This window comes from Streptomyces sp. TRM49041 (assembly GCF_008271805.1).
Classification (GTDB): domain Bacteria; phylum Actinomycetota; class Actinomycetes; order Streptomycetales; family Streptomycetaceae; genus Streptomyces.
In genome coordinates, this window is record NZ_VSRY01000147.1 from 1 (window position 1) to 114,065 (window position 114,065).

General features: G+C 71.9%; 101 protein-coding genes, 5 pseudogenes and 1 riboswitch (1 of these 107 running past the window's edge). Of the genes and pseudogenes, 48 read left to right on the forward strand and 58 right to left on the reverse strand.

Translation table 11 applies throughout. From position 1 onward, the window contains the following. A pseudogene (locus FVS66_RS20960) lies at positions 1–386 on the forward strand (mucin-1); the annotation flags it as partial. 124 nt (positions 387–510) lie between these two features. Here the strand turns inward: FVS66_RS20960 and FVS66_RS20965 are convergent. After that, positions 511–897, reverse strand: a complete 387-nt coding sequence (locus FVS66_RS20965) for a rodlin (protein WP_149182729.1) — start codon at positions 895–897, stop codon at positions 511–513. A 785-nt stretch (positions 898–1,682) separates the two neighbouring features. Between FVS66_RS20965 and FVS66_RS20970 the strand changes: the two genes are divergently transcribed. From FVS66_RS20970 to FVS66_RS20980, 3 genes are all read left to right on the forward strand, one after another. Then, positions 1,683–2,606, forward strand: coding sequence for a S1 family peptidase (locus FVS66_RS20970; protein ID WP_149182730.1), 924 nt, complete (start codon positions 1,683–1,685; stop codon positions 2,604–2,606). 135 nt (positions 2,607–2,741) lie between these two features. After that, positions 2,742–3,266 carry a DinB family protein gene (locus FVS66_RS20975; protein WP_149182731.1) on the forward strand — a complete coding sequence of 175 codons (525 nt, stop codon included), beginning with the start codon at positions 2,742–2,744 and terminating at the stop codon, positions 3,264–3,266. A gap of 216 nt (positions 3,267–3,482) precedes the next feature. Next, positions 3,483–4,130, forward strand: a complete 648-nt coding sequence (locus tag FVS66_RS20980; RefSeq protein ID WP_149182732.1) for a CBS domain-containing protein — start codon at positions 3,483–3,485, stop codon at positions 4,128–4,130. Positions 4,131–4,619: 489 nt separating this feature from the next. Here FVS66_RS20980 and FVS66_RS20985 read toward each other — a convergent pair whose 3' ends face one another. Next, positions 4,620–5,114, reverse strand: coding sequence for a flavodoxin domain-containing protein (locus tag FVS66_RS20985; protein WP_149182733.1), 495 nt, complete (start codon positions 5,112–5,114; stop codon positions 4,620–4,622). A gap of 198 nt (positions 5,115–5,312) precedes the next feature. Here FVS66_RS20985 and FVS66_RS20990 point away from each other — a divergent pair, with 198 nt between their 5' ends. Beyond that, positions 5,313–6,065 (forward strand): glucose 1-dehydrogenase, encoded by a 753-nt coding sequence (locus tag FVS66_RS20990; protein WP_149182734.1) that lies wholly within the window; start codon positions 5,313–5,315, stop codon positions 6,063–6,065. A 128-nt stretch (positions 6,066–6,193) separates the two neighbouring features. On the opposite strand, the gene FVS66_RS20995 is transcribed toward FVS66_RS20990, so the two are convergent. The 4 genes from FVS66_RS20995 to polX form a co-directional block, all read right to left on the reverse strand. After that, positions 6,194–7,735, reverse strand: coding sequence for an MFS transporter (locus FVS66_RS20995; protein ID WP_262387145.1), 1,542 nt, complete (start codon positions 7,733–7,735; stop codon positions 6,194–6,196). A 95-nt stretch (positions 7,736–7,830) separates the two neighbouring features. Further along, positions 7,831–8,562 (reverse strand): hypothetical protein, encoded by a 732-nt coding sequence (locus tag FVS66_RS21000; protein ID WP_149182736.1) that lies wholly within the window; start codon positions 8,560–8,562, stop codon positions 7,831–7,833. Then, positions 8,559–10,256, reverse strand: coding sequence for a serine/threonine-protein kinase (locus FVS66_RS21005; RefSeq protein WP_149182737.1), 1,698 nt, complete (start codon positions 10,254–10,256; stop codon positions 8,559–8,561). Before FVS66_RS21005 ends, FVS66_RS21000 begins: the two co-directional genes overlap by 4 nt. 82 nt (positions 10,257–10,338) lie before the next feature. After that, complete coding sequence (gene polX, locus FVS66_RS21010) at positions 10,339–12,060, reverse strand: DNA polymerase/3'-5' exonuclease PolX (RefSeq protein ID WP_149182738.1); 1,722 nt, start codon at positions 12,058–12,060, stop codon at positions 10,339–10,341. 94 nt (positions 12,061–12,154) lie between these two features. On the opposite strand from polX, the gene FVS66_RS21015 reads away from it, so the two are divergent. Further along, complete coding sequence (locus FVS66_RS21015) at positions 12,155–14,872, forward strand: SpoIIE family protein phosphatase/ATP-binding protein (protein WP_149182739.1); 2,718 nt, start codon at positions 12,155–12,157, stop codon at positions 14,870–14,872. Between the two features lie 140 nt (positions 14,873–15,012). Here FVS66_RS21015 and FVS66_RS21020 read toward each other — a convergent pair whose 3' ends face one another. Continuing rightward, positions 15,013–15,507, reverse strand: coding sequence for a hypothetical protein (locus tag FVS66_RS21020; RefSeq protein ID WP_262387115.1), 495 nt, complete (start codon positions 15,505–15,507; stop codon positions 15,013–15,015). Between the two features lie 201 nt (positions 15,508–15,708). Between FVS66_RS21020 and FVS66_RS21025 the strand changes: the two genes are divergently transcribed. Continuing rightward, positions 15,709–17,331, forward strand: coding sequence for an adenosine deaminase (locus FVS66_RS21025; protein WP_149182741.1), 1,623 nt, complete (start codon positions 15,709–15,711; stop codon positions 17,329–17,331). Between the two features lie 239 nt (positions 17,332–17,570). Here the strand turns inward: FVS66_RS21025 and FVS66_RS21030 are convergent, their stop codons facing one another. The 6 genes from FVS66_RS21030 to iolC all read right to left on the reverse strand — a co-directional run bounded on the left by FVS66_RS21030 (position 17,571) and on the right by iolC (position 24,665). Beyond that, positions 17,571–18,347: a GntR family transcriptional regulator gene (locus tag FVS66_RS21030; RefSeq protein WP_149182742.1), complete on the reverse strand. Its 777-nt coding sequence runs from the start codon at positions 18,345–18,347 to the stop codon at positions 17,571–17,573. A 117-nt stretch (positions 18,348–18,464) separates the two neighbouring features. Continuing rightward, positions 18,465–19,967 carry a CoA-acylating methylmalonate-semialdehyde dehydrogenase gene (locus tag FVS66_RS21035; protein ID WP_149182743.1) on the reverse strand — a complete coding sequence of 501 codons (1,503 nt, stop codon included), beginning with the start codon at positions 19,965–19,967 and terminating at the stop codon, positions 18,465–18,467. A gap of 27 nt (positions 19,968–19,994) precedes the next feature. Then, the gene (iolD, locus tag FVS66_RS21040) at positions 19,995–21,872 is read right to left on the reverse strand and encodes a 3D-(3,5/4)-trihydroxycyclohexane-1,2-dione acylhydrolase (decyclizing) (protein WP_149182744.1); all 1,878 of its coding nucleotides are present in this window, start codon (positions 21,870–21,872) and stop codon (positions 19,995–19,997) included. 10 nt (positions 21,873–21,882) lie between these two features. Continuing rightward, the gene (gene iolB, locus FVS66_RS21045; RefSeq protein ID WP_149182745.1) at positions 21,883–22,767 is read right to left on the reverse strand and encodes a 5-deoxy-glucuronate isomerase; all 885 of its coding nucleotides are present in this window, start codon (positions 22,765–22,767) and stop codon (positions 21,883–21,885) included. Between the two features lie 10 nt (positions 22,768–22,777). Next, entirely contained in the window at positions 22,778–23,656 is an 879-nt protein-coding gene (locus FVS66_RS21050) for a deoxyribose-phosphate aldolase (RefSeq protein WP_149182746.1), read from the reverse strand. Between the two features lie 52 nt (positions 23,657–23,708). Next, positions 23,709–24,665, reverse strand: a complete 957-nt coding sequence (gene iolC / locus FVS66_RS21055; protein WP_149182747.1) for a 5-dehydro-2-deoxygluconokinase — start codon at positions 24,663–24,665, stop codon at positions 23,709–23,711. Positions 24,666–24,934: 269 nt separating this feature from the next. Here iolC and FVS66_RS21060 point away from each other — a divergent pair, with 269 nt between their 5' ends. The 6 genes from FVS66_RS21060 to FVS66_RS21085 all read left to right on the forward strand — a co-directional run bounded on the left by FVS66_RS21060 (position 24,935) and on the right by FVS66_RS21085 (position 30,313). Beyond that, positions 24,935–25,957: a sugar ABC transporter substrate-binding protein gene (locus FVS66_RS21060; RefSeq protein WP_149182748.1), complete on the forward strand. Its 1,023-nt coding sequence runs from the start codon at positions 24,935–24,937 to the stop codon at positions 25,955–25,957. Between the two features lie 5 nt (positions 25,958–25,962). Further along, the gene (locus tag FVS66_RS21065; RefSeq protein ID WP_149182749.1) at positions 25,963–27,075 is read left to right on the forward strand and encodes an ABC transporter permease; all 1,113 of its coding nucleotides are present in this window, start codon (positions 25,963–25,965) and stop codon (positions 27,073–27,075) included. A gap of 4 nt (positions 27,076–27,079) precedes the next feature. Then, a complete protein-coding gene (locus FVS66_RS21070; RefSeq protein WP_149182750.1) occupies positions 27,080–27,964 on the forward strand; it encodes an ATP-binding cassette domain-containing protein in 885 nt (294 codons plus the stop codon). A 172-nt stretch (positions 27,965–28,136) separates the two neighbouring features. Further along, complete coding sequence (locus FVS66_RS21075; protein WP_149182751.1) at positions 28,137–29,051, forward strand: sugar phosphate isomerase/epimerase; 915 nt, start codon at positions 28,137–28,139, stop codon at positions 29,049–29,051. Between the two features lie 38 nt (positions 29,052–29,089). Continuing rightward, on the forward strand, positions 29,090–30,118 hold the full coding sequence (locus tag FVS66_RS21080) for a Gfo/Idh/MocA family protein (RefSeq protein ID WP_149182752.1): 1,029 nt from the start codon (positions 29,090–29,092) through the stop codon (positions 30,116–30,118). Positions 30,119–30,178: 60 nt separating this feature from the next. After that, positions 30,179–30,313: a hypothetical protein gene (locus FVS66_RS21085; RefSeq protein ID WP_262387116.1), complete on the forward strand. Its 135-nt coding sequence runs from the start codon at positions 30,179–30,181 to the stop codon at positions 30,311–30,313. Positions 30,314–30,437: 124 nt separating this feature from the next. Here the strand turns inward: FVS66_RS21085 and FVS66_RS21090 are convergent, their stop codons facing one another. After that, positions 30,438–31,595 carry a Gfo/Idh/MocA family protein gene (locus FVS66_RS21090; protein ID WP_149182753.1) on the reverse strand — a complete coding sequence of 386 codons (1,158 nt, stop codon included), beginning with the start codon at positions 31,593–31,595 and terminating at the stop codon, positions 30,438–30,440. 170 nt (positions 31,596–31,765) lie between these two features. On the opposite strand from FVS66_RS21090, the gene FVS66_RS21095 reads away from it, so the two are divergent. Further along, positions 31,766–32,785 (forward strand): LacI family DNA-binding transcriptional regulator, encoded by a 1,020-nt coding sequence (locus tag FVS66_RS21095; RefSeq protein WP_149182754.1) that lies wholly within the window; start codon positions 31,766–31,768, stop codon positions 32,783–32,785. A 104-nt stretch (positions 32,786–32,889) separates the two neighbouring features. Here the strand turns inward: FVS66_RS21095 and FVS66_RS21100 are convergent, their stop codons facing one another. The 3 genes from FVS66_RS21100 to FVS66_RS21110 all read right to left on the reverse strand — a co-directional run bounded on the left by FVS66_RS21100 (position 32,890) and on the right by FVS66_RS21110 (position 35,044). Further along, complete coding sequence (locus tag FVS66_RS21100) at positions 32,890–33,657, reverse strand: LysM peptidoglycan-binding domain-containing protein (protein ID WP_149182755.1); 768 nt, start codon at positions 33,655–33,657, stop codon at positions 32,890–32,892. Between the two features lie 5 nt (positions 33,658–33,662). Next, a riboswitch (cyclic di-AMP (ydaO/yuaA leader) is annotated at positions 33,663–33,819 on the reverse strand. Positions 33,820–34,137: 318 nt separating this feature from the next. After that, positions 34,138–34,533, reverse strand: coding sequence for a DUF2267 domain-containing protein (locus FVS66_RS21105; protein WP_149182756.1), 396 nt, complete (start codon positions 34,531–34,533; stop codon positions 34,138–34,140). A gap of 73 nt (positions 34,534–34,606) precedes the next feature. Further along, on the reverse strand, positions 34,607–35,044 hold the full coding sequence (locus tag FVS66_RS21110) for an Hsp20/alpha crystallin family protein (RefSeq protein WP_149182757.1): 438 nt from the start codon (positions 35,042–35,044) through the stop codon (positions 34,607–34,609). Positions 35,045–35,190: 146 nt separating this feature from the next. Between FVS66_RS21110 and FVS66_RS21115 the strand changes: the two genes are divergently transcribed. The 5 genes from FVS66_RS21115 (at position 35,191) to FVS66_RS21135 (ending at position 40,388) form a co-directional block, all read left to right on the forward strand. Continuing rightward, positions 35,191–35,877, forward strand: coding sequence for a type III effector protein (locus tag FVS66_RS21115; protein ID WP_149182758.1), 687 nt, complete (start codon positions 35,191–35,193; stop codon positions 35,875–35,877). A 186-nt stretch (positions 35,878–36,063) separates the two neighbouring features. Next, a complete protein-coding gene (locus FVS66_RS21120; protein WP_262387117.1) occupies positions 36,064–37,344 on the forward strand; it encodes an ABC transporter substrate-binding protein in 1,281 nt (426 codons plus the stop codon). Continuing rightward, positions 37,341–38,297 carry a carbohydrate ABC transporter permease gene (locus FVS66_RS21125; RefSeq protein ID WP_149182759.1) on the forward strand — a complete coding sequence of 319 codons (957 nt, stop codon included), beginning with the start codon at positions 37,341–37,343 and terminating at the stop codon, positions 38,295–38,297. Before FVS66_RS21120 ends, FVS66_RS21125 begins: the two co-directional genes overlap by 4 nt. After that, a complete protein-coding gene (locus FVS66_RS21130) occupies positions 38,297–39,130 on the forward strand; it encodes a carbohydrate ABC transporter permease (protein WP_149182760.1) in 834 nt (277 codons plus the stop codon). Before FVS66_RS21125 ends, FVS66_RS21130 begins: the two co-directional genes overlap by 1 nt. Positions 39,131–39,197: 67 nt before the next feature. Beyond that, complete coding sequence (locus FVS66_RS21135) at positions 39,198–40,388, forward strand: sn-glycerol-3-phosphate ABC transporter ATP-binding protein UgpC (RefSeq protein WP_149182761.1); 1,191 nt, start codon at positions 39,198–39,200, stop codon at positions 40,386–40,388. Positions 40,389–40,409: 21 nt separating this feature from the next. On the opposite strand, the gene FVS66_RS21140 is transcribed toward FVS66_RS21135, so the two are convergent. Continuing rightward, entirely contained in the window at positions 40,410–41,399 is a 990-nt protein-coding gene (locus tag FVS66_RS21140; RefSeq protein WP_187645637.1) for a GerMN domain-containing protein, read from the reverse strand. Positions 41,400–41,519: 120 nt separating this feature from the next. Here FVS66_RS21140 and FVS66_RS21145 point away from each other — a divergent pair, with 120 nt between their 5' ends. Further along, positions 41,520–42,245, forward strand: coding sequence for a spermidine synthase (locus FVS66_RS21145; RefSeq protein ID WP_149182763.1), 726 nt, complete (start codon positions 41,520–41,522; stop codon positions 42,243–42,245). Between the two features lie 61 nt (positions 42,246–42,306). Here the strand turns inward: FVS66_RS21145 and FVS66_RS21150 are convergent, their stop codons facing one another. After that, the gene (locus FVS66_RS21150) at positions 42,307–43,833 is read right to left on the reverse strand and encodes an alpha/beta fold hydrolase (RefSeq protein WP_149182764.1); all 1,527 of its coding nucleotides are present in this window, start codon (positions 43,831–43,833) and stop codon (positions 42,307–42,309) included. 137 nt (positions 43,834–43,970) lie between these two features. Between FVS66_RS21150 and FVS66_RS21155 the strand changes: the two genes are divergently transcribed. Further along, positions 43,971–44,546, forward strand: coding sequence for a helix-turn-helix domain-containing protein (locus FVS66_RS21155; protein ID WP_399225970.1), 576 nt, complete (start codon positions 43,971–43,973; stop codon positions 44,544–44,546). Positions 44,547–44,581: 35 nt separating this feature from the next. Here the strand turns inward: FVS66_RS21155 and FVS66_RS21160 are convergent, their stop codons facing one another. Then, on the reverse strand, positions 44,582–45,652 hold the full coding sequence (locus FVS66_RS21160) for an NAD(P)/FAD-dependent oxidoreductase (RefSeq protein ID WP_149182766.1): 1,071 nt from the start codon (positions 45,650–45,652) through the stop codon (positions 44,582–44,584). Positions 45,653–45,745: 93 nt separating this feature from the next. Continuing rightward, positions 45,746–46,651 carry an NADP-dependent oxidoreductase gene (locus FVS66_RS21165; protein WP_149182767.1) on the reverse strand — a complete coding sequence of 302 codons (906 nt, stop codon included), beginning with the start codon at positions 46,649–46,651 and terminating at the stop codon, positions 45,746–45,748. A 210-nt stretch (positions 46,652–46,861) separates the two neighbouring features. On the opposite strand from FVS66_RS21165, the gene FVS66_RS21170 reads away from it, so the two are divergent. Then, positions 46,862–47,785: a helix-turn-helix transcriptional regulator gene (locus FVS66_RS21170; RefSeq protein ID WP_149182768.1), complete on the forward strand. Its 924-nt coding sequence runs from the start codon at positions 46,862–46,864 to the stop codon at positions 47,783–47,785. A 30-nt stretch (positions 47,786–47,815) separates the two neighbouring features. Here FVS66_RS21170 and FVS66_RS21175 read toward each other — a convergent pair whose 3' ends face one another. From FVS66_RS21175 to FVS66_RS21185, 3 genes are all read right to left on the reverse strand, one after another. Then, positions 47,816–49,918, reverse strand: coding sequence for a SpoIIE family protein phosphatase (locus FVS66_RS21175; RefSeq protein ID WP_262387118.1), 2,103 nt, complete (start codon positions 49,916–49,918; stop codon positions 47,816–47,818). A gap of 264 nt (positions 49,919–50,182) precedes the next feature. Continuing rightward, positions 50,183–50,491, reverse strand: a complete 309-nt coding sequence (locus FVS66_RS35530; RefSeq protein WP_149182770.1) for a hypothetical protein — start codon at positions 50,489–50,491, stop codon at positions 50,183–50,185. Positions 50,492–50,779: 288 nt separating this feature from the next. Continuing rightward, the gene (locus tag FVS66_RS21185; RefSeq protein WP_262387119.1) at positions 50,780–52,147 is read right to left on the reverse strand and encodes a M64 family metallopeptidase; all 1,368 of its coding nucleotides are present in this window, start codon (positions 52,145–52,147) and stop codon (positions 50,780–50,782) included. Positions 52,148–52,283: 136 nt separating this feature from the next. Between FVS66_RS21185 and FVS66_RS21190 the strand changes: the two genes are divergently transcribed. Next, complete coding sequence (locus FVS66_RS21190; protein WP_149182771.1) at positions 52,284–53,639, forward strand: helix-turn-helix transcriptional regulator; 1,356 nt, start codon at positions 52,284–52,286, stop codon at positions 53,637–53,639. A 178-nt stretch (positions 53,640–53,817) separates the two neighbouring features. Continuing rightward, positions 53,818–54,249 (forward strand): DUF6083 domain-containing protein, encoded by a 432-nt coding sequence (locus FVS66_RS21195; RefSeq protein ID WP_149182772.1) that lies wholly within the window; start codon positions 53,818–53,820, stop codon positions 54,247–54,249. A 33-nt stretch (positions 54,250–54,282) separates the two neighbouring features. On the opposite strand, the gene FVS66_RS21200 is transcribed toward FVS66_RS21195, so the two are convergent. Next, positions 54,283–54,687, reverse strand: coding sequence for a DUF5997 family protein (locus FVS66_RS21200; protein WP_149182995.1), 405 nt, complete (start codon positions 54,685–54,687; stop codon positions 54,283–54,285). Positions 54,688–54,745: 58 nt separating this feature from the next. Between FVS66_RS21200 and FVS66_RS21205 the strand changes: the two genes are divergently transcribed. The 3 genes from FVS66_RS21205 (at position 54,746) to FVS66_RS21215 (ending at position 56,893) form a co-directional block, all read left to right on the forward strand. Next, positions 54,746–55,561, forward strand: a complete 816-nt coding sequence (locus tag FVS66_RS21205; protein ID WP_149182773.1) for a LysR family substrate-binding domain-containing protein — start codon at positions 54,746–54,748, stop codon at positions 55,559–55,561. 41 nt (positions 55,562–55,602) lie between these two features. Next, positions 55,603–56,394, forward strand: coding sequence for a DUF72 domain-containing protein (locus FVS66_RS21210; RefSeq protein WP_149182774.1), 792 nt, complete (start codon positions 55,603–55,605; stop codon positions 56,392–56,394). A gap of 142 nt (positions 56,395–56,536) precedes the next feature. Then, entirely contained in the window at positions 56,537–56,893 is a 357-nt protein-coding gene (locus tag FVS66_RS21215) for a hypothetical protein (RefSeq protein WP_149182775.1), read from the forward strand. Between the two features lie 96 nt (positions 56,894–56,989). Here the strand turns inward: FVS66_RS21215 and FVS66_RS21220 are convergent, their stop codons facing one another. The 7 genes and pseudogenes from FVS66_RS21220 to FVS66_RS21250 all read right to left on the reverse strand — a co-directional run bounded on the left by FVS66_RS21220 (position 56,990) and on the right by FVS66_RS21250 (position 64,067). Then, positions 56,990–57,703: a class F sortase gene (locus FVS66_RS21220; RefSeq protein ID WP_262387120.1), complete on the reverse strand. Its 714-nt coding sequence runs from the start codon at positions 57,701–57,703 to the stop codon at positions 56,990–56,992. Next, on the reverse strand, positions 57,700–58,536 hold the full coding sequence (locus FVS66_RS21225; protein WP_262387121.1) for a hypothetical protein: 837 nt from the start codon (positions 58,534–58,536) through the stop codon (positions 57,700–57,702). Before FVS66_RS21225 ends, FVS66_RS21220 begins: the two co-directional genes overlap by 4 nt. A 135-nt stretch (positions 58,537–58,671) precedes the next feature. Beyond that, positions 58,672–59,064, reverse strand: a complete 393-nt coding sequence (locus FVS66_RS21230; protein ID WP_149182776.1) for a hypothetical protein — start codon at positions 59,062–59,064, stop codon at positions 58,672–58,674. Between the two features lie 429 nt (positions 59,065–59,493). Continuing rightward, positions 59,494–59,628, reverse strand: a pseudogene (locus FVS66_RS36905) (carbohydrate binding domain-containing protein); the annotation flags it as partial. Positions 59,629–59,821: 193 nt separating this feature from the next. Continuing rightward, a complete protein-coding gene (locus FVS66_RS21240; protein WP_149182777.1) occupies positions 59,822–61,270 on the reverse strand; it encodes an FAD-dependent oxidoreductase in 1,449 nt (482 codons plus the stop codon). A 43-nt stretch (positions 61,271–61,313) separates the two neighbouring features. Further along, positions 61,314–62,495, reverse strand: coding sequence for a polysaccharide pyruvyl transferase family protein (locus FVS66_RS21245; RefSeq protein WP_149182778.1), 1,182 nt, complete (start codon positions 62,493–62,495; stop codon positions 61,314–61,316). Between the two features lie 162 nt (positions 62,496–62,657). Next, positions 62,658–64,067, reverse strand: coding sequence for a serine hydrolase domain-containing protein (locus FVS66_RS21250; RefSeq protein WP_149182779.1), 1,410 nt, complete (start codon positions 64,065–64,067; stop codon positions 62,658–62,660). A 617-nt stretch (positions 64,068–64,684) separates the two neighbouring features. Between FVS66_RS21250 and FVS66_RS21255 the strand changes: the two genes are divergently transcribed. Continuing rightward, the gene (locus FVS66_RS21255) at positions 64,685–65,923 is read left to right on the forward strand and encodes an MFS transporter (RefSeq protein ID WP_149182780.1); all 1,239 of its coding nucleotides are present in this window, start codon (positions 64,685–64,687) and stop codon (positions 65,921–65,923) included. A 122-nt stretch (positions 65,924–66,045) separates the two neighbouring features. Beyond that, on the forward strand, positions 66,046–67,491 hold the full coding sequence (locus FVS66_RS21260; RefSeq protein ID WP_149182781.1) for a glyceraldehyde-3-phosphate dehydrogenase: 1,446 nt from the start codon (positions 66,046–66,048) through the stop codon (positions 67,489–67,491). Positions 67,492–67,907: 416 nt separating this feature from the next. On the opposite strand, the gene FVS66_RS21265 is transcribed toward FVS66_RS21260, so the two are convergent. The 3 genes from FVS66_RS21265 to FVS66_RS21275 are packed head-to-tail and all read right to left on the reverse strand — an operon-like array spanning position 67,908 to position 72,304. Further along, complete coding sequence (locus tag FVS66_RS21265) at positions 67,908–68,813, reverse strand: hypothetical protein (RefSeq protein ID WP_149182782.1); 906 nt, start codon at positions 68,811–68,813, stop codon at positions 67,908–67,910. A 4-nt stretch (positions 68,814–68,817) separates the two neighbouring features. Then, positions 68,818–69,183 (reverse strand): hypothetical protein, encoded by a 366-nt coding sequence (locus FVS66_RS21270; protein WP_149182783.1) that lies wholly within the window; start codon positions 69,181–69,183, stop codon positions 68,818–68,820. A gap of 49 nt (positions 69,184–69,232) precedes the next feature. After that, the gene (locus tag FVS66_RS21275) at positions 69,233–72,304 is read right to left on the reverse strand and encodes a CHAT domain-containing protein (protein WP_149182784.1); all 3,072 of its coding nucleotides are present in this window, start codon (positions 72,302–72,304) and stop codon (positions 69,233–69,235) included. Positions 72,305–72,575: 271 nt separating this feature from the next. Here FVS66_RS21275 and FVS66_RS35535 point away from each other — a divergent pair, with 271 nt between their 5' ends. Then, complete coding sequence (locus FVS66_RS35535) at positions 72,576–72,818, forward strand: hypothetical protein (protein WP_222946973.1); 243 nt, start codon at positions 72,576–72,578, stop codon at positions 72,816–72,818. Between the two features lie 220 nt (positions 72,819–73,038). Here FVS66_RS35535 and FVS66_RS21285 read toward each other — a convergent pair whose 3' ends face one another. From FVS66_RS21285 to FVS66_RS21320, 8 genes are all read right to left on the reverse strand, one after another. Continuing rightward, a complete protein-coding gene (locus FVS66_RS21285) occupies positions 73,039–74,286 on the reverse strand; it encodes an MFS transporter (protein ID WP_222946967.1) in 1,248 nt (415 codons plus the stop codon). A gap of 22 nt (positions 74,287–74,308) precedes the next feature. Then, entirely contained in the window at positions 74,309–75,055 is a 747-nt protein-coding gene (locus tag FVS66_RS21290) for an HAD family hydrolase (protein WP_149182785.1), read from the reverse strand. Between the two features lie 93 nt (positions 75,056–75,148). Then, positions 75,149–75,397 (reverse strand): acyl carrier protein, encoded by a 249-nt coding sequence (locus FVS66_RS21295; RefSeq protein WP_149182786.1) that lies wholly within the window; start codon positions 75,395–75,397, stop codon positions 75,149–75,151. A 222-nt stretch (positions 75,398–75,619) separates the two neighbouring features. Continuing rightward, positions 75,620–76,636, reverse strand: a complete 1,017-nt coding sequence (locus FVS66_RS21300; protein ID WP_149182787.1) for a beta-ketoacyl-ACP synthase III — start codon at positions 76,634–76,636, stop codon at positions 75,620–75,622. A gap of 42 nt (positions 76,637–76,678) precedes the next feature. After that, on the reverse strand, positions 76,679–77,686 hold the full coding sequence (locus FVS66_RS21305; RefSeq protein WP_149182788.1) for an AvrD family protein: 1,008 nt from the start codon (positions 77,684–77,686) through the stop codon (positions 76,679–76,681). Between the two features lie 188 nt (positions 77,687–77,874). Beyond that, entirely contained in the window at positions 77,875–78,282 is a 408-nt protein-coding gene (locus FVS66_RS21310) for a nuclear transport factor 2 family protein (RefSeq protein WP_149182789.1), read from the reverse strand. 105 nt (positions 78,283–78,387) lie between these two features. Further along, a complete protein-coding gene (locus tag FVS66_RS21315) occupies positions 78,388–78,981 on the reverse strand; it encodes a flavodoxin family protein (RefSeq protein WP_149182790.1) in 594 nt (197 codons plus the stop codon). Positions 78,982–79,090: 109 nt separating this feature from the next. Beyond that, the gene (locus FVS66_RS21320) at positions 79,091–79,801 is read right to left on the reverse strand and encodes an AAA family ATPase (protein WP_149182791.1); all 711 of its coding nucleotides are present in this window, start codon (positions 79,799–79,801) and stop codon (positions 79,091–79,093) included. Positions 79,802–80,035: 234 nt separating this feature from the next. Between FVS66_RS21320 and FVS66_RS21325 the strand changes: the two genes are divergently transcribed. Next, on the forward strand, positions 80,036–80,608 hold the full coding sequence (locus tag FVS66_RS21325; protein WP_149182792.1) for a TetR family transcriptional regulator: 573 nt from the start codon (positions 80,036–80,038) through the stop codon (positions 80,606–80,608). 247 nt (positions 80,609–80,855) lie between these two features. On the opposite strand, the gene FVS66_RS36150 is transcribed toward FVS66_RS21325, so the two are convergent. Together FVS66_RS36150 and FVS66_RS21335 are read right to left on the reverse strand one after the other, a co-directional pair. Then, entirely contained in the window at positions 80,856–81,140 is a 285-nt protein-coding gene (locus FVS66_RS36150; RefSeq protein WP_262387122.1) for a DUF6227 family protein, read from the reverse strand. A 156-nt stretch (positions 81,141–81,296) separates the two neighbouring features. After that, a complete protein-coding gene (locus tag FVS66_RS21335) occupies positions 81,297–81,497 on the reverse strand; it encodes a hypothetical protein (RefSeq protein WP_149182793.1) in 201 nt (66 codons plus the stop codon). A 168-nt stretch (positions 81,498–81,665) separates the two neighbouring features. Here FVS66_RS21335 and FVS66_RS36910 point away from each other — a divergent pair. Together FVS66_RS36910 and FVS66_RS21345 are read left to right on the forward strand one after the other, a co-directional pair. Beyond that, positions 81,666–82,952 (forward strand): annotated as a pseudogene (locus FVS66_RS36910) (DUF4139 domain-containing protein); the annotation flags it as partial. Then, a pseudogene (locus tag FVS66_RS21345) lies at positions 82,859–83,317 on the forward strand (DUF4139 domain-containing protein); the annotation flags it as partial. The pseudogenes FVS66_RS36910 and FVS66_RS21345, both read left to right, overlap by 94 nt. Before the next feature lie 92 nt (positions 83,318–83,409). Here the strand turns inward: FVS66_RS21345 and FVS66_RS36160 are convergent. Both FVS66_RS36160 and FVS66_RS36165 read right to left on the reverse strand, forming a co-directional pair. Next, positions 83,410–83,733: a hypothetical protein gene (locus tag FVS66_RS36160; RefSeq protein WP_262387123.1), complete on the reverse strand. Its 324-nt coding sequence runs from the start codon at positions 83,731–83,733 to the stop codon at positions 83,410–83,412. Between the two features lie 81 nt (positions 83,734–83,814). Then, entirely contained in the window at positions 83,815–84,033 is a 219-nt protein-coding gene (locus tag FVS66_RS36165; protein ID WP_262387124.1) for a hypothetical protein, read from the reverse strand. Positions 84,034–84,437: 404 nt separating this feature from the next. On the opposite strand from FVS66_RS36165, the gene katG reads away from it, so the two are divergent. After that, positions 84,438–86,627, forward strand: a complete 2,190-nt coding sequence (gene katG, locus FVS66_RS21355; protein WP_149182794.1) for a catalase/peroxidase HPI — start codon at positions 84,438–84,440, stop codon at positions 86,625–86,627. 204 nt (positions 86,628–86,831) lie between these two features. On the opposite strand, the gene FVS66_RS21360 is transcribed toward katG, so the two are convergent. The 3 genes from FVS66_RS21360 to FVS66_RS21370 are packed head-to-tail and all read right to left on the reverse strand — an operon-like array spanning position 86,832 to position 90,740. Continuing rightward, the gene (locus FVS66_RS21360) at positions 86,832–88,898 is read right to left on the reverse strand and encodes an iron ABC transporter permease (protein ID WP_149182795.1); all 2,067 of its coding nucleotides are present in this window, start codon (positions 88,896–88,898) and stop codon (positions 86,832–86,834) included. A 4-nt stretch (positions 88,899–88,902) separates the two neighbouring features. Beyond that, a complete protein-coding gene (locus tag FVS66_RS21365; protein ID WP_149182796.1) occupies positions 88,903–89,883 on the reverse strand; it encodes an iron-siderophore ABC transporter substrate-binding protein in 981 nt (326 codons plus the stop codon). Further along, positions 89,880–90,740 carry an ABC transporter ATP-binding protein gene (locus FVS66_RS21370; protein ID WP_149182797.1) on the reverse strand — a complete coding sequence of 287 codons (861 nt, stop codon included), beginning with the start codon at positions 90,738–90,740 and terminating at the stop codon, positions 89,880–89,882. Before FVS66_RS21370 ends, FVS66_RS21365 begins: the two co-directional genes overlap by 4 nt. Positions 90,741–91,010: 270 nt before the next feature. Between FVS66_RS21370 and FVS66_RS21375 the strand changes: the two genes are divergently transcribed. Both FVS66_RS21375 and FVS66_RS21380 read left to right on the forward strand, forming a co-directional pair. After that, a complete protein-coding gene (locus FVS66_RS21375) occupies positions 91,011–91,844 on the forward strand; it encodes a class I SAM-dependent methyltransferase (protein ID WP_187645639.1) in 834 nt (277 codons plus the stop codon). Continuing rightward, positions 91,841–92,563, forward strand: a complete 723-nt coding sequence (locus FVS66_RS21380; RefSeq protein ID WP_149182799.1) for a DUF2470 domain-containing protein — start codon at positions 91,841–91,843, stop codon at positions 92,561–92,563. The genes FVS66_RS21375 and FVS66_RS21380 overlap by 4 nt, the downstream gene beginning before the upstream one ends. 96 nt (positions 92,564–92,659) lie before the next feature. Here the strand turns inward: FVS66_RS21380 and FVS66_RS21385 are convergent, their stop codons facing one another. Next, entirely contained in the window at positions 92,660–93,364 is a 705-nt protein-coding gene (locus FVS66_RS21385) for a GNAT family N-acetyltransferase (RefSeq protein WP_149182999.1), read from the reverse strand. Positions 93,365–93,779: 415 nt separating this feature from the next. Here FVS66_RS21385 and FVS66_RS21390 point away from each other — a divergent pair, with 415 nt between their 5' ends. Next, positions 93,780–94,016, forward strand: coding sequence for a hypothetical protein (locus FVS66_RS21390; protein WP_149182800.1), 237 nt, complete (start codon positions 93,780–93,782; stop codon positions 94,014–94,016). Between the two features lie 24 nt (positions 94,017–94,040). Here FVS66_RS21390 and FVS66_RS21395 read toward each other — a convergent pair whose 3' ends face one another. Next, positions 94,041–94,361 (reverse strand): metalloregulator ArsR/SmtB family transcription factor, encoded by a 321-nt coding sequence (locus tag FVS66_RS21395; RefSeq protein WP_262387125.1) that lies wholly within the window; start codon positions 94,359–94,361, stop codon positions 94,041–94,043. Positions 94,362–94,429: 68 nt separating this feature from the next. Here FVS66_RS21395 and FVS66_RS21400 point away from each other — a divergent pair, with 68 nt between their 5' ends. Then, complete coding sequence (locus tag FVS66_RS21400) at positions 94,430–95,476, forward strand: NAD(P)/FAD-dependent oxidoreductase (RefSeq protein ID WP_149182802.1); 1,047 nt, start codon at positions 94,430–94,432, stop codon at positions 95,474–95,476. Here the strand turns inward: FVS66_RS21400 and FVS66_RS21405 are convergent. Further along, positions 95,460–95,741 (reverse strand): hypothetical protein, encoded by a 282-nt coding sequence (locus FVS66_RS21405; protein ID WP_149182803.1) that lies wholly within the window; start codon positions 95,739–95,741, stop codon positions 95,460–95,462. The two genes, FVS66_RS21400 and FVS66_RS21405, sit on opposite strands and share 17 nt — an antisense overlap. A 266-nt stretch (positions 95,742–96,007) precedes the next feature. On the opposite strand from FVS66_RS21405, the pseudogene FVS66_RS36610 reads away from it, so the two are divergent. The 6 genes and pseudogenes from FVS66_RS36610 to FVS66_RS21430 form a co-directional block, all read left to right on the forward strand. Beyond that, positions 96,008–96,304 (forward strand): annotated as a pseudogene (locus FVS66_RS36610) (urease subunit gamma); the annotation flags it as partial. Positions 96,305–96,454: 150 nt separating this feature from the next. Further along, positions 96,455–96,784 (forward strand): urease subunit beta, encoded by a 330-nt coding sequence (locus FVS66_RS36615; RefSeq protein WP_316248207.1) that lies wholly within the window; start codon positions 96,455–96,457, stop codon positions 96,782–96,784. After that, on the forward strand, positions 96,781–98,808 hold the full coding sequence (locus FVS66_RS21415; RefSeq protein WP_149182805.1) for an urease subunit alpha: 2,028 nt from the start codon (positions 96,781–96,783) through the stop codon (positions 98,806–98,808). The genes FVS66_RS36615 and FVS66_RS21415 overlap by 4 nt, the downstream gene beginning before the upstream one ends. 105 nt (positions 98,809–98,913) lie before the next feature. Next, a complete protein-coding gene (locus FVS66_RS21420) occupies positions 98,914–99,588 on the forward strand; it encodes an urease accessory protein UreF (protein WP_149182806.1) in 675 nt (224 codons plus the stop codon). 38 nt (positions 99,589–99,626) lie between these two features. Next, a complete protein-coding gene (gene ureG, locus FVS66_RS21425; RefSeq protein ID WP_149182807.1) occupies positions 99,627–100,316 on the forward strand; it encodes an urease accessory protein UreG in 690 nt (229 codons plus the stop codon). Beyond that, a complete protein-coding gene (locus FVS66_RS21430) occupies positions 100,313–101,176 on the forward strand; it encodes an urease accessory protein UreD (protein ID WP_149182808.1) in 864 nt (287 codons plus the stop codon). Before ureG ends, FVS66_RS21430 begins: the two co-directional genes overlap by 4 nt. A 304-nt stretch (positions 101,177–101,480) precedes the next feature. Here FVS66_RS21430 and FVS66_RS21435 read toward each other — a convergent pair whose 3' ends face one another. The 5 genes from FVS66_RS21435 to FVS66_RS21455 all read right to left on the reverse strand — a co-directional run bounded on the left by FVS66_RS21435 (position 101,481) and on the right by FVS66_RS21455 (position 107,603). Continuing rightward, a complete protein-coding gene (locus FVS66_RS21435; RefSeq protein ID WP_149182809.1) occupies positions 101,481–101,927 on the reverse strand; it encodes a hypothetical protein in 447 nt (148 codons plus the stop codon). After that, positions 101,927–104,563: a multicopper oxidase domain-containing protein gene (locus FVS66_RS21440; protein ID WP_149182810.1), complete on the reverse strand. Its 2,637-nt coding sequence runs from the start codon at positions 104,561–104,563 to the stop codon at positions 101,927–101,929. The genes FVS66_RS21435 and FVS66_RS21440 overlap by 1 nt, the downstream gene beginning before the upstream one ends. Continuing rightward, positions 104,560–105,849, reverse strand: coding sequence for a TIGR04053 family radical SAM/SPASM domain-containing protein (locus FVS66_RS21445; RefSeq protein WP_149182811.1), 1,290 nt, complete (start codon positions 105,847–105,849; stop codon positions 104,560–104,562). Before FVS66_RS21445 ends, FVS66_RS21440 begins: the two co-directional genes overlap by 4 nt. Before the next feature lie 318 nt (positions 105,850–106,167). After that, complete coding sequence (locus FVS66_RS21450; RefSeq protein WP_149182812.1) at positions 106,168–106,671, reverse strand: hypothetical protein; 504 nt, start codon at positions 106,669–106,671, stop codon at positions 106,168–106,170. Between the two features lie 101 nt (positions 106,672–106,772). After that, positions 106,773–107,603: a DUF2249 domain-containing protein gene (locus FVS66_RS21455; RefSeq protein ID WP_149182813.1), complete on the reverse strand. Its 831-nt coding sequence runs from the start codon at positions 107,601–107,603 to the stop codon at positions 106,773–106,775. A gap of 401 nt (positions 107,604–108,004) precedes the next feature. On the opposite strand from FVS66_RS21455, the gene FVS66_RS21460 reads away from it, so the two are divergent. The 4 genes in view from FVS66_RS21460 to narI are tightly spaced (at most 1 nt apart) and all read left to right on the forward strand, a layout consistent with a single transcriptional unit that may run on beyond the window. Further along, positions 108,005–111,703, forward strand: coding sequence for a nitrate reductase subunit alpha (locus FVS66_RS21460; protein WP_149182814.1), 3,699 nt, complete (start codon positions 108,005–108,007; stop codon positions 111,701–111,703). A 1-nt stretch (position 111,704) separates the two neighbouring features. Next, positions 111,705–113,237, forward strand: a complete 1,533-nt coding sequence (narH, locus tag FVS66_RS21465; protein WP_149182815.1) for a nitrate reductase subunit beta — start codon at positions 111,705–111,707, stop codon at positions 113,235–113,237. After that, positions 113,234–114,055 carry a nitrate reductase molybdenum cofactor assembly chaperone gene (narJ, locus tag FVS66_RS21470; RefSeq protein ID WP_149182816.1) on the forward strand — a complete coding sequence of 274 codons (822 nt, stop codon included), beginning with the start codon at positions 113,234–113,236 and terminating at the stop codon, positions 114,053–114,055. The genes narH and narJ overlap by 4 nt, the downstream gene beginning before the upstream one ends. Next, positions 114,052–114,065, forward strand: the beginning of a protein-coding gene (gene narI, locus FVS66_RS21475) for a respiratory nitrate reductase subunit gamma (protein ID WP_149182817.1). The gene runs 763 nt beyond the window's last position; only the first 14 of its 777 coding nucleotides appear in the window; the start codon lies at positions 114,052–114,054; the stop codon falls past the right edge of the window. Before narJ ends, narI begins: the two co-directional genes overlap by 4 nt.

The window sequence follows — 114,065 nt, forward strand, 5'->3', positions numbered from 1 at the left end:
ACATCGACGTGTCCGCCTCGCCCGTCGAGGCCGTCCTGCGCACCGACAGCCCGGACGGCGGCCGCCCGGCCCTCACCATCGGCTGCGACGGCACGGATCTCCAGGTCACCGGACCCGACGGCGTGACGCTCGGCCGGACCGCCCTGACCAGGCCACCGACCACGCTTCGCATCCTCACCGTGGGCGAGTACGTCGAGGTATACGCCGACGGCGTCTTCGTGCTCTCCACTCTGAGCTACACGGGCCACCCCGCCCCATGGACGACCATCACGCAGGGCCGCCGCCGCACCGTACCCGTCCGGCCGGTCCGCCTGCCCGACCCGCACCGCGACGACGCCTCGGCAGTCTGGCCCGGCCCGCCGACCCCCGGGACCACCGCCCATTGACGGGCCCCGCCGGCATCCACACCACCACACTCCACCGTTCGGCCACCAGGAGCCGTCGCGTCGACGGCGTCAACACGAACGGGCCGACCGGGAGAAGCCCGGCCGGCCCGTTCCCGACGTGACGTCAGCGGGCGGCGACGGCCGCGTTCTCCGCGATGACGTTCTCCAGGATGTGCGACAGAGCGCTGTCTCCCTTGACCGTCGTGGAGTTCTCCGCGCACTGCTGGTTCTGCGTGTCGTTGGCGAGGTCCTGAACACCGACGTTGGTCAGGAGGATGTTCTGGACGTCCGCGGCGACGGGCACACCGGCGCACAGCTTGTTCAGGGAGCCCTGCACGAGGCCCAGCTGGGGGCTCGCCGTGCCCCCGGTGAGGGTGTTGCCGTACGACTGCTCGGAGAAGTCGCCGTTCTGCGTGTCGACGGCGTGGTCGCCGACGGCGAACGCCATCGGCGTGCAGACTCCCAGGGCGGCTGCGGCAACGCCCGCGGTGGCAACAACCTTCTTGATCATGTTCCATCCTTCTCGTCGGGGGACCCGGCGACCGGGCCGTCCTGCTAACCGGCGGACTCCGGGCACGTCACGGTCCGGGCGCCCGGAAGGCACCGCATTCACCCGTTTGCCCCGTACGGGTGTGGCGGCTCGGGAGCGCGGCGGTTACCCGGGGACGGCGCTCCCGCGCGGGCCGTCACGTCGTGACGGTGTGTCCGCCCGTGCGGTACCCCCGCCTCCCGGCCCGGCGACGGTATCCGGACACGGGCTCGCGGGGCGAACGGAAGTGATTGCCGCATAACGGAGCGACGGATGCGACGAGGTCGCGCCGCGGGCGGCCGCGGCGGGATCGCGAGCGCCACGGTGGTGGCGACAGGTCCGGGGCTCCAGCGGGGGGCGGTCGACCACACCGGGCGCCCATGAGTGAACGCGCTATGACGGGACGTCCGTTCAACGCTGAACAGCTCGAACGCGCAACCCGCCCCCTTGCCCGGCATGGCCGTACGGGCGGTCGACCCGAGGGCCCGGACCGATCACCGACGCGCCGTCGGCGAACAGACCGACAGGCTTGCCCTGGTCGGTCCTCGACGGCGTGTCGCGATCGAACAGGCCAGTCGACCGCGATTCCTCATGGACGCGCATAGAGCGACCGAAAGCCGACCTTGCGAGGAGGCGGAACCGGACGCCAGGATCCCTTGCGTCACTACTTGTCAGGCACATGACGTGAACGGGAACCACCGTCCGCGTCGGTGGCCCGACGGGCCCGTCCACCCAACGGGCCTTCCGATCCCCCACCGGAGGACGCAGTGAACTTCAAGCGCTTCACCCCCCGCGGCGGTTGCGCGAGAGGCGCGCGGCTGACCGCCGTCGCCGCCGCTCTTGTCACCGCCACCGCGCTTGCCGCCCCGAGCGCCGGTGCGGAGACCGCCGAAGCGACCCGGGCGACCACCGCCGAACTGGCCCAGGTGAGCGACTCCGTACTGGGCGCCGATGTGCCGGGCACCGCCTGGTACACGGACGCCGAGTCCGGCAAGCTCGTCGTCACCGCCGACTCGACCGTCTCGGCGGCCGAGCTGGCCAAGCTGAAGAAGGCCGCGGGCGACAAGGCCGGCGCCGTGGAGATCAAGCGCACGCCCGGCAGGTTCAACAAGCTCATCGCCGGCGGCCAGGCCATCTACGCGGGCGGCGGCGGCCGCTGCTCGCTCGGCTTCAACGTCCGCAGCGGCAGCGGCGCGTACTACGCCCTGACGGCCGGTCACTGTACGGACATCGCCGGCGCCTGGTACACCAACTCGTCCCAGAGCAGCTACCTCGGCAGCCGCGCGGGCTCCAGCTTCCCGGGCAACGACTACGGCATCATCCGCCTCTCCAGCTCCTCGTCGGCGGACGGCCGGGTCTACCTGTACAACGGCGGCTACCGTGACATCACCTCCGCCGGTAACGCCTACGTCGGCCAGTCGGTCCAGCGCAGCGGCTCCACCACGGGCCTGCACAGCGGCCGTGTCACAGGCCTGAACGCCACGGTCAACTACGGCGGCGGCGACATCGTCCACGGCCTGATCCAGACGAACGTCTGCGCCGAGCCCGGCGACAGCGGCGGCTCGCTCTTCGCCGGCTCCACCGCGCTCGGCCTGACGTCGGGCGGCAGCGGCAACTGCCGTACGGGTGGCACCACGTTCTTCCAGCCCGTCACCGAGGCGCTCAGCGCGTACGGCGTGAGCGTCTTCTAGTCACCACCCGATCAGCAGCACCCCCACCCCACCGGGGCCGGTGGTCCGTCTTGTCGCGGGCCACCGGCCCTCCGGTCTGCCGGAAATCGCTCAAAGCCCCGTTGCACGAGCGGAGTCGGGGAGTATCGTGCGGCCATGTCCTCCACACCGCCGCCGCCCCGGCTCCGCCCCGCGTACAACGCCGACGAGCGGAGCCAGCTGACCGGCTGGCTCGAGATGCAACGCGCCGTCATCCACTGGAAGTGCGAGGGTCTGTCCGAGGAGGACGCGCACCGGCCGGTGCTGCCGTCGTCACCCCTGATGTCCCTGGCGGGGCTCGTCTCGCACATGCGCTGGGTGGAGCACCTGTGGTTCGAGGTGATCTTCCTGGGCGGCCCGGAGGCCGGACCCCGCGTCGACAGCGAGGAGGAGGACGCCGACATGAGGGTGGACGGCGTCCCCCTGACCCGGCTGCTCGACGAGTACCGGCGGCAGTGTGCGACGTCCGACGAGATCATCGCCGCCCACGGGCTGGACCAGGCGGGCCGGCACCCCGACTTCAAGGCGTCGGCCGCGTCCCTCCGCTGGATCCTCTTCCACATGATCGAGGAGACCGCCCGCCACGCCGGCCACGCCGACGCCCTCCGCGAGCTCCTCGACGGCGACACCGGCTACTACTGAGCCGACGCCTGTCGGGGGAACGTGGACGACAGGCACGGCACCCGGCCGCCTCGCACGCGTCGGCCACCGCCGGCAGCACCTCCGTAGCGGCGAGCGTCAGGACGGTCCGGGCTTCCTCGGACGGGACGAGCCGGTCGTCACGCAGGGCCGTTCGGCACTGCCTCGGTCGCGGGACGCCCCACACGCTGGGAGCATCCGGAGTGAGGAGTGAGGACTATGCAGCACCGCACCGTCTCCGAGGTCATGACACGGCGTGTTGTGACCGTACGCCCCGACACGCCGTTCAAGGAGATCGCCCGACTGCTGGGCGACAACGACATCACCGCGGTACCCGTCGTCGACGGGGACAACCGGCCCCTCGGCGTCGTCTCGGAGGGAGACCTCCTCCGCAACGCGGCGAGCCTGCCGGACCCCGAGGGCCGCTCGACGGGGCCGCGGCTCCGGCCGCGCGACCTGGAGCTGGCCGGAGCCGAGGACGCCTCCGCCCTGATGACCGCTCCCCCGGTCACCGCCCGTCCCGCATGGAGCATCGCCGAGACGGCGCGCACCATGTCCAGGCGGAACGTGAAACGGCTTCCCGTGGTGGACGAGACCGGGCGGCTCGTCGGCATCGTCAGCCGCGGCGACCTGCTGCGCCCTTTCCTGCGACGCGACACCGCCATCAAGGAGGAGATCCACCGCGACGTTCTGGCCGGGACCCTCGGGCTGGCCCCGGGCAGCGTCCGGGCGGAGGTGCGGGAGGGCGTGGTGACGCTGACCGGCCGGGTCACGGACGTGGCCCTCGTCCCTGTCATCGAGCGGCTCTGCCGGTCGGTGGACGGTGTAGTGGCCGTGCACCAGCGGATCGGGTACACCGGCGACTGACCGTTCCTCGGATCACCGCACGGAGGGAGTACGTACAGGCCGACCCGTCCCCCGACGCGGCGGAACCCTCCGACCCGTCCGGCGCCGACCTGGCGGCCGAGCCCTCCACGGCGACCGGTGAACCGGTACCGCGCTGCGAGCGGCCCGTACGGCGGTTCGGCGACCGTGCCGCCGTGGAACGGGGTGAGTTTCCAGGCGGCGCCAGGTGAGGCCGACGGCCTGCTCGGCGGGCCCGACGGGGCCGGGAGGACGACCGCGATCCGGCTGGTGTGCGGGCTGCGCCTGTCCGGTCGGGCCCTGGAGAAGCGGGTCGACGAGGTGCTGGAGCCGGCTCGATCCGGGGCGGCGGGCCGGGGAGTGGTCGAGGCGCCGTCCCGTGTCGCGGTGCCGGCCGGGGTTCGCGGTGCTCCTGCCTGCGCCCGCCGTGGTGGGCAGCGCCGGCGCCCGGCGGCCCGGCCGGGGCCGACGTGGCCTTCCGGGATCGCTCGGTTACCCCTCGGCGAGTTCGGCGCCGATGTGGTGGGCCCAGTCCCGGACGCGGTCCAGGTCGCGGTGGTCGCCGGCCCGTCCTTCGCGTACGAGGGCGCGGGCGAGGAAGCCCTGAGTGGACGGGGAGAGGCTGCCGCCGAAGGTGACGTGCTCCCGGGCGTGCAGCCGTTCCATCTCGCGGGCCGCGCCGCGCACCGGCGGGATCTCGTGCTCGGCGGCCGAGTCGTCCAGGGGGCCGCTGCTGAACAACCACACCGGTCGCCGCCCGAGGGCCTCGGCGTTGCGTCGGGCGCAGCGGACGGCGTCGTGGTGCCAGTGCCCGGCGTACAGGGCGCCGCCGAGGACCACCGCGTCGTAGCCCGTGACGTCGACGACGTCGTCGGCCGGGACGACGGCCGTGTGGTAGCCGTCCTCGCGCAGGGCGTCGGCGATCTCCTCGGCGATGCCCTCCGTGGCGCCGTGCCTGCTGCCGTAGGTGACGAGAACGCGCTTCATCGTGGGCTCCTTCCGGCGCCGCACCGGCGCCGCAGGGTCGATGGTGTTGTCCCTTCCCAGCGTCGCGCGCCGGCTGCCCGCCGTCCGGGGACGGACGTCCCGTCGCCCACGGCCGTTCGGCCCTGATCAGCGCCGTGGTGCCGTGCCTACAGTGAGGAGTGGGCGGGACCACCGCTTCTTCCACGCAAGGAGTCCGTCATGAGTGGACGTCTCAACGGTACGGTCGCCCTGGTCACAGGCGGTGCGCGTGGCATCGGCGCGGCTGTCGTCCGGCTCTTCGCCGAGGAGGGCGCCCGGGTCGTGATCGGGGACGTACAGGAGGAGGAGGGTGCCGCGCTGGCCGCCGAACTGGGCGAGCAGGCCCGGTTCCAGCGCCTCGACGTCACCGGACCGGACGACTGGGCGGCGGCGGTCACGGCTGCGGAGAACGCTTTCGGGCCGCTTACCGTGCTGGTCAACAACGCGGGCATCGTCGAGTTCGGCACGATCGAGGAGATGGAGCCGGAGGAGTTCCAGCGGGTCCTCGACGTCAATCTGTACGGACCGTGGCTGGGAATCCACCACGCCGCTCCGTCCTTGCGCCGAGCGAGTGGAGGGGCGGTCATCAACGTGTCCTCGACGGCCGGGCTCATGGGCTACGCGAACCTCGGTGCCTATGTGGCGAGCAAGTGGGGACTGCGCGGGCTGACGAAGACGGCCGCGCTGGAGCTGGCGGCGGACGGGGTGCGGGTGTGCTCGATCCACCCTGGGCCGATCAGGACGCCGATGACCGCCGGTTTCGACGACTCGATGACGGCGGCGCAGCCGATAGCCCGCTTCGGGACGCCCGAAGAGGTGGCCAGGACGGCTCTGTTCCTGGCCGCCGACGCGACGTACTCGACGGGGTCGGAGTTCGTGGTGGACGGCGGGGCGACCACCGGCAGCATGATCGTCGCCGAAACGGGCGACTGAAACGGGCGACTGAGAGGGTAGGTGACCGGTGGCGTCACCCCGCGCGGCGTCGTGCTGTGCCCTTCGCACGGCTCGACGGGAGCGCTCCCACTCGTTTGCCGTTCACTCAGCCGGCCCCGCGGAAGCTGTCAACCTCCGGGACCGGTCCCGTTGCCCTTGAGGCGTTCCAGGTCCGCCGGCCGCACCTGGATGACCAGCAGTGCGATCACGGCACCGATCGCGGCGAAGACCGCCGCCAGGATGAACGCCGCCGACACTCCGGATGCCAGCACCTCATGGGCCCAGGGCGGCGGCAGCTCCCCGGTGCGCTGGAACCGGACGCGTTCGAGGGGCGTCGCGCGGGACAGGAAGTCGGCGACCTGCCGCTGCGCCTCGTTGGCGCTGACCGTGCCGAACACCGTGACCAGGATGGACAGGCCCAGTGAACCGCCCACCTGCTGGGTCGCGTTGAGCAGCCCGGAGGCGGCGCCCGTCTCACGGGTTCCGACGTTGGAGAGGGCCATCAGCGTCAGTGACACGAACTGCATGCCCATACCCATGCCGAGAACGAGCACCGGCCCCAGGATGCTGCCCGCGTACGTGGAGTGGACATCGGTCAGTGTCAGCCAGCCGAGCCCGGCCGCGGCCAGCAACCCGCCCGTCACCATGAACGGCTTGGGACCGAAGCGCGGCAGCAGCTGCGCGGCGACGGTGGCGCCCACGGCGATGATCGCGCTGACCGGCAGGAAGGCGAGACCCGCCTGGAGCGGGCTGAAGCCCAGCACGTTCTGCACGAACAGCGTCAGGAAGAAGAACATCCCGAAGATCGCGGCGGCCAGGCTGAGCATCATCCCGTACGTGCCGGCCCGGTTGCGGTCGGTGAACATGTGCAGCGGGGTGATCGGCTGCCGGGAGCGGCGCTCCACCAGGAGGAACAACGTCAGAACCACCAAGGCCACGCCGAACGACGCCAGGGTCAGGCCGTCCCGCCAGCCCTCCTGCGCGGCCCGGATGAAGCCGTACACCAGCAGCACCATGCCGAGCGTGGAGGTGAGGGCTCCGGTGACGTCGAAGTGGCCGGGCTGCCGCTCGGACTCCTTGATCCAGTGCGGGGCGGCGAGGAGGATGAGCAGCCCGATCGGGACGTTGACGAAGAACACCCAGCGCCAGTCGAGCCACTCGACGAGCATGCCGCCCGCGAGGAGGCCGATCGCGCCGCCGCCCGCGGAGACGGCCGCGAAGACGCCGAACGCCCGGTTGCGCGCGGGGCCTTCGCGGAACGTCGTACTGATGAGGGCGAGAGCGGTCGGGGACGCGATGGCGCCGCCGACGCCCTGCAGGGCGCGCGCGGCCAGCAACTGCCCCGAGTTCTGGGCGAGTCCGCCGAGCAGGGAGGCGAGGACGAACAGCGCGACGCCGGACATGAACATCCGGCGCCGTCCCAGGATGTCGCCCGTACGGCCGCCGAGCAGCAGCAGTCCGCCGAAGGCGAGCGTGTAGGCGTTGATGACCCAGGACAGGCCGGTGGTCGAGAAGTCCAGCGAGCGCTGGATGTGCGGAAGCGCGATGTTGACGATGGTGATGTCGAGAACCACCATCAACTGGCAACTGGCGATGACCACCAGGGCTATTCCGCTGCCGTCACCCCGCTTCGGAGTGGCGGCCCGCGACACGGAATTCGGTCGGGGCATCGTCATGGCACAGCGCCCTCGGACGAGGGCCGGTCCGTGGACGAGCATCGCCCACCGTTCAACGCTAAGCCCGGGCGCGGGAGGTCACCACTCGATCAGCGGACACCGCCCGGACACGCGTACGGGAAGGTGGTGCCCGCGCCGTGCCGGCTCGGCGACAGGATCTCCAGGTCGGCGCGGGCCCGGTACTCGCCCTCGCCGCTGAACGTCCACAGCAGATGGAGCCGGGCCTCGCGCTGACCCCTGCGGACGCGCTCGCTCAGCACACCGGACGTGGTGCCGTCGCTGCGCAGCCAGCGGTAGGTGAAGGTGCCGGGCCGCCCGTCGGTGCGGACGACGCCGACGATGTCGGCGGTGCCGCCGCAGCCGGTGCCGGTGCCGTCCGCGCTCCCGTCCGCGCCGGTGAGGACCACCCCTTCGGTGTGGACGGCCGCGTCGCGGACGGCGACGGTGGGCCCGTACCGCTGCCAGGCGAGAAAGGCGAGGACGCAGAGCAGGACGAGGGCGGGCAGGACGAACCGGCGCCCACGCGCAAGGCGTCGGGGTGCCGCGGGAACGGACCGCGCCGCCGGGGCGGGCTGTACGGCGGGCTGCGGGCTCGGCATGGCCATCACGGCGGTCACGGGCATGTGCGCCGTCACGCCGGGCCCGAAGCGGAGCACCGTCCCCTCCACGCGGTCGGGCTCGACGGCCGCGCGCAGGGTCGGCTCGGTGGCGTCCTCCGGTTGCGTGTCCGGGCGCTGGAACCAGTGGCTGGCCAGAGCGGTCGCGCTGTACTCGGGGTCGTCGGCGGGCCGGTCCGGGCGCGGAGCGCGGGGGTCGGTCATCGGAGGTCGCACCTCGAGGTCAGCAGCCGCTGGGAGGAGCCGCCGCCGGCGGGCGCCGGGTCGCTGGTCCCCCGGGCGGTCCAGTAGCAGGCGGTGGTCCGGAACGTGTGGGTGAGCGTGACGGTGTACCGGGTGGCGCCGCTGCGCCGGTACGTCTCGGTCAGCCCGTCCCGGACCCCCACGCCGTCGCGCGAGTCACCGGCGTACCAGGAGACGATCAGGGTGACCGGACCGGTGCCGTCCGTGGCGATGTCGAAGGTGGCGGTGGCGGTGGTGGCGCCGGTCTGCCGGAAGTCCCTGACGGTCACCGCCTTGACGTTCGGCGCCGTCGCCGAGGGCGTGGGCGACGTGGGCGGCTTCGAGGTGCCGGGCTCGCCGGTGGGCGGCGGGGTGGACGGGGACGGGGTGCTGGGCGGGGTGAGGGAACTGGGGTGCGAGGGGCGCTCGGGCGGAGTCGGCGTGGTGTCGCCCGGGGCGTCCGGGTCGTCCGCCGGGGTGTGCGGGGAGTCGGCCGGGGACGGGGTCACCCCGGTCTCCGGCGACGGCAGGCCGGAGGGCGACGGGGAGGCGGAGGGCGACGGGTCGGTCGACGCCGGGTCCTCGGGCGTACCGCCCGCCGGGTGGATGTCGGTCGTGGCGATGGCCTGCGCGGCCGTTCCCGGCCGGGAGCGGTCGCCGGCGTCGGCGAGCACCAGGACCAGGGCGAGGAGCAGCGCGGTGCCCATGGCGGCCCAGCCCAGCGGGTTCGGGCTCAAGGACCGCCACCAGGAGTCTCCGTCGCCGAGCGAGGTGCTCGCCAGGTCGGTGGTGCTCTGCGCCAGGTCCCCGGAGGACGGGAGGAGCAGGGGCAGCAGCGCGACGAGGGACGCCAGCCGGCCGCGTCCGCGCTCCTCCCAGCGCGGCCCGTACGCCGCCGTCGCGATCTCCTCCAGCTGCCGCACGAACGCGGCGGCCTCCTGCGGCCGGTCGTCGGGCGTCTTCGCGAGGCCTCGGCGGATGAGGGGCCGCACCGGCTCGGGGACGTCGTCCTCGGGTACCGGGGCGTCGACGTGCATCAGGGCGAGTTCGGCGAAGTTCTCCCCGGTGAACGGCTTGCGGCCGGTGAGGCACTCGAAGAACGTGGCGGTGGCCGCGTACACGTCGGAGGCGGGCGAGGCGGGCGCGCCGCTCCACTGCTCGGGTGCCATGTACGCGGGGGTGCCGGCCACGCCGGCGACGGTGCCGCTGTCGGTGGCGATGCCGAAGTCGACGAGGCGGGACACGCCGTCGGCGGTGACGAGGACGTTCTCCGGTTTGTAGTCGCGGTGGACGACCCCGCTGGCGTGCGCGGCGGCCAGCCCCAGGAGTGAGCCTTTGAGGAGGGTGAGCGCGGCCTCGGGGCCGAGGGGCCCGTGCTCCCGGATCAGAGCCCGCAGGGCGAGCCCGTCGACCAGCTCCATGACGATGGCGGCGCCCTCGGGGGCCTCCACGTACTCGTACAGGCGGACCACGTACGGCGACTCCAGCGCGCCGAGCAGCCGTGCCTCGGCGCGGAAGCCCTCGACGAACGAGGTGTCGCGGCGCAACGCCTCGCCCAGGTACTTCACGGCGACGCGCCGGCCGGTCGCCTCGTGCACGGCCAGGACGACGCGCCCGCCGGCTCCGGAGCCGAGTTCGCGGACGTCCGTGTAGCCGGGTACCGACCAGCCGTTCATGTGCGGCCTCCCCCTCATGCCCTTGCGCAGCCGTGATGACTCTTCCCCACCAGGGACACCTTTCGGCTACGGCCGGTTCCCGTCAGTTTGTCCTGAGGAAGCGGCGGAGGCGGGTCAGGGGCCAGGCGTTGATGACATCGTCCTTGGTCAGCCAGCCGCGCCGGGCCGTGCCGACACCGTAGCGCAGGTACGGCAGATGGGTGATGGCGTGGGCGTCGGAGTTGACGGCGAACTTCACGCCGTACCGCCTGGCACGCAGGATGTCCTCGTCACACAGGTCGAGCCGCTCCGGATGGGAGTTGATCTCCAGGGCGGTGCCGGTGCGGGCGCATGCCTCGAAGACGGCGTCGAAGTCGGCGTCCAGGCCGGGCCGCTTGCCGAGGAGCCGGGTGGTGGGGTGGCCGATGACGGCGACGTGCGGGTTCTCGCAGGCGCGGATGATGCGGCGGGTGAGGGCCTGGGGGCTCTGGTTGAAGTGGGAGTGCACGGAGGCCACGCACAGGTCGAAGTCCGCGAGGAACTCGTCGGGCCAGTCCAGGCCGCCGTCCGGGCCGATGTTGAGTTCCGTACCGTGCAGCAGCCGCATGCCGTGGTGCTTGCGGTCGAGGGCGCGGACGCGCTCGCGCTGGGCGAGGATCTTCTCGTCGGTCATGCGCTGCATGGCGAGGTTCGGGGCGTGGTCGGTCACGGCGTAGTACGCGTAGCCCCGCTCGGCGGCAGCGGCGATCATGTCCTCCAGCGGGGCCAGCCCGTCGGTGAGGTCGGTGTGGGTGTGCAGGTCGCCCCTGATGTCCTTCTCGTCGATCAGGTCGGGAAGCTCACCGCGCAGGCCGGCCGCGATCTCGCCGCGGTCCTCCCGCAGGGGCGGCGGGATCCAGGGCAGGCCGAGCCGGGCGTAGATCTCCTCCTCGGTCTCCGAGGCGATCTTGTGGCCGCTCTCGGCGTGGAACAGGCCGTACTCGGAGAGCTTCAGCTTTTTCCGGACGGCGATTTCCCGGGTGCGGATGTTGTGCGCCTTGGAACCGGTGAAGTACTGGAGCCCCGCGCCCCACGACTCCGGCGGGAGGACCCGCAGGTCGACCTGGAGCCCCTTGGTGGTGCGGATGGAGGTCTTCTTCTCGCCGTGCGCGATCACCTCGGCGGTGTGCGGGAGGGCCGCGAGTGCCTCCATGAAGGGCGCCGCCCGGTCCGCCGCGACGAGGATGTCGATGTCGCCGATCGTCTCCCGCATCCGGCGCAGGGAGCCCGCGTAGGCGCATCGGGTGCAGCCGGAGACGGCGGACAGCTCGGCGACGATCTGTTCCGCGACGTCCATGGCGGCGCTGATGAGGATCCGCCCGTCGCCGGCCTTCTGCATCAGTGAGATGCCGTGGAGGATGTTCTCCTCGGTCTTCTCGCCGAAGCCCCTGAGGTCGCGCAGCCGCTCCTCGTGGATGGCGTCGAGGAGCTGGTCCACGGACGAGACGCCCAGCTCCTCGTGGAGCACCAGCGCCTTCTTCGGGCCGAGAGTGGGGATGGTGATCAGTTCCCGGACGCCGGCGGGGATGGTGGCCCGTGTCTCCTCGATGGCGGAGACACGACCGGAGCGCAGGAACTCGACCACCTTGGCGGCGATCGACTTGCCGACGTTGGGGATCTCCTGCAGCTCCTTGACGTCGAGCGTGGAGACATCGGCGTGGTAGCCGCCCACGGCGCGTGCCGCCTTCTCGTAGGCCCGCGCCTTGAAGGCGTCACCGCCGCTGATGGCTATGAGGTCGGCGTACTCCTGGAGAAGCGCCTCGACCTCTTCATTGGCTCTGGCCATGTCTCCAGGGTGCGCCGTCCGGCGCACGGATGCCGTGGGACGGCGGGTGTGCGCGCGGTCGCCGGGAGAACACGCCCAGTGTTAGAAATGGGTTATGAGGGGCAATAGTGGACGTCTCGGACGCTCCGCGCGCCGGGGGCGGCTGCTCGGGGTACGCAGCGCCGCCGGACAGGTGCTCTTCCTTCAGATCGTGGTGGCCGCGGTCCTGATCATCGCCGCGACCATCGCACTTATGTTCGAGGCGCGTTTCGACAGCGAGCGTGACGCGCTGAATCGTGCCCTCGCCGCGGCCGAGTCGTTCGCCGAAGCCCCCGGCACGGCGGCCGCGGTGCAGTCCGCCGATCCGCGCGCCGCCCTCCAGCCCCATGTGGTCGCGGCATGGCAGGGCTCGGGTATGGATTTCGTCTCCGTGATGGCACCGGACGGCACGCGTCTGGCCGACAGCGACCCCTCGCTCATCGGTACGCCCGCGGAAGGGGTGCAGCGGGCGGCCGACGGATGGGCGTTCACGGAGATCTTCGAGGGTGGCCCCGACGACGCCGCCCGGGCGATCGTCCCCGTGACGGACGACGGCGGGACGGTCGTCGGCCTGGTGGGCGCCGGGGTCTCCATCGAGAGCGTGGGCGACGCCGTCGACCGCCAGCTGCCGCTGTTCCTCGGCGCGGGCGCGGCCGCGCTCGCCCTGGCCACGGCCAGCTCGGCGCTGGTGAGCCGACGGCTGCGGCGGCAGACGCACGGCCTCGGCCCCGCCGAGATGACCCGGATGTACGAGCACCACGACGCCGTCCTGCACGCCGTGCGGGAGGGGGTGCTGATCGTCGGGGACGACGGGCGGCTCACTCTCGCCAACGACGAGGCGCGCCGGCTTCTCGGCCTGCCGGCCGACGCGGAGGGCCGTCCTGTCACCGAGCTGGGGCTGGCCCGGGACACCGCCGAGTTGCTCGCCTCCGGCCGCCCCGTGACGGACGAGGTGCATCTGGCGGGCGACCGGCTGCTGGCGGTCAACACCCGGCCCACCGACCCGCACGGCGGCCCCTCCGGCACCGTCGCCACGCTGCGGGACACCACCGAGCTGCGGGCCGTCACCGGGGCGGCGGAGGTGGCGCGGGACCGGCTGACGCTGCTGTACGAGGCGGGGGTGCGGATCGGCACCACGCTGGACGTCACACGGACGGCGGAGGAGCTGACGGAGGTGGCGGTCCCCCGGTTCGCGGACTTCGTCACCGTGGAGCTGCTGGACCCGGTGCTGCGCGGCGAGGAGCCCGGCCGGGGGAACACGGTGATGCGCCGCGCCGCCGTCAGCGGCGTACGGGACGACCATCCGCTGCAGGCGGCCGGGGAACCGGTCCGGTTCGACGTGCCGACGACTCCGATGGCGGCTGCGCTGGCGAGCGGCCGGGCGCTGCTGGAAGCGGACCTGACCGTGGCACGCGGATGGCGGGAGCAGGACCCGTCGGGCGCCGACCGGGCCCTCGCGTACGGCATCCGCTCGCTGTTGACCGTGCCGCTGCAGGCGCGCGGGGTCGTCCTCGGCATGGCCAACTTCTGGCGCTCGGATCGGTCGGAGCGGTTCGAGGACGAGGACCTGGCCGTCGCGGAGGAGCTGGCCGCGCGGGCCGCGGTGGCCATCGACAACGCGCGCCGGTTCACCCGCGAGCACACGATGGCCGTGACGCTCCAGCGGAGCCTGCTGCCGCGGGTGCTGCCAGAGCAGGACGCCGTGGAGATCGCCTACCGCTATCTGCCGGCGCAGGCCGGGGTGGGCGGCGACTGGTTCGACGTGATCCCGCTGCCGGGCGCCCGGGTCGCGCTGGTCGTCGGGGACGTCGTCGGGCACGGGCTGCACGCGGCGGCGACGATGGGCCGGCTGCGTACGGCGGTGCACAACTTCTCCGCGCTCGACCTGCCGCCGGAGGAGCTGCTGGGCCACCTCGACGAGCTGGTGTCCCGGATCGACGACGAGGAGACCGAGGACGGCAGCGCGGAGATCACCGGCGCGACCTGCCTGTACGCCATCTACGACCCCGTGTCGGGGCGCTGCTCCATGGTCACGGCGGGCCACTACGCGCCGGCCGTGGTGCGGCCCGACGGGTCGGTGGAGTTCCCGGACGTGCCCCTGTTCCCGCCGCTGGGCCTGGGCGGCGGGCCGTTCGAGACCTCCGAGTTGCGGCTGCCGGAGGGCAGCAGGCTGGTGCTGTACACGGACGGTCTGATCGAGAACCGTGAGCGCGACGTCGACACGGGCCTGCGGCTGCTGCGCGGCACGCTCGCCGACGGTCCCGGCCGGTCGCCGGAGGAGACGTGCCAGGCGGTGTTCGACGCGATGCTGCCGCCGCACCGCAGCGACGACATCGCGCTGCTGGTGGCCCGCACCCGGCTGCTGCCCGACGACCGGGTGGCCGACTGGGACGTGCCGCGCGACCCGGCGGCGGTGGCGCCCGTGCGGGCGGCGTGCGGCCGCCAGCTGGAACAGTGGGGGCTCGAGGAGATGGGCTACGCCACGGAGCTGATGCTGAGCGAGCTGATCACCAACGCGATCCGGTACGGCTCCGAGCCGATCCACGTACGGATGCTGCGGAACCGGAGTCTGATCTGCGAGGTGTCGGACGGCAGCAGCACGTCCCCGCATCTGCGACGGGCGGCCACCATGGACGAGGGTGGGCGCGGCCTGTACCTCGTCTCGCAGTTCGCGGGACGGTGGGGCACCCGGTACACGCCCGGCGGCAAGGTCATGTGGACGGAGCAGTCCCTGACGGACGGGGCGCCGCAGCACCTGGAGGTGCCGCCGCTGTTCGACGACGCGGCGTGGTGACGGGTGGCGGATGACGGATGGCGGGTGAGAGGGGACGGCCGACGGCTCACGGGGGCACGGTGATCCGGCCTCCGCCCCGCAGCGGACACGGCTCGCCGCCCCGGAGGAGCGGCCGGGGCGGCGGAGCGGGCGTCCGGCCGTCAGCGGAACGCCACCGATGCCTCTCCGGCGCCGGTCGTGACGGAGGCGGGGCAGAGGAAGCTGCCCGAGGTCTTGCCGGCCGTGAAGGCCCGGTTGGTGTACTTCCGGGTGGTGCCGTCGCGGTCCCACCGGATGTTCGTCGCCCGGTAGCGGCAGGAGACGAACCCCCGCCGACCGGTGATGTCGATCGCGTCGGTGAGCGCGGTTCCGGCGGCGTCGTCGAAGGTGAACACCGGGTCGTTGTTGAGCGAGGCGGTGATGCTGCCGTCGCAGGACAGATTGCCGCCGGGTGTGTTGATGGTGGAGCGGTCGACGGTCAGGGTGTTCGGCGGGTCGGTGCTCGCGGCCCCGTCGGTCCAGCTGCAGTTGTTGCCCGTGACCGCGATGACCCCGTCGACCTTCTGCTCCGCCGTAGGCCCGAGGGCGGTGGCGGCGGTGGTCGTGCCGACGGCGACCGCGACGACCAGGCCGGCGGTGCCCGCGAGTCTCGCCATGTTCCTCATGTTGTTCCTCCCAGCCACGTCGTTGTGAGCGTCGGGAGCGTGACACAGCAGCCTTGAAATGTCAGGCTCACGTCAATCTTCTGACCGGTTTGCGGCGTACCGGCTGGTAACCGCTCCCCCGGCCGGGTGAGCGCCGGCCACACGCCACCGCCGCGCCCCCGTCGGACCCGTCCGCCTGGTCATCATGCGACGGTGACCTGCCGACGCCGCCGTACCGCACTCCCGCGCCGGACCCTCCTCCCGCTCGGGCTCGCCCTCGTCGCCGCGCTGTGCTCGCTGACAGCACCACGGCCCGCGACGGCGACGGCGACGGCGACGGGGGGAACCCTGACCGCGCCGCTCACGAGCGGGTCGGAGGCGGAGGCGGAGGCCCGCACCGCCGCCCGCCTGGAGTCGATCCGCCAGGACCCGGACCGGCTCCGGGAGTTCTTCCTGCGCCTGCCCAAGGGTGGTGACCTGCACAACCATCTGGGGGGCGCCGTCCCGACCGAGTTCCTGATCCGGCTGGCCGCCGAGGACGGGCTGTGCGTCGACGAGGGAACGCTGACCGCCGTACGGCCGCCGTGCGGGCCGGGGAGGCGGCCCGCCGCCGACGCCCGTACCGACCCGGCCTTCCGTACCGCGCTGATCAGGGCCTGGTCCATGCAGGACTTCCCGCCCGGCCGGCCGGGCCACGACCACTTCTTCGCGACGTTCGGCAGGTTCGGCGAGGTGATCCGGCACCACCGCGGCCGCCAGCTCGCCGTGGTGGCCGACTCGGTGGCGCGGCAGAACCAGTTCCTCCTGGAGACGATGGTCACCCCCGTCCCCGACGGAGCGCGCGAGCTGGCGGCCGAGACCGGCTGGGACCCGGACCTCCGACGGCTCCACGACAAGCTGCTCGCCGGAGGCCGCCTGGACCGGCTGGTCGACGCGGCACGCGCCGAGGCGGACGCCGCTGACGCCGAGTTCCGCGCCGTGTCCCGCTGCGGAAGCGCCCGGCCCGCGCCGGGCTGCCGCCTGCTGGTCCGGTGGATCTCGCACGCACACCGCAACAGCCCTCCCGAGCTGGTCTTCACCCAGCTGGCGCTGGGGATGCGGCTGGCGGAGCGCGACCCCCGGTTCGTCGCCGTCAATCTCGTCGAGCCCGAGCACGGGGACATCTCCCTGCGCGACTACCGGCTGCACATGCGCATGGTCGGCCGGCTGCGGGACAGCTACCCACGCGCCCATGTCACCCTGCACGCCGGCGAGTTGTGGCCGGGCCTGGTGAAGCCCGAGGACCTGTCGTTCCACATCCGGGAGGCGGTCGACGTGGCCGGCGCCGAGCGCGTCGGGCACGGTGTGGACCTCGTCCACGAGGACGACCCGCGGCGGTTGCTGCGTACGATGGCCCGCCGCGAGGTGGCCGTCGAGGTGCCGTTCACCAGCAACGCCCAGATCCTGGGCGTCGAAGGCGCCGAGCACCCGTTCCCCGTCTACCGCGCCCACGGGGTGCCGGTCGTGCTCGCCACGGACGACCCCGGCGTGTCACGGACCGACATCAGCCATGAGTACCGGTACGCCGCGACGGCCTATGACCTCGGGTACCGCGAGCTGAAGGACCTGGCGCGGGCGTCGCTCGAGTACGCGTTCCTGCCCGGGCGCAGCCTCTGGCGCGGCAACCCCACGGCGCACGGCTACCGTCCGGTCGCCGAGTGCCGCGGCACCCGACCGGGCCGTGCGGGGCCGGGCGCCGACTGCCGGCGCCTGCTGGCGGGCAGCCGGAAGGCGGCCGTGCAGTGGCGCCAGGAGGCCGCCTTCGCGGAGTTCGAACGGCGCCACGGCGGCGGCTGAGGCACTCGGGCGGCGGCGCGCTCGCGGTGCTGCTCACGCCCAGCCCGGCGCACGCACGGGCAGTCGGCCGCGCCGGCGGGTACCTCGTGGGAGACGGCGACGGGGGCGCGTTGCCGTTCACGGCCCCGGGGCCGATCCGGCCGGCGTGGAGACGGGTCGCCGCCCTGGAGCGGGACCGGTGGGCGGACGTGGTGGGCCGACGCGGCGGAGGTGAGCCCCGCGGCAGGGCCCGAGGCGCCTCAGCCCCGCACCAGGAGCTGGAACTGGAAGGTGTAGCGGGACGCGCGGTAGATGTGGGTGCCGTACTCGACGGCGCGGCCGGTGTCGTCGTAGGCGGTCCGCTGCATGGCCAGGAGGGCGGCGCCCTCGGGTTCGTCGAGCCGGCGGGCCTCCTCGGCGGTGGCGGTGCGGGCGCCGATGGACTGGCGGGCGCTGTGGAGGGTGATGCCGGCGGTCCGCATGACCTGGTAAAGGCCGGTCGACTCGAGCGTGGCGGTGTCGAGGTCGACGAGGCCCGCCGGGACGTAGTTGCACAGCAGCGCCATGGGCTCGTCATGGGCGAGGCGGAGCCGCTGCACGACGGCGACCGGGCTCTCCTCCGCGACACCGAGCGCGGCGGCGACCTCGGCGGACGCGGGCCCGGTCTCGTTGCGCAGGACCCGGGTCGTGGGGCTCTGGCCTGCCGCCTGGAGGTCGTCGTAGAGGCTGCTGAGCTCCAGGGGGCGTTTCACCTGGCTGTGCACGACCTGCGTACCGATGCCGCGGCGGCGTACCAGCAGGCCCTTGTCGACCAGTGACTGGATGCCCTGGCGGACGGTGGGCCTGGACAGGCCGAGGCGGGCGGCGAGCTCCACCTCGTTGCCGAGGAGGCTGCCGGGCGCGAGGACGCCTCGCTCGATGGCGGACTCCAGCTGCTGGGCGAGCTGGTAGTAGAGCGGCACCGGGCTGCCGCGGTCCAGCGTGAAGTCCACGCCGGCCGTGGCGGCGCCCGCGGATGCGGATTCGGTCACGCCCATAGTTTATCCATACATTCGGACAAAAGGATCTACCTTCCGCCGGTGGTCAGTTTGTCCGGACAAGCGCCCGGTACGGTCCGGGCGGACCGTACCGGGCGGGCGGCGCTTGCGGCGCCCTCAGGTGTTGCTCGGGAAGCCCAGGTCGATACCGCTGTCCGCCGGGTCCGGCCACCGGGTCGTGATCACCTTGCCGCGCGTGTAGAAGCCGATCCCGTCGTTGCCGTAGATGTGGTGGTCGCCGAAGAGCGACTCCTTCCAGCCGCCGAAGGAGTGGTAGCCCACCGGCACCGGGATCGGCACGTTGACGCCGACCATGCCCGCCTCGACCTCCAGCTGGAAGCGGCGGGCGGCGCCGCCGTCCCGGGTGAAGATGGCGGTGCCGTTGCCCCAGCGGGAACCGTTGATCAGCCTGACGGCCTCGTCGTACGTCCCGGCGCGGACGACGCAGAGCACCGGGCCGAAGATCTCGTCGCGGTACGCGTCCGCCGTCACCGGGACCCTGTCGAGCAACGAGACACCGATGAAGAAGCCGTCGGCGCACTCGGGGTGGCCGTCGACCGTGTGACCGGTGCCGTCGACGACGACCTCGGCGCCCTGCTCGGCGGCCGATGCGACGTACGAGGCGACCTTGTCGCGGTGCTCGCGGGTGATCAGCGGGCCCATCTCGCTGGACGGGTCGTCACCGGGGCCGATACGGAGGTTCTTGGCGCGCTCGGCGATCTTCCCGACCAGCTCGTCGCCGGTGTCGCCGACCGCGACCACCACGGACACCGCCATGCAGCGTTCGCCGGCCGAGCCGTACGCCGCGTTGATGGCCTGGTCGGCTGCGAAGTCCAGGTCCGCGTCGGGGAGGACCAGCATGTGGTTCTTGGCGCCGCCGAGCGCCTGTACGCGCTTGCCGTGCTCGACGGCCGTCCGCTGGATGTACCGCGCGATCGGCGTGGATCCGACGAACGACACGGCGGCGACGTCCGGATGCTCCAGCAGCCGGTCGACGGCGACCTTGTCGCCCTGGACGATGTTGAGCACCCCGTCCGGGAGGCCCGCCTCGGCGGCCAGCTCCGCGAGCCGGAACGAGGCGGACGGGACCTTCTCGCTCGGCTTGAGGACGAACGTGTTGCCGCAGGCGATGGCCAGCGGGAACATCCACATCGGGACCATCGCCGGGAAGTTGAACGGCGTGATGCCCGCGACGACCCCGACCGGCTGCCGGATCGAGGCCACGTCCACCCGCGTGGAGACCTGGGTGGACAGCTCGCCCTTGAGCTTCTCGGGGATACCGCAGGCCAGTTCGACGATCTCCAGGCCGCGGGCGACCTCGCCGAGCGCGTCGGAGTGGACCTTGCCGTGCTCGGCGGTGATCAGCTCCGCGATCTCGTCGCGGTGGGCGTCGAGCAGCTCGCGGTACTTGAAGAGGACCGCGGTGCGCTTGGCGAGGGAGACGGTGCCCCAGCCGCCGTACGCGGCACGGGCCGCGGCGACGGCGGCGTCCACCTCGTCGGCGGTGGCGAGGGCGACCCGCTTCTCCTGGACGCCCGTCGCGGGGTTGTACACGGGGCCGAAGCGGCCGGAGGCGCCCTCGACGGGCTTGCCGTCCATCCAGTGGCTGATGGTCTTCATGGGGCTGGGGCCTTTCGTGACGGGGGCTCAGAGGTGTCGGCGGATGTCGGCCGCGTGGCGTTCGTACGTCTTGCGGGCCTCGACGGCGGCCTCGCGGGAGGCGACCTCCGCGACCGGCACGTCCCACCACGCCTCGGCTCCGGGTGAGGCGGGGTTGTGGAGGTCCGTCTCCACGTACACGCAGGTTGGCCGGTCGGACGCGCGGGCGGTCGCCAGCGCCGCGCGGAGTTCGCCGACGGTCCCGGCGCGCAGGACGTCCATGCCGAGGCTGGCGGCGTTGGCGGCGAGGTCGACGGGGAGCGGGTCGCCGGTGAAGGTGCCGTCGGGGGCGCGGTAGCGGTAGTGGGTGGCGAAGCGTTCGCCGCCGGTCTGCTCGGAGAGGCCGCCGATGGACGCGTATCCGTGGTTCTGGATGAGGACCAGGTTGACCGGCAGGCCCTCCTGCACGGCGGTGACGATCTCGGTGGGCATCATCAGGTACGTGCCGTCGCCGACCAGCGACCAGACCGGTGTGCCGGGCGCGGCGAGCTGGACGCCGATGCCGCCGGGGATCTCGTATCCCATGCAGGAGTAGCCGTACTCCAGGTGGTACTGACGGGGCGAGCGGGCACGCCACAGCTTGTGCAGGTCGCCCGGGAGGGAGCCGGCCGCGTTGACGACCACGTCCTCGTCGCCTACGACCGAGTCCAGGAGGCCGAGGATCTGGGTCTGGGTCGGTACGGCGCTGTCGTCGTCGGCCCGGTAGGCGGCGTCGACGACGTGCTCCCAGCGCTCCTTGCCCGTGCGGTACTCGGCCTCGTACGCGGCGGCGACGCGATGGCCGGCGAGTGCCTCGGTGAGCGCGGCCAGGGCGGCGCGGGCGTCGGCGACGACGGTGCGGGCGGCCATCTTGTGGGCGTCGAACGGGGTGATGTTGACGTTCAGGAACCGTACGTCCGGGCGGGCGAAGAGGGTGCTGGAGGCGGTGGTGAAGTCGGTGTAGCGGGTGCCGACGCCGATGACGAGGTCGGCGGTGCGGGCGATGTCGTCACAGACCGCCGTGCCGGTGTGGCCGATGCCGCCCAGGTCGGCGGGGTGGTCGTGGCGCAGGGAGCCCTTGCCTGCCTGGGTGGAGGCGACAGGGATGCCGGTGGCGTCGACGAGGGCCTTGAGGGCACCCTCGGCCTCGCTGTGGTGGATGCCGCCGCCCGCGACGATCAGCGGCCGTTCGGCGGCACGGACGGCGTGGACGGCCTCGGCCAGCTCCCCCGGTTCGGGGACGGGGCGGCGGACGGTCCAGACGCGGTCGGCGAAGAACGCCTCGGGCCAGTCGTACGCCTCGGCCTGGACGTCCTGCGGCAGCGCGAGGGTGACGGCGCCGGTCTCGGCGGGGTCGGCGAGGACGCGCATGGCCTGGAGCGCCGAAGGGACGAGCATCTCGGGCCGGGTGATCCGGTCGAAGTACCGGGACACCGGCCGGAGCGTGTCGTTGACGGAGACATCGGCGGACACGGGGTGCTCCAGCTGCTGGAGCAGGGGGTCCGCGGTGCGGGTGGCGAAGTAGTCGCCGGGGAGGAGCAGTACGGGCAGGCGGTTGACGGTGGCGAGGGCGGCGCCGGTGACGAGGTTGGTGGCGCCGGGGCCGATGGAGGTGGTGACGGCCTGGGCGGAGAGCCGGTTCAGCTGCCGGGCGTAGCCGACGGCGGCGTGCACCATGGCCTGCTCGTTGCGTCCCTGGTGGAACGGCATGGTCTCCTCGCCGGCCTCCAGCAGTGCCTGGCCGAGGCCGGCGACATTGCCGTGGCCGAAGATGCCCCAGGTCCCGGCGATCAGCCGGTGCCGTACGCCGTCGCGTTCGGTGTACTGCGCCGACAGGAAACGCACCAGCGCCTGGGCGACGGTCAGGCGTCGGGTGAACTGGCTCATCGGTGGTACCTCACTGGGACGGGGCGGTGTAGAGGGGGAGGCGGGGGTCGACGGGCTGGTCCGGCCAGGTGTCGCGGATCCAGGCGTGGTCGGGGTGGTCGCAGATCAGCCAGGCGCGTTCGGTGCCGGGCCCGGCCATGACGTTGAGGTAGTACATGTGGTGGCCGGGGGCCGCGATGGAGGGGCCGTGCCAGCCGTCCGGAATGAGGACGGTGTCGCCGTCGCGGACCTCGGCGAGGACGTCGGTGCCCCGTCCGCGGCCGGACGGGGAGACGCGCTGGTAGCCGAGGCCGGGGGTGCCGTCGTGGGCGGCGATCTCGAAGTAGTAGATCTCCTCCAGCTCGGACTCCTCGCCGGGGCGGTGCTCGTCGTGCTTGTGCGGCGGGAAGGAGGACCAGTTGCCGCCGGGGGTGAGCACCTCGACGGCGATCAGCCGGTCGCACTCGAAGACGCCTGCGGCGCCGAAGTTGTTGACCTGCCGGCTGCAGCTGCCGGTGCCGCGCAGCTCGACGGGGACGGAGGAGGCGGGGCCGTGGCGGGCGGGGAGGCGGCGGTCGCAGCGGGCGCCGGTGAGGGCGAAGCGACCGCCGTCCCGGGAGGCGAGGGAGACCTGGGCGTCACGTGGCGCGTACGCGAAGTCGGTGACGGCGGTGAAGACGCTGTCGCGGCCGGCGAGGCGGAACGTCTGCCCGTCGACGGCCACGGTGCAGGAGCCGGAGAGCGGCAGCACGATCCACTCGCTGTCCCCGGTGTCGAAGGTGTGCCGGCCGCCCGGCGGGAGTTCGAGGACTCGGAGGCTGGAGTATCCCCAGCCCGCGGAGCCGGGGCTGATGTCCACGGCGTACGGGCCGCTCGCCGCCTTGCCGGCGGGAAGGTGGTGTGTGGTGGTGGTCATGGGCGTTTCCTCACAGCAGACCGACGGCGGTGTCCACGGCGTCCTCCACACTGCCGCGGGCGGGGTAGAGCAGGGAACGGCCGACGACGAGGCCCTGCACGGTGGGCAGGTGGAGCGCCTTGCGCCACTTCTCGTACGCGGCGTCCTGGTCCTTGCCGACCTCGCCGCCGAGCAGCACCGCGGGGAGGGTGGAGGTCTCCAGGACGGCGGCCATGTCGTCGGGGTCCTCGGTGACGGGCAGCTTGAGCCAGGTGTAGGCGGAGGTGCCGGCCAGGCCGGAGGCGATGGCGATGGAGCGGGTGACGGCCTCGGCGGTGAGGTCGTTGCGGACGCCGTCGTCGCCGCGGCGGGAGATGAACGGTTCGACGAACACGGGCAGGCGCAGCGCGGCCATCTCGTCGACGGCGCGGGCGGTGGAGTACATGGTGGCGAGGGAGCCGGGGTCGGCGTAGTCGATCCGCAGGAGGAGCTTGCCGGCGTCGAAGCGGAGGCGGGCGATGTCCTCGGCGCGGTGGCCCGTGAAACGGTCGTCCATCTCGAACCGGGCGCCGGCCAGGCCGCCGCGGTTCATCGAGCCCATGACGACCTTGTCGTCGAGGACTCCGAGGAGCAGCAGGTCCTCCAGGATGTCGGCGGTGGCGAGCACCCCGTCGACGCCTGGCCGGGACAGGGCGACGCAGAGCCGCTCCAGGAGGTCCGAGCGGTTGGCCATGGCGAGGCGGTCTCCGCCGACGCCGAGTGCGCCGCGTGCGGGGTGGTCGGCGGCGACGATCATGAGGCGGCCGGTGTCGCCGATCAGGGGGCGGCGGGTGCGGCGGGCGGCGGCTTCGGCGATGGCCTCGGGGTGCCTGGCCCGCACGGTGGCGAGGTCGGAGATGCTGATGGTCAAGACGGGCTCCGGGTGAGGGTGGCGCGGGTCGTCGACTGGCGGGAGTGCGGGGTCATCCGCGGGCGACGAGGTCGTCGAGTTCGGCGGCGGTCGGCATCGCGGAGGAACAGGCGAGCCGGGAGGCCACGATGGCGCCGGCGGCGTTGGCGTACCGCATGATCTTCTCCAGGTCCCAGCCGGCGAGGAGGCCGTGGCAGAGGGAGCCGCCGAACGCGTCGCCGGCGCCGAGGCCGTTGACGACGTCGACGGGCACGGGCGGGACCTCGGCGCTGGTGCCGTCGCGGTGGACCGCGAGGACGCCGGCGGGGCCCTGCTTGACGACGGCGAGTTCCACACCCGCGTCGAGGAGCGCCTGGGCGCAGGCGCGGGGTTCGCGGACGCCGGTGGCGATCTCGCACTCGTCGAGGTTGCCCACGGCGACGGTGGTGTGCCGCAGGGCCTCGGTGTAGTGGGCGCGGGCCTCGTCGGGGTCCTCCCAGAACATCGGGCGCCAGTCGAGGTCGAAGACCGTGGCGCCGGCCTTGTTCCGGGCCGCCAGGGCCGCGAGGGTGGCGGTGCGGCTGGGTTCGGCGCTCAGGCCGGTGCCGGTCATCCAGAAGATCCGGGCGGCGCGGATGGCGTCGAGGTCCAGTTCGCCGGGGTGGATCTCCAGGTCGGGGGCCTTGGGGCGGCGGTAGAAGTAGAGCGGGAAGTCGTCGGGCGGGAAGATCTCGCAGAAGGTGATCGGGGTCGGGTAGGCGTCGACCGGGGTGACCCAGCGGTCGTCGACCCCGAACTCCTTGAGGGCCTGGTGCGCATACGCGCCGAAGGGGTCGTCGCCGGTGCGGGTGATGACGGCGGCGGACCGGCCGAGGCGGGCGGCGGCGACGGCGACGTTCGTGGCCGACCCGCCGAGGAACTTCCCGAAGCTCTCCACCTGCGGCAGGGGCACGCCGGTCTGGAGGGGGTAGAGGTCGACGCCGATGCGTCCCATGGTGATCAGATCGAAGGTCTCGGCGGACTCAGGCATGCGCGTCGCTCCTGGTGCTGGCGGGGCGGGCAACGGGGGCCCGGTGCTGAACCAGGTCTATGGCCTCGACCGAAGCCCTGTCAATAGTTTGTACAGACATTCTCACCTGCTTCTGAAATGATGTCTTAACAAAGTATTGACAGGGGGCGGCTCCACGGGCTTGTATCCCGTCCCAACAGCCGCGCAGTCGGCTCCCGTCCCGGGCTTCCACGGGCCTCCTTCCCCCCGGCCCGTTCCGCCCACCCCTGTAACGCAGTGAGGCAGGACAGATGGACCGCACGTTTCAGCCCCGCCCCCGCAGATTCGCCGCCCTGGTCGCCGTCGCCGCGGCGTCCGCCCTCGTGGTGACCGGATGCTCCAGCGGCTCCGGCGGCAAGCAGGCCCAGGCCGACCCCGCCGAAGGCGCGGCCGCCGGCAAGGCCGGCACCCCTCGTATGACCGTCGCGATGATCACCCACGCCGCCCCGGGTGACACCTTCTGGGACCTGATCCGCAAGGGGGCCGAGGCCGCTGCCGCCAAGGACAACGTCAAGCTCGTCTACTCGTCCGACCCCAACGCCGCCACGCAGGCCAACCTGGTCCAGAACGCCATCGACCAGAAGGTCGACGGTATCGCCGTGACTCTCGCCAAGCCCGACGCGATGAAGGCCGTCGTCGCCAAGGCCAAGCAGGCCGGTATACCCGTCGTCGGGTTCAACGGAGGCATCGACGCCTGGAAGGAACAGGGCCTCCTCGAATACTTCGGACAGGACGAGCAGGTCGCCGGTGAGGCGTTCGGCGAGAAGCTCAACGACGCCGGCGCCAAGCACACCGTCTGTGTGATCCAGGAGCAGGGCCATGTCGCCCTGGAGGCCCGCTGCGCCGGTGTCAAGAAGACCTTCAAGGGCACGGCGGAGACCCTCTACGTCAACGGCACGGACATGCCGTCGGTGAAGTCGACCATCACCGCCAAGCTCCGGCAGGACAGCTCCATCGACCGCGTCGTCACCCTGGGCGCGCCGTTCGCGCTCACCGCCGTGGACTCGGTGAAGGACGCGGGCAGCAAGGCGAAGGTCGCCACCTTCGACCTCAACAAGGACCTCGTCGAGGCCGTCAAGAGCGGTGCCGTCGAGATGGCGGTCGATCAGCAGCCGTACCTCCAGGGCTATCTGTCGGTCGACGCGCTCTGGCTCTACAAGCACAACGGCAACTACAGCGGCGGCGGTGTGGCGCCCGTCCTGACCGGGCCGGCCTTCGTCGACAAGTCCAACGCGGACGACATCGCCCGGTTCGCCGCGAAGGGAACCCGGTGATCGTCATGGCTCAGGTGACCGCGGCGGGCTCCTCGCCCGCCGCGTCCTCCCCGGACTCCCCGTCCGACGGCGCCCATGGCTCGCCGGGTGCCCCCGCCGCCCCGAAGGACGGCCGCACCGCCCGGCGCTCCCTCCCCCGCAGGCTGCTGGCCCGTCCCGAGATCGGCGCGCTCATCGCCGCGATCGGCGTGTACGCCTTCTTCTTCGCCGCGGCCCCGGCCTTCCGGGAGGCCGGAGCGCTCGCCACCGTGCTGTACCAGGCATCGGTCATGGGCATCATGGCCCTGCCGGTGGCGCTGCTGATGATCGGCGGCGAGTTCGACCTCTCCGCCGGTGTGGCGGTCACCACGTCGGCGCTCACCGCCAGCATGGTGAGCTTCCAGCTCTCCCTGAACGTCTGGACCGGTGTCCTGGTCTCCCTGGTGGTGTCCCTCGGCATCGGCGCGTTCAACGGCTACATGCTGGTCAGGACCGGACTGCCCAGCTTCCTGATCACTCTGGGGACCTTCCTGATCCTCCAGGGCGCCAACCTCGCCGTCACCAAGATCTTCACCGGCAACGTCGCCACCGACTCCATCAGCGACATGGAGGGCTTCGCGGCGGCCCAGCGGATCTTCGCGTCGGAGTTCGGCATCGGCGGCATCCAGGTGAAGGTGACCGTGGTGTGGTGGCTCCTCTTCGCGGCCGCCGCCACCTGGCTGCTGCTGCGCACCCGCTTCGGCAACTGGATCTTCGCGGTCGGCGGCAACAAGGAGAGCGCACGCGCCGTCGGTGTCCCGGTGAACTTCACCAAGATCGCCCTCTTCATGGGGGTGAGCGCGGGCGCCTGGTTCGTCGGCATGCACCTGCTGTTCTCGTTCAACACCGTCCAGTCCGGCGAAGGCGTCGGCAACGAGTTCCTGTACATCATCGCGGCTGTCATCGGCGGATGTCTGCTCACCGGCGGCTACGGCTCCGCGATCGGCCCGGTCATCGGCGCCTTCATCTTCGGGATGGTGTCGCAGGGCATCGTCTACGCCAACTGGAACCCCGACTGGTTCAAGGCGTTCCTCGGCGTGATGCTGCTGATGGCCGCCCTCGTCAATCTGTGGGTCCGCCGCACGGCGACCCGGAGGTGATCCCATGACCACGAACGAAACGCCCGACGGCACGTCCGGCGAGACGCTCGCCGAGCTGCGCGGCGCCGGCAAGGCGTACGGCAACGTCCATGCCCTGCGCGGCGTCGACCTCACCGTCCAAGCGGGCCGCGTGACCTGCGTCCTCGGCGACAACGGCGCCGGCAAGTCCACCCTGATCAAGATCATATCCGGGCTGCACCAGCACACGGAGGGCGAGTTCCTCATCGGCGGCGAGCCGGTCCGGCTCACCTCGCCCCGGGAGGCTCTGGACCGGGGCATCGCCACCGTCTACCAGGACCTCGCCACGGTGCCGCTGATGCCGGTGTGGCGGAACTTCTTCCTCGGCTCGGAGCTGACCCGCGGCCCCTGGCCGCTGCGCCGCCTCGACATCGCGCGGATGAAGGACACCGCGGACCGGGAACTGCGGGCCATGGGCATCGTCCTGGACGACCTGGACCAGCCGATCGGCACGCTCTCCGGCGGCCAGCGGCAGTCCGTGGCCATCGCCCGCGCCGTCCACTTCGGCGCCAAGGTCCTCATCCTGGACGAGCCGACGGCCGCGCTCGGCGTCAAGCAGTCCGGTGTGGTGCTGAAGTACATCGCCGCCGCCCGCGACCGGGGCCTCGGCGTCGTGTTCATCACCCACAACCCGCACCACGCCTACATGGTCGGCGACCACTTCACCGTGTTGCGCCTGGGCACCGTGGAACTGAACGCCGACCGCAGCGCGGTCAGCCTCGAGGAGCTCACCAACCACATGGCGGGCGGCGCCGAACTGGCCGCGCTCAAGCACGAGCTGGCACAGGTACGCGGTGTGGACACCGGCGAGCTGCCCGAGGAGGGCGGCCTCGGCACGGCCCCGGCCGCGCCCGGCGGGGCCGCCGCCTGAGCCGGCGCCCGGCGCCGTACACCCACCCGTATCGCACCCGTCCCCGTACCCGGCTCGGCATCCGGCCCCGGCTCCGGGCCCGTACCGGGCGACGCACCGCAGAGCCCCCCACTCGCAAAAGCCCCACCAGCACCCGCTTCCCCACCCGCACCCCGGGTGAAAGGACCGCCGAATGGACACCGCCAGCACCCCGCCCCTCGACCGCATCAGGGTCGGCTCCGCTCCGGACTCATGGGGGGTGTGGTTCCCCGACGACCCGCAGCAGGTGCCGTGGGAGAGGTTCCTCGACGAGGTCGCCGAGGCCGGCTACGAGTGGATCGAGCTGGGGCCCTACGGCTATCTGCCGACCGACCCGGCCCGGCTCACCGACGAGACCGCCCGGCGCGGCCTGAAGGTCTCCGCCGGCACCGTCTTCACCTCCCTGCACCGCGGCCCGGCGGTGTGGGACGCCACCTGGGAGCATGTCAGCCAGGTGGCGTCCCTCACCCAGGCCATGGGCGCGAGGCATCTGGTGGTCATCCCGTCGTTCTGGCGGGACGACAAGACCGCCGAGATCATCGAGCCGTCCGAGCTGACCGGCGAGCAGTGGGCGCACCTCACCGAGGGCATGGAGCGGCTCGGCCACGAGGTGCGGGAGCGCTTCGGCCTCGACATCGTCGTCCACCCGCACGCCGACACACACATCGACACCGAGGAGCACGTCGAGCGGTTCCTCGACTCGACCGACCGCGACCTGGTCAACCTCTGCCTGGACACCGGCCACTACGCCTACTGCGGCGGCGACAACGTCAAGCTGATCGAGACGTACGGCGAGCGCATCGGCTATCTGCACCTCAAGCAGGTCGACCCGGAGATCCTCGCCGACGTCGTCAAGAACGGTGTCCCCTTCGGCCCCGCCGTGCAGCGCGGCGTGATGTGCGAGCCGCCGACCGGCGTGCCCGCCCTGGAGCCGGTGCTGACGGCCGCGCAGCGCCTGGGCGTGGACCTGTTCGCCATCGTCGAGCAGGACATGTACCCCTGCCCGCCGGACCAGCCGCTGCCCATCGCCCTTCGCACCCGCGGGTTCCTCCGCTCCTGCGGCGCCTGACCAGCCGACCCACCCACCCCGGAAGGGAACTCTCGATCATGACTCAGCGCGGGACGCGCGAAACGCTCGGTGTCGCCGTCATCGGCACCGGCCGGATGGGCGCCGACCATGTGCGCCGTATCGACCAGGTGATCAGCGGGGCGCGGGTGACCGCCGTCGTGGACGTCGACGCCGAGCGGGTCAAGGCTGTCGCCGAGGGCGTTGACGGCTGTACGCCGTACACCGACCCGGCCGCCGCCATGGCGGCCCCCGACGTCGACGCCGTGGTGATCGCGTCACCGGGACCGGCACACGAGACGGCGCTCCTCACGGCCTTCCGGCACGATCTGCCGGTGCTGTGCGAGAAGCCGCTCACCCCGGACTCGGCCTCCGCGCTGAGGGTGCTGCGGGCCGAGGAGGAGCTGGGCCACCGGCTGGTCCAGGTCGGGTTCATGCGTCGGTACGACGCCGAGTACCAGAAGCTGAAGTCGCTGCTGGACGGCGGCGAGCTGGGCCGGCCCCTGATGCTGCACAACCGGCACCGCAACGCCTCGACACCGCCCGGCTTCACGAACGCCATGCTCATCAACGACTCGGTCGTGCATGAGATGGACGTCACGCGATGGCTGCTCGGCCAGGAGATCACCGCGGTGACGGTGCTGCGCCCGAAGGCGTCCGCCAACGCCCCAAAGGGACTCGACGACCCGCAGTTCGTCCTCTTCGAGACCGACGGCGGCGCACTCGTGGACGTCGAGATCAACGTCAACTGCGGGTTCGGGTACCAGGTGCAGGCCGAGGCGGTGTGCGAGAGCGGCAGCGCGCGGATCGGTGACGCGCACGGGATGCTCGTCAACACGGCCGGACGGTGGGGCGGTTCGATCGCTCCCGGGTTCGTGGAGCGGTTCGAGGAGGCGTACGACCGGCAGGTGCAGAGCTGGGTCGACGCCTGCCGGCGCGGTGAGGTGACCGGCCCCGGCTGCTGGGACGGATACGCGGCGGCGGCCGTCTGCGAGGCCGGCGTACGCGCCCAGAGCGAAGGGCGCCGGGTGGAGGTCGAGCTGGTCGAGCGCCCGGCTCTCTACCGCTGACGTCCCGTCATCTCACGTCATCTCACGTCACGTCATGCCACGTCGCCAGGGAGACTTCCGGTGAAGATCGCACTCGGCCCTTACATGATCCGCCACATCCCGCCGCTCGCACTGCCGGGTGTGGTGGCCGAGCCGGGGTACGACCGGATCGAGCTGTTCCCGCGCATCGACGACTACCTCTCCGGCCGGTCCTGACAGGGCGCCCCCGGGCTCTGCGCGGGGGCGCGGTCCGGCCGGATCACCTACGGGGGGCGGCGCCGGGATGCCTGAGCATGGGCATCCCGGCGCCGCTGTGTGCTCCGCGGGCCGTCCGCGAGGTCTACCGGGTGACGGTCACCCAGCCGCCCCGCTCGGCGGACTCCAGCATGGCGTCCAGGGCCGCGGCGCTCGCCACGGCGTCCCGCAGGGTCGCGCCGACGGGCCTCCCCTCCGCGATGGAGCGCAGGAAGCGGTGCGCCTCGACGACCTTGAGGTCGTCATACCCCATGCTGCCGGCCGAGCCGGGCTGGAACGCGGCGTAGTCGCCGTCGCCGGGGCCCGCGTAGCGGAGGGCGACGGGCTGGTCCTGGTAGGCGGTGCCGCGGCTGACCCGGAGTTCGCCCATGCGGCGGAAGTCCCAGGAGACGGCGCCCTTCGTGCCGTGCACCTCGAAGCCGTAGTTGTTCTGCTCGCCGACCGACACCCGGCACGCCTCCAGCACGCCGCGGGCGCCGGAGGCGAAGCGCAGCAGGCAGGAGACGTAGTCCTCGTTCTCGACCGGGCCCGGCTCGCCGCCCGCCGCGCGCGCGTGCCCGGCCGTGGAGCCGGTGGGGCGGGCCCGCTCGGGCAGGAACACCGCGGTGTCGGCGGCCAGCGCGGCGATGTCGCCGAGGAGGTGGCGGGCCAGGTCGACGCCGTGCGACGCCAGGTCGCCCAGGACTCCGCTGCCGCCGCGCTCCCGCTCGTAACGCCATGTCAGGGCACCGTCGGGGTGGGCGGCGTAGTCGCTGAAGAGCCGGAAGCGCACGTGGGTCACGGTCCCCAGCTCGCCCGAGGCGATCAGGTCGCGCGCGGTCTCGACGGCGGGGGCGTTGCGGTAGTTGAAGCCGACGGCGCCCTGGACCCCGGCCTTGTCGACGGCGTCGGCGACGGCGCGCGCGTCGTCGGCCGTGAGCCCGACCGGCTTCTCGATCCAGATGTGCTTGCCGGCTTCGGCCATGGCGACGCCGATCTCGCGGTGGAGGAAGTTGGGCGTCGTGATGCTCACCGCGTGCACGTCGGGGTCGGCGGCGATCTCGCGCCAGTCGCGCGCCGTCGCCGCGAACCCGTACTGCGCGGCGGCCGCCTCGGCGCGACCCGGGACGTCCTCGCTGACGGTCCGGAGCCGGGGACGCAGGGGCAGGTCCGGGTAGTGGTGCGGGACCCGGCTGTACGCCTGGGTGTGGACACGTCCCATCCACCCGAACCCGACGACGGCGACGTTGAGAGCCATCTCCATGGAGAACCTTCTTGGATCGGTCCAAATGCTTGTCGCAAGCACACTGTGGCGGACTGGACCCGCATGTCAAGACCTTTGACGAGAGACTCGGCGACCTGCGAGACTCCGTACTCGATGGACCGATCCAATGAGAGTCGAACACGACCCGATGACACCGCCGGGAGGCGCAGGTGACCGGAAAGCGGCCCACGATCCACACGGTCGCGGAGCGTGCCGGGGTCTCGAAGTCCCTGGTGTCTCTGGTCCTGCGCGGCTCCGACCAGGTACGCCCGGAGAAGCGGCAGGCGGTCCTGGACGCCATGCGGGAGCTCGGCTACCGCCCGAACGCGGCGGCGCGCAGCCTCAGCGAGCAGCGCACCCGCACGGTCGGCGTGCTCCTGAACGACCTGCGCAACCCCTGGTTCGTCGACCTTCTCGACGGCCTGAACTCGCTGCTGCACGAGAACGGGCTCCACATGCTCCTCGCGGACGGCCGCCTCAACCGCCGTGTCGGCCACGACCTCACCCGCCCCTTCCTGGACCTCCAGGTCGACGGTCTGATCGCGGTCGGCGTCCTCCCGGACGCGGCGGCCCTCGACCTGGCCGCCCGGCGGATGCCCGTGGTGGTCGCGGGCAGCCGCGAGCCGGTCCTGCCGGGGGTCGACGTGGTCGCCGGCGACGACGAGGAGGGCGCTCGGCTCGCCACCGAGCACCTCGTCGGCCTCGGCCACCGCAGGATCGCCCACATCTCCGGGTACGGCGTGGTCGGCGAACTGCGGCGCCGCGGCTTCGAGGCCACCATGCGGGCCCACGGGCATGCGGAGGGCGCGGTCGTGGAGGTCGGCGACATGACGGAGGAGGGCGGCTACCGCGCCACCGTCCGGCTGCTGAGCGGGGCGCGGCGCCCCACCGCGGTCTTCGCGGTCAACGACATAGCGTCGATCGGTGTGCTGTCGGCGGCCGAGGAACTCGGCCTGCGCGTGCCGCGCGACCTGTCCGTGGTGGGGTACGACAACACGAGCATCTCGCAGCTGCGGCATGTATGGCTGACGACCGTCGACAACGCCGGGCACGAGGTGGGCCGCCGGGCGGCACGCTGCCTCCTGGACCGCTTCGCCGACCGTGACCGCCCGGCGGGCGTCCAGCTGTCCCGGCCGTCGCTGGAGATCCGCGGAACGACGGCCCCGCCGCCGGAGACACCGGCTCCCTGACGGCGGTGGCGCCCGGACGCCGCGCCGCCCGGCGGGCGTCGGCCGGGGAGACTCGTACGGGCGCCCACTGGGGCATGTCCCGGTGAACGCCCGTACGGGGTACGTCAGTAGGGGCCGTTCACGTTGTCGATCGAGCCGTACCGGGCAGCGGCGTAGTTGCACGCCGCGGTGATGTTGGCGACCGGGTCGTAGGGGTCCATCGACGTGCCGGGCACGTGGTAGGCGCGGAACGTGGGGTCGATGACCTGGAGGAGACCCTTGGACGGGGTGCCCGCGGCCGCGTTCGAGTCCCAGTTGTTGATCGCGAGCGGATTGCCCGAGGACTCGCGCATGATGTTCCGGTGAATGCCTTCGTATGAACCGGGGATTCCCCGCTGGGCCATGATGTCCAGCGATTCCTTGATCCAGCCGTCGAGGTCGTTCGTGTACGTCTTCGCGCTGACCGGGGTGACGGCGGTCCGCTCCTGCGAGCGGTCGGCGCGGGCGGGCGTGGAACTCTTCGCCGGGGCCTTCGCACCGATGGTGAGCTTCTGACCCGGACGGATGAGTGACGGGTCGTCACCGATCGTCTTCCGGTTGTCCTCGTAGAGCTTCTTCCAGCCGCCGCTCACGGAGTGGTCCTGGGCGATACCGGAAAGGGTGTCACCCGCCACCACGGTGTACGTCACGGGCGTGGCCGCGGCGGCGGCGACGCTCGGCGCAGCGGCGGGCTTGGCGGCGGCGACGGCGGGCGCCACGCTCGGCGCGGCGGCCGAGGCGTTCGCGGCTCCGATCAGCGGCAGGGCGAGAGCGGCTCCACCGGTGCTCGCGATTGCGAACCCACGAGTGATGCGGCTGTTCTTGAGGCGACGGTGCTTACCCTGTGCGGGCATGGGGCATTTCCTCTCCGGCGCCTACGAGGTGAGCTGTCGGGTTCGGACTGGAGATGCCCGGCCGCAGCGCGTGACTGCGGCTTCACCCCTAGCCGTTCCGGGCACCGGAGCGGCGACTTACCTGGTTCCCCCGCTCCTGCCGTACGTGGGTGGGTGAGTGGGTGCGAAGTCCGGAGAGCGGCAGGATTCGGCGATCCCTCCGGAATGACGGTGACCGTAAACGACACGCACCGGACGGAACAAGGCCCGAAATTCCGTCCGGTGATCCAACCACACCCGTTCCGATCGCGAATTCCGCACTACCGGCGGGGGATGGGGAATTCCGTCGCGTTTCAGCCGTGACCGACATCACGGAACGCGAGCTCGATCGGCACCCCAACTCATGCCATACAAATAGCCGTTAAATCCTGCTTCACTTACACCAAACGCCCGAATTGGAATTATCGGACATTTGTCTTGTGTCGTGCTCCGCACCGACGGTCAGGCCGCACCGGGGCGACCGACCAGCAGGTCGTATCCCGGAGGGAGCTGCAGCAGCACGCGGCTCATGAGGTCGTCGCCCGCCGCGTCGGCGACGACGCTCAGCACTGCGCCGACGTCCCAGGCGGCGGTCTCCTCGGTGGCTCCCTCGATCCACGCCGCGGCGGCCCTGACGAACCGTTCCGGGTCGAGGGGTTCCGCGGCCCGGAGGGGATTGAGCAGGATCAGCGCGAAGGTCTCCGGCAGGCGCGCCGCCAGCTCCGTCCGCACCTCGCCCACGAGATGGGCACCGAGCAGCGCCAGAACGACCCTGGACGCGCGCTCCGCCTCATGCCGTGACGCGTACTCGCCACGTTCCTGTACGGCCTCCAGGAACGGCTCCCACCTCATCCGCATCGCACTGCCCCTTCCGCCCGGCGGCGGAGGGCGGGCCGGCCCGCCCTCCGCACGCGCGCCGCGAGCGGGCGCCTCAGCCCTTGAGCTCCTTGCGCGTGTCGTCGCCGACGCTGATGGCGATCTTGCGCGGCTTGGCGCGTTCGGCGATGGGGATGCGCAGGGTCAGGACACCCGCGTCGTAGTCGCCCTTGATGTTCTCCACATCGAGGGTATCGGCCAGCACGAGCTGACGGGAGAAGACACCGAGGGGACGTTCGGAGAGCTCCACCTGCACGTCCTCGGCCTTCACCTGCGGCCTGCGCTCGGCCTTCACGGTCAGCATGTTCCGCTCGACGTCGACGTCGATGGCGTCCGGCGTCACGCCGGGCAGATCGAGAGCGATCACGTACTCGTCGCCCTCGCGGTACGCGTCCATCGGCATCGCCGTGGGCCTCGACCATGTGCCGGACGTACCGAGCAGCCGCTGGGCGATCCGGTCGACTTCCTGGAACGGGTCGGTGCGCATCAACATCGTGAAACACCTCCATCGGCTCTGACGCTTCTTGCCAATGCGTTCACCTGTATCTCGTTGTAACATGTCATCGGAACGATGACAATTCTCTTCGTCACCCGAAGGACGACAGGCGGGGGGCACGCAGAACGCACGGAGGAGACCCTGTGACCAAGGCCGAGCAGTCGGCGTCGCCGCACACGCCGGCCCCCGGCTCCCTTCCGGCCGCCGCGGCGGCGCTGAGCGCCATCGACGAGGCGATCCGCGCGGCCCAGGACGGCGGCGGGGCAGGCGGTCCCGGCGAGGCCGAAGCGCCGTCGGCCGCCGAGGAGGCCCTGGCGGCGCTCCTGGCGCTGCGCGAGGTGCGCGGGCGGCTCGCCGACTGGGAGCCGGGGCTCATCGAGGCGGCCCGCGCGGCGGGCGCCAGCTGGGCCGACCTGGCGGGCCCGCTGGGCGTGGCCAGCCGCCAGGCCGCCGAGCGCCGGTATCTGCGCCTGCGGCCGGGCGACGACCGCGGCGCGACGGGTGAGCAGCGGGTCAAGGCCACCCGCGACCGCCGGGCCGCCGACCGCACGGTGAGCGCGTGGGCCCGGAACAACGCCGCGGGCCTGCGGCAGCTCGCCGGACAGATCACCGCGCTCGACGGCCTGGTCCGGCAGGCCGGGCCGCCGGTCGGCCGGCTCACCCGGGCGCTCGCCGAGGACGACGCGGCCGCTCTCATCGGCCCGCTCGCCGACACCGGCCCGCACCTGCGACCCGGGCATCCCGAGCTGGCCGCGCGCGTCGAGGACGTCGTCCGTCGGGCGGACGAGCTGCGCCGGGCCAGCCACGACGGCCGCCGCGGCGTCGGCTGAGGCCCGCGCGGGTGCGCGCCCTGCGGCCACGCGGCACAGCGTCGGCCACACGGGTGGCCGTGCGCGGCGGTCGCTTGCGTCGGCCGTCGAGGTGCGACCTCGGGGCCTACCGTCGACTCCATGTCAGGTGAGTGCCGGGGACCGAGTACACGGAGAACACCCGGGCACCGCGGCCGCCGGGCGGTCGTGCGGGGGCCGCGGAGGCAGCGGGGACTCCGGAGCCTGCGGGTTCTGATCGTCCTGCCGCTGCTGGCGTCGCTGGTGGCGGCCTGCGGCTCGGAGGAGTCCGACGGACCGCCGACCCTGAACTGGTACAACTTCCCCGACGACTCGGGGGCGCTGGCCGGTGCGGCGCGGAACTGCACCGAGGCTTCCGGCGGCCGCTACCGGATCGTGTACAACAAGCTGCCCCGCACCGCCGACGAACAGCGCCAGCAGCTGGTGCGCCGACTGGCCGCCGAGGACGACTCGATCGACATCATGGGGCTCGACGTCACATGGGCGCCCGAGTTCGCCGAGGCGGGCTGGATCCTGCCGTGGACCGGCGAGATGCGGGAACGCGCAACGGCCGGCACCCTCCAGGTCCCGCTGCGGACCGCGACCTGGAAGGACCAGCTGTACGCCGTTCCGTACAACACCAACACACAGCTGCTCTGGTACCGCGCCGACCTCGTCGACCGGCCGCCCCGCACCTGGTCCGAGATGCTGGACATGGCCCGCGACCTGGCCGCCGAGCGCAAGCCGCACTACATCGAGATCCAGGGCGCCCAGTACGAGGGGCTCACCGTCTGGTTCAACACCCTCGTCGCCAGCGCCGGCGGCTCCATCCTCAACGCCGACGCCACCGCACCCTCGCTGGGACAGCCCGCCGTGGAGGCCGCCACGATCATGCGGAATCTGGCCGACTCACCGGCCGCTGACCCGTCCCTGCCGAACCAGATGGAGGACCAGAACCGGCTCGCGATGGAGTCCGGCCAGGCGGCCTTCGAGCTGAACTACCCGTTCGTGTATCCGTCGATGCAGTCCAACAACCCGCGGCTGTTCGAGCACTTCCGCTGGGCGCCGTACCCGCGAGTGGACGCCGACAGGCCCGCGAAGCCCACCATCGGCGGCATCGACCTCGCGATCGGCGCCTATTCCAGACACCCGGAGCTGGCGTTCGAGGCGGCGCTGTGCCTGCGCAACCGCGAGAACCAGATCACCGCGGCCGTCCAGGGCGGTCTGCCGCCCACCCTGCGGGACCTCTACGACGACGAGGAGTTCGTGCAGAGCTACCCGTTCGCCGACGCCATCTTCCAGGCTCTGGAGAACGCGAGCGTCCGCCCGCAGACCCCCGCGTACCAGAACGTGTCCATCGTCATCTCCCACACGCTCTCCCCGCCGGCGGCCATCGATCCCCGGCGCTCCGTCGAGACGATCGAGAGCCAGATCCAGGACGCCCTGGAGTCCAAGGGGTTGATCCCATGAAACACGCGACGGCGGCGAGGGCTGATTACGGCGGTGCGGCGGACGGGGGCTCGCCCGCAGCGGCCGCACGCCACTCCGAGGGGGCACGGCAGGAGCGCCGTCTGGGCTGGCTGCTGTGCGCGCCCGCGGTGCTCGTGATGCTCGCCGTGACCGCCTATCCGATCGGGTACGCGGTCTACCTGTCGCTGCAACGCCACGACCTCCGCTTCCCCGACCAGGCCGAGTTCGTGGGACTGAGCAACTACGGTGCGGTCCTCTCCTCCCCGCTCTGGTGGCAGGCGTTCTGGGTGACCCTCTTCATCACCGTCGTGTCCGTCGCCGTCGAACTGGTCCTGGGGATGGCGCTGGCGCTGGTCATGCACCGCACCGTCCTCGGACGCGGCACGGTGCGCACCGCGATCCTCGTCCCGTACGGCATCGTCACCGTCGTCGCCGCCTTCTCCTGGCAGTACGCCTGGACGCCCGGCACCGGCTACCTCGCCGACCTCCTGCCGGCCGGCTCGGCGCCGCTGACCGAGCAGTGGTCCGCACTCGGGCTGATCATTCTGGCCGAGGTGTGGAAGACCACCCCGTTCATGGCGCTGCTGCTGCTCGCCGGTCTGGCGCTGGTGCCCGAGGAGACGCTGCGCGCCGCCATGGTCGACGGGGCCGGCGCGTGGCAGCGGTTCGTACGGGTCACGCTGCCGCTGATGAAGCCGGCGATCCTGGTCGCGCTGCTCTTCCGCACCCTGGACGCCTTCCGGGTCTTCGACAGCATCTACGTACTGACGAGGGGCGCGCACGACACCGGCTCGGTGTCGATCCTCGGCTTCGACAATCTGTTCACGGCGCTCAACCTCGGCATCGGCTCGGCGATCTCCGTGCTCATCTTCATCTGTGTCGCGGTGATCGCCTTCACCTTCGTCAAGCTCTTCGGGGCGGCCGCCCCCGGATCACAGGAGGCGGGCCGCTGATGGCGGGTGCGGGGAAGCGACATGTCACCGGGTGGACCGTCGCCAACATCGTGGTCGTGGCTTACGCGCTGTTCCCGGTCTGGTGGATCGCGGCGCTGTCGTTCAAGGACCCGTCCACGCTGACCGACGGGAACTTCATCCCGGTCGAATGGACGTGGGAGAACTACCGGGGAATCTTCGAGACGACGGAGTTCACCCGGGCGCTTATCAACTCGATCGGTATCGCGCTGATCTCGACGTTCATCGCGGTCGTCCTCGGCACGATGGCCGCGTACGCCGTGGCCCGGCTGCGGTTTCCCGGCAAGCGGCTGCTGATCGGGATGTCGCTGCTCATCGCGATGTTCCCACCGATCTCGCTGGTCTCGCCGCTGTTCGAGATCGAGCGGGCGCTGGGGATCTTCGACACCTGGGCGGGGCTGATCCTGCCGTACATGACGTTCTCGCTGCCGCTGGCCATCTACACGCTGTCGGCGTTCTTCCGGGAGATCCCATGGGATCTGGAGAAGGCCGCCAAGGTCGACGGGGCGACGCCCGCGCAGGCGTTCCGGCTGGTGATCGCGCCGCTGGCCGCGCCCGGTGTGTTCACGACGGCGATTCTGGTCTTCATCTTCTGCTGGAACGACTTCCTGTTCGCGATCTCGCTGACCTCGACTCAGGCGGCGCGGACGGTGCCGGCGGCGATCGCGTTCTTCACCGGGAGCAGCCAGTTCCAGCAGCCGACCGGGTCGATCGCCGCCGCGGCGGTGGTGATCACCGTGCCGATCATCGTCTTCGTGCTGCTGTTCCAGCGGCGCATCGTCGCCGGGCTGACCTCCGGGGCGGTCAAGGGCTGACCGGCGGCCGGACCGACCACACCCGACCAACCGCCCCTAAGACATCCCCCTCCAAGGAGCACCGACAGTGGCCGAGATCGTTCTCGAGGGCATCACGAAGAGGTACCCCGACGGCGCGCTGGCCGTGCAGGACGTCAACCTGACCGTGGCGGACGGGGAGTTCATCATCCTGGTCGGGCCGTCCGGCTGTGGGAAGTCCACCACCCTCAATATGATCGCGGGCCTGGAGGACATCACCGACGGCACCCTCCGTATCGGCGGGCAGGTCGTCAACGACAAGGCGCCGAAGGACCGTGACATCGCCATGGTCTTCCAGAGCTACGCCCTGTACCCGCACATGAGCGTGCGCGAGAACATGGGTTTCGCGCTGCGCCTGGCCAAGGTCGACAAGGCGACCGTCCGGGAGAAGGTCGAGCAGGCGGCACGCGTCCTCGACCTCACCGAGCATCTCGACCGCAAGCCGGCGAACCTGTCCGGTGGTCAGCGGCAGCGGGTCGCCATGGGCCGCGCCATCGTGCGCAGCCCCAAGGCGTTTCTGATGGACGAGCCGCTGTCCAACCTGGACGCCAAGCTGCGCGTACAGATGCGGACGCAGATCTCCCGCCTCCAGCAGCGGCTCGGCACGACCACCGTGTACGTGACGCACGACCAGACGGAGGCGATGACGCTCGGCGACCGGGTCGTCGTCATGCGCGGCGGTGTCGTCCAGCAGGTCGGCACCCCGCAGCATCTGTACGACGAGCCGCGCAACCTCTTCGTGGCGGGCTTCATCGGCTCGCCCGCCATGAACTTCCTCCACGCCACGCTGCAGGAGAACGCACTGCGCACGGCCGTCGGCGAACTTCCCCTGACCGCCGATGTACTCCAGCGGCTGGAGCGGCAGAACGCGCCGCGCGACCTCATCGTGGGCCTGCGCCCCGAGGCGTTCGAAGACGCGGCCCTGGTGGACCCGGGCCGGGAGGGCGCCCGGTTCACGGCGACCGTGGACATCGTCGAGTCGCTCGGCTCCGATGTGTACGCCCACTTCACCGAGGAGGGCTGGGAGCCGACGGTCACGACGGAGCTCGCGGAGCTGGCGGCGGACTCCGGCGCCGCCGAGACGGGCGGCGAGGGCCACCAGATCGTCACCCGGCTCAGTACCGCGACCAGGATCCGCGAGGGCAGCGAGGCCGGGCTGTACGTCGACACCTCCCGCATGCACGTCTTCGACCCGGGGAGCGGCGCCAACCTCACCCGCCACGAGAGCGAGGGCGACTGACGGCCGGACATCGGTCAGCGGTCAGCGGTCAGCGGTCAGCGGGACGGTGTCGGAGATGACCGCGCGGCCGTCCTCCGGGGAGTCCCAGAACGCGGTCAGCACACCGGCGCCCGACCGGATGGCCTGGTACGGGAACGTCACGTCGAAGGTCCCGCGGGTGCCGGAGCCCGACGTCGCCGTGCCGAAGACGTCCGCCGCGGTACGCCCCGCCGCGTCGGTGAGCTTCAGGCGGAACGTGGCCTCGAAGGTGTTGGCGCTGCCCCACACCCGGAGCGGGGTGCCGACCGTGTCACCGATCAGCGGCGACTCGACCAGGACGTCGGGCGTCAGGTCCTCGAAGTCGGCCCGGCCGACGGGCCGGTTGAGTTCGATGCCCTGTCCGCTGAAGCTGCGCACCGGCTTTCCGTCGAGCTCGAACCGGACCTTGTCGATGCCCGGGGACTGCGTGGCGGTGAACACGACCTGGGCGAGCCGGGCGCGCATCGACAGGGTGCCGCCGCCGTCGTCGTACCGCTCGGAGAGGTCCACGGTCGCGACGCGGTCGCGGACGGCGACGGAGTTCAGGGTCGTACCGGCGGGGATCGCCGTCGTACGGTCGTGTCCGCGCTCGAAGCTGTTCGGGCCCGACAGCAGGGCACGGAGGGCACCGGCGGTGGTGGCGGGCGCGGTGGCGGAGCGCGGTGCGGGTGACACCTGCTCCCCGTGCAGGAAGTAGACGGAGACCCGCACCTGCTTGCCGCCGCCCGCCGTCGTCGGCGGGGGCGGTTCGGGGGTCGGGGTGGGTGTACGGGCCGGGGTCGGCGCGGGGCTCGTCCCCGGCGGGGTGGTGGGCTTGGCGTCCTCCGTACTCGGGGGGCTGGTACGGGGCGTGTTCGTGGGCGTCCCCGTCGGCCCGTTCCCGTTTCCGTTCGCGCACGCGGGGAGCGAGAGCGGGAGGATCAGTACGGTGGCGACCGTCGCCGGACGGAACCACCGGAAGTGTGCACGTGTCGTGCGGGTCTGAGAACCCATGGCAGCCTCCTCCGACCTCTCCAGGAAACACCCTCGTCGGCGGATACAGAAGGGCTGATCAGCCCTGGTTCGAGGGAACTGGCGGTCACTCATCCGTATTCTCCGGTAGCGTCACGCGTCGTGAGCGTGCGATTCCAGGAGATCGACTGGCGTCCGACCCCGATCGGCGAGATCAGCCTGCGCCGTCGGCGTGACCCGGCTTCGGGCGACGACGTGTACGAGGTGAAGCTCGGCGACGAGTTCCTCATGTCCAGCCTGTTCACCGAGGGGGAGGTCGCACTCGCCCGCCTCGGCCTGGCCGGGCTGCCCGATCCCGCCTCGCCGCTGGACGTCGCCGTCGGCGGCCTCGGGCTCGGATACACCGCGCGGGCGGTGCTCGACGATCCCCGGGTGCGGTCCCTCGTCGTGGTCGAGGCGCTCGGCGAGGTCGTCGACTGGCACGAGCGTCACCTCGTACCGCTGGGCGCCGGCCTGGCCACCGATGCCCGGTGCCGGTTCGTCCACGGCGACTTCTTCTCCATGGTCGGCGGGACCGTCGGCCTGGACCCCGAGCAGCCGGGCCGCCGCTTCCACGCCGTCCTGCTGGACATCGACCACTCGCCGCGCCATGTCCTGCACCCCGGGAACGCGGCGCTGTACCGGCCCGCCGGGCTGCGTGCGCTGGCCGACCGCCTCCACTCCGGCGGGGTCTTCGCCCTGTGGTCCAACGACCCGCCGGACGAGGAGTTCGGCGCCGCGCTCGCGGAGGTGTTCACCGAGACCGCTGCCCACGTGGTCAGCTTCCCCAACCCCCTCCAGGGCGGCACCGCGTCGAACACGGTGTACGTGGCACGCGCCGCCCGATGACGGCGACCGGCCCGATGACGGCGGCCGGCCCGCCGACGGCGCCGGGTGGGTTCCGGACGCGTCAGCCGCGCAGGTGGCCGAGCACGGACCGGACGGCCTGCTCCACCGCCCGGCGGGCCTCCTCGGTGTGGTCGATCGTCTCGAAGCCGTGGTGGCCGTGCGGGACGTCGATCACCTCGACCGGGACCGCGCGACCGGCGGCGGCGGTCAGGAACTCCTCGACCGTCGCCGCGATCTCCGGGCTCTCCCGCCCCACACGGGTCAGTACGACCGGCAGCCGCTCCGACGTGCGCACCGCGGCGGCGGGCCGGAACGGGGAGTCGGTGAGCCCCCAGTTCGGCAGCGGCGCCAGCACGGGGTAGGTCGCCGCCACACAGCGCAGCCACGGCGGGGGCGAGGCGAGCCAGTCTGCCGCCAGCAGCCCGCCGGCGGAGAAGAACCACAACGCGACCCGGTCCGCGTCCACCCGCGGATCGGCCCGTACGAGCTCCACCGCCGCGGCGACGTCCTCGGCGGCGCGCCCGTAGTCGGAGAGGTCGTGCAGCCGGTGATCCACCGTCACACCGACCGCGCCGAGGCCCGCCACGTACCGGCCGTGGCCGACGAAGCCCGGCCAGTCGCGCGGCGTCGGCCCTACGCCTGCCGGAACCGGGCCGCCGTGGACGAACACCACGGCCGGGCGGGGCTCCCCGGCGGCATCGGGCAGGTGCAGGTCGACCTGCCCGACCCGCTCGCGGCGCCGCTCCGGTACGTCCAGGAGGAACGGCCTGAGATGCGGGGGCGGCTCGTCGCCCGCCGTGGCCAGCCGGTGTCCTTCTCCCGCGGCGGCCCGGAGCAGTACGTCCGCCAGTTCGTCCGGGGTGGAGAGCATCGGCCAGTGGCCGGTGTGGAGTTCGAAGAAGGTGACGCTGGGGTCGGTGAGCGCCTGGAGGTGGGGGTCGCCCATCCCGACGAGCGCCTGCACCATGGCGATGGTCGGCCCGTTGCCGGTGCAGAGCACGCCGCTCGTCGGCACCTTGGCCGCCGCGCCCGACAGCCGGAGCGGCCGGGTGAGTGTGCCCGTCGGCTGCGGTGCGGCGAGGCGGGTGAGCCGTGCCAGCGCGTCGGAGGGGACTCCGGCGGTGCTGCCCCAGCGCTGCCACGCGTCGGGGGACGTCGGCGGGGGCATCCCGCCGCCGTCCGACCCCCGCCCGGCCGCCGGGAGCAGCAGCCGCTCCCGGACCGCCTGGTCGGGCACCAGCTTGAGGGCCCGGTCGCCGTCCCGCGGCATGCCCGCGTCCAGGTACACGACCCGGGCGATCCGCTCCGCGCGCCGGTCGGCGGCGCCGAGCACGGGGTGGATGCCGTAGCCGTGCCCGACCAGCACCAGCTCGCCCGCGTCCGCCAGGTCCGCCCGGTCGATCAGCTGGAGCAGGTCGTGGATGTGCGTCTCCAGGTCGGTGTCGGGTCCCGCGGGACCGCGGCTCTCCCCCATGCCGGTGAGCGTCACCGGGTACACCTCGGCTCCCGACTCCCGGAGCCGGTCCGCCAGTTCCTTCCAGAGCCACCCTCCGGTGAAGCTCTCCCCCACCAGCACGAACGTCGTCATGAGCCCTCCTCGCTTCTCGCTGCTCGCTGCTCGCTGCTCGGCAGGGTAGGAACTCCCCCAAGGGGAGATTCAAGCCGTCCGCGCCCGACGGCCCTCACATTTGCAATTTCTCATGCCGTTTCGGCAAGGTGATACGTGTGGACGAATTGAAGGACGTACTGGCGGCGGTCGGGCCGAACCTGCGTGAGCTGCGGAAACAGCGCGGTGTCACGCTGGCCGAACTGTCGGGGATCACCGGCATCTCGGAGAGCACACTGTCGCGGCTGGAGAGCGGGAGCCGGCGGCCCAACCTGGAGCTGCTGCTGCCGCTGGCCCGCGCGTACGGCGTCCCGCTCGACGAGCTGGTCGGCGCCCCGCACACCGGGGACCCGCGTGTGCATCTGCGGCCGGTGCGGCGTGGCGCGATGACGTACGTGCCGCTGACGCGCCGGGCAGGCGGCCTGCAGGCGCACAAACTGGTTCTCCCGCCACGCCGCGACGACGTCGTGCCGGACCTCAAGACGCATGAGGGATACGAGTGGCTGTACGTCCTCGAAGGCCGGCTCCGCCTCCTCCTGGGCGACCGGGACCTGGTGCTCAAGGCGGGCGAGGTGGCCGAGTTCGACACGCACGTCCCGCACTGGATGGGCGCGGCCGACGCGCGCCCGGTCGAACTGCTCACCCTGTTCGGGCCACAGGGCGAGCGCGCCCACCTGCGTGCGCGCACGACGTGACGGAAGGCGCGCGCCGGGCGCCGGCCGCCATCGGCTCACTGCCGCTCGGCCCGCCCGGTGGGCGACAGCCCCTCCAGGCCGTGGCGGCGCTCTCCCAGAACACGCTCGCAGACCTCGGCCTCCGAGGCCGGACCGAACACATCCGCGCCCCGGCCTCCGCCCCGGCGTGCCACCGCGGCGTCGGCCTCGGCGGCGACGAGTTCCGCGTTGACGGCCATGGCGGCCTGGACTCCCGCGGCGGCGGCGACGGGAACTCCGGCCATGGGGTCGGTGACGTTGCCCGCGACCCACACGCCGGGCACGTCGGTGAGCCCGCCCGGGCCCGACCTCACGTGGTGCCCCACGCCCGCCGGATGCTCCTCGGCCGCCAGGCCGAGCTGCGCGAGCATGCCGTCGCGGGCCTCCAGCCGGGGCGCCACCGCGAGGGCCCGCAGCGGAACGCGCCGCCCGGACTTCAGCCGTACCCCGGCCAGTCGGTCGCCCTCGGTCTCGACGGCGACGACCTCCCCGTCCACCACGCCGATCCCGCGAGCGGCAAGCCTCTCCCAGTCCTCCTCCGCCGGGTCCCCGCCCGTGTGCGTGAACACGGTCACGTCGTCGGACAACTGCCGGAACAGGAGCGCCTGGTGGACCGTCTTCGGGCCGGTCGAGAGGATGCCGACCGGCTGGTCGCGCACCTCCCATCCGTGGCAGTACGGGCAGTGGAGCACATCCTTCCCCCACCGCTCGCGCAGCCCGGCGACCTCGGGAAGCCGGTCGGCGACCCCGGTACAGACCAGCAGCCGCCGCGCGGCGAACCGCCGCCCGCCCGCAGTGTCCACGGTGAACCCCTCACCCTCGCGCCGGGCGGCCACAACCCGGTCCGTGACGACCTGCCCGCCGTATGCGGCGACCTCCTCCCTGCCCGCTCGCAGCAGCTCCCCGGGGGCGACGCCGTCCCGGGACAGCAGGCCGTGCACCCCGGCGGCGGGCGCGTTGCGCGGCTCGCCGGAGTCGACGACCACCACGGACCGCCGGGCCCGGGCCAGCGTCACCGCCCCGGAGAGCCCGGCGACGCCACCGCCGACGACCAGTACATCGATTGCGTTCTTCGCTGTCTCAGCCATGCGCACAGCCTCCGCGCGACTCTGCCTGGCTGGCAAAATTTCTTGCCGATACGGCAAATCGACGCCTATGCAGCGGCTCGGAGGCTCAGAGGCTCAGAGGCTCAGCACGAGCTTGCCTCGGACTCCGCCCGCCGCGCTGACGCGGTGCGCCTCGGCCGCCTTTTCGAGCGGTAGGACGGCCTGTACCTCGACGTGTACCGCGGCCGAGTCGACAAGCTCGCCTATGCGGCGCAGGGCGGCCCCGTCCGGTGTGACGATGACGCGCCGGGCTTCCACGCCGGGGACGCGGTATGTCTCGTCCAGGGGTTCCGGCAGGGTGATCAGGGTGCCGCCGGGGCGCAGCAGGGACCATGCCTCGTGCTGCACCCGGCCTCCGACGGTGTCCAGGACGACATCGACCGGCTCCAGACGACTCAGCGCCCCGGAGGTACGGTCCAGCGGCTCGGCCACCCCGAGTTCCCGGAGGAAGCCCAGATTGCGGGGTGACGCCGTGGAGATGACGTACGCTCCGCGGAGCCTGGCGAACTGGACGGCGAAGTGCCCCACACCGCCGGCTCCCGCGTGCACCAGCACCCTGTGGCCTTCCGTCACACCGGCCGCGTCCAGGGCCTGCCATGCCGTCAGCGCCGCGAGCGGCACCGCGGCGGCCTGGGCGAAGGACAGCCGGGCCGGCTTCGGCGCCAGCGCGGAAGCCGGCACCACGGCGAGTTCCTGGTAGGCGCCGCCGTAGGGCAGGGGCAGCATGCCGTACACCGCCTCGCCGACCGCCGGCCCGCCGGGCGTGGTGCTCTCCACCACTCCCGCGACGTCCCAGCCCATGCCGAGCGGGAACGGCCGGTCGCTCCGTACGTGTCCCTCGCGGTGCTTCCAGTCGACCGGGTTCACGCCGGCGGCCCTGACCCGCACAAGCACCTCCCCTTCCGCAGGGGTCGGAGCGGGGCCTTCGGCGAGTTCCAGCACGCTCTCGTCGCCGTACCGGGAGAAGTTCACCACGCGCATCAGACAGCTCCGTTCTTCGTTCCAAGGCGTCGGCCCCCGCAGAGGAGGCCGACGCGGTGCGGTCGGCACCGGTCCCACCGTGGCGCCCCGGCGTGCGCGTAGCCATTCCCCTGGCAGTACCAGGCGGCCGCACCGCGCACCGGAGCAGGCGGCGAGGGGGGTACTGAGAGGGACAGGCGCGAAGAACCGCCGACCGCCCATACTGCAGTCATGAGTGCAGTCAGTGAGCTCGGCGGCTTCCTCGCGTCCCGCAGGTCCCGTGTGACCCCCTACGACGTCGGCGTGCCCGTCGTCGGCCGTCGCAGGGTGCCGGGGCTGCGCCGCGAAGAGGTGGCCGAACTCGCCGGGGTCAGCGTCGTCTACTACACACGCCTGGAGCAGGGCCGTGCGGCCAACCCCTCCGACTCCGTACTGGAAGCCCTCGCGCGCGTGCTCGGCCTGAACGCGGCGGAGCGGGCGCACCTCTTCGACCTCGCGCACCGGTCGGGTGGACGTGTCCGGGCGGCGGCCGGGGAGGGCGACGGGCATCCCGCCGGGGACTCGGGGCGCTCCGCGGACGCGGTCCCGGCCGTACGGGAGGGAGTTCGCAGGCTGCTCGACGCGCAGGGTGCCGTTCCCGCGTACGTACTGGACCCGGCGATGGACGTCCTGGCCGCCAACGCCCTGGCCGTCGCCCTGGTGGGCGAGGGGGCCGGCGCCTCGGCGGGGACGGCCAACCTGGCCCGCCACATCTTCGTCGACGCCACGGCACCCCTGCTGTACCCGGAGTGGGACGAGGTGGCCCGCCAGACCGTGGGGTTCCTGCGGTTCTCCGCCGGCCGTCACCCGGGCCATCCGCGGCTCGCCCGGCTGGTCGCCGAGCTGAGCCGGCACAGCCCGCGGTTCAGGGAACTGTGGGCGGCGCAGGAAGTGACGGAGAAGACCCATGGCGAGAAGCACTTCCGGCACCCCTTGGTCGGGGGTTTCCGTCTCACTTACGAGACGCTCGCGCTGCCCGGTGACGCGGGACAGTCGCTCGTCGTCTTCACGGCCCCCGACGAGCGTGCGGACACCGCTCTGAGGCTCCTCGGCAGCTGGGCGGCGGTGTCGGGCCCCGGCACCACGGACCGCACCCCGGACGCCGGGCGGCCGTGACGCCTGTCGCGGTGCGGTCCGGATGCCGGGTCATGGCGCTCGTACCTGTGTGACCGGCGGTGGCGCGCGGTGGACGCGGGCGAGGACGAGGACCGTGTCGTCGGTCAGTGGGGTCGGCAGCAGGTTCCGCAGGATGCGGTCGGCGGCGGGTTCCAGCGGGCCTCCCGCGTGGGCCAGTTCGGCGCGCAGGGCGTCCAGGCCCGTCTCGATGTCCCGGCCTCGTGCCTCGATGAGGCCGTCGGTGTACAGGGCGAGGGTGGCGTTGTCGGGGAGTTCGAGGTCGGTCGTCAGGAACGGGTGGCCGCCGACACCGAGCGGGATGCCCAGGACGTCGCCGATGGTGTCGACCCGGCCGTCCGGGTGCCGCAGCAGGGGCGGCGGGTGGCCGGCGTTGGCGACGCGGGCGTGTCCGGTCGTCGGGTCGTACACCAGGTAGAGGCAGGTGGCGAGTTCGATGCCGGCCTCCTGGGCGCAGGCGTCGAGGTCGGCGAGCAGGTGTTCCGGTGCGCGGTCGTGTCTGGCGAGGGCCTTGGCGGTGATGCGGAGCCTGCCCATGGCGGCGGCGGCCGGCACGCCGTGTCCCATGACGTCGCCGACGACCAGGGCGAACCGGTCGCCGGGCAGGGCGATCGCGTCGTACCAGTCGCCGCCGACCTCGGTGACCCGGCTGCCGGGCACGTACCGGTGTGCCATCCGCACATACGGGCTGGTCGCCAGGGCGCTGGGCAGCAGGGCGCGCTGGAGGGTGAGTGCGATGTCCTGGACGCGGCTGTACAGGCGGGCGTTGTCGAGGCAGAGGGCGGCGCGGGAGGCGAGTTCACCGGCGAGGCTGAGGTCGTCGTCGGTGAAGGGTGGCCTGGCCGCCGACCGGCCGAACATGGTGATCCCCTGGACGGTGCCCCTGGCGACGAGAGGGGCGATCAGGAGGCAGACGAAGCCGCTCGCGGCGAGGATGCGGGCGCGCTCCTCCGTGATGACGGTACGGGCCACGAAGTCCTCGTCGACGGGGGCGGCGATGGGCCGGCCGGTGCGCAGCATGTCGTGGATGACGGACCCGGGCGGGTACGTCACGGTCTCCACTCCGCCGACGAGTCGGTCGGCGGGGGGCGGCAGGCAGGTGCCGGCGGCGATCCGGCGGGTGACGAGCGGCAGGGACGGGTCGAACAGCTCGGCTTCGTGCATCCACTCGACGACCTCCACGACGCATCCGTCCGCGAAGTCCGGGACGGCGGCGTCGACCAGCTCGCGGGCGGTGACGTATACGTCGAGGGTCGTACCGATCCGGGAGGCGGCCCGGTCCAGCAGGGCGAGCCTCCGGCGTCCGGCCGCGGCGTCCCGGATGGCCTCCTCCCGGTCGGTCACGTCGACGAGCAGCCCGCCCACTCCCGGCCGGGAGCCGACGGCCTGGGTCAGGGGGAAGAGGCTCACCGAGCGCACCTGGTCGCGGTCGGGGCGCCCTGTGGTGCGCGTGGTGACCAGCATCCCCACGACGGTCTCGCCGCCCTCGGCGACGGCGCGGAGCAGACCGCCGTACCCGCCCCCCTCCCCGCTCCCGTCCGGCGTGATCATGATGTCCTCCATACGCCGTCCGAGGTGGTCCTCGACGGACAGGCCGTCCATCTCGGCGAGCGCCTCGTTGACGTGGACGTACCGGAGGTCCTGGTCGAGCATGACGAGACCGATGGGGCAGGTCCGGAAGAGCGCGTCGACGAAGGCGAGGTTGGTCTTCACCCGGTCGAGTTCGTCGCTGCGGCTCGCCAGCCCCAGCAGTACGGAGCCGTCGGCGGCACCGGTCACGGGGAAGACCCGGAAGCCGCAGTCGAAGGCCGTGCCCTCGCTGTTCCGCGCCGTGAGCCGGCCGCGCCAGTACCCGTCGGCTCGGCCGCGCTCCACCATGTGCGCGCACGAGGCGGAGGTGCCCCGGTCCGCGTCGGCGAAGAGGACGGCGCCGGGCTCCCCCAGGACGTCTGCGGGGTCGTGGCCGAAGAGGTCGTGGGCGCCGGGCCCCCAGAAGCAGACGCGATCGTCGTCGTCGATACCGAAGACGGCCACGGGCACGTGCTGGAGCAGCGTCCCCGGCTCGGACCAGAGCGGACTCCGGGCCTGGGTGTCCTCCGGCGGATCCGATGGCACGAGACGTTTCCTTCCGCCTGCCGCTGCCCCCGACTCCATTGTGCGGACCTGCGGCCGCTTTCGACCCGGCGAGGCGCATCGGTCCGCGGCGAGGCGACGGGCCGCGCGTTGTGTAGCAACTTCGCCACAGCACGTGACACATACGGAATCGGCCGTCACTTTCGCCCCGCCGGACCCCTTGTACGACCGTCGGATCGAGCACCACGGCCCCCGGAGGCACCACATGGGCAGCCACAGGCAACCGCGCAGGGCGAGCGGCGCCCGCTACACCCTGGTCAGGGCCGCCATCGCCATGGGCGTGGCCGGCGCCCTGGCGATCGCCCTGCAGTCGTCCCACGAGAACGCGGCGCCCCGGTCGAAGCCGGAGTCGATGCGGAGCACGCTGCCCGAGGCCGGGAGTCCGTCGGCGCCGGGCAGGGGCCGGGACCGTGCGCTTACGGGGCCGGAACACAGCCGTCCGTCCCCCGGCGCCACGCCACGGCCGACGCCGCCGCCGACCAGCACGGCTTCGGAGCCGTCCCGTCCGGTCGCCGACGGGAGCGGACTCCCCTCACCGGCCCCTGCCGCGTCCACCGCGCCGGGCGGGCCGACGGCACGCGCCGCCTCCGGCGACGCGGCGGCGGAAGCAGCCGGTGGGCCGGCCCTTCGGGGTGCCGCGGAGGCCGCCTCCCCCGAGAGCCCGGCGCCGACGGCGGACCGGGCCCCGTCCCGGCCTTCCCCTTCCCCGTCGTCGCCGCCGTCGTCGTCCCCGTCGTCGCCGCCGTCGTCGCGGTCGCCGATCGACGCGCTCGACGATATGCTGCGCGGCCTCGTGGGCTCCGGGGGCGGGAGTACGGCCGGGTCGACGGAGAGCCGGTAGCCCTACCGGCGGACGCGCCAGTCGACCGCGGACCGCAGGGTCGTGGCGATGTCCGGGTCGCGTACCGCGGCCGTCCGGTCCTCGACGGTGACGGTCAGCCTGTGCGTCCTGAAGTCGTTCCGGCGGAGCCCGAGCTCCGCGACGCGCACCTCCGTCCGGCCCTCGAAGTGTGGCATCTCCCGGCGGTCCAGATACCAGCGGACGGTGAGCTGGTGTCCGTCCGGGCCGGTCAGCCGGGGTACGGCGACCGTCGCCTTCTGGTCGTGCCGCAGGGTGGTGCCGGCGGGCGTGACGGCGGTGGCCACCCGGGCGTGGCGGTAGAAGCCGGCGATCATCGCCTCGACGCCGGGGAGGTTGAACGGCTTGTCGAGGACCCGCATCAGCGAGTTGTCGGTGGGCCGGCGCAGTCCGGTGGCGAAGTAGCCGCCGCCCTCGTACACGCCGACCTTGCCGCCGTCCGGCGACTCCTCGCCCAGCCAGCGGTACCACTTGGCGCGGCGCTCGGCCATGCGGGTGGCGTCGAACGTGGAGGTGTTGGGCTCGGCGGACTCAGGACCGGTGTACTGCTCGTACCCCGGGAGGTCGGGGTAGAAGTACTCGTCGGCGAGGCCGCCCAGCGAGTGGCCGGTCTCGTGGATGGCGACCTGACCGGACTTCTCGTTGCCGGCCGACGCGGTGGAGATGCCCTCGTAGCCGAGGGTCTGGCTGCGCTCGTTGTAGCCGGCGCCGCCGTACTTGGCGCTGTTGGCGAGGACGATCACCAGGTCGGCCTCGGGTGCGAGGGCCACATACGCGTCGACCTTGTCCTGGTCGACGCAGAGCAGCCGCTCGATGTCGCCGCACCAGAAGTACGCGCCGAGTGCGGTGTCCTTCACGGTGGCCGGGCCGGGGTCGCCGGTGACTCCGGAGTCGTTGGAGACGACGTCGACCGTCCAGACGTTGAAGAGGCTCTGATAGGTCGTGTACGGCTCGACGGCCGCCACCTCGGCCCACTTGTCCCTGGCATCGGTGTGGAACCGGTCGAGCTCGGCGGCGGTGTAGCCGTCGCCGAGGACGACGACGTCGAGCCGGTCGGCGGTCGAGCCGTTGTCGATCACCTTCGTGACCTCGCCGTCCGCCGCCCGCTCCGCCGCCGAGAGGCGCGGGGCGGGCCTGTCCCGGCCGGCGGCGGGTATGTGCGTGTGGCCCGATCCGGCGAGCACGCCGTGCTCGGGGCCGGGTATCTCGACCTCCACCAGGGCGGCCGACGCCGGTTCCGCGAGCGGTGACGGGTCCGCGGCCGCGGTGCCGGGTCCGGTGGCGAATGCCGCCGCGGTGACGGCCGCGGCCACAGCGGCCGCCGTCAGGGATCTGCGCAGGGTCGAGCGCACGGAGTCCTCCCCGATAGAAGTTAAGTGGTGACTTAAGTTCGATGAACAGATCGCTTAAGGTAGGGCGGCGCGCGGCGGCTGCGCAATGGCCAGGAACCCCTGAATACTGGGGAGTTCGAGCGAGCAAGGGGTTCCCATGGACGAACCGTCCGAGATCGGCCGACGAGTTCAGCGCATGCGTACTGAACGCGGCATGACGCAAAGGCAGTTGGCCGAGCCTTCGTACACGGCGGCGTACGTCTCGACGCTGGAGTCCGGCAAGGTGCGGCCCTCCGAGACGGCACTGCGTTTCCTCGCCGGGCGCCTCGGCACGTCGTACGAGGAGCTGGCCACCGGCCGGCCGGCCCATCTGGCCACCGAGCTACGGCTCGCCCTGACCGACGCCCAGCGGATGCTCGCCACCGGCTCCGCCGACGAGGCCGCCGTCCAGTACCGTCGACTGCTCACCGACGCGGAACACCTCGGCCTGCCGGCCGAGCAGGCCGAGGCGCTCCTGGGGCTCGGCGACTGCGCCCTCGAGACCGGTGAACTCACGGACGCCGGGCGGCACTTCGCAGCAGCGGAACACCTGCTGGCCGACGAGCCGCTCCCCCGCCGCGCCCGCGCGATGCGCGGCCGCGCCATCGCGCACCTGCTGGCCGGGGAGCTGCGTTACGCCTGCTACCTCCTCGAATCGGCCATCGACGAACTGGGCGCGAGCGGGCTCACCGACCCCGAGGCGCTGGTGATGCTGTACGCGGCGGTCATCGGCCCGTACATCGACATGGGCGCGCACGCCCGCGCGGCCCACGCGGCCGAACTCGCGCTCGCGCTGGCGCCACAGGTCCACGACCCCGCTCTCGTGGCGGGCATGCACCGACAGGTCGCCCGGACCTTCCTCGCCGAGGGGCGTACGGCCGACGCGGACGCGTCGCTGGCCAAGGCACAGACGATGTACCGGCAGCTGCGGCTGCGGACCGACCTGGCGCACTGCCACTGGATGCGCGGCTACGTCAAGGCACAGAGCGGCGAACTCGCCGCAGCCGAGCGGGAGTTGCGTACGGCTCGGGACATGCTGGCGGCCCGGGGGGCGACGCTCTACACGGCCCAGGTGGAGGTGGAGCTGGCCGACGTGCTGCGGCGGCTCGGCCGGTACGACGAGGCCGCCGGGCTGCTGTCCGCGCTGCTGGACCTGGACGACCGGCACGGCGCCGTGCACGCGGGAGGTGCGCACCGGCTGCTCGGCCTCATCGCCGAGGAGCGCGGGGACACCGAATCCGCCGAGGAGCACTATGTGCTGGCGCTCGGACTGCTGGAGCGGAGCGGGGCGACGGGCGACCTCGCGGACCTGTGCCGGCTGCTGGGCGACCTGCTGCGCCGTACGGGCCGGGTGGAGGCCGCGCTCGACGCGTACCGCACGGGCCTTGGCCACCGCGCGGCTCCGGGGACGACCACGCTGGGGCCGGCGCCGGCCGCGCCTCCGTTCCAGGCGGGGCACGGCGGGGTGGGGTAGCCCCCAGGCACACCCGTGGGTGCCGAATCGGACAGGGCCCGGCCACCGCGAGGCGTGACGGCCGGGCCGCCGTGCACCCCGTGTGGCCCGGAACGGGCACCCCGGCACCGCCCGCACCCGGCGATTCCGCCCGAATCGCTCCTGGCGGAGTCCGGGCCCCGTGCGGACCCTGGCCTGTATGGGGGAGAGCGAGGAGCCGCAGCCGTGGGACCGTGTGGACCACGCCCAAGCGATCAGCGACGGTGCCACCGCCCCGCCGCCGCCCGAACCGCCGGTGTGCCGCGAATGCGGGCTCCACGGCGAACGGCGCCCCACGTACTACGGCGCCTGCGTACTTCTGGAACCCCGCCGGGAAGCGCCCGCGCACATGGTGCCGCCGTGGCACCGCTGGTACGTCGACTCCGGCGGCCGCGCCTGGAACAGCGGCGATACGGAACCGGGGCCCGGCTCGGTGTGCCGGGTCCCGCACCGCCTGGTCTGCCCCGGCACCGTCTTGACGGCGCTCGGCCTGTGGCCGTGGCTGGACGCCCTGCGCGACGAGAACGCCCGCCGCGCACAGTGGCGGGCGTGCCCGCTCGACTCCGCCGCGAGTCTCCCGGAGGCCGGGTGACCGCCCGGGGCGTCCCGCGGCGGGAGCCGGGTGTCAGGGGCGCGTGCGGTCCGCGCGCTCGGCCTGCTCCGTGCGCTTCTCCTTGATGCGGGCGGCTTCCTTGCGGACCTCGGCCTGGACGGCGCGTTCCTTCTGCAGCCACTCCGGGCTGTCGTTCCTCAGCGCCTCGATCTGCTCGGTGGTGAGCGCTTCGGTGACCCCGCCGCGCGCGAGCCCCGAGATGGAGACGCCCAGCCGGGCCGCGACCACCGGCCGGGGGTGCGGGCCGTCGCGCCGCAGCTCCCGCAGCCACTCGGGCGGGTCGGTCTGGAGCGCGTTCAGCTCGTCGCGCGAGACAACACCCTCCTGGAACTCTGCGGGGGTGGCCTCGAGGTATACACCCAGCTTCTTCGCCGCGGTCGCGGGCTTCATGGTCTGGGAGGTGCGGTGCGACGTCATGGTGTCAAGGATATCGAGCATGTGCGCGGCTCCTGACCACGCCGGGTAATCTGGCCCGGTGACAGGCTCGGAAGAACCCTCCTCGTTCAGGCTCGCCTACGTCCCGGGCGTGACGCCCGCGAAGTGGGTGCGGATCTGGCAGGAGCGACTGCCGGACATTCCGCTGGAGCTGGTCGCGGTGTCCGCCGCCGAGGCGCCCGGCCTGCTGCTCCGTGGCGACGCCGACGCCGGTTTCGTGCGGCTGCCGGTCGACCGGACGGACCTCAGCGCCATCCCGCTGTACACCGAGACGACGGTGGTCGTGATCCCCAAGGATCACCTCATGACGGCGGTGGACGAGGTGTCCGCCGAGGACCTGGCCGACGAGATCGTCTTCCATCCGCTCGACGACACCCTCGACTGGGAGCGCCCGCCGGGACTGCCCGCGATCGACCGGCCCGCCACGACGGCGGACGCCGTCGAGCTGGTCGCGGCGGGCGTGGGACTGCTCGTGGTCCCGCAGTCGCTCGCGCGGCTGCACCACCGGCGGGACCTCACGTACCGGCCGGTCACGGACCTCCCTCAGTCGCGTGTCGCCCTGTCGTGGCCGGAGGAGCGGACGACCGACCTGGTGGAGGACTTCATCGGGATCGTCCGTGGGCGGACGGTCAACAGCACCCGTGGCCGCCGCCCCGCCGCCGCGACGGAGCAGCCGAAGGCCAAGGGCGCGGACGGCGCCGGTACACAGCGGCGTACCGGGGCCGGGAAGGCCGCCGGGAAGGCGTCGGGCCGGACGTCGGGCAAGTCCGCGGGCAGGCCCACGCGCCGGGGCTCCGGTGGCGGCCAGGCCGGCGGCGGCGGTCGGGGACGTGGGAAGCCGCGCCGCCGGTCGTAACCCGGACCGGAGCCGCCCGGTCTGCATGCTTTGATGAGTGAATGACGGTTCTCGTCGGCACCTCGGGGTGGCAGTACAAGGACTGGCGTGGCGTCCTGTACCCCGCCGGGACGCCCCAGCGGCTCTGGCTGGAGGAGTACGCCGCCGGGTTCGCCACGGTCGAGGTGAACAACGCCTTCTACCGGCTGCCGTCGCACGAGATCTTCGAGGACTGGCGGCGGCGCACCCCGGCGGACTTCGTCGTCGCCGTCAAGGCGAGTCGTTTCCTCACCCACATCAAGCGGCTGCGTGAACCCGAGGAGCCGGTGCACCGGCTGATGAGCCACGCCGCGGGACTGGGCGAACGGCTCGGCCCCGTACTGCTCCAGCTACCGCCCACCCTGCGCGCCGACCCCGGGCTGCTGGACGCCTGCCTGAGCCGCTTCCCGGCCGGGACGCGGGTCGCCGTCGAGCCGCGCCACGACAGCTGGTGGGCACCGGCCGTACGCGAGGTGCTGGAGGCACGCGGCGCCGCGATGTGCTGGGCCGACATGCGGGCGCGGCCGGTGACGCCGCTGTGGCGGACGGCGGAGTGGGGATATGTGCGCTTCCACGCCGGAAGGGCACGGGTGTGGCCGCGCTACGGCCGACGGTCCCTGGAGACCTGGGCGCGGCGCATCGCGGACACCTGGCCCGACGACCGGGACGTGTACGCCTACTTCAACAACGACCCGAACGCGGCGGCCGTCCTCGACGCCGTGGTCTTCGCACGCGCGGCGAGAACCACCGGCCTGACCGTCACCCGCACCCCGTCGGCCCTGCCGCCCTCCACGGCGGCCGCGGACAGCGGTTGAAGCGGCGCATCGTACCGACCGGGTGGCCGCGCGTCGCGGGGCTGTGCCCGACAGGCCCCGGATCGCCCGAAGGCGGCACGCGCGGGGCCCCCCGGCTCGTACCGTGCTGCTGGGAAAGCCGTCGGTCACCGGGAGGGGCAGCATGGACAAGGAAGAGCGTCGGCGCATCATCGCCGAGGTGCAGGCGGAGCGCGAACGTCTGCTGCCGCTGCGCGAGGAGGCGACGCAGACGACGATCGGCATGCTGCGGCAGAGCGCACCGGCCGAACCCCCGGACCTCGTGCCGTACTTGAACCTCGCCTATCTGCTGGGTGTCAGGCGCATGCGGGGCGAGGACGGTCTGCTGGCCTTCGCGCTGTCCCTGTCGAACTGGGCGACCGCGGCGATCAAGGAGGTGGCCAAGTACACCGACCGTACGGTGGAGGAGGTCCTCGACCAGTACGAGACCGAGCTGATGGAGGCGCGCCTGGCGCAGTCGGACACGTCCCGTCCCGAATAGCGCCGGCGGCACCGTGGCGACGAGGCCGGCGTCCCGTGCGGGACGCCGGCCTCCGACGGTGGTCGACGGCGTGCGACGGCTTGCGGAGGGTGAGACCTACCGGCTGCCGGTGAGGCCGGCGAACACCACCACGTTGTCCGAGTAGTAGCGCTCCGACGCGTCGTACTCGCCGCCGCAGGTGATCAGCCGCAGTCCGGCGTGGTCGATGTTCTTGTAGACCTCGACGGTGGGAAAGCGGTTCTTGGCGTACTGGCCGATGCGTTCGACGGTGAACTCCGCCGTCTTGCCGTCCTCCCGGGCGACTTCGATCTTGTCGCCGGGCTTCAGCGAGGAGAGACGGTGGAACACCGAGGGCTTGCCGTCCCAGCTGACATGGCCGGCGATGACGGCCGGCCCCTCGGCTCCGGGCAGCGGCCCCGGGACGTACCACCCGGCCTTGTCGGGGTCGCGGGGCGTCTCCATGGTCCCGTCCTTCTGCTGCCCCAGTTCCTCCAGGGTGGAGGACACCTGGATCGACGGGATGGAGATGCTCCGCGGAGGGGACTTCGGCAGCTCGGGCGCCCGTGCGGGCTTCCGGCCGGAGTCCTCGCCGGGCGGGGCGGGGGCGTCCTGCCCCGTTGCCTGCCCCTGCGTCTCCCGCGCGCCCTGTGCGCCCTGTGCGTCGCCGCCGCCCTGGGCCGGCTGCTGCGCCGCGGGCACCGTCGGCGGTGCCGACTCCGCCCCGCCCGAACACCCGGCGGCCAGCAGCACCACCGCCAGCACGCAGGCGGCGCGCGCCCTGCCGTACCTGTACTTCTGCCGACCGATCACGCGACGCTCCGGTCGCTCGGCTCTCCGACGCCGCCGGCGGGCAGCGGTGCCGTGCTCCGGGCCCAGCGTCCGCGTCCCACGGCGAGCGCGCCGGCCACCGCCACGAAGGCGAGGCCGCCGGCGCCGACGGCGAGCCCCGGGACGACGTCGCCCCCGGCCGAGCCGCCACCCGTCTCGACGCCGCCGACGGGGACGGAACCGACCGCCGCGCCCTCCACCAGGCCGCACACGGCCGGAGCGGTGGCCTCCTGCGGCAGCTTCGGGTCGAGGTCGCTCTTGCCGGCGCCGAAGTCGTACTCGTCGTTGCCGTTCCGGTCGATGCCGTGCTGGACGACGTGGAGGTCCTTGATGTGTTCGGCGACGTCCTGGGAGACGGTGATGGTCCGCTCGTAGGAGACCTTGCCCTCCGCGTCCGCGACCGGCATGCGGTCGACGGCGAGGCCGCTGTCCGGCGATGTGTCGCCCTCGGTGGTGAGCGAGATGTTGATCTCGCCGTAGACCGGCAGGCCCTCGCTGGTGGTGACGATCCCGTCGCCGTCCTTGTCCGCGCTCGCGTCCGGGCAGCGGAAGTCGTGTCCGTCGGTGGAGCCGTGGATGTGCTGGGCGTGCGGCTGGCCGGGGACGAGACCTTCGGACTCGATCTTCACGGTCAGCCGGGTGCCGTCGAGGCTGAGCATCACCGTGCCGTTACCGCCGGAGTCGTTCAGCGGGTCGAGGTCGATCTGGTAGGCGGTGCGCTCGGCGGCTGCGGGGGTGGCGGTCGCCGCCACGAGGGTGAGGGCCGCGGGCAGAGCGAGGAGTGCGACGAGGCGCGTGGTGCGCTGGGCTATCACGATCGTTGTTCCCTTCCGGCGGCCTCCCGGGGCGGGCGGCCGCAGTTCGTACAGATCGGTTCACTGCGTTTCCGTGCCGTGGGCGCGGGCTGAGGCGCCGGCCCAGCCGTGCGCGCCGGTGGCGGGTGGTCCGGGTCAGGCCGACCCGGTACCACCGGCCACCGCCGGCGCCTGGACCTGGGCCCGCTGCGCGGGGTGCGGCGAGAGGGGGGTGACAGGAGCCGTCTCGCCGAGGGGAGCCGCGTGGGGGCGGGCCCGATCCTGGGCGGGGGCGCCCATCGGGGCCACCGCCGGAGCGGAGTGCGTGGTCCTGCCGCGCGCCTCGGGGCCGTTCGCCACGGACGACCAGGTACGGAGCCGATGGCTGGCCGCCTCGTCGAGGGTCACGGGCGCGCCGCGCTGCTCGGCCAGCCGGCTCGCCTCCCGGCCGAGAGCGGCCACGTCGTCCCAGCGCAGGGTCAGCACGACGGCGAGTTCCGCACCGCCGTCGGGGAGTCCTCGCACCATGGGTTCTTCGCGATCGGTCATGTCCGCTCCTGTCATTGACGCAGAGTGGTGTCTCCGCACCTGGCCGGGCGCGGGTAGCCGCTAGTACGCATGGCGGGGGAGACATGTTCAGAACAGGCCGCTGCCCGCAGCGCGCGTCGATAGGTCGAACGCGGCGATGCCGACCGGAGCCGCGCGCGAACCACTCAGGAGCCGACAAGCGACGTGGCCGAGAAGCGAGTTGCTCATGTGAGACGCCTTGACGGCGCCGGCTCCCACCACTTGAACGCCTTCTCGCCGGTCCGCTGCCCGGCGCGGCCGCCTCCGACGGGCCGGCACCCGTTCTGATGGACCGGTTCGAGGGCGAGGTGCCCTTCGCCGCCCCGCCCGCCGACGGCATCTTCACCTGGGGCAGCGACGCCGACGACCGGCCCACCCTCGCGATCGAGGCCCGCCCGGACGCCCCTGCCCGGACGCGCCGCCGCTCGCCCCGCCGTCCTGGATCTCGAAGTGGACGCGCCTGCCCGAACCCGGCGGCAGGGGCGCCTCCTTCTGCCCGTACCACCAGAACCGGATGCCCTTGTGGCGGCTCCAGTCGTGGGCGGGCAGCGACCGGCTCGACGTCGGCGCTCAAGGCCCTCACGGTCGCCGTCAGGGCCGGCGGCCGGGCAGGGCAGCGTCCAGCAGAAGTGACCCGTCGGCCGCGGTGGCCGGGCCGGCCGGACGCATACCGGGCAGACTGACCGCCACTCACAGCCTCCGGGGTGCCGCGCCCGCAGCGCCGGCCGGCACCCCTGCGCTATACGTCGGACACGGCGGCGGACGTCTCGGCGAGGCCGTCGCGCAGACGGGCGCCCTGGCGGAACAGCTCCTGCTGGACGCGTGTGTGGTGGACGTCGCGCGGCGGGCACGCGAGGCGCACGGCCAGGGCCGCGCAGACACCCGCGGCCTGGCCGGTCGCCATCGAGATGGGCATGACCCGGTACGACGAGTGGGCGACGTGCGTCCCGGAGATGCAGCGGCCCGCGACCAGCAGATGGTCCGTGTCGCGGGGCAGCAGGCAGCGCAGCGGAATGTCGTACACCGCCCCGCGCGGCACGCGCTTCAGGATCGTGCCGGTGCCCTGCGGGTTGTGGATGTCGATCGGGTAGGCGCCGTGGGCGACGGCGTCCGGGAAGGGCCGCGCGGCGAGGATGTCGTGTCCGGTCAGCTTGTAGTCGCCGAGGATGCGGCGGGTCTCCCGTACACCGACCTGGACGCCGCTCTGAACGACGTAGTGCTCCTCGAAGCCTGGAACGCGGGTGCGCAGGAACTCGTCGATCTGCCGCATCTGCCGGCGCGCGACGAACTCGGCGCGGCTCAGCTCCCACACGCTGGTGCCCAGCGCTCTGGTGACACGGGTGCTGTTCACGCTCAGTTCGCCGGGGTGCGGGGTGGCGAAGAACAGGATGTCCTCACGCGGCAGGTCCAGCTCACCGGCCGCCGTCGCCTCGCTGATGAGGTCCCACAAGCCGTGGACGCCACGCCACTGGTCGGGGTGTTCCCGGACGTAGTCGTTGAAGCCGGGCCGGAGGAAGTTCACGACCCGGAACATGAGCGTCATCGGCTGGACGAGCCCGTCCTCGGGCCGGCCGATCTCGTACGGCGCTCCGGAGGCGGCCGCGATGTCGCCGTCGCCGGTGCAGTCCACGACTGTCCTGGCGTCGATCACCACCGGGCCCGACTTGGTCTCGAAGACCACGCGCTTGCCGTCGTCGAGCGGGAGGGCCGACGACGCGAAGGCGTGGAACAGCATCCGTACCCCGGCCTCTTCCAGCATGTCGAGAGCGACCAGCTTGAAGCTCTCCGGGTCGAACGGAACGGTGTAGCCGGTCTCGACGGAGGGCGGGACGCAGCCGCCCTGCTCGGTGAGCCGGTCCAGCATCCGCCACAGCACGCCCGCGACCACGGGCTCGCCCTCGCCGTGGTCGGTGGGCAGCAGACGGCTGTCGTCGCCGCCCACGGCCTGCTTCATCTCGTTGTGGAACGACATCAGCGGCATGACGAGCGCCGCTGTCGCGTTGCCGCCGAGGAACCCGTAGCGCTCGACGAGGATCACGTCGGCCCCGGCGTCCGCGGCGGCGATCGCCGCGCCGAGCCCGGCGGGCCCGCCGCCGACGACCAGCACGTCGGTGCTGCCGCCGAGCTGCGCCGACCTGGGCGGCAGGGTGACGGTGCGGTGCTCGGTGGGTGGCCTGAGGATCGGCATCGGCTCTCCTGGCGCGTCCGCGGTCGTAGGACGGTGGCGACGGTCAGCCCGTCGGCAGCGAGACGGGGGCGGAGGCGGAGGCGGGCCGCCGCAGCTCGATGTCCTCCAGCACGGCCCGGCAGCGCTCCCATGTCTCTTCGGACCGTTCGCGCAGCGCGCCGACGTGCGAGCACATCGCGTCCCGCCGCTGGGGATACTCGTCCCACAGCCGGTCGACCTCCGCCAGCAGCAGCCCCGCCTGCTCCCTGGCCACCCCGACCAGCGCCGGAGCGCCCACCCGGCGGGCGAAGTCGAACACCTTCCCCGCGTAGGGCAGGGGCAGGAACGGCACACCGGAGAGCGCCGCGAAGATCAGGAAGTGGAGCCGCATTCCGACGGCCAGGCTCAGCCGGCCCATGAACCCCAGAATCTGCCCGGGGCGGTAGGTGCCGTTGAGGATGCGTCCCCGGTCCGCCGCGGTCATGTGCGACAGGACCGCGTGGGCGTGCCGGATGTCCTGGCTCTCCATCGGCATGAAGACCACATATGTGTCGAAGCGGCGGACGAGGAAGTCGGCGACCTCCGCGAGCAGCGCGTGATAGTCGGCCACGTCCAGGTGTTCGGCCGCCCTGCCCGGTTCGCGGACCGAGAGGCCGACCAGCCGGGCGTCGCCCGGGATGCCCTCGTGGAGCAGCATCTGGTCGGTGAAGTCCTCCCGGGGCAGCAGCAGCGCCGGGTCCGCGGTCACCGTGATCTCACGGTCGACGCCGACCTCCTCCAGGACGAGCTCGGACTCCTCGTCCCGCACCACCACCTCGTCCATCTCCGTGATCACTGTGCGTACGGCCTGGCGGTCGTCGGTCTCGCGCAGGGGCCCCGCGCCGATGGCGTAGGCGAAGGTGCGGACTCCCAGGACGTGCGCCGCGTGCACCAGCCGCAGATAGCGACGCGCCTCACCGTCGTACAGGAACCCGCCACCGCCCAGAATGAGCAGGTCAAGCCGCGACACGGCGTCTGTCAGCCGGCTCTGGCTGGCGCCTTCCCAGGCCACTACCTCGTCGGCGCAGGGGTGGTGGATCCTCGTGTGCTCGGCGTTCCTGCTGAAGACGACGAGCCAGGCGTCCGCACGCCAGGCGCGCAGACGGCCCAGCACACACGTCAGGATCGACTCGTCTCCGATGTTGAAACCACCGTACGAGCCGAGCACGCCGATCCGCAGCCCGCGCTGCGGGGCAGCACCGGTCATCCACGCCTCCTACCGCGCCGGGGCCGTCCTGCACAGCTCGCCGAGGCAGCCCGGTACTCGCTCGGCGCCCTTCCCGGATGCCCTCGGCGAGGAAAGACAAACACCAGGTGCGGTTGATGGGGTGAGTGACGCTGACCGTCACTCACCGTAGCCGTCGTCGGTTCAGCGCCGGAGGTGCTCGGGGCCGGTGAAGGGCTGTGGCATCGTCTCCGTCCGCGCCGCCGGGGCCGGGGCCGAGGCGCCGGCCGCCCGCCGCGGACCGGCGAGGGCACCCTCGACATGGCGGAGCATCGCCTCGTCGATCGGGTGGGCCTTGACGTTGCCGTCTTCGTCGAAGCGCTGGTACTTCATCAGGTTGAAGCCGATCGCGACCTGCCGGCGGCCGTCCTCGGTGGACAGCGCCCAGGTCCCGGCGCCGAAGACCCCGCCGTCGTGGCCCCAGTACCAGCGGCCGTCGGACATCTTCAGGGTGTACAGGCCGAGGCCGTAGCGCATGGTGCCCTCCTGGCCCGGCGCGGATTCGAGCGTGGGGACGGTGGTCTTCATGGCGCGCAGCTCGGCAGGGCCGAGGAGCCTGCCGCTGAGCAGCCGGCGGTAGAAGGAGTTGAGGTCCTCCATGGTGGACACCAGCGACCCGGCCGGGCCGGCCCAGGACATGTCGTAGACGCTGTAGTCGCGGGCGGGCTCGATCGCCCCGTACATCGACTCGTACATCTTCGCGTGCGGCCCGGTGATGAAGGGCGTGCGCGGGAAATACGTGTGCCGCAGCCCGGCCTTGCGGATGACATGGCGGGTGATGTATGCCTCGGGCTCCTGGCCCGTGACCTCGCGGAGCAGCAGACCGGCGATGACGTAGTTGGTGTTCGAGTACCCGTACGTGCCGCGCGGCGCCGCGGCGGGTGCCGCGAGTCCGAGGCGCACCAGCTCCTCGGGGGTGAAGCGCCGGAAGCGGTTGGCGTCGAGGGCCTTCCCGGGGTCCTCCAGCAGTCCGGGGAACGCCGGGACGATGTGGTCGCCGAGGCCGCTGGTGTGGTTGAGCAGCATCCGTACGGTGATGGCGCGTCCCCGCTCCCCCGGTATCAGCTCGGGGAGGTAGCGGCCGACCGGGGCGTCGAGGTCGATCCTGCCCTGGTGGACCTGCTGGAGGACGGCGACGGCGGTGAAGGTCTTGGTGATGCTGCCGACCCGGTGCTGGAAGCCGGGCCGCACGGGGCGCTCCGTGTCCACGTCCGCGTGTCCGGCGGCGCCGCGCCACTGTGACGAGCCGTCACGAACAGCCGAGTAGGCGCCGTACATACCGGCCTTGTGGACGGCGTCGAGCGATTGGCGCAGCGCCTCGCGGTCGAGACCGAGGCCGGCGCCGGGGCTCTGGGTCTGGCCCCGGCCACGGCCCTGGCCCTGGCCGTGGCTTTGGTCGGTGGTGGACGCCGCGGCGGTGAGGCCCGTGGTCGGCGCGGCGGGCAAGGCGTACGCGGGCGGCGTGACGGCGGCCAGTGACAGTAAGGCGGCGCTCGACGCGACGGCGACGAGGTGGCGCCCGCGGCGGCGGGCGGGACGCTGGGCGATGTCCATGGGCGCTCCCGGAAGGTCGGTGCGGGCACGGGGTGTGCCCTGGCCCCATCCTCAGGGCGCCGCAGGGGTCCAATTGTCCTTTCTGAGGAGGATCTTGTGCACGGCGGGGCCGTGACATCTGTCAGGTGCGGCGTGGTCGGTGTCGCGGCGGCGCGGAGACGGTCGCGGGCCCGGCAATTGTCATCGCGTCAGGTCCCGTCCGGTGGCGGGCGGCGCGACCACCGGCCGCAGGCTTCCGCGGGGGCCGTGTCCTCGCCGTTGTCCGGGAGACCGGACGCCGAGCCGCTCTCCCGAAGTGCGAGCGGGTCCGAAGCGCCCGCCTCGGGTGGGGCGAACGGTCCCGGTCTTCGCGCGTGGCCCGGGACCAGCGGCAGGCGGCGCGGGGCTGTCCGGCCCGGGCGATGGCTGCGCCGTCCGACGATGCTGTTCCCCACGGCGACAGGGAGGGCGATGCGCCCCTACCGCATCGGTGTGCTCCTCCGCCCGTCCAGGGCGAAGGCTTCCTGTCCGCCTCTCCCGGCACTCCACTGTCCCGTCCAACCGGGCCGGGTGGCACGGGGCCATACGTCGTTCCCGGTCCGGCGCACAGGACCGGCGTGAGCAGAAGGAGCAAACGGATGCTGCGAGCATCGAGAGGTCGGGACGAGGGACCGGCGGCGGTGCCCGGCCGGGCGTGGCTGATGCTGGCCCTGGCCACGCTGGGCTTCGCCGTCAACTTCTGGGCATGGGCCCTGCTGAGCCCGCTCGGTCCGCGCTTCAAGGACTCTCTCGGGCTGTCCTCGTTCGAACAGTCGCTGCTGGTGGCGGTGCCGGTGGTGGTCGGCTCCCTGGGCCGGATCCCGGTCGGGGCGCTGACGGACCGGTTCGGAGGGAGGGTGATGTTCCCGCTCGTCTCGGCGACCACCGCGGTCCCGGTCCTGTACCTCGGGCTCGCCGGGCACTCCTCGCTCGCGGCCCTGCTCGTCGGCGGCTTCTTCCTCGGTGTCGCCGGCACCTCCTTCGCCATCGGCGTGCCCCTCGTCAGCGCCTGGTTCCCGCCCGAACGGCGCGGCATGGCCATCGGAGTCTTCGGCGCCGGCATGGGCGGCACCGCGATCAGCGCGCTCACCACCGTCCAGTTCGTGGACGCCTACGGCATGGCCACCCCGTTCCTGATCACCGCCGCCGTCCTGGCCGCGTACACGGTGGTGGCCGCGCTGCTGCTGCGCGACGCGCCCGGGCGCACCCCGCCGACCGAGCCGCTGGCCCGCCGGTTGGCCTCCACCCTCCGGCTGGGCGTCACGTGGGAGGCGTCCGCCCTGTACGCCGTGGCCTTCGGCGGCTATGTGGCCTTCTCGGTCTATCTGCCGACCTATCTGAAGACCGGGTACGGGCTCTCCCAGGCGGACGCGGCGAATCGGATGGCCGGCTTCGTACTGCTGGCGGTGGCGATGCGCCCGGTCGGCGGGTGGCTCTCGGACCGGCTCGGGCCGGTGCGCGTGCTGGCCGGCTCCCTGGCCGTGGTGGTCGCCGGTGCCTTCCTGCAGTCGTCGACCCCGTCCCTGATGCCGGTCGGCACGATCGCCTTCCTGGCGATGGCCGCCGCGCTCGGCGCGGGCAGCGGCGCGGTCTTCGCCCTGGTGGCCCTGCTGGCTCCGGCGAACAGGATCGGCTCGGTCACCGGCGTCGTCGGTGCCGCCGGCGGGCTGGGCGGGTTCCTGCCGCCGCTGGTCATGGGCTCGCTGTACGGCGCGTGGGGCTCGTACGCGATCGGACTGGTCATGCTGGGTGTGGTGGCGGCAGCGGCGCTCGCGTTCACCTGTACGGGCGGGCGCCGCGCGGTCTCCCGTCGGGTGGCCGCGGCCCCGGCGCGCTGAACGGCCCGACAGGGAGCAAATCAGTCCAAACTCTTGCAACTCACCCCTCCGATGACCCGATTACATGATCAAAGTAGAGGGGGGTTAGCATCTGAGCACCGCCTAGCTCGAAAGATAAGCCTGTGACTGTCAACGAGGACTCGTTCACCAACTGGAAGACCCGCGAGGAGATCGCGGAGTCGATGATCCCGATCATCGGGAAGCTGCACCGGGAGCGGGACGTAACGATCCTGCTGCACAGCCGCTCCCTGGTGAACAAGTCGGTCGTCAGCATTCTCAAGACCCACCGGTTCGCCCGGCAGATAGCCGGTGAGGAGCTCTCGGTCACCGAGACGCTGCCGTTCCTGCAGGCTCTCACGACGCTCGATCTCGGTCCCTCCCAGATCGACATCGGCATGCTCGCCGCGACGTACAAGACCGACGACCGCGGTCTCCCGGTCGAGGAGTTCACCGCCGAGGCCGTCGCCGGCGCCACGGGCTCCGGCAGGATCGAGCGCCGTGAGCCGCGCGACGTCGTCCTCTACGGATTCGGCCGCATCGGCCGCCTCGTCGCCCGCCTCCTCATCGAGAAGACCGGCTCCGGCAACGGCCTGCGGCTGCGTGCCATCGTCGTCCGCCGGGGCGGCGACCAGGACATCGTGAAGCGGGCCTCCCTGCTGCGCCGTGACTCCATCCACGGCCAGTTCCAGGGCACGATCACCGTCGACGAGGCGAACAGCACGATCCTCGCCAACGGCAACGAGATCAAGGTGATCTACGCCAACGACCCCTCGGAGGTCGACTACACGGCGTACGGCATCAAGAACGCCATCCTCATCGACAACACCGGCAAGTGGCGCGACCGCGAAGGTCTGTCGAAGCACCTGCGCCCCGGCGTCGAGAAGGTCGTCCTGACCGCGCCCGGCAAGGGTGACGTCCCCAACATCGTGCACGGCGTCAACCACGACACGATCAAGCCGGACGACCAGATCCTGTCCTGCGCCTCCTGCACCACCAACGCGATCGTCCCGCCGCTGAAGGCGATGGCGGAAGAGTACGGCGTTCTGCGGGGCCACGTGGAGACCGTCCACTCGTTCACCAACGACCAGAATCTGCTGGACAATTACCACAAGGCCGACCGTCGAGGCCGCTCGGCGCCGCTCAACATGGTCATCACCGAGACCGGTGCCGCCTCCGCCGTCGCCAAGGCGCTGCCGGAGCTCAAGGCCCCGATCACCGGCAGCTCGATCCGCGTCCCGGTGCCGGACGTCTCGATCGCGATCCTGAGCCTGCGGCTCGGCCGCGAGACCACCCGCGAGGAGGTCCTCGACTATCTCCGCAACGTCTCGCTGACCTCGCCGCTCAAGCGCCAGATCGACTTCACCACCGCCCCCGACGCGGTCTCGAGTGACTTCATCGGCTCGCGCCACGCGTCGATCGTCGACGCCGGCGCCACCAAGGTCGACGGCGACAGCGCGATCCTGTACCTGTGGTACGACAACGAGTTCGGCTACTCCTGCCAGGTCGTCCGCGTCGTCCAGCACGTCTCCGGCGTGGAGTACCCGACCTACCCGGCCCCGGCGGTCTGATCCGGGCGGACCGGGACAACACCCTGGCCGGCCCATCCGGTTCGTCCGGATGGGCCGGCCGGTCCGTCAGGGGCACCGGTCGGACCGCGGGTCGGCGGCGGTGCGGCCGGTGTGGAGGCGGATCGTCGCGTCGACGGCGTCGGCGTGCCGGCTTCGCCGTGTCCGCCCCGGCCGTCTTCGACGAACAGCCCGTGAGAACGGCCGCGGTGGCCGCCGCCGGCGCGCCCGTGGCAACGGCCCTGCGCTGTGGCCGCACGGCACGACCCATGTCTCCCCGCCTTCCAGCGGTGCCGCATCAGCCCGGAGAACCGGGGGCGGCGCGCCCTCGGGCCCGTCCGGTTCACCGGGGGGCACGGTCAGTCGTCCGCTGGAGCGGCTTCACCCGACGCCACCGGGGCGAGCCGCTCCCGGCCGCATCACGCGGACTTGCGGGCGACGCGGTTCACAGCGGCCCCCACCCGGAGGTCCGGCGGGCCGTCGGGGGTGTCGAGGCCGAGCTCGTCCGCCAGCCTCCTGAGGTAGATGTCCACGGTGGACTCGACCAGCTCGGCGTGCACAGTGCCGGCCTGTCGGCCACGGCGCCATGCCACGAGCCCCACCACGAGGGCGACCAGCGCCGCGGGCCACCAGAAGCAGCCGAGGACCGCGTAGCAGCCGGCCCACACCGATCCGGCCACCGCGGCGCCGAACCGGGCACGCGACGCACGGAGTTCCGTTCTGACGTCGTCGGGGAGCACCAGCCACAGACGCGTCCAGCACGAGGCGAGGTCGATGCCGTACTGGTGGCGCAGCCGCGTTTCCGTCGCCGCCATGCGGTCCCCGGTGAAGGTGGGCCTGCGGGGACCGGCGAGCGCGATCCCGTCGCGGCGGGCGGCGAGTTCGTCGAGCTCGTTCCTCACCTGCTCGCCGCGCTGGTGCGCCGGGGCCGCACGGCGGTGTTCGTCGATCCTGGACTGGATCTGTTCCCAGCGCCTGAGCCGTCGTGCGGTCAGCCGATCCGCCAGTCGGCGCGCCTTGGAGGGCCAGTCCCCCGTCCAGACACGCTCGGCGCCCTCCGCACATGTCCGTACGAAGGTGCCGACGGCGACGGAGGCGATGATCACGGCCCCGGCGAGCGCGAGCTGGCCCACAGCGGGCCACCGCGCCGCCTCCGCGGCCCAGTGCCCTACCCGCTCGAACAGAAGGGACCGGTCCAGTGCGGCGCCCTGACCGAGCACCGCGCCGGTGGTCACGGCCGCGACGAAGGCAAGACCGGGAGCGGCGAGGGCGGACAGCCACTTCTCGGCCAGCTTCTGGCCGAGGCTGTCGAGGAGCGGGGCCACCGGCTCACGCCTCGACTACACGCAGCGGCCGGTCACGCAGCCAGCAGCGGCCCCCGGACGGAAGTTGCCCGCCCGGCGCGCGGACCGCGTTCAGGCTGCACCACCCGTCAGGGCAGCGATACGACTCCCCCGCCGAGCGGCGCCGCGTGCCCGGGACCATGTCGCCGGGTTCCTCCCCACGCACGGGGCCAGGCTCGCCCAGCACATGCGGCGGAATGTCCAGCCCCGCGGTGGCCTCCAGCACAGGGGTGTCGGCGAGGACGGCGCGCACGGCGGTGTCGAGTTCCGCGAGCCGTCCGTCCTGCTCCAGGTCCTCCATCAGCCAGGGCAGTGCCGAGCAGAGCGCGGCACGCCTCTCACGGTCGTTCATCGATACCTCCTTGGCCAGGGCCGACTCGGCTTCCAAGTGCCCGCGGTTCCTAGGGCCCGCTGTGGATGACGGACGCCCAGAACAGCGGCTCCCGGTAGCGGGGGTGTTCGCGAAGCGTCCCGACGGCCCTGTGCAGGGCGTGGGCGGCGCTGTGGGCGTCCGGTGCGCTGAGAAGCCGGTACACCTCGCGGGCGAGGAGGGGGCCCGTCTTGTCGTCCACGGTCCACAGGCTTCCGACCACCTGCCGGTAGCCGCAGAGCTGGAAGGCCGATGCGACGGAGATGACCTCGTCGGCCAGTTCCTGGCCGGGGGCGGCACTGTGGCACGCCGACAGGTAGGCGAGCTCGGCATCACGCAGGCGCTCGGCCGCGAGCCCACGCAGGGTGACATGACCACCGTGCAGGAGGAGTCTGCTGTGCGACGGGTCGGCCGGGTCCCGTACGCCATGGCAGGCGAAGTGGGCGTGGGTGTGCGTACGCAGTGCGGCGAGCACCGCCTCCGGTGTGGCCTCCGCGTCACGCAGCGCGGTCCTGCGGCCGGTCCACTCCGCCGTCGCGGACAGCTCCTCGTCCAGGGACGCGAGCCGAGGGTGGGCGTGGCCGGTGTCCACGGCGACCGCGACCAGGGACGTCCGCCCGGCATCGGGGGCGGGAGTGTCCCGGGCGTGCAGGAGCGAGCCGAGCGTGGGGACGTAGGAGGAGACGACCCTGTCGTGGGCGTACACGGAGCCGGGACGGCCGTCTCCTTCGAGCAGGGCGGCGTGCAGGGGCAGCAGGGACAGGACGCCGGTCGGACACCACCACAGCCTGGGCGCGGGCGCGCCCTGTGCCACCGGGCCGTCGAGGCCCAGCCGTTCGAGGACCGGCCTCACGATCTCGTCGCCCAGCCACCGCAGCGTCCGTTTCAGCTCCCGGTCGTGTACGTACCGCTCCCCGCCCGTGGTGCCTGGTGTCGCCAGCGTCGCCACAGCGGTCTGGAAGGCGTCGGCCCGGTGGTTGATCTCCTCCGCCGTGACGCCGGGCAGCGGCAGTACCTCGACGGCAGCCCGCCCGGAGCGATGGTGCAGCAGGAGCGCGTCGCAGCGCAGCGGGGAGATGTTGATGACGGCGACGGGCCCGAGCGCCGCCGCCTCGCTCAGCCGTGCCCAGTCCGGCGGCCTGTGGAAGTGGCCGAAGCCCCGCAGCGCGCGGATCTCCCGCACCACCCGGTCGAACTCCGCGGCCGACGCCTTGCGCTGCTCCGGGCTGCGCTGTCGCGCCACCAGTTCCGCGCAGACCTGCTCGAAACGGGCCGCGAGGCGAGGGGACGCGGCAACCAGGTCGTCGTGACGACTCCGTAGCTGCAGTGCCTGCGCCAGCAGGACTCCGCGCCCCTGTTCCAAGCGGACCAGTGCCTGGCGGGGCCTGCCCGCCGTGATCTCCACAGCTGCGGCGACGTTGGCCAACGAGGAGAACTCACGCAGCCGCGTCTCCTGTGACTCCCTGCCCAGAGCCCGCCCGGTCAGCTTGGGCAGGAGCTCGGCGAGGGCCACGCCGAAGGCGGCACGCGCCTGTTCCAGGTCCGCCAGCGTCTCGCAGGTGAGACCCCATAGAGCGGCGCAGTGCAGGCGTGTGCGGATGTCCTGCGTGGGCGCGAGCGCGGTGGTGCGGTACTGCGCGGCGGCTTCCACCAGATCGGCCACCGCCCGCCGGCCACGGCCGCGCATCTCCAGCAGGTGCCCCAGCTCCCGACGGGCCAGTTGATGGTTGGGCCCGGTGTCCGACGGCTCTCCCGCCACCTGCCTGAGGATGGACGCCGCGGCGTCCATCTCCGCGTCCCGCCCCGTGCGCACTCCGCGTTTCCGCAGCGCGAGGGCCAGCTTGATCAGCATGACGGGACGGTCGTGCTGGGCGGGCGGAGTGGCCGCCACCGCGTACTGCAGGTGGTCCACCGCCTCACTCAGTTCGGCCATGTCCCCGTAGGCGTCGAACCGTGCCGTGAGAACGGCGGCGAGATTGGTGAGCCGCTGGGCGTGGGTGACGGAGACGGCGAGGTGGGCGGGGTACGGGTGGCGGACGGCGGCTGTGGCCGCCTCCAGGTCCGCGAGGTCCCCCGAGGAGGCGTACCGATCGAGGTGGGCGAGGCCGAGGAACGAGTGGGCCGTTGCCCGCTCCTCGTCTCCGAGCGGGCCTGCCAGCGCGTCGGTGAGTTCGGTGATCGAACCGTCGAGGTCGGCGAGCTCCCCCTCCATCTCGAAGCGCATCCGCAGTGCCTGGCCCAGTTCGATACGACGGTGACTGCGCTCCGGCTCACCGGTCGCCGCCCTGTCGACTGCCCGTCGCAGCCGGTCGACGAGCGTGTCGAGCCGGTTCGGATCGCCGTCTCGCATGTAGTGGGTCACCTCGGCCGCCGTGCTGCCCTCGGCCACAGGGGCCGGCGGGGCCGTCGCCTGCGTCCGCATGAGGATGGCCATCATCTCCTGACGCGCCGGATCACCGGCCGGCAGCACGGCGATCGCCTGACGCATCAGGTGCAGGGCAGCGGCCCGCGTCCGCACGGGATCGTCACCACCGTCGCAGTCGGCCAGAGCCGCCATGGCCGTGCCCAGATTGAAGGTGATGGCCGGTTCGGACTCTCCACCCTGTGCCTCGTCCCGAGCCCACACCATCAAGGCCGTGGCCAGTGCGATCCCTGCCCTGTCGTCGGCCGGCACGCTCGCCAGGAACAGTGCGTTGCCCACGGCGTGCACGATCTCGTAGGGCGGCACCAGCCTCGGCGGGTGCTGTACGAAGGCGTCGCGCAGCGGCTGCGGTACGGCATCCGGACGCAGCGCGTGCACAACGCCGAACAGGAACACCATCGCGTGGTAATCCCAGGTCCTCCGCTCCTCGGGCACATGCCGGCACCGCGCGAGGTGGTAGCACGCGACGAGGTACACCACGTCGAGGTCGACGGCCTCCGGCGCGCCCGTCTGCTCAGGCGTCAGCTTTTCGCGAACCCCGTGGAGAAGCTCGGCGACGTTGTAGTGCGTCCCGCGCCCCATCACGTCTTCCGCCGACTCGAACACAAACGGCGCTGCCTCGTCCGGTGCGGACATCGCCTTGCGGATCGCAGCACGAAACTCCGAGCGCAGCTCGCCCATCTCCGGCCCCCGGTCCCTAAGTCCGCCTCTGCGGCGACGCCTACGGTACGCAGCGGGAGGGTCGTGCAGCGGCCGAATGGCGAAGATCCTGTCCGCTGAGCTGTCGCACGCCCGGGATCTCGGGGCCCCCGGTCGCCGGTGTGTCCGACATCGGGCAACCGGTCTACCACGTCATGGAGTTGGCTGCCGGTAACCTGGGTCGCATCGTCCGTGGGGCCCAGGCAGGCCGGCCGGCGTCCTCACCGGCCCGTCCGCGCACAGCACCGCGTCCGTGAGCTCGAAGAGCGCGTCCGCCCGCTTGCCAGACGCGCCGTCTGCGCTCACCGACCGGGGGGTCCTGGCAGCGCTGAAGCTGGTGCTGGAGCCGATCCTCGAGGCCGACTTCGAGCCGGTCTCCTACGGCTTCCGGCCCCTACGGCGGGCTCACGACGCGATCGCCGAGATCCACGTGCGGCAGGTCACACAGCGCAACGCTGGTCGCGAGACGGCCGGAATCGACGTGAGGTCGCCCTGACCTCCCGCGAGCGGGGAGAACTGGCGGAGCGGATGCACCGCCACGCCTCGCCTCGCCTCTCACGGTCCTGCCTGAACGAGAGTTCGTGGAGAGCCCGGTACTCGGAGACGGGTACGCCGGGTTCGGCGGGCGGCACGGAGAACGGACCGGCGGCAACCCCGGCACCGCGCTCCGTCCCGACTCGACAGGCACCCACGGCCGCGGTCGCCGTGGGACCGGTTCAGCGTGATCCGGCGGTACAGCGGCCGAGGGCCGCGAACAGGGCCCCCGCCGCGTACACCACCGCGACCGCCACGCACACCACGGCGAACGAACCGTTCGCAGCAACGGCCAGCCGCGGGCCCGCACTGGCGCCCAGGAACAGCACGAAGGTGTACAAGGCGACGGCCGCGCCCCGCGCGGGCCCCGCCTGGGCGCTGACCGACTCGACGAGCCCGGGCGCGGTGACCCCCACCGCGAAGACGAAGACGAACAGCAGCACGCCGAGCCCGATGACCCCGATCTCACCGTCCAGGGTGAGCAGCGCCATGACCCCGGCCATGACCCCGGCCAGCAACTGTCCGCCGATCACCCGGGCGGCGGCGGACAGCCGCACCAGCCATCGGGCGCACAGTGGCACCAGCACCATCGCGGGCAACATCGCGGCCCGCAGGGCCGACAGCGTGCCGGAGCCGGCGCCGGCCGCGGGGACGCCCACCACCTGGAGGCCCGTGAAGAGGGCCACGAATCCGCAGAGCACGCTCACCGTCGCCAGGAGGTGCAGCACCAGCGACGGTACGGTGAGCAGCCGCCCCATGGCGCGGAAGGCGTCCCCGACGGAGGTCGTGGGGCGCGCCCGGTCGCCCTCCAGGACGCCGCGCAGCAGCAGGACGGCTCCCGCCAGCGCGGCGGCGCAGCCGAGGAAGACCGGCTCCCAGCCCGCCACGTCGGCGACGAACTGGGCGTACACCTGCCCCAGGACGGAGGCGGTGAAGAAGGAGCTGGTAAGCCAGGTCATCGCGGCGAGCCGACGGGTCGGCTCGATCCGCTCCGCGATGTACGCGAAGGCGGACGGCGCGAACGCCGCGGCGCAGAGTCCCTGGACGGCGCGGATCGCGCACCCGGCGAGGAGGCTGGGCGCGGCGGCGACCGCCGCGGTGGCGGCCGCGGTGAGCGCCAGACCGACGGTCATGACGAGACGGCGGCCGAACCGGTCGGACAGCGGCCCGGAGAAAAGGAACCCCGAGGCGTATCCGCAGCCGAAGGCGGTGGCGGTCCAGCCCGCCGCCGACGGGGTCGTGCCCCAGGACTCCGCGAGCGGCAGCAGCACAGGCAACACGGTGAAGAGCTGGCTCACCACCAGCAGACCGACCGCGCACAGGGTGAGCACGGTCCGGAAGAACGGCACGTGGGCGGCCGCCGACTCCGGCGAGGCGGGGGCGGGGGTGGGAGCCGGGGCGGAGGAAGAGGGGGAAGCGGCGGTAGTCATGTGTCCGAGTGGTTTCAGCCGACTAGAGAGACGGGGAGGGCGTCGACGGTGTGGAGGACGACGGCGAAGCGGAGGACGACGGTAGTGGGAGCTGCCGGGCCGACGGGGCACCGGGCAGCAGCCGCCAGGAGCGCAGCCGGGCCACCGCCCGCAGATGGTCGTCGCCGCCCACGACCACGGCTGTTCCGGCGGCCTGGAGCATCGGCAGGTCGGAGACGTGGTCGCCGTACGCGACACAGTGCTCGGGCGGGACGCGGTGCGCCGACGCGGCCGCGAGCAGGGCGTCGGCCTTGGCCTTGCCGATCATCGGCGTGCGGGTGAGCCCGCCCGTGTACACGCCGTCGACGATCTCGGGCAGCGTGCACCAGGTCTCGTCGGCGCCGCAGTGGGCCGCGACGGGCGCCAGGCACGCCGGGAAGGAGCCGGATACCAGCATGACGAGGTCACCGTCGGCGCGGTGTTCGCGCAGGGCGGCGAGTGCGTACGGGTGGAACAGCCCCCCGGCGCGCAGCTCCGCGTCGAACCACTCGCGGGCCAGCCGCTCGACCTCGGCGACATCGGCACCCCGGTAGCTGTCGAAGTAGGCGCGGTTGGTCTCCTCGCGTGGCAGGCCCATGTCTGTCATGGCCTTGAGCCGCTGCCGCCGCTGCTCGTACACGTGCGGCGGGTGGCCCGTGGCGGAGAGGAAGTGCCGCAGGAAGCGGAAGATGGTCGTGGCGGTGGTGAGGGTGCCGTCGACGTCGAAGAACGCGATCCGGGTACGGCTCATCAGGTCCTCGATAACTGGCGGGCGGGGCAGGGGCGCGGGGAGGGGGCCGGGTACCGGACCGGTCCGGTACCCGGCCCCCTCGCTGTCGTCGTGTCAGGCGTGGAGACCCTTGGACTCGAGCAGGGCGACGGTCCCTGCGACATTGCCGGCTTCGTGCAGTTCCTCGTCGGTGACGGTGATGCCGTAGCGCTGGCCGATGGCGACGGCCACCTCGACGAGAACGAGCGAGTCGAAGCCGAGCATGTCGAACCGCGTCTCGGGCGTGGTGTCCTCCGGGGCCTCGTATTCGGCGGTGAGGAGTGCGAGGAGCTGGTCGGCGAGCGGCTGTGTCCGTGTGGTCATGGGGAAGTTCCCTTCGCGTTCCGTGCGTGCTGACGCACGCGTGAGGGCGGCGCCGAAGATGAGGCGCCGAAAGGTGAGGCGCCGAAAGGTGAGGTGGTGAAGGTGAGCCGCTGAAAGATCAGCTGCTGCACGATCGCCGCTTGGAGGTGAGCCGTGACGGGATGCGGGGCTGTCCCTTCGACCGGTTCGGGGCCTGCTCGGGCCCGGAACCGTGCGGCGGTCTCAGGCTGCGGTGAGGCCGGGCCAGGTCAGCGCGGCCGACCCCCAGGTGAGCCCGCCGCCGAACGCGGTGAGCAGCAGCCTGGACCCGGTGGCCAGCGTCCCCGCGGTCGCGGCGTCGGCGAGCGCGACCGGGATGGAGGCGGCCGAGGTGTTCCCGACGCGGTCGATGTTGACGACGGCCCGTTCCTGCGGCAGGCCGAGCCGCTGGGCGAGCGCCTTGAGGATGCGTACGTTGGCCTGGTGGCCCACCAGGTGGTCCACCGACTCGACGGGCCAGCCGATCCGGTCCAGCAGGGCTGCCGCGGAGTCCCCCATACGGGTGACCGCCTCGGCGAACACCTTCTTGCCCTGCATGGTGAAGTAGCGGCCGTTCGGGTCGTGTTCCGCCGTGGAGGCCCGCTCCCGGGAACCGCCGCCCGGGATGGTGATGAGGTCCTGCCGCGAGCCGTCGGAACCGAGGTCGACGCCGAGGACGACGCCGGGTGCGTCGGCGTCCGGCACCGCGGAGAGGACTACGGCTCCGGCGCCGTCACCGAAGATGACGGACGTCGTGCGGTCGGCCGGGTTGAGGATGGTCGAGTAGGTCTCGGCTCCGATGACGAGGACCCGTCGGGCCTGGCCCGCGGTGATCTGGGCGGAGGCGGTGGCCAGGGCGTAGACGAACCCGGAGCACACCGCGGCGATGTCGTACGCGGCGGTGGCACCGAGGCCCAGGCGGGACGCGACCTGCGGGGCGGTGGCCGGGCAGGGGTGGTCGGGGGTGGTGGTGGCAAGGACCACGGCGTCCACGGCACCCGGCCCCGGTGGCAGGTTCGCGGACTTGAGGGCGCGGTGGCCGGCCTCGATCGCGAGGTCGCTGGTGGCCATGCCGGGCGAGGCCCAGTGGCGGGAGCGGATACCGGTCCTGGTGGTGATCCACTCGTCGGAGGTGTCGAACGCGGTGGCGAGTTCTTCGTTGGTGACGCGGCGGGGCGGCAGATAGCTGCCCAGGCCGACGAGCGCGGGGAAGTGCGCCATGCGGAGTCTTCCTGTGGGATGCGGCTTCCGGTCGGGGCGGGGTCAGGGCAGAAGGTGAGCGACGTTGCAGGCCAGGCGCAGCCCCGCGTGCGTGGCCGTGATGCGCGCGGCGCGCCAGGTGCCCTGCTTGGCGGGCAGCTTGGCGGGGCGCGCGAGCGTGACGCGGAAGCGCCCGTCGCCTTCGTCCGCCGCCGCGGCCGCGGTATAGGCGGCACCAGCGGCCACGGTCGGCACCGGCGTGATGGTGGTGCTGCGCATCCACAGGGTGTGGGAGCTCGCGCGGTCGACACCATCGAGGCGGTAGAGGAGGATCTGGCCGAGCTGGAGAGCCGACACGAACAGGTCGACCATGGTGGCCGGAAGCCGGGGGCCGTCGGGTCCGGTTTCGTTGGTGATGGTCAGGTCGGCGTCGGCGGTGTGGTCCTCGGCCTGCACGTCGGCGAGGAACTGGTGCCGCCCGTGGTGCGAGGCGCCGAACGGGGCGTCGTTCCACGGTCCGTCCAGCGACTGGGCCACCGAGTACGAGCCTTCGGCGCTGCCGGGTGCCGCGCCGCGGGTTCCGGGGTGGTCGGCCTCCACACGTACGGTCATGGAGCCGACGGCGCAGTCCATGGTCGTCCGGAGACGTCCGGGTACGGAGCCTTCGGATGTGGCGGCGACGGTGCCCGAGACCCCGAAGTGGTCGAGGTTCTCCTCGTCCGGGGAGGTGCCGGCCTTGATGCTGACGGAACGGACGAGGAACGGGTCGTCGGCGGACAGGCCGTGGGTGTGGGCCGCGTAGAGCCCGGTGAGGCGGGCGCCGAAGACCATGGCGTCGATCGTGGACAGGTGCGGACGCTGGTGTGCCTGCCCCTTGCGGGACCAGGTGCCGGGGATGCGTATCCCCGCGGTCGCGTCGATACGGGCCGCGCCGGGCCGGACCGTGATCTCGGTCAGGTCCTGCGTGACGCGTTTGAAGCCTTCGCCGAAGAAGCGGTTCTGCCGGTCTCCGAGGAAGTCGTCCACGGAGGCGAGACGGAGTGCCGTCTCGGACGAGAGCATAGCGTGCATGAGTGTGTGTCCCCCGATGGCTCATGTAGCGCAGGGCTGCTGACAGCCCTCATGACTGATGCAGCTGGTGTTGTGGTGAGGTAACCGGTGAGGGGCCCCTCCCCCGCCCGTCTCCGGGAAGGGGCCCCGCGCTTCGCGCAGTTGCGCTGTCGCGTTTCCGCGCCTTCGCGTTTCGGTGTTCCGGTTGTTCAGGCGGTGAACGCCTCGTGGATCGCGTAGCTGTCCTCGTACATGTGGTAGCGGACGATCTTGCCGTCCGTCACCGTGAAGTGCAGCGCGTAGTGGTTGTGGAACTTCTTGCTGGTGGCCTCCACCCCGAAGACGCAGTTGGCGATCACGACAGCGTCCTCGCCCTGCACGATCTTGTGGGAGAGCTCGAAGTGCTCGGGGCCGGTCAGGACACCGAAGGAGGCGAAGAACTGGCTGATCTCCTCCTTGGAGGAGCGGGCACCGGTCCAGGGCACGAGCGGGGAGCCGGTGACGCGGAAGTCGACCTTGTCGGCGAACAGGTCCAGCACGCCGGGGATGTTGCCTTCGCCGAAGTTGCCGAAGAAGGCGTCGACGGTCTCGCTCGTGGACGTCTGGGTGACGGTCATGTCGGTGTCTCTCTTTTCTTCTCGTGCGGTGCGTACGGTGCTGGTGCTGTGTCAGCAGCCGCGGTGACGGCTGCTGAGGGCGCCGGGTATCAGAGGCCCGGGGGCTCAGAGGCCCAGGGCCTCGCGGCCGGCGAGGACGATCGCCGTGTGCTGGGTGACGCGGGCGCCGAGGTGCTCCGCGGTGGCGATGTCGGCCTTGTGCACATCCTCCGGCGGCAGGTCCGCGGGGGTGGTGGCGGCGGATCCGTTGAAGTAGCCGAGGCGGTTGAGGTCGTTCTCGCTCTCGGTGGTGGTGTGCCAGCCCGGGTGGAGTCCGAGGTTGATCCAGTTCATCTGGTGCTGGGCGCCCAGCGTCGCGAAGTAAGCCAGCGTCGAGTGCTTGTCACCGGCCTTGCAGGCGGCGTTGGTGAAGCCGGCGCCCAGCTTGTCCTTCCAGGCCATGGCGAGCCAGCGCTTGCTCGTGGACTCGGCGAAGACATGGAACTGGCCGGCCGCGGAGCCCATGTAGGTCGGCGAGCCGAAGATGATGGCGTCGGCCTCGTCGAGGGCCTTCCAGCCCGCGTCGTCGATGGTGTCGACACGGACCGCCGTGACCTCGGCGCCCGCCTCGGTGGCACCGGCCTCGACGGCCTTGGCCAGCACCTCTGTGTGGCCGAAACCGGAGTAGTAGGCGATGGCGACCTTCGGGGTCTTGGGCATGGCAAACCTCCCTTTGGTACAAGGAACGGAAAGAGTGTGATGACGCAGAAGAAGAGGAAGCAGGGGAGCGGAACAGCAGGAGAGCGGAAGCGGAGGGCGAGCCGCGGCTTCAGGCGGCGGCCGGAACGCGCTCCGTCTCCATGCGGAAGTCCTGGTGGCCGTAGTCCTGCCGGGCCAGCTCGATGGCCTCCTCGACACTCATCACCGGCGTGAGGCCGAAGATGCCGGAGATGGTCTCCAGACGCTCGGGCATGGTCCCGCTGATGACGTGGTACGGGATCTCCAGCTCGTCAAGCGTCTCCAGCAGCATCGCGTCGATGGTCGCGCGGAACTTCTCGTTCATCGGCCGGTGGCCGTCGGCGGTGATGGGCAGCTCGTGCCGCAGGTGGACATACGCGTCGTACGTGTCCTTGACGTGCTTCTTCAGGGCCTGGCCGTACTGGTCGACGACCTGGGCGAAGAAGCTCATCTCCTCGGTGACGTCGGCGGCGCGACCGCCCTCGTTGTCCGCGGTGGTGTTCGGGTTCATGCCGTGGATGACACGGCCGGCACCGTAGAGCCACTCCTGGAGCGACGAGCCGTCGGAGATGAAGTGGTCCCCGAGGAGCGCCTCCTGGACGGCCCTGCCGGTGTGCCGGCGGAGCATGAGCTGGAGGAACTCGGCGGGTGTCACTTCCGTCAGCTTCTTGCCGGGGAACGTCTCCGGGAGGATCTCCCGGATCGTCCTGGCCAGCGTGCGGGGCACGCCCGTGTAGTGGGAGAGCGCCATCACCGTCGACGTCTTGCCGGCGGAGTAGGTCCCGGATATCGCGATCTTCATCCCTGGGCAGTCCTTGGTCTAGGAGGAACCGGCCGGTTCCTCATCGAACCGGCGGGGTTCCGTCGCGGATCCCACGGGGGCCAGCGGAGAAAAGGCATGGCTGTGCGCACGGACCAACCGGCGCAATCCCCCCGTTTCAGGTCGAAGCGGTTGCCCTCGACCCGTTGGCTTGATCGTGCCATAGAGACCAAGACGTGTCCAACCAACTGGTTGATTGGAAGATATCCTGGTGCCATGGGACGAGACACCGAGAAGACGAAACGCCTGCTGCTGGACTCCGCGAGAGAAGAGTTCGCGCAGTACGGCATCGCGGGCGCGCGGGTGAACCGCATCGCCGACAACGCCGGCGTGAACAAGGAACGGATCTACGGGCACTTCGGCAGCAAGGAGAACCTCTTCAACGCCGTGCTCGCCGAGGCCATGGCCGAGCTGCGCCACACGGTGCGCCCCGGCGAAGGCCCGGTCGGGGAGTATGTGGGTCGGGTCTTCGACTACCACAGCGAGAACCCGGCACTGCTGCGCCTCCTGATGTTCGAGGCGCTGCACTACGGAGACCGGCTGGCCGACGGCGACTCCCGCCGCGCCGAGTGGTACCGGGACGCCTCCGGGTCGCTCGCCGACTCGACGGGCTTCACGGAGAGCGAATCCCGGCAGTTGCTGCTGACGCTGATCGGCCTGGGCGCCTGGCCGAACGCCATGCCCCAGCTGGCCCGGCTGGCCCTGGGCTCGCCCTCGGGCGAGGACGAGGAGCGCGGCAGCCTGCGTAGCTTCCTGGTCGCCTTCGCGGAGCGGGCAACCGGCAGCTGACTCTCGGCGGCCCTCCGCGTACCGCGTCCAGGCGCGCACGCCCCGCGGGGTCGTGCGCCGCGCACTGCGGCGCTCGCGCGCGTCAGCGAGCCGTGCGCGCCTGGAGAAGCCGACCGCGACCGGGAGGGCCACACCTCAAGCCGCCTCTCCGGGGCCCGCGCCAGGGCCCCGGGGCCTCGGCAAGGGTTCCGACCCGCCGGGGTGGCGCCCCCTCTTCGTACCGAGACGCGGCGGCCCCCGCCGATTGTCAGGGCCCGGCACGGCCGCCGCGCGTCAGATGCCGGGCCTCCCTCCGCCCCGGCCGCCAGGTCAGCACACCCGCGCCCGCTGTTCCATCGCGGCTCGCGCGGTGCGCTCGTCCTCGTACACCTCGCACAGGTGAAGGCCGAACACCTGCTGGATGTGGTGCGCGAGCGCCCCGCGCGCGGCCGCGTGCCGCCACCGTGTCGCCCGGCCGGTCCGCGTTCTCCACTCGGCGCAGCACCCGGCGGGCGTGGTCCGCCGGGTCGTCCGGCACGTACACGCGAGGCATGGGCTCCGGCGGACGCACCAGCAGGGAGCTCAGCAGCTCCAGGTCCGCGTCCAGATCGTCGTACAGCGGATCCGCCGGCCCGACCGCGTCCGGGAAGCGGTACGCCTCGAAAGCCGGGCCGCCGCCGGCCGCACCTCGGCCTTCTCCGCGTACAGCTCATGGTGGTCGCGACTGTCCGTACCGGTGTGGTGCACCACTGGTCTCGTCGATGCCGGCGAGGAGCAGCGTCGTCTCGGGCAGCGTCAGGGCGATCCCGTCGTGGCGGCCGGCCCAGCACAGGGTTGCGACGCCGGTTCCGTCCGGACGGTTGGCGAGGGCGTCGATCCACTGGGCCAGCTGGGAGGCAGCGATCCGCACCCACCAGTTGGGTCTTGGACACGGCTCTGTCATGCGGCGAGGGCGTGGTCTGGTTTCGTTCGGTGGTGGCGCCGGCGGGTCTCGCGGGGTGTGAGGCAGCCCCGATCGGGATGCCTGCGCGGGCGCCTGCGGTTGTAGTATGCGCAAAGGCGGTGGGGGGCAGGGCACATGACGGCTGGGATGGCACAGAGGTGGGAGTCGACCCTCGATTCGGTCGTGGTGTACGCGCAGGGCGCGGTCTGCCGCCGCCTGGCCCGGGGCAGCGTGCCGCCGGAGGGCCGGGTACGGGTGACGGGGCTGCCCCGCTCGCTGGACCCGGGCTCGCTGCGGGCCCGTGTCCTGGGCGCCCCCGGGGTGCGCGTCGCCGAGGCCCGGGTCGACGTGGAGGCCGAGCCTCTCGGCACCGACACCGACACCGGTGCGCCCGACGACTCGCGGCGCGAGGTCGAGCGTCTGCGGGACGAGCACGGGGCGGCACGGGCCCGTCGGGACCGGCAGTTGAGCCTGATCGAGGAGGTCAGGGCTCTGCGCCCGGTGCCGCCGGCCCGCAGGCGCGAGGACCCGCACCGCCGCACTCCGGTCGGCGCATGGCTGGCGCTCGCCGACTTCGTCGACGAGCGGCTGACAGGACTGCACACACGCCTCGTCGAGCTGGAGGAGGCGCTGCGTCGCGTCGAGCACGAGCTCACCGTCGCCACGGACAGGCTCGCCCGCGCCTCCACCGACGCACCGTCAGCGCACCTGGAGACCAAGGTCTCCGCGCTCCTGGCCCTCGACGGCGCCGGTGACGCGGACGTGGAGCTGGAGCTGGAGTACGGAGTTCCGGGCGCCGTGTGGGTGCCGGCCTACCGCCTCACCCACCGTCAGGGCGACGGCACCGGCCGTCTGGTGCTGCGCGCCTCGGTCGCGCAGCGCACCGGCGAGGACTGGACCGGCGTGCGCATCGCCCTGGCGACCGCCGACCTTCGGCGCCGCACCGACCTGCCGAGGCTCCGCTCGATCCGGATCGGACGCCGGCAGCCCGCCCCCGCCCCGTCCGGCTGGCGCGAGCCTCCCGCGGGGCTCGCCGACCTGTTCGCGGGGTACGAGGCGGCCGGCCCTCGCCCCGCCACGCCCGCCACACCCGCGGCCGTCGTGGGAGCCTCCGCGCCCGTGGCCGCAGCGGCGCCCGCCGCGGCGGGCGCCGCCGCCTCCGGTCCCGTTCCACCACCCCCGCCGCCGGCACCGCAGAGCTACGGCGGGCCGCCCGCCGAGACCGGCCTCGCGCAACCCGTCCGGTCGCGATCAGGCGGCAGGCCCCGTATCGGCGGCAAGTCCCTCGCGGGGCCTCCCGCCGCCATGGCACCCGCGGCTCCTGGCCGGGCCGCGCCACCACCGCCTCCGGCACCGGAGCCCGGTCCGCCGCGGCCCAGCGACGCCGAGCTCGACTACACCACGCTCGTCCTGTGCGGCCCAGCGGCGCCGAGCTCGCCTTCGGCAGCTGCGACGACTACCGGGTGGTCCGGCGTGCCGAGGAGTCCCGCGACTCCGCCGGAATCACCCAGCGGACCGTGGTCACCCGCACGGTCGAGCTGCACCTGTCCCGGTTCTCCGCCCCCGGGGAGCAAGGCGAACAGGTGGTCGTCCTCCGGGAGCGGATCCCGGTCTCCGAGGTCGCGGCGGTGGAGGTACGGCTGCGCGAGGAGGCCTGCTCCCCGGCGCCCGACGTGGTCGACGCCGAAGGCATCGCCCGCTGGGACGTCAGCCTCCCACCGGACGGCCGCCGCACGGTCACCCTGGTCTACGAGCTGTCGGCGAAGGCCAAAGTCGTCGGGCTCTGAGTCCCGGTCGTCCGACTCCCGTTGTCCGACTCCGGCCGTCCTACGGACACGCTGCCATCCGACGTCCATGACGCGGAGCGTCTCTTGTTCGGTCAGTGCACGTCCAACTCGTAGCCGTGCCGGAGGTCCGCAGGGCAGCCGAACACCCGGAGGTCTCCCCACCTGCCCACCGTGATCCGCGTGGTGGGGTCGCCGGCGACGGTGAACAGGAGTCTCAGGGGACTGTCGCACGCACGGCAGCGGAACTCGTACGGTTCGGTGAGATGCCAGGTCGGCCAGCCGCCGAACCTGCATCCCGCCACGCGTGTGATGACGTCGCCTCCGTCCTCGCCGGAGGTCTCCTCCACCAGCCGTTCCACGTCGCCCGCAACGTCGTCCGGCAGTTCCCCGCGGTAGGGGAGATCCGTCAGCGGCACGGGGGCCAGCAGGCACGGCCGGGGCGAGAAACCGTAGTCCTCCTCTGCCTGCCGCAGGGGGGCGGGGGCGGAAAAGGGCTCCTACGGCAGGTCGGCTGCCCGCCACCAGCGGATCTCCACGACCGGGCTTCCGTCAGCGTGCGGAGTCGGCGGGTCCCAGTGCGGGTTCGGGCACCACAGCAGCTGGAACACGTCGGCGCCCTGCGGCCACCAGTCTCCCGGCGCGTCCGATCGGAAGACCTTCACCACCGGAACCATGGCCACGGGTGGCAGCCCGGACGGCTCCTCTTCGTCCGGCACGGAGCAGTGCGGCCAAGGCTCCTGCGCCGGCCAGAGCATCGGCCCGGCGATCGAGCTGTTCCGGTGCCCCGGTGTGCCCCGCGTCGGGTGGAGGACGACCGCGGGTCGGGCATAAGGAGCGAGAGCGGGGACGGCGGCGAGAATTTCCTCAGCGAACGGTCTGTTCGAGTATGGCGGCACGATCGAACGGTACCCGAGGGGGCGGTGAAGCTCTCTTGAGGCGTCAACCGCCTGATCGAGTTCGCCGCCCGAGTTACGCGGGGTGCTCTGCGTGTTCTCGTGGCGGTGCGGTCCGCGGTGCGCGACCATTTGGACGCCGACACAGGCACAGTCATCGGCGTCGCAAACAACATCAAGAGCAGCGGCCAGCAGAAGGAAACACCGAGACAGAAAGAAGGACGGACGTGTCCGGCAGCGAAAGCGAGAATCCAGCAATCTCCTCCCCGACGCCCTCGCGGACTCGGCCCAGGACAAACCGGGACTGGTGGCCGAATCAGCTGGACCTTCAGGTTCTCCACCAGCACTCCTCCCGCTCAAATCCGATGGACGAGGACTTCGACTACGCGAAAGAGTTCGCGACCCTCGATCTCGACGCGCTGAAGCAGGACGTCTTCGAGGTGATGACGGCGTCCCAGGACTGGTGGCCTGCCGACTACGGCCACTACGGACCGCTCTTCATCCGAATGAGCTGGCATGCCGCGGGAACGTACCGTATCGCCGACGGCCGGGGCGGTGGCGGCAGCGGCGCTCAGCGCTTCGCCCCCCTCAACAGTTGGCCGGACAATGCGAGCCTCGACAAGGCACGCCGTTTGCTCTGGCCGGTCAAGCAGAAGTACGGCCAGAAGATCTCCTGGGCCGATCTTCTGGTCTTCGCCGGCAACTGTGCCATGGAATCAATGGGGTTCAAGACGTTCGGGTTCGGCTTCGGGCGAGAGGACATCTGGGAACCCGAGGAGATCTTCTGGGGACCCGAGGACACATGGCTCGGGGATGAACGCTACAGCGGCGACAGGGAACTCACCGGTCCTTTCGGTGCCGTGCAGATGGGACTGATCTACGTCAATCCGGAGGGGCCCAACGGCAACCCGGATCCGATGGCCGCCGCCAGGGACATTCGCGAGACGTTCGGGCGTATGGCGATGAATGACGAGGAGACGGTCGCGCTCATCGTCGGCGGCCACACGTTCGGCAAGTGTCATGGTGCGGTCGATCCCTCGTACATCGGTCCGGAACCCGAGTCCTGCCCCATCGAGCAGCAGGGCATCGGCTGGCGGAACACATACGGCAGCGGCAAGGGCCCCGACACGCTCACCAGTGGGCTGGAGGGCGCATGGACCTCCCGGCCGACGAAGTGGGACAGCGGGTATCTGGACAACCTGTTCGGATACGACTGGGTGCTGACGACGAGCCCCGCCGGTGCGCATCAGTGGACTCCCACGGATCCGGCGGCCAAGGCCACAGTGCCTGATGCCCATGACCCGTCGAAGCGGCACGCTCCCATGATGCTGACGACGGACCTCGCGCTGAAGCTGGATCCGGTCTACGGGCCGATCGCGAAGAGCTTCCACCAGAACCCGGACAGGCTCGCGACGGCGTTCGCCAAGGCGTGGTACAAGCTGTTGCACCGCGACATGGGGCCCGTCTCGCGTTACCTCGGCCCTTGGGTTCCCGAGCCGCAGCTGTGGCAGGACCCCGTACCCGAGGTCGATCACGAACTGGTCGCGGACGAGGACGTCGCTGCCCTCAAGGGCAGGATCCTCACCTCCGGACTGTCCATCTCCCAGCTGGTCACCACTGCTTGGGCGGCGGCGGCGAGCTTCCGCGGCACCGACAAGCGCGGCGGGGCCAACGGAGCACGGATTCGGCTCGCGCCGCAAAGGGACTGGGCGGTCAATGATCTCCCCGAGGTGACCGAGACGCTGCGGACCCTCGAGCAGATCCAGCAGGACTTCAACCTCTCACAGGCCGGCGCGAAGAAGGTCTCACTCGCCGACCTGATCGTTCTCGGCGGGTGCGCGGCCGTCGAGCGAGCCGCGAAGAACGCCGGGCACGAGATCACGGTCCCGTTCGCGCCGGGGCGCACGGACGCCTCGCAGGAGCAGACCGACGTGGAGTCGTTCGCCGTGCTCGAACCCACGGCGGACGGATTCCGTAACTACCTCCGGGCGGGAGAGAAGTTGTCGCCGGAGACCCTCCTGCTGGACCGCGCCAACCTGTTGACGCTGACCGCTCCCGAGATGACGGTTCTGATCGGCGGCATGCGGGCCCTGAACACCGGCTTCCAGCGATCCCCACACGGTGTCTTCACCCACCGGCCGGAGACATTGACCAGTGACTTCTTCGTCAACCTGCTCGACATGGGCACGGAGTGGAAGGCGTCGGCTTCGGCTGAGAACGTATTCGAAGGCCGGGATCGCGCCACGGGCGAGGTGAAGTGGACCGCCACCGCCGTCGACCTCATCTTCGGTTCCCACTCCCAGCTCCGGGCCGTCTCGGAGGTCTACGCCTCCGAGGACGCGGGAGAGAAGTTCGTACGTGACTTCGTGGCAGCGTGGGACAAGGTGATGAACCTCGACCGGTTCGACCTCCGCTGAGCCCGGTCTCCCGGTCTCCCGGTCTCCCGGTCGGCCGCCCAACGGCCGACCGGGACACCGGCCCCGCCGCGGCGCGCGAGGCCGGCCGGGGGCCGGGTTCCGTCCCGGTTATCCGTGGCCCGTGGCCCGTGGCCCGTGCCGAGCAGGCGCGCGGGCCGGGCCCATCGCGCCGGTTTCAGGATGCGGCGGGATGCCGCACACGCCCTACCGGCGGCCGCGTACGAGCAGATGCAGGAAGTACGGCGTCCCGATCACGGCCGTCATCAGGCCGGCGCCCAGCTGGGCAGGGGCGATGACGGTGCGGCCCACGAGGTCGGCGGTGCAGACGAGGACGGCGCCGAGGAGCACCGCGACGGGAACCACCCGGGCGTGCTGCCGGCCCACGAGGGCACGCGCCGCATGCGGTGCCACGAGCCCCACGAAACCGATCGTGCCCGCGGCGGCCACGGCGGTGGCGCTGAGCAGGACGCCGAGGACGAGGAAGCCGAGGCGTCCGCGTCCCAGGCGGAGCCCGAGCAGCCGCGGGGTGTCCTCGTCGAGCGACACGAGGTCGAGTTCGGTGCGCCGCACTGCCGCGACGGCCACGCCCGCGGCGAGGACGGCCGCGAGGGGCGCCACGTCGGGCAGGGTCCGTCCGTAGGTCGATCCCGACAGCCAGGTGAGCGCCTTCGTCGCGTTGAACGGGTCGGTGAGGATGATCAGGAGGCTGATGAGGGCGGCGGCACCGGTGGCGACGCCGAACCCGACGAGGACGAGGCGGTTCTGCTGGAACCCGCCCCGCGCGGCGAGTCCGAAGACGAGGAGGGAGCTGACCGCGGCGCCAGCCAGGGCAGCGGCGGCCACGCTCCACGATCCGGCCATCGGGACCGTCGTCACGAGGAGGACGGCGCCGGCCGCGGCGCCGCCGGAGACGCCCAGGACACCGGGCTCGGCGAGGGGATTGCGCGTCACGGCCTGGACGAGCGTCCCGGCCAGGGCGAGCGCCGCGCCCGCGAGGAGGGCGGCGAGGACCCGGGGCACGCGGGTGTCGAGTACGAAGGTGACGGTCCGGCCGGCCCGCCCCTGGCTCCAGTTCGCCACGTCGCCGAGCAGCAGCTTGCTGTCTCCGAGCAGCACGGCGGCGATGGCCACTCCGACGAGCACGACCGCCAGGACGGCCGTGGTGGTGAGGAACACGGCCCGGCTGCGGATCCGGAGCCGTTCGGACGCGGTGGCTCCGGCGGTGTCCCGGACCCGCGTGGCCATGACGATCAGAAAGACGGCACCGACGAGGCTGGTGACGACGCCGGTCGGCACGGCGACCGCCACGTCCGCCGGCACGACGGCACGGAGCAGCACGTCGGAGCCGAGCACCAGCGCCGCGCCCGTGAGACCCGCGACCGGCAGGCTCGCCCGGGACCGGGTGAACGCGCGGTATCTGCGGACGAGGGGGCGGACGAGGGCGGGAGCGCACAGGCCGACGAAACCGATGGGTCCGGCGAGTGTGACGGCTGCCGTGGAGAGCAGGGCGGTGAGCACGACGGCGGTGACGCGGGTGGCGCGGACGGGTACGCCGAGGCCGCGCGCGGCGTCGTCGCCGAGCGCCAGGGCGTCGACCCGGCGGGCGAGGAGCAGCAGCCCGACGAGGCCGATGAGGCCGATCGGCGCCATCTGCAGGACGCCGTCGAACCCGTTCTGGGCGATGCTGCCCTGGTTCCACTGGTAGAGGCCCTCCGTCTCCCGGGGGAACAGCAGAAGCAGGCCCTCCGTGACGGCGGTGAGGCCGAGGGTGAGGGCGCTGCCCGCGAGGACGAGCCGGACGGTGCCGGCGCCGAGGCCGGACAGTCCGAGGACGACGGCCGCCGCGGCGAGGCCACCGGCGAACGCGACGCCGGAGGAGGCCAGGAGCGGGAGTGTGACGCCGGTGGCGGCGACCAGACCGAGGGCGAGGTAGGAACCCGCGTTGACGGCGAGGGTGTCGGGCGAGGCGAGGACATTGCGGCTGACGGCCTGCAGGGCGGCGCCCGCCACACCGAGTGCGGCGCCGACGAGCAGGCCCGCGGTCATCCTCGGGAGTCGGGAGGCGATGACGACGGACGCGTCGGCCGGGTCGGCCCCGCCCGTGAGCGCCTTCCACACCTCCGGGGCGCCGGCCGCGGCCGTGCCCTGCGTGAGGTCCACGACCGCGAGACCCGCGACGAGGAGGACCAGTGCGGCCGTCACCGCGGCCGCGCCCGTCCGGGACGTGACCGCCGACGGACGGGTGGCGGGAGTGGTTGCGGTGACGGCCATGGTGTTACTTCGTCAGGGCGGCGACGACGGAGTCGATGTACTGGTTCATCGACTCGGGACCGCCGAACATCCAGATGCCGTCGGGCAGCCGGTGGACGTTGCCCTTCTTCACGAACGGCAGCGACGTCCACACCTTGTCCTCGGCGAGGGCGCCGGTGAACGGCGTGCTGTTCTTGTCGCCTTCGCTGCCTATGTAGGCGAAGTGCACGTCGCCGAGCTTGGTGAGCCCTTCGACGTCGGTGGACGCGAGGCCGTAGCTCTCGTCGCCCTCGACCGTCCAGGCGTTCTTGAGGCCGAGCTTCTCGTTGACCGCCCCGATGAGGGAGCCGCTGGTGAAGGGCCTGACCGAGACCTGGTTGGAGACGACGTACCCGTCGGCGAAGGCGTACTCCGCCCCGGCGAGGCCGGCGTCGGCGAGGGCCTTCCTCCCCTCGGCGACCTTCGCGTCGAACTGCTTCTTGAGCTTCTCGGCCCGCTCGGTGGTGCCGGTGGCCCGGGCGATGAGGTCGAGGTTCTTCGTCATCTGCCCGATCGGGTCGGAGGCGGCGGCGGCGCGTACCTCCAGAACCGGGGCGACCTTGCGCAGCTGCTTGACGGCAGCCGGCGGCAGGTCGGTGGTGGCGACGATGAGGTCCGGCTCGAGGGCGGCGATGGTGTCCATGCTGGGCTCACCACGCGTGCCGATGTCCTTGGGCTCGTTCTTCAGCAGGACGGCGGTGTCCCAGGTCTTGTAGCCCTTGACGTCGGCGACCCCGACCGGGTCGACGCCCAGCGAGATCAGGCTCTCGACGACGTTCCACTCGGTTCCGACGACCTTCACGGCGGGACCGTCGAGTTCGACCTTCGTCCCCGAGTCGTCGGTGAGGGTGATGCGCTCGGCGGTCTTCTCCGCCTTGTCGTCGGCGGCGGGCTCGGTCGTACCGCAGGCGGTCAGGGCGAGGGCCGCGGCGGTGGCGGCCGCCGCGGTGAGGAGGAGGCGTCTCATGAGGTGGTGCTGAGCCTTTCGTTTCGCGTGTGGTGTCGGCCGATCGCGCGGGTGCGCAGCCGGCCGGTGAGCGGGTCGGTGTCGACGTCGATCCGGATGCCGTAGGTGTCGGTCAGCCTCTGCGGGGTGAGTACGTCGGCGGGGCCGCCGTCGGCGATGACCCGTCCCGCGTGGAGCAGGACGATCCGGTCGGCGACGGCGGCGGCCTGGTCGAGGTCGTGCAGGACAGCACCCACGGCGATGCCGTGGTCGTCCGCCAGATCGCGCACGAGGTCGAGGAGTTCGACCTGATACCGCAGGTCGAGGTAGGTCGTCGGCTCGTCGAGCAGGAGCACACCCGTCTCCTGGGCGAGGCAGCCGGCCAGCCAGACGCGCTGGAGCTGTCCGCCCGAGAGGTGCTCGGCGCCGCGTTCGGCGAGTTCCGCGACGCCCGTCATGGCGAGGGCGCGGTCCACCGCCGCCCCGCCGCCCGGGTCGTCCCGGCCCCAGCGTCCCCGGTACGGGTAGCGGCCGAACCGGACGACGTCCCGTACGGTCAGCCCGCTCGGAGTGGGGCGTCCTTGCGTGAGCAGGGCGACGCGGCGCGAGAACTCACGGGGGCTCAGCGCGAGACCGTCGGTGTCGCCGTCGATGACGAGTGTGGCGGTCCTGGGCCGCTGCAGCCGCGCGATCGTGCGCAGCAGCGTCGACTTGCCGCTGCCGTTCGGCCCGACGAGGACGGTCACTTCGCCGGGCCGCAGCGTCATCGAGGCGTCGTGTACGACATCGACACCGTCGTACGCCACGGTGACACCCGTGGCAGACAGTTCATGACCGCGGGAACGCTCGGCCTCGGAGGTCTCTTCACCAACATGCACGCCGGAGAGGTTAGCCTAACCTTAGAAGTGCCCGAAAGGGGGGGGGCGAGCGCCCGGCGCAAGTCGAGATCCCGCCATACTCGAGGCCCCCCACCGGCCCCCGGACACCCGTCACCCGCCGCTCGCCACGCCACCCTCCTGACGCTGCGCCTCACCGACGCCCACCAGCGGCCGCCACCGCGACATGGATCACGTTCATCCACCCCCACCCAGACGCCCCCTCAGCGATTAGTAAGGTTAGGCTTACCTCAATTCGAAGGGGGGTTGTCCATGGCGGAAAAGCACCGCCCCGAGCTCGGCGCCGTGCAGGAGACTCTCCTCATTCCGCTGTACGCCAGGGCCGTGGAGACACAAAGGAAGCGCGGCCTGCTCGACGATCCGCGCGCGGTCGAGATGGTCGAGGCCATCGACTACGACTTCACCCGGTTCAACGGGGCCAGGAGCCTCATCGGCGCCAACCTGCGCACCCTGCTCTTCGACACCTGGGTGCGCCGCTTCCTCGCCGCACACCCCGGCGGCACGGTCGTCGAGGTCGGCGCCGGTCTGAACACCCGGTTCGAGCGGGTAGACAACGGAACGGCGCACTGGTTCGATCTCGACCTTCCGAACGTGATCGACCTGCGGCGCCGCTTCTTCGACGAATCCGAGCGCCGGAAGATGATCCCCGCCTCGGTGACGGACCCGGAGTGGCCCGCCCGGGTCGCCGGCTCCCCCGGCCCGTACTTCGTCGTCGCCGAAGCCGTCCTCGTCCACCTCGAACGGGCCGCGGTGCGGGAGGTGTTCAACCTTCTCGGCGACCGGCTGCCCGGAGCACACCTCGCCCTGGAGACGGCCTCCGGCGTCTCTGTGGACGGGCGGGACCACCATGACGTGTCGAGCAAGGTGTCCGCGCGCATGCGTCGACGCTGCGACGACCCCAGCCTGCCGGAGAGCTGGGGAGCCGGTTCCCGCCTCGTCGAGTCCGCCGCCCTGACCGACCTGCCCCGTGCCGTCCGTGACCGTCTGCCCTGGTCGTACAAGGTGATGCTGTCGACCACGGGCACCCTGCGCCGCCGCCGGACGGAGGCGTACCGATTCGACCTGTACCGCATGGAGTCCCGTTGAGCACCCACACCGACATCACCCTGCCCGAGCCGACCGCCGCGGAGCGCGTGCGCAGCGTACTGGCACGTGCGGTCTCGCTGTCCCTGACCACCGCCGGGCAGGACTACGACCTGATCGGCATGCACTCCGTCAGCTCCAGGGGACAGCTCACGCTCCACCCCCAGGCCGACAGCCCGTTGGCGCGACAGGTCGCCGAGGCGCCGCGCGGCAGCCTCGCCGCCCTGCTGGAGTTCACCGACATCGCGCCCACCGCGGTCCGTGACCGCGTACGAGCCAGGGTGACGGTCTCCGGGTGGCTGGCCCGGGCGGACGACCGCGGCCTGCGGCTCGACACCGCGCGCGTCTCGCTGCGGACGCCGGCGGGCACGGTGGAGGTCGGCCTTGACGAGATCGCCCTCGCCGAGCCCGATCCGCTCGCCGTCGAGGAAGCCGCCATGCTGACCCATCTCATCGACGCCCACGAGGAGTTGATGGGCGACCTGCTCGGCCTCGCGGGCCCCCGACTGCCGCGGGGGATGATCCGAGCCCTGCCCTTCGCCCTGGACCGCCACTGCATCACCCTGCGCTGCGAGTACGACACCGGCCACTGCGACCTGCGCCTCCTGTTCCCGGCGCCCGCGCGCGACGCCGCCGAGGCCGGCGAGCGGATCCGGCAGCTCCTCACGGCGCCCCGGGGATGCGCGCACCGGCATCACTCCTCCTCATGCCCCCGCATCTGACGGGCATGCCGCCGACGGCCGCCGAGGGGCGTCGGGCCGGCGGACCTCAGCAGCGCGGCCCGCGCGCAGCACACGCGACCCGAGTGACCGAGGCCGTCACGGAGTGCGGAACCCGCGAAAGGTCACGGGCTTCCGGGTCTGGAAGCCGAGCCGCTCGTAGAGCGCGATCGCGCCGGTGTTCGCCTCGGCCACATGCAGGAAGGGACGTTCGTTCCGGGACACGACGCGCGCGAGGAGCGCACTCACCAGGCGGGCGGCGTGGCCCCGCCCGCGCGCCTCGGGGGCGGTGCAGACAGCGCTGATCTCGGTCCACCCCGGAGGCCGGAGCCGTTCGCCCACCATCGCGACCAGCCTGCCGTTCTCGCGGACGCCGAGATAGGTGCCGAGCTCATGGGTGCGCGGCCAGAACGGCCCCGGCCGGGTCCGCGCGACGAGGTCGAGCATCTCGGGCACGCTCTCCGCGGACAGTTCGACCACGCCTGTCTCGGGCTCGGCATGAGACCGCCCGGGCAGGCTGCCACCGGGCCAGATCATCTGGCGGCCTTCGAGGACGAAGACCGGCTCCCACTCCGGCGGCGGGGTCGCCGGGCAGCTGAACATGTCGGCGAACTCACCTCGGCCGAGCAGCCGAGCGAGGTCGGCCCACTCCGCCGAACCGGAGTCGGCGGATATCGCCGAGAACGTCGCGACTCCCGGCAGGTAGGTCACGGCCCGGCCGTGCCGACGGGCGAGATGTGCGTGGTGACCGCGGAGCGACTCGCCCACCGGGTCGTCGAGTGCGACGGCGTCGCGGTCCACCATCATGCTGCGCCTCTCCTGTCACGCGTGGAAGGCGGCCGACCGGCGCGATGCGATGCGGCTCCGGGCCGCTCCGTCCGGCGACGGCACCTGGTCGGCGACCTGGTTGCAGGGCGCAGTCTAACGGGGCATGGAGCGCCCTCCTTCGCGGCCGGTCGGCGTTCGACGACGTACCAGCCGAGGCGTGAGTGGGTCCGGCCCTGACCGCGGTTGCACCAGCCCCCGGCAGAACGGGCGATGGCCCGCGACCGACAACGCGCCGCCGGTGTGCGCCGGGTCCCTGGATGCGACACCCGGCGCGCCGGCCCGGGCGGCGGTGAGCAGGGTGCGGAGGTGGTCGTCACGACCACCACTTGCTTCGATGCCTGTCGACAGCTTGGAACTTGCCACCTGCATCGACAAGTGTCAACATAGACACATGTCGAAGTCAGAGGTTGCGGAACTGCCCGTTCTGCAGGGCGGCAGCACGGCGCCGCGCTGCCCGCCGACCGCGGCCGGGGAGCTGTCCCAGGCGGATGCAGAGAAGACGGCCGCCACGCTCAAGGCACTGTCGGACCCGGTGCGTCTGCCGCTGTTCTTCAAGATCACTTCCCGCCTGGGCGGCAAGGCGTGCATGGTGGCGGCCATGGCCACCACCCTCGACCCGCGCGGCTGACCGCCGCCCGAGCCGAGGCGGCGGTCACCCGCCGCAGTCGGGCGGGCAGCAGCGCAGCAGGTACTCCTTGAGCACATCCAGGCGGTTGGCCATGGTGATGCCGTCGGCGCGGTAGAAGACCTGCCTGCCCTCCTTGCGGGAGAGGACCAGGCCGCCGCGGCGCAGCAGGCTCAGATGCTCGGACGCGGTCGACGGCTTCAGGCCGCACCGCTCGGCGATCTCCCCGACCGTCAGTTCGCGACCACCCGCGAACTGTCGCATGACCAGCTGGCGGGTCTCGCTCGCCAGCGCCTTGAGGAAGTCGGCCGTCGCCTGATCGACACCCTCCTCCGCACCACCGCTCACCACTTCCTCCGCTTCCCGACTCATATTTCGTCACTTCCCGAGACAACGACACCAGAGAGAAGGATCTCATGGAGCACCACGCCGACCTCATCGTCATAGGCGCCGGCCAGTCCGGTCTGGCCACCGCCGCTCTCGCGCCTCGCCACGGCTTCGCCCACACGCTTGTGCTGGAGGACGCCGATCAGGTCGGCGGGTCCTGGCAGCGCTACTACGACAGCCTCACCCTGTTCTCCCCCGCCCGGTATTCGTCACTGCCCGGGATGCCCTTCCCCGGCGATGGCGACCGCTATCCGACCAGGGACGAGGTGGTCGACTACCTGCGCGCCTACGCCCGTCGGCTCAGCGCTGACATCCGCACCTCCACCACCGTCACCTCGGTGCTGCCCCGCAACGGCGCCTGGGTGGTGCGTGCGGATGACGGTGCCGAGTTCACGGCTCCCGCGGTCGTCGCCGCGACCGGTGCCTTCCGCGGCCCCCACACGCCTGCCGTGCCGGGGAACGAGGAGTTCGCCGGGCGGTCGCTGCACGCCGCCGACTACCGCAGTCCCGAACCGTTCACCGGCCGGCGAGTGGTGGTCGTCGGCGGCGGCAACTCCGCGGTTCAGATCGCCGCCGAACTCGGCGCGGTCGCCGACACCACGCTGGCCACCCGCCGGCCGATCGGCTGGATGAAGCAGCGTCCGCTGGGCCGGGACATCCACTGGTGGCTCAAGCACACCGGCTTCGACATCGCTCCCCTGAGTCGGCTGCTGGAGAAGATGCCGGTGGGCGTCCTCGACGACGGTCACTACCGCACCGCCCTCACCGCCCACGGTGTGGAGCGGCGCGAGATGTTCACCCACCTCACCCCGGATGGTGTCGTATGGGCCGACGGCACCAAGGAACCGGTCGACGCGGTCGTCTGGGCCACCGGCTACCGGCTCACCTACCCCTACCTGAACGGAAGCGGCGCCCTGGACGCCGACGGCGGGCCCCGGCACCGCGGCGGCGTGGCCACCGTTCCGGGGCTCGGCTTCGTCGGGATCGAGCTTCAGCGCAGCATCTCCTCCAGCACCCTGCGCGGCGTCGGCCGCGACGCCGCCCACGTCCTGTCCCGGCTCAGCCGCTCACGCTGACGTCGGCGTCCCCGATCGCGCGGTTCCACTCCTCGCTGTAGCCCCGTGTCCTCGGACAGGACGAGGTCGCCGTGGACCCGCACGGCGCCGGTGTCCCAGGGCCGCACGCCGTCACGGCACGGGGTGAGCAGCACTCCGAGCGTGGAGGCTTCCCCGGCTCGGCCGGTCGCTCGGCGACCTCATGGCCGTGCAGCCGGATGTACGCGGAGAAGGCGGCCCGGACGACGGACTCGGCCTCCGCCTCGGTCACGTTGTCGCTGGTCATCGATGCATCTTCCTTGATCAGGAGTTACACCGCTCGTTTCACAGTCCCAGTTCGCCCGCCGTTTCGGAACCGGGTCTCCTGTCCGGCAGGGTGAAATCATCGAATTTCATGGATTCATCAGATGGTGTGGGTCATCAGCCGGTTCGGCCGTCTCGCCATTCCTGCCCGCTGATACTCGGGGAGCGTCTGTGTCGTCCAGGTGCCGTTGTCCGTGGCCTTGGCATGCCCGGCCGCACGCACCATCCGACCAACAGAATTGGTTCATCGTGCATTTGACTCCGCATGAGCAGGAGCGCTTGCTGATCCACGTCGCGGCCGACGTAGCGGGGAAGCGCCGCGACCGGGGGCTGCTTCTCAACTACCCCGAGACCATGGCCCTGCTGACCGTTCACGTCTTCGAGGCAGCGCGCGACGGTAAGACGGTCAGCGACATCATGGACTCGGGCCGACGGGTGCTCACCCGTGACGACGTGATGGACGGCGTCCCGGAGATGATTAGGAACGTCCAGGTGGAGGCGACCTTCCCGGACGGCACCAAGCTGGTCACGATCCACGACCCCATCCCGGAGGCGGCACAGGAGCCCGCCGTCCACCCGGGCAAGGTCGAGCACCCCAGGCCGGCACACAGGCCTCAGTGCCCTGTCGACTGCGACGACACCGACTCGTCTGCCTGTTGCGGTGAGTGCGAGGACGCCGCGTCCTGGCATGAGGCGATCGCGTTCAACGAGCACCTTCAGCACGACAAGAAGACGATCAAGGTCAGGAACACCTCCGACCGGCCTGTCCAGGTCGGCTCCCACTACCACTTCGCCGAGGTCAACCCCGGCCTCAAGGTGGTCGAGAACCCTGTGGGCACGTCCGTGACCAACCAAGAGCTCAAGGACTGCGCTGAGGCGAAGGGACGACGGCTCAACATCGCCGCGGGCACGTCCGTGAGGTTCGAACCAGGAGATGTGTGCTGCGTTGAGCTGGTGAAGATCGAGGGCGACGCCAAGAACGACACCCGCAAGATTCAGGGACTGCGCAAGGGGATCGTCGTATGAGCAGCCAGCCGGGGCACACGGGTCGACAGAGGCAGAGCAACTTGCTGAAGCGGGCCGACTACGCCGGTCTGTACGGGCCGACCACCAAGGACCGGGTCCGCCTCGCCGACACCGAACTCACCATCGAGATCGAAGCCGACTGGAGCGGCGGGCCGAAGTACAGCGGCAATGAGATGATCTTCGGTGGCGGGAAGGTGATCCGAGAGTCGATGGGCATGTCCCACATCCCCAGGGACGGGGACGGCGACGAGGATCGTCTTCCCATGGACACGGTCATCACAGGGGCGCTGATCCTCGACTGGTGGGGTGTGGTCAAAGCCGACGTCGGCATCAGAGACGGCAGGGTTCATGCCATCGGCAAGGCGTACAACCCCGAGACGATGGACCCGATCGCGGAGTTCGAGAAGTCCGCTCGTGAACAGGCGGGCGAGCAGCTGCCGGTGACAGCGACGAACTTTGTGGTCGGCCCGAGCACCGAGGTCATCTCCGGCAACGGCCGGATCCTCACGGCGGGGGGTGTGGACACCCACGTTCACTTCATCTGCCCCGAGGAGATCCACGAGGCCCTGGCCGCGGGCGTGACCACTCTCATCGGCGGCGGCACCGGCCCCGCCGAGGGCAGCACGGCCACCACCGTGACCCCGGGTGAGTGGCATATCACCCGGGTCTTCGAGGCCCTGGACGAGTACCCCGTCAACATCGGCCTGCTCGGCAAGGGCAGCACGATGAGCGAGAAGGCTCTCAACGAGCAGGTGGACGCCGGTGTCATCGGGCTCAAGATTCACGAAGACTGGGGTGCCACGCCCGCGGTGATCGACATGGCGCTGGCAGTCTGTGAGGAGCGCAAGGTCCAGCTCGCCCTGCACGCCGACTCGCTCAACGAGTCCGGCTTCCTGGAGGACACCCGCAAAGCCTTCAAGGAGAACGGAAAGAAAGGCAAGAAGCGCTCGATCCACATCTTCCATGTCGAGGGCGCCGGAGGGGGCCACGCCCCGGACATGATCGAGCTGGTCAAGGATGAGAACGTCCTGCCCGCCTCGACCAACCCCACCCGGCCCTTTACGGTGAACACCGTCAAGGAGCACATCGACATGATGGTGATCTGCCACCATCTCAACCCGGACATTCCGGCGGACATGGCCTTCGCGGATTCCCGCCTCCGGCCGTCCACCATGGCGGCCGAGGACCTCCTCCACGACATGGGCGCCATCTCGATGATGTCCTCGGATGCCCAGGCGATGGGCCGCATCGGCGAGATGATCATGCGCACCTGGCAGACCGCACATGTCATGAAGTGCCGCTACGGCGCGCTGCCCGAAGACCTGGAGAGCGCGAAAGTCCGAACGATCCGCGACGACGAGAAGGCCAAGAAGGACAAGAGGCACTCCTTCAATGAGGACGGGCTGACGCCGAACGACAACTACCGGGCGCGCCGGTATGTCGCCAAGTACACGGTCAACCCGTCGATCACGCACGGCATCGCGGGTTACGTCGGTTCCGTGGAGCAGGGGAGGCTGGCAGACCTGGTGCTGTGGGAGCCGAAGTTCTTCGGCGTCAAGACGCACATGGTCCTCAAGGGCGGCCAGCTCGCCTACGCGCAGGTCGGGGACGCCAATGCCTCGATCACGACGCCGCAGCCCTATCTGCCGCGGGCGGTGTGGGGGGCCTCCGGTCGTGCTCCGGGGAGCAACTCGGTGAACTTCGTCGCCCCGGGGGTGGCTGACGGGTTGAACACCCGATTCGTCGTCACCCGGGACAGCACCGACAGAGTCACGGAGGCGAAGGCGGAGGGGCTCGGGCTCAGCAAGAAGTTCGTCGAGATCTCGGACACCCGGGACGTCAAGAAGAAAGACATGAAGCTGAACGACACGGTGCCGAAGAGCCTCGAAGTCGACCACAACAGCTTCGAGGTCACCATCGGCGGTGCGACGACGAGCGACGCCCGCACCGAACTCGACGGTGCGACCGTACCTCGCTCCTACGTCACCGAAGTCCCCCTGGCACAGCGGTACTTCCTCTTCTGATCCGACACCGGGCCCGGCCGTCGGCGCCGCCGCAACGGCCGGGCCTGTTGTGCCCGTCCGGGCCACCGCATCACTGTCCACCCTGTGAAAGGCAGTCGCTCGCCCATGAGCCGCGCAGCCCTGCTCCTCCTGGCCGACGGCCGCTTCCCCGCCGGTGGGCACGCCCACTCCGGCGGCGTCGAGGCCGCGGTCGCCCACGGAGCCGTACACGACACCAACAGCCTGGAGGCGTTCTGCCGCGGGCGTCTGCACACCACCGGTCTGACGACGGCCGGGCTGGCCGCGGCAGCCGCCGCCGGACACGACCCGCTCCTGCTCGACGACGCCGCCGACGCGCGCACCCCCGCCCCCGCCCTACGTGCCGCCTCCCGCAGGCTCGGCCGGCAGATGCTGCGCGCGGCCCGTGCCACCTTTCCCTCAGCCGAACTCGAACGCCTGGCCGCCGCACGCCCCCAGGGTGCCCACCAGCCCATCGTCCTGGGCCTCGCCGCCCGCGCCGCCGGACTCTCCCCGCTGGACGCCGCCCATGCCGCCGCCTACGAGAACATCGGTGGCCCGGCCACCGCAGCGGTGCGCCTGCTGAGCCTCGACCCGCTCGACGCCTCGGGGCTGCTGGCCCGCCTCGGCCCCGAAACCGACGACGTCGCGGCAGCCGCGGCCGACGCCGCGACCCGCGCCATGACCGAGGGCACCGACGCCCTGCCGTCGGCCTCCTCACCCCTGCTGGACATCACCGCGGAGCAGCACGCCGCCTGGACCGTCCGGCTCTTCGCCTCCTGACAACCACCTGAACACGCTGATTTCGCAACGGAGTCGCCATGCACCTTGACCACTCTCTGCCAAACCGACACATCCCCGGCGCTTCCGCGACCCGGCCCGACGGCAGCCGCCGTGCCCTCCGCGTCGGCCTGGGCGGCCCCGTCGGCTCCGGCAAGACCGCGACCGTCGCCGCGCTCTGCCGCACCCTGCGCGACCGCTGGTGCATCGCCGCTGTCACCAACGACATCTACACCCGCGAGGACGCCGAGTACCTGCTGCGCGAAGCCGTCCTGCCCCCCGAGCGCATCACCGCCGTCGAGACCGGCGCCTGCCCGCACACCGCGATCCGCGACGACATCTCCGCCAACCTGGAAGCCGTCGAGCACCTGGAAGAGACCCTCCACCCCCTCGACCTCGTGCTCGTCGAGTCCGGTGGTGACAACCTGACCGCCACCTTCTCCAAGGGCCTCGTCGACATGCAGATCTTCGTCATCGACGTAGCCAGCGGCGACGACATCCCCCGCAAGGGCGGCCCCGGCATCACCACCGCCGACCTCCTCGTCGTCAACAAGACCGACCTCGCCCCGCACGTCGGCGCCGACCTGGACACCATGGCCATCGACGCCGAACGACAGCGCGGCGACCTTCCCGTCATCTTCACCAGCCTCACCTCCGACGACGGCATCCGCGAAGTCGCCGACTGGGTAACCGGCCACCTCACCCAGTGGCGCACCGGGGCAGCCGTATGAGCCCATCCTCCCCACTCGCCCCCGCCCGAGCCACGTCCGACCTCGACGTGCCCCCGGCCGGCGCCCAGGAGCACGCCGACCACCCCCACCACCCCCACGGCGTACGTGCGACGGCCCGGATCCGCGCCGCGCACAACGGACGCGTCACCACCCTCCCGCAGTTGTGCAGCGACGGCCCCTTCCACCTGCGGCGTATGCGCACCGGCGGCAAGGCCGCCACGGTGGGGATCATCGGCGCGATGAGCGCACCACTCGGCGGCGACCGGCTCACCCTCGACATCACCGCCGAGGACCGGGCCGAGTTGGAGGTCACCACGGCCGCCGCCACGGTCGCCCTGCGCGGCCCCACCACCGAAGCGGCCACCTACGACGTGCGGCTCACCGCCGGAGAACACGCTCATCTGCGCTGGCTACCACAGCCCCTGATCAGCGCCGCCGACAGCAATCTGAGGCAGACCTGCACTGTCGTACTCGCCGCCACCGCACGGTTCATGCTGCGAGAAGAGCAGCTCCTGGGCCGGGCTGACGAGGAACCAGGCCACCTCGTCAGCCGGATGCTGGTCCACCGTGCCGGGCGCCCACTACTCGACCAGCGCACGGCATACGGGGCGCCAGAACCCGGCTGGGACGGCCCGGCAGTCCTGGACAGGCACCGCGCCGTCGGCCAGCTCCTGGTCGTGGACCCGCGCCTCAACGTCCGACGAGACCCCGTACTCCTCGGCGAGGGCACCAAGGAAGGGTGTGCCGTCCTCGCACCGCTGGCAGGCGGCCCCGCACTGCTCGCCACGGCGGTCGCACCAACCACCGCGACGCTGCGGGAACTGCTGGACGAGGCATACGCACACGCCCGCACCACCTAGCGCGGACGGGCCGGCGCCCCCGGCGGGCGACGGCCCGCAGTGTCGGACCAGTCCCCACTGAGGCTTGTTCATTCTGAAGTTGCCGGTCATGGGCCTGATGTGACTCGTGCACAAGGCTCACCGCACGCCACGGCGCCACCGCTACCTCCTTCGACGCCGCACTGCGCACACTCGCAGCACCGCGCGGACACCTTCACCGAGGCGCACAGATCGGGGCGAGCCGTCTACAGGGCGCGGACTCGGCGACCGCCAGGCAGGCCGTCTTGTGGCGGTCCTGCTCGATGTTCCTCGGCGAAGACCGTGGTCAGGTGGCCGGCAGGGCCGTGGCCAGCAGGACGACGCCGAGTGAGCCGACGAGGGAGACGACCGCCAGGGCCCGGGCCAGGTCGGCGCGGCCTTTGGCGTGGGCGATGCCGTGGCCGGCCGCGGCGAGCATCACCACCACGAAGAGGGCGAGTTTGGCTGCCAGGGTGCGGCCGTAGCCGGGTTCGGCGAGGGAGGCCCAGGTGACGCCCCTGTGCCAGGCCATGGCCCAGCCGGTGGCCAGCTGTACGGGCAGGAAGACCGCTCCTGTCAGCATCCCGAACCTGCGGCCGGCCGCGGCGGTGAAGCCGTCCTTTGCTTCCGGGGCGAGCAGGTGGCGGGCCAGCGGGAGGATCACCAGGGAGAGGGCCAGTTGGCCGCCTACCCACAGGGCGGCACCGGCCACATGCGCGAACCGTACGAGGGACCACCAGCCGACGGTGTCCACTACCCGCTCACCTCCACCATGCCGTGGGCGCCGGATTCGGCGTGGCGCATGTTGTGGTCGACGAACGGGTAGTGGCCGGCCCCGGGGAACGTCGTCTCGACGAAGCCGCCCTGTGCCGGGGCCAGGTCCAGGACCTGCGAGCCGCCCGGCTGACCGGGTTTCAGGAGATGGGCACCTTCCTTGTACACGGTGTCGAAGACGGTGCCGACGACGTGGAAGGCGATGCCGTCGCCGGGTCCGGCGGCGACCACCCAGAAGCGGGCCCGCTCACCGGCCTTCACCTTGAGGGGCTGCTGGGTGTATTGGCCGGCGACGCCGTTGAACACCCAGGCGTCCGGGGCGCCCTCGCGCATCTTCGTCACCTGGGCGGTGCTGCCCGGCGTGCCGAGGTAGAGCTCGGAGGAGACCAGCACATACTCGTGGTCCACCTTGGGGAGGCCGGGTGGGTCGATGACGACGGCGCCGTACATGCCGTTGCCCATGTGCTGGAGCATCGGTGCGGTGCTGCAGTGGTACAGCCATGCTCCGGCCTTCTCGGCGCGGAAGCGGTAGACGAGCCGTTCGCCCGGGTCGAGGGTGCGCATGGGCGTGTCGGGGGCGAGGGCGCCGGCGTGGAAGTCGATGCCGTGCCCCATCCCGGTGGCGTCGTTGACGAGGGTGACCTCGAAGACGTCGCCGACCTTGCCGCGCAGGGTGGGGCCGGGTGCGGTGCCGCCGAAGGTCCACATCTGCTGCCGCACGCCCGGAGCCACTTCGACCGTGGTGTGCGCGGCGTGCAGTTCGACCTTGTGGACCGTCCCGCCGGGCGCGGGCGCCAGGTCGGCGTCGCGTGCCCGCCAGCCGGTGGAGAAGTCGGCGGAGAGGTCCAAGCCGGCGTTGTCGGCGGCCGACGCGTGTCCCTCGTGTTCGCCGCTGTCCTTCGCCGTGTCGCGGCCCTTGACGACGATGTCCATGGTCATCCCGGCCGCCCGGTGGCCCGGCAGGGTGCACCACGCCTCACGGTTCTCGGTGACCGGTCCGACCTCCAGGACGCGGGTGTCGCCCTTGGCGAGCATCGGGGTGGCAGGGCCGTCCTCCACCTTGAGGTCGTGTCGCTGGGCGTCGTCGTTGGTGATCTTCAGCCGCAGGGCGGTGCCTGCTGCGACCTCGATCCGGGCGGGGCTGATGCGCATGTCGGCGAGGGTGATGTCGACAGTGCGGGTCGCGGTGGCGGCGCCGCCGCCCGTCGCGGAGGCGACGGCCTGGTCGTCGGTGTCCCCGCCGCTGTTGGCCATGAGCACAGCCAGGACGGTCAGGACGACGCCCGCAGCCGTGCCCCACACGGGGGGACGTCGTGACGCGCTGTCCGTGCCCTCGTCCCGCGACAGTGCCCGGCCGCTGCGGACGAGGACAGCCACCACCAGGGCCAGGAACGCGGCGCCCGGCAGAGCGGCCAGCAGCGTGCCGGCCGTCGCGGCCGGGCCGGGCAGCGGGAGCGCCGTCAGCACAACACCGGTGTTGAGCGCCACCAGCCGCGTCAGCCAGCCCCGCTCCAGCACCGCCCGTACGGCCGCCCGGTCCTTCGGACCGCTGCTGAGGACGACCGGCAGCAGATAGGTGAGCGCGCCGATCAGGATCTGCGCGACGAAGCCGATCAGCAGTACCGGGAGCAGAGCGTCGATCCCGGTCTGTGCGGCCGCGAGCGGCCGGGCGACCAGCCATGCCAGATCCGCCGCCACCGCGATCAGCAGCCAGCATGTGGCCACGGCGAGCGTCCAGGCCGCCGCCGCGGAGACGGGCCGGCTGCCGCGTACGGTACGGACCAGGAGGTTGACGGCGAGGGCCGCTCCCTCGGCGTAGAGGGCGAGGCCCGCCGCGGCCGGCCAGCGCCGGCCGAGTGCCAGGGCGGCGACCGCCACCAGCAGTCCGCTGCCGGTGAGCCACAGCACCCATCGCGACACCTTCGTGGTGCGGTCCTTCATCCGTACGCCCAGCACGGTGGGCCACAGCATGAACAGCGTGCCCAGGACGGGCAGACCGATCCAGCCGAGCAGCGTGACGTGGATGTGGGCCAGGCGCAGCCCGGCGTACCGGTCGGGTCCGCCGGCGCCGCCGGTGGCCAGCAGCCCGCCGAGTACGGCGCCGGCGATCAGGGCCGCTGTGGCCGCCCGGTAGTAGGAGACGATCGGCTTGAGCCGCCCTCCGAGCGCGCCCCGCCCGAGGCGGACCAGCATCACCAGGTGCGCGGCGGCCGCGGCCACCAGCAGCGTGGCGGAGACAGAGGTCAGCGCCGGCGCCGCGGTCCACACCCCGATGAGCAGCCCGGCCACGGCGAGGTTGGCGGTCCCGAGCCGGGCGGCGCTCCATCGTGCGTCGGGGATCCTGGCATGCAGCATGGCGACGGCGAAGTGCTCGCTCCAGATCAGGACGGCCGTGGTGACGGCGCCGAGCAGGAACATGTGCACGGCCAGCCAGCGGGCCACCGGCAGCGACTCCGGCGCCGCGACCGCAAGCAGGGCCGACACCAGCCACGCCACGACCAGGACGTGGGCGCGCAGATGCCGGGCCTTCACGCCGGACGCCCTGAACCTGTTCGGGTACTTGCCGGGCTCACCCCCGTCTCCGGTCCCGGTGGGCCCGGCCGCGATGCTGGTCATGCCACTCCTCGACGCTTGGGCGACCCCATGCCGCCGTTCTGGTTCGACGTGCTCCCGACCGTGTGTCCACGGACCGGCCGGCCCTCGGTGTCGGCACCGCCGGACAGCAGCGCGGCCAGTTCCCGCTGGTGGGGGAAGGAGCCCGGGACGTATCCGCACCAGGGCTCCTCTGCGTACGGGTCGCCGGTGACGCCGTACGCGCGCGATCGTGAGCCGCCGCAGACCCGGCGGAACTCGCACGCTCCGCACCGGCCGCCCAGCCGGTCGGGGTCCCGCAGCCCGGTGAACAGCGCCGAGGTGCGATAGATCTCCGTCAGCGGCGTCTCGCGGACGCTTCCGGCGGCCAGCGGCAGGAAACCGCTGGGGTGCACGGTGCCGGTGTGCGAGACGAACACGAAGCCGCGGCCCGCGTTGACGTCCAGTGGCGGGCGCCGCACCCGGCGCGCTCCGGCGTCCAGACCCAGCTCGGTGGCCCGCTCGCGCAACTCCCGGTACAGCGGGCCCAGTCCGAGCACCGGCATATGGTCGCCGGTGGCGGCGAGGACCTGGCGTTGCAGGGCGACACGGCGGAAGTGGTGGGCCTCGGTGGTTTTGGCCGGCACGGTCAGGCCCACGTCGTAGACGAAGTTGAGGACGTCCTCCACCTCGCCCGCGGTCAGAGCACCGAGGCTGCGGCCGCGGCCCGTGGGCACCAGGAAGAAGGCGCTCCACAGCATCGCGCCGTGTTCGGCGACGATGCGGACGATGTCGGGGAGGTCGTGCAGGTTGTGCCGGGCAACCGTGGTGTTGATCTGCACCTTCATTCCGAGGGCACGGGCGGCGTCCCAGGCGTCCAGGGTCCAGCGGAACACCCCGGGCACCCTGCGGAAGGTGTCGTGCAGCTCGGCGGTGGAGCCGTCCAGGCTCAGCGAGAGGCCGACCGCGCCCGCGGCGTGCAGGTCCCGCAGCCGCTCCGCGGTGAGCGTCGGCGTACCGGACGGGGACACCGCCACCCGGACGCCGACCTCCTTGCCGTATGCGATGAGCTCCGTCAGGTCGGGGCGCTGGAACGGGTCGCCGCCGGTGATGACGAACAGCGGGGCGGGCTGCCCGAAGGCGGCCACCTGGCCCAGCAGGTCCTTGGCGGCGACGGTGTCCAGCTCGCGCGGATCGCGGTCGGGCACGGCCTCGGCGCGGCAATGCAGGCAGGCCAGCGGGCAGGCCCTGGTCGACTCCCAGATGACGATGAAGGGCCGTTCCCCCGCGTCGTGCCGCTGGCGGCGGATGGCATGGGCGGCGGCGCTCATCGTCCGGCCCTTCCCAGCGCCCTGGAGCTGTGTCCGGCCGCCCTGGAGTCAGGGCAGACGAGGCGGGCGGCCGGACGGTGACCGGGCCGGACCGTGCGCGGCAGCCACCGCGAGCGGCAGCGGTGGAATCGGCCTTGAGGGCGGTCGACGTGGTCGTGCACGGGATACCTCCGGATCGGTCGCCGTCAGCGTCCACCGGCGGCGGTGGTCGGCGCGGCGGCCCTTGGTCTTCGCCGACAGGGCCGACAGTCCCTCTTCACCACGGGTGTGGCAGGCCCGGACGGGCCATCGGAGCGGCGGCGAGGCGCCGCGGCATGGTCAGGAACGGTCCGGTGAGCGCTCTGCCAACGCGTTGGCGGTGGCCACCAGCGCGGCTCCCAGGCCGGTCAGCGCGGTGCCCAGGCCCATGACCAGGGTCGTGAGGTGCCATGCCTGGTAGGCGGACATCAGCGAGGCGCGCAGGGACTGGCCCATGAACGCGGTCTGGCGCAGCTTCGCGAGCTTCTCGTCGTCGCCGCCGGTGGCGTGGAGCTCCGCGGTGATCTCGGCGTAGGTGCGGCCGCCGGTGGCATGGGCGAGATTGCCCTTGATGAACTGGGCGTAGGCGTGCGCGTCGCGGCCGGTTTCCACGCGCCGGCCGGCGTGGGCGGCGAGTTCGCCGGGGAGCCCGCCTTCGGGGAAGGTGATCTTCTGGTCGGCCAGCTCGGCTCGGATCTCCCTCCTGCCGCTGCGTCCGCGTAGCACCATGACCGGCCCAACGACTGCCAGGGCTGTGCCGACCGTCCCGAGCAGGGTGCCGGTCCGACGACGGGATCCGTCCATGATGTGTGTTCCCTCTTTCCTCGTGTGCTGTGGGTAGGGCGGTGTGTGCACGCCGGTGGAGCAACGTCCGTGCGCCGCCCGGAGGTTGCAACGGCTTCTGGTCAGCGGTGGCTGAGCCTCAGCCGCCAGGCCTCGGGGCCGCGTTCCAGGTACTCCACCGAGAACGTGCCGGGGCTGCGCTGTTCGATCTGCGCGAGCAGCGGCAGTGGGTCGTGGGGGGCGACCAGCACCATGGCGGTGCCCACCGGGACGGCGTCGAGGGCGCCGAAGACCGTCGCGTGGCGCAGGGCGTGCGGCACCTCCCGCACGTCCAGTTCGGGTTCGGCCGTCTCCTCCGTGCCACCGCAGCCGCAGACTCCCTCGCAGCCGCCCGTTTCCTCGGTCTGTTCCTGCATGTCCAGTCCTTCCTCGATGTTCTGATCTCCTTGGGCGCCCGCGGCAGGCACGTCACTCGCGAGCCGGTGGTGCATGTCCGCGAGCAGCTCCGCCAGGGAGACCTCGGGCGTCATGGCAAGCAGGGGCAGCACGAGGCCGTTCTCCTTGGCCACGTGTTCCTCGAAGAGGACCTGCAGGGCGCGGGCGTCGGCCGCCGCGCCCGCCGGGCCGGGTGCGCTGCGCAGGGTGTCGACGAGGGCGGTGACGCAGCGGTGTTCGCCGATCAGGCTCTCGATGAGCAGACGGGCCTCGGGCATGCCGTGGGCTACGGGGTAGAGCGCGGCTTCCTCGGCTGCGGCGTGCGGCAGCAGCGAACGGTCGCAGAAGGTGATGAGACCGGCGTGGATCCTCTCTGCGGCGCTCGGGTCGCGGTCCACGGCGGTGAGCAGCATCTTCACGCGTCCGGCCAGTTCCCCGGCCAGTCGGGCGTGGTGCGCCTCCGCGCCTTCGAGGGCCGTGGCGTCCTTGGGGTCCGAGGCGAGGGTGAGCACGCTCATGGTCGTGTCTCCAGCAGGTCGGGCCGGCGCGGCCGGCCGATGCGGGTGGGGTCGGCTGTCCGGGTGCCGACTCCGGGGGTGGATGCCGCTTCCGGCCGCGGTGAGCGGCCGGAGGCTCGACCGAACCGGGCGCCACGCGCCGTACGCGCCGCACCTGCGGCGGCCGGGGAAGGGAGAATCGGCCGCCCGGCAGGCACGGAAGGCGGTCGTACAGATGGGCGTCTGCGGTTCGATCAGTGCCCAGCATGCACGCCGGGCACAGCCGGTTCCCTCGCCGGCCGGACCCCGGCACGGGGACCATTGGTCCCTGTTGCGACCGGCCGGACGGGGCCGGAAGGTCATCCGTCAGGGACCGCCTGCCCCAGGTGCACCATGGCCTGCGGCTTCTAGCGTTCCGAGCCATGGAGAACGTTCAGAACGCACGGCGCCAGGCGTCGCCCACCGGTGAGGGCTGGCCACTGGCCGCCCGCAGACTGCTGACCCGCCGTGAGGTGTCGGCGGACGGCCGGGCCGTGTTCGGCGAAGGCGACCCGAAGTGGGAGGGCTTCTACCGGGACCGCTGGTCGCACGACAAGGTGGTGCGTTCCACGCACGGGGTCAACTGCACCGGTTCGTGTTCGTGGATGGTGTACGTCAAGGACGGCATCATCACCTGGGAGCACCAGGCCACCGACTACCCGTCCATCGGCACGGACTGCCCCGAGTACGAGCCGCGCGGCTGCCCGCGCGGGGCGTCGTTCTCCTGGTACACGTACTCTCCCAGCCGGGTCCGCTACCCGTATGTGCGCGGCGCGCTGCTGAAGCTGTGGCGCGAGGCCCGCAAGCGGCTCGGCGACCCGGTTGCGGCCTGGGCCGAGATCACCGGCGACCCGGCGAAGGCGCGCGCGTACAAGAGGGCGCGCGGCAAGGGCGGACTGGTACGCGCCGACTGGGACGAGGTCAGCGAGCTGGTCGCCGCGGCCCAGGTGCACACGGTCAAGGCGTACGGCCCGGACCGCGTCGCCGGCTTCTCGCCCATCCCGGCGATGTCGATGGCGTCGTTCGCGGCCGGGGCACGGTTCCACTCGCTGATCGGCGGCACCCTGCTGTCGTTCTACGACTGGTACGCCGACCTGCCGATCGCCTCGCCGCAGGTCTTCGGCGACCAGACGGACGTGCCGGAGGCCGCGGACTGGTGGAATGCGGGCTATCTGGTGATGTGGGGCTCCAACATCCCCGTGACCCGCACGCCGGACGCGCACTTCCTGACCGAGACCCGCTACAACGGCACCAAGGTCGTCGCGGTCAGCCCCGACTACGCCGACAATGTCAAGCACGCCGACGAATGGCTCGCCCCGCACCCGGGCACGGACGGGGCGCTGGCGATGGCCATGGGGCACGTGATCCTGCGCGAGTTCCTCGTCGACCGCGAAGTGCCGTACTTCCAGGACTACATGCGCAAGTTCACCGACGCCCCGTTCCTGGTGGCCCTGCGCGAGCACGACCGCGGTCTCGTCCCGGACGGGTTCCTGACCGCCGCGGATCTCGGCCACGACGAGGAACACGCCGAGTTCAAGACCGTCCTTCTGGACCGGGCCACTGGGGAACCGGTGGTCCCCGGCGGCTCGCTCGGCTTCCGGTGGGGGGAAGCCGGGCGAGGCCGCTGGAATCTCGACCTGGGCGACGTCGTCCCCGAACTGACCCTGCTCGAACGCGCCGAGGAGACAGCCGAGGTCGCACTGCCCCGTTTCGACGAGGGCAGTACGGAGGGCGGCTCGGTCATGGTGCGCGGGGTGCCCGCGCGCCGGATCGGCGGCCGGCTCGTCACCACGGTCTTCGACCTGATGCTGGCGCAGTACGGCGTCGCGCGCCCCGGGCTGCCGGGCAGCTGGCCCACCTCGTACGACGATGCGAGCGAGCCGTACACCCCGGCCTGGCAGGAGACGATCACCTCGGTCCCGGCGGAGCAGGCGGCCCGTATCGGCCGGGAGTTCGCCCGCAACGCCGAGCGCACGAACGGCCGGTCCATGATCGCACTCGGGGCCGGCACCAACCACTGGTTCCACTCCGACACGATCTACCGGGCCTTCCTGGCCCTGATCACCATGACCGGCTGCCAGGGTGTCAACGGCGGCGGATGGGCGCACTACGTCGGCCAGGAGAAGGTCCGCCCGGTCACCGGACAGCAGCACCTGTCGTTCGCCTTCGACTGGCAGCGACCCACCCGGCACATGGCGGGCACCTCGTACTGGTACCTGAACTCCGACCAGTGGCGCTACGAGGCGTTCGGGCCCGACGAGCTGGCCTCCCCGCTCGGCAACGGGCGTTTCAAGGGCAAGGCGTTCGCGGACACACTCGCACAGGCCGTGCGGCTGGGCTGGACTCCCGGCCACCCCGGCTTCAACCGCAACCCACTGGACCTGACGGACCAGGCCGCCGCCGCGGGCCGGCCGGTCGCCGAGCACATCATCGACGAACTCAAGTCCGGCAGGTTGCGGTTCGCCGCCGAAGACCCCGACGACCCGGCCAACTTCCCCCGCGTACTCACCGTGTGGCGGGCCAACCTGCTCGGCTCCTCCGGCAAGGGCAACGAGTACTTCCTTCGCCACCTGCTGGGCACCGACGCGGCCGTCCGCTCCGAAGAGACACCGCCCGAGGGGCGCCCGAAGGACGTGGTGTGGCGGGAGGAGGCCCCCGAGGGCAAGCTCGACCTGCTGGTCTCCATGGACTTCCGGATGACGTCCACCGGCCTGCTGTCCGACATCGTCCTGCCGGCCGCCACCTGGTACGAGAAGGACGACCTGTCGTCGACCGACATGCACCCCTTCGTCCACGCGTTCACTCCGGCCATCGCCCCGCCCTGGCAGGCCCGCACCGACTACGACACCTTCCTCACGATCGCCGACAAGTTCAGCGAACTGGCCGCGGAGCACCTCGGCACCCGCACCGACGTCCTCGCCGTGCCGCTGCTGCACGACACCCCCGACGAACTCGCCCAGCCCGGCGGCGTCGTACGGGACTGGAAGAACGGCGAGTGCGAGCCCGTCCCCGGGCGGACCATGCCCAAGCTGGCCGTCATCGAACGGGACTACGCCGCGATCGCGCAGAAGATGCGCGCCGTCGGCCCGCTCCTGGACACCCTGGGCACCACCACCAAGGGCGTCACCGTCCACCCGAACCAGGAGATCGACGAGCTGCGGCGACGCAACGGCACCGTCAAGGACGGGATCGCCGCCGGACGGCCCTCGCTGGCCACCGCCACCGACATGTGCGAGGCGATCCTCACCCTGTCCGGCACCACCAACGGCCGCCTGGCCACCGAGGGCTTCCGCGAGCTGGAGCGGCGGACGGGCAGCGAGGGCCTGGTGGAGCTCGCCTCCGAGCGCGAGGCGGAGCGGATCACCTTCGCGGACACCCGCACGCAGCCGCGCTCGGTGATGACCTCGTACGAGTGGTCGGGCTCGGAGACCGGCGGGCGCCGCTACTCCCCCTTCGTCATCAACACCGAGCACAAGAAGCCCTGGCACACCCTCACCGGCCGCCAGCACTTCTTCGTCCAGCACGACTGGATAGCCGAACTCGGCGAACAACTCCCCGTTTACCGACCGCCGTTGAACACCCCACGGCACTACGGCGACGAGCACCTGCACGAGACCGATCGGGCGGAGGTCACCGTCCGCTATCTGACCCCGCACTCCAAGTGGTCCATCCACTCCAACTACCAGGACAACAAGTACATGCTCGACCTGTCCCGCGGCGGCCCGACGATCTGGATGTCCACCGCCGACGCCGAGAAGATCGGCGTGAGGGACAACGAGTGGATCGAGGCGTACAACCGCAACGGCGTCGTCGCCGCCAGGGCTGTGGTCACGCACCGCATGCCCGAGGGAACCGTGTACATGTACCACGCCCAGGACCGCAATGTGAACGTGCCGAAGACCGAGGTCAGCGGCAAGCGCGGCGGCATCCACAACTCGCTCACGCGGCTCCTGCTCAAGCCGACGCATCTCGCGGGCGGCTACGCCCAGTTCACCTACGCCTTCAACTACTACGGTCCGACCGGCAACCAGCGTGACGAGGTCACCGTCATCCGCCGCCGCAGCCAGCAAGTGGAGTACTGAGATGCGCGTCATGGCACAGATCGCGATGGTGATGAACCTCGACAAGTGCATCGGCTGCCACACCTGCTCGGTCACCTGCAAGCAGACGTGGACCAACCGCACCGGCGTCGAGTACGCCTGGTTCAACAACGTCGAGACCAAGCCCGGCGTCGGCTACCCCCGCCGCTACGAGGACCAGGGACAGTGGAAGGGCGGCTGGATGCTCGACAGGCGCGGGCGGCTCGTCCTGCGATCAGGCGGGCGGGTCAAGCGGCTGCTCTCTCTCTTCTCCAACCCTGACCTGCCGAGCATCGAGGACTACTACGAGCCGGTCACCTACGACTACGACAACCTCGTCAACGCCCCGGCCGGCAAGGACATCCCGGTCGCCCGCCCGCGCTCGGTCCTCACCGGCAATCCCACGTCCATCACGTGGGGCGCCAACTGGGAGGACGGCCTGGGCGGCGCGCCCGAGCACGCCGGCGGCGACCCGAACCTGACCGGTGAGTGGGCGGAGAAGGTCAAGTTCGAGTTCGAGCAGACGTTCCTCTTCCACCTGCCGCGACTGTGCGAGCACTGCCTCAACCCGGCCTGCGTGTCTGCCTGTCCGTCGGGGGCGATGTACAAGCGGGTCGAGGACGGCATCGTCCTGGTCGACCAGGACCGCTGCCGCGGCTGGCGGATGTGCGTGACGGCGTGCCCGTACAAGAAGGTGTACGTCAACCACGCCACCGGCAAGGCGGAGAAGTGCACGTTCTGCTTCCCGCGCATCGAGGCCGGCCAGCCGACGGTGTGCTCGGAGACCTGTGTGGGACGCCTGCGCTACCTGGGGCTGCTCCTCTACGACGCCGACCGCGTCGGCGAGGCCGCGGCCACCCCGGACGAGAAGGACCTGCTCGACGCGCAGCGTGGCGTCTTCCTCGATCCGCACGACCCCGACGTGATCGCGGCGGCCCGGGAGGCCGGCATCCCGGAGGACTGGCTGGAGGCGGCCCGCCGCTCCCCGGTGTACGACCTGGTCATGCGGTACAAGGTGGCCCTCCCACTCCACCCGGAGTACCGGACGATGCCGATGGTCTGGTACGTGCCTCCGCTGTCCCCTGTCCTGGACGCCGTGGACGCGGCGGGCGGAAACCAGGACGACCCGGACCACGTCTTCGCCGCAGTCACCCGGCTGCGCATCCCGCTGGAGTACCTGGCGGAGCTGTTCACCGCCGGGGACACCGACGTCGTCGCCGGGGTGCTGATGAAGCTCACCGCACTGCGCTCGTTCATGCGCGAGCGCGTCCTCGGCGAGGCCGGCGACGAGACGGTGCTGAAGGCCGTGGGGCTCACCGGCCGCGAGGCGGAGGACCTGCACCGGCTGCTCGCCGTCGCCAAGTACCAGGACCGGTACGTCGTCCCCGCCGCGCACAAGGAGGACGCGGCCGCGCTGACCGCGATGGAGAACCGCTGCCCGGTCGAATCGTCCGGGGACCCGGTGGAAGCCGGTGGCCGACGCGTGATGCTCGGCATCCCCACCCTGGGCCGCAAGACCGCCGGAGGCCACTCGTGAGCCCTGCCCAAGACTCCCTCCGGGGGTCCCAGCCCGCAACCATTCCCGCCCTTGTCCGCACCCGCGTCCGGGCGGCCGTCCGCCGCCCGGCCCGGCTCACGCCCGAGGAGTCGGAGGCGCGCACCCTGCTGCTGCGGCTGTGCTCGCTGCTGTTGCAGTACCCGGACGCCGAACTCGCCGCGGCCCGGCCCGTGCTGACGGCCACCGTCGAGGCGCTGCCGTCCTCGCCGGCCGCCGAGCACCTGGCCGTCTTCACCGCCTGGCTCACGGGCCAGGGTACGGACGCCCTTGAGCGGCACTACGTCGAGATGTTCGACCTGCGTCGTAAGAGCAGCCTCTACCTCACCTACTACCTGCACGGCGACACCCGCCGCCGCGGCATGGCGCTGCTCACCCTGAACCAGCGCTACCGGGCCGCCGGCTGGGACATCGACGGGCGTGAACTGCCCGACCACCTCCCGGTCGTGCTCGAGTTCGCCGCTCTGACGGGCCCCGGTGCCGGCGAGGCACCGTTGCGCCAGCACCGGCGCGGGCTGGAGCTGATCCACCGGGCACTGACCGACGCCGACTCGCCGTACCGGCACGTACTGGCCGCGCTGCTCACCCTGCTGCCGCCGCCCACCGAGGCGGACCGCGCGGCGGTGGCCCGACTCGTCGCCGAGGGACCGCCGAACGAGGACGTCGGCCTCGATCCCTACGGCACCTACGGGGAGGGGGAGTTCGCCCCTCCCGGCACGTTCGTGCCGCCGATGGCTGCTCCGCCGACCCGTGTGCCGCCCGCCGACCCGACCAACAGCCTTATGAAAGGCACCCGATGAACGCCGCATC

Coding starts and splice junctions, on each gene's coding strand:
- FVS66_RS21000 (WP_149182736.1), bottom strand. CDS start 8,562: ATGACCGACCCCCGCGCTCCGCGCCCGGACCGGCCCGCCGACGACCCC.
- FVS66_RS21090 (WP_149182753.1), bottom strand. CDS start 31,595: ATGGAGATGGCTCTCAACGTCGCCGTCGTCGGGTTCGGGTGGATGGGA.
- FVS66_RS21030 (WP_149182742.1), bottom strand. CDS start 18,347: ATGGGCGTGACCGAATCCGCATCCGCGGGCGCCGCCACGGCCGGCGTG.
- FVS66_RS20975 (WP_149182731.1), top strand. CDS start 2,742: ATGTCCTCCACACCGCCGCCGCCCCGGCTCCGCCCCGCGTACAACGCC.
- FVS66_RS20995 (WP_262387145.1), bottom strand. CDS start 7,735: ATGCCCCGACCGAATTCCGTGTCGCGGGCCGCCACTCCGAAGCGGGGT.
- FVS66_RS21080 (WP_149182752.1), top strand. CDS start 29,090: ATGACTCAGCGCGGGACGCGCGAAACGCTCGGTGTCGCCGTCATCGGC.
- FVS66_RS21125 (WP_149182759.1), top strand. CDS start 37,341: ATGAAACACGCGACGGCGGCGAGGGCTGATTACGGCGGTGCGGCGGAC.
- FVS66_RS21160 (WP_149182766.1), bottom strand. CDS start 45,652: ATGGCTGAGACAGCGAAGAACGCAATCGATGTACTGGTCGTCGGCGGT.
- FVS66_RS21215 (WP_149182775.1), top strand. CDS start 56,537: ATGGACAAGGAAGAGCGTCGGCGCATCATCGCCGAGGTGCAGGCGGAG.
- FVS66_RS21295 (WP_149182786.1), bottom strand. CDS start 75,397: ATGACCACACGGACACAGCCGCTCGCCGACCAGCTCCTCGCACTCCTC.
- FVS66_RS21190 (WP_149182771.1), top strand. CDS start 52,284: ATGGACGAACCGTCCGAGATCGGCCGACGAGTTCAGCGCATGCGTACT.
- FVS66_RS21015 (WP_149182739.1), top strand. CDS start 12,155: ATGAGGGGCAATAGTGGACGTCTCGGACGCTCCGCGCGCCGGGGGCGG.
- FVS66_RS21450 (WP_149182812.1), bottom strand. CDS start 106,671: ATGGACGGATCCCGTCGTCGGACCGGCACCCTGCTCGGGACGGTCGGC.
- FVS66_RS36150 (WP_262387122.1), bottom strand. CDS start 81,140: ATGCCTCGCGTGTACGTGCCGGACGACCCGGCGGACCACGCCCGCCGG.
- FVS66_RS21200 (WP_149182995.1), bottom strand. CDS start 54,687: ATGACGTCGCACCGCACCTCCCAGACCATGAAGCCCGCGACCGCGGCG.
- iolD (WP_149182744.1), bottom strand. CDS start 21,872: ATGAGCCAGTTCACCCGACGCCTGACCGTCGCCCAGGCGCTGGTGCGT.
- FVS66_RS21110 (WP_149182757.1), bottom strand. CDS start 35,044: ATGTTGATGCGCACCGACCCGTTCCAGGAAGTCGACCGGATCGCCCAG.
- FVS66_RS21305 (WP_149182788.1), bottom strand. CDS start 77,686: ATGCACGCTATGCTCTCGTCCGAGACGGCACTCCGTCTCGCCTCCGTG.
- FVS66_RS21165 (WP_149182767.1), bottom strand. CDS start 46,651: ATGCGCGTGGTGAACTTCTCCCGGTACGGCGACGAGAGCGTGCTGGAA.
- FVS66_RS21060 (WP_149182748.1), top strand. CDS start 24,935: ATGGACCGCACGTTTCAGCCCCGCCCCCGCAGATTCGCCGCCCTGGTC.
- FVS66_RS21320 (WP_149182791.1), bottom strand. CDS start 79,801: ATGAAGATCGCGATATCCGGGACCTACTCCGCCGGCAAGACGTCGACG.
- iolB (WP_149182745.1), bottom strand. CDS start 22,767: ATGACCACCACCACACACCACCTTCCCGCCGGCAAGGCGGCGAGCGGC.
- FVS66_RS21440 (WP_149182810.1), bottom strand. CDS start 104,563: ATGACCAGCATCGCGGCCGGGCCCACCGGGACCGGAGACGGGGGTGAG.
- FVS66_RS21390 (WP_149182800.1), top strand. CDS start 93,780: ATGTCGAAGTCAGAGGTTGCGGAACTGCCCGTTCTGCAGGGCGGCAGC.
- FVS66_RS21460 (WP_149182814.1), top strand. CDS start 108,005: ATGGAGAACGTTCAGAACGCACGGCGCCAGGCGTCGCCCACCGGTGAG.
- FVS66_RS21070 (WP_149182750.1), top strand. CDS start 27,080: ATGACCACGAACGAAACGCCCGACGGCACGTCCGGCGAGACGCTCGCC.
- FVS66_RS21290 (WP_149182785.1), bottom strand. CDS start 75,055: ATGAGCCGTACCCGGATCGCGTTCTTCGACGTCGACGGCACCCTCACC.
- FVS66_RS21385 (WP_149182999.1), bottom strand. CDS start 93,364: ATGGTGGACCGCGACGCCGTCGCACTCGACGACCCGGTGGGCGAGTCG.
- FVS66_RS21105 (WP_149182756.1), bottom strand. CDS start 34,533: ATGCGGATGAGGTGGGAGCCGTTCCTGGAGGCCGTACAGGAACGTGGC.
- FVS66_RS21140 (WP_187645637.1), bottom strand. CDS start 41,399: ATGGGTTCTCAGACCCGCACGACACGTGCACACTTCCGGTGGTTCCGT.
- FVS66_RS21415 (WP_149182805.1), top strand. CDS start 96,781: ATGAGCAGCCAGCCGGGGCACACGGGTCGACAGAGGCAGAGCAACTTG.
- FVS66_RS21195 (WP_149182772.1), top strand. CDS start 53,818: ATGGGGGAGAGCGAGGAGCCGCAGCCGTGGGACCGTGTGGACCACGCC.
- FVS66_RS21445 (WP_149182811.1), bottom strand. CDS start 105,849: ATGAGCGCCGCCGCCCATGCCATCCGCCGCCAGCGGCACGACGCGGGG.
- FVS66_RS21100 (WP_149182755.1), bottom strand. CDS start 33,657: ATGCCCGCACAGGGTAAGCACCGTCGCCTCAAGAACAGCCGCATCACT.
- FVS66_RS21005 (WP_149182737.1), bottom strand. CDS start 10,256: ATGAACGGCTGGTCGGTACCCGGCTACACGGACGTCCGCGAACTCGGC.
- FVS66_RS21075 (WP_149182751.1), top strand. CDS start 28,137: ATGGACACCGCCAGCACCCCGCCCCTCGACCGCATCAGGGTCGGCTCC.
- FVS66_RS21360 (WP_149182795.1), bottom strand. CDS start 88,898: ATGGCCGTCACCGCAACCACTCCCGCCACCCGTCCGTCGGCGGTCACG.
- FVS66_RS21430 (WP_149182808.1), top strand. CDS start 100,313: ATGAGCCCATCCTCCCCACTCGCCCCCGCCCGAGCCACGTCCGACCTC.
- FVS66_RS21020 (WP_262387115.1), bottom strand. CDS start 15,507: ATGGCGAGACTCGCGGGCACCGCCGGCCTGGTCGTCGCGGTCGCCGTC.
- FVS66_RS21130 (WP_149182760.1), top strand. CDS start 38,297: ATGGCGGGTGCGGGGAAGCGACATGTCACCGGGTGGACCGTCGCCAAC.
- FVS66_RS21150 (WP_149182764.1), bottom strand. CDS start 43,833: ATGACGACGTTCGTGCTGGTGGGGGAGAGCTTCACCGGAGGGTGGCTC.
- FVS66_RS21065 (WP_149182749.1), top strand. CDS start 25,963: ATGGCTCAGGTGACCGCGGCGGGCTCCTCGCCCGCCGCGTCCTCCCCG.
- FVS66_RS20990 (WP_149182734.1), top strand. CDS start 5,313: ATGAGTGGACGTCTCAACGGTACGGTCGCCCTGGTCACAGGCGGTGCG.
- FVS66_RS21285 (WP_222946967.1), bottom strand. CDS start 74,286: ATGACTACCGCCGCTTCCCCCTCTTCCTCCGCCCCGGCTCCCACCCCC.
- ureG (WP_149182807.1), top strand. CDS start 99,627: ATGCACCTTGACCACTCTCTGCCAAACCGACACATCCCCGGCGCTTCC.
- FVS66_RS21405 (WP_149182803.1), bottom strand. CDS start 95,741: ATGACCAGCGACAACGTGACCGAGGCGGAGGCCGAGTCCGTCGTCCGG.
- FVS66_RS21400 (WP_149182802.1), top strand. CDS start 94,430: ATGGAGCACCACGCCGACCTCATCGTCATAGGCGCCGGCCAGTCCGGT.
- FVS66_RS21035 (WP_149182743.1), bottom strand. CDS start 19,967: ATGAAGACCATCAGCCACTGGATGGACGGCAAGCCCGTCGAGGGCGCC.
- polX (WP_149182738.1), bottom strand. CDS start 12,060: ATGGCCAGAGCCAATGAAGAGGTCGAGGCGCTTCTCCAGGAGTACGCC.
- FVS66_RS21365 (WP_149182796.1), bottom strand. CDS start 89,883: ATGAGACGCCTCCTCCTCACCGCGGCGGCCGCCACCGCCGCGGCCCTC.
- FVS66_RS20980 (WP_149182732.1), top strand. CDS start 3,483: ATGCAGCACCGCACCGTCTCCGAGGTCATGACACGGCGTGTTGTGACC.
- FVS66_RS21255 (WP_149182780.1), top strand. CDS start 64,685: ATGCTGCGAGCATCGAGAGGTCGGGACGAGGGACCGGCGGCGGTGCCC.
- FVS66_RS21270 (WP_149182783.1), bottom strand. CDS start 69,183: ATGAACGACCGTGAGAGGCGTGCCGCGCTCTGCTCGGCACTGCCCTGG.
- FVS66_RS21210 (WP_149182774.1), top strand. CDS start 55,603: ATGACGGTTCTCGTCGGCACCTCGGGGTGGCAGTACAAGGACTGGCGT.
- FVS66_RS21230 (WP_149182776.1), bottom strand. CDS start 59,064: ATGACCGATCGCGAAGAACCCATGGTGCGAGGACTCCCCGACGGCGGT.
- FVS66_RS21375 (WP_187645639.1), top strand. CDS start 91,011: ATGGCGGAAAAGCACCGCCCCGAGCTCGGCGCCGTGCAGGAGACTCTC.
- FVS66_RS21325 (WP_149182792.1), top strand. CDS start 80,036: ATGGGACGAGACACCGAGAAGACGAAACGCCTGCTGCTGGACTCCGCG.
- FVS66_RS21170 (WP_149182768.1), top strand. CDS start 46,862: ATGAGTGCAGTCAGTGAGCTCGGCGGCTTCCTCGCGTCCCGCAGGTCC.
- FVS66_RS20985 (WP_149182733.1), bottom strand. CDS start 5,114: ATGAAGCGCGTTCTCGTCACCTACGGCAGCAGGCACGGCGCCACGGAG.
- FVS66_RS21245 (WP_149182778.1), bottom strand. CDS start 62,495: ATGACCGGTGCTGCCCCGCAGCGCGGGCTGCGGATCGGCGTGCTCGGC.
- FVS66_RS21240 (WP_149182777.1), bottom strand. CDS start 61,270: ATGCCGATCCTCAGGCCACCCACCGAGCACCGCACCGTCACCCTGCCG.
- iolC (WP_149182747.1), bottom strand. CDS start 24,665: ATGCCTGAGTCCGCCGAGACCTTCGATCTGATCACCATGGGACGCATC.
- FVS66_RS21315 (WP_149182790.1), bottom strand. CDS start 78,981: ATGCCCAAGACCCCGAAGGTCGCCATCGCCTACTACTCCGGTTTCGGC.
- FVS66_RS21300 (WP_149182787.1), bottom strand. CDS start 76,636: ATGGCGCACTTCCCCGCGCTCGTCGGCCTGGGCAGCTATCTGCCGCCC.
- FVS66_RS21455 (WP_149182813.1), bottom strand. CDS start 107,603: ATGAGCGTGCTCACCCTCGCCTCGGACCCCAAGGACGCCACGGCCCTC.
- FVS66_RS20965 (WP_149182729.1), bottom strand. CDS start 897: ATGATCAAGAAGGTTGTTGCCACCGCGGGCGTTGCCGCAGCCGCCCTG.
- FVS66_RS21275 (WP_149182784.1), bottom strand. CDS start 72,304: ATGGGCGAGCTGCGCTCGGAGTTTCGTGCTGCGATCCGCAAGGCGATG.
- FVS66_RS21310 (WP_149182789.1), bottom strand. CDS start 78,282: ATGACCGTCACCCAGACGTCCACGAGCGAGACCGTCGACGCCTTCTTC.
- narH (WP_149182815.1), top strand. CDS start 111,705: ATGCGCGTCATGGCACAGATCGCGATGGTGATGAACCTCGACAAGTGC.
- FVS66_RS21250 (WP_149182779.1), bottom strand. CDS start 64,067: ATGGACATCGCCCAGCGTCCCGCCCGCCGCCGCGGGCGCCACCTCGTC.
- FVS66_RS21420 (WP_149182806.1), top strand. CDS start 98,914: ATGAGCCGCGCAGCCCTGCTCCTCCTGGCCGACGGCCGCTTCCCCGCC.